Here is a 111,631-nt window from a genome sequence, read left to right on the forward strand (position 1 = left end):
ACGACAGCCTGCGCGCCATCAATCCGCGCCTGGTCTATTGCTCGATCACCGGCTTCGGCCAGGACGGACCCTACGCGCCGCTGCCGGGCTACGACTTCGTGTTCCAGGGCATGGGCGGACTGATGAGCATCACCGGCGACCCCGCCGGCGAGCCGATGAAATCCGGTATCGCGATCACGGACCTGCTGACCGGCGTCTACGCCAGCACGGCCATATTGGCCGCAGTCGAACACCGCCGCGTCAGCGGCGTGGGGCAGTACATCGACATGTCGCTGCTGGACTGCGTGATCACGATCTCGTCCTACCAGGCCATCAACTACTTCCTGTCCGGGCGGGTGCCGCAGCGCATGGGCAATGCCCATTCCAACATGGTTCCGTACCAGGTATTCGCCTGCAAGGAAGGCTCGGTCATCGTCGCCGTCGGCAATGACGGCCAATACCGCGCCTTCTGCGGCGCCATCGGCCGCGCCGACCTGGCCGCCGACGAACGCTACGCCACGGCCGGCGGGCGCAATCGGAACCGCGACACGCTGATACCGCCGATCGCCGAGGCGATGCTGGCGCGCACCATGCAGGAATGGGTGCAGATACTGCAGGCGGTCAACGTGCCCTGCGGGCCCATCTACAACATCGAACAGGTATTCCAGGACCCGCACGTGCGCCATCGCGGCATGCAGTTGTCGCTGCCCCATGTCTCGGGCGTGGACACGCCGGCCGTGGCCAACCCCATCCGCATGCGCGACACCCCCATGCGCTACGACCGCGCCGCGCCGGCGCTGGGCCAGCACACCGACGCCGTGCTGCGCGAGCGGCTGGGCCTGGACGAAGCCCGCATCGCGCAGCTGAAAGGCCGCGGAATCATCTGACCCCAACCGCCGGGCAGGCGGCCATGACAACAACCCAGGAGACACCACCATGCGCATCATCACCGCCGCAGTCTGCAGCGCCCTGACCCTGGCGGCCCTAGCGGCCGCCCCCGCGTCGGCTCAGGACGCGCCCGTCCGCTTCATCGTGCCCTACCCGCCCGGCGGCGCCGCCGACCAGATCGCGCGCCTGGTGGCGCAGGAAATGAGCAAGGGCGGCGGCGCGACCATCATCGTCGAGAACAAGCCCGGCGCCGCCGGCATGATCGCCGCCGACTACGTCGCCCGCGCCAAGCCCGACGGCAAGACTTTCTTCGTCGGCTCCAATGCCCCGCTGGTGGTGAACCAGGCGCTCTACGCAAAGATGACCTACGACCCGTCCAAGGACTTCGTCCCGGTCTCGGGCATGGCCAAGTCGCCGCTCTTGCTTGTGGTGCGCCATGACCTGCCGGCGCGCGACGTCAAGGCCTTGATCGCCCTGGGCAAGCAATCTCCCGGCAAGCTGACCATGGGCTCGGCCGGCACCGGGAACATCACCTATCTTGCCGGCGAATACGCCGTCAGCAAGCTGGGCTTCCAGGTCACGCACGTACCCTACCAGGGCAGCGCCCCCGCCATCGTCGGCCTGATGGGCAGCAGCACCGACATGATGTTCGACGCCCTGCCCTCCAGCATGACGCAGGCGCAGTCCGGCAAGATCCGCCCCTTCGCCGTGCTCGACGACAAGCGCTTCGCCGGCCTGCCCGACGTACCCACCGCCGCCGAGCTCGGCTATCCCGGCATCGACGCCAGCGCCTGGTTCGGCCTGGTGGCGCCCGCCGGCACGCAGACCGCCGTCGTCGACCAGATGAACCGCGGCGTCAACCAGGCGCTCGCGCAGCCGGAACTGCAGCGCAAGCTCACCAGTATCGGCGCGGTGGCCATGCCGGGCGACGCCCAGGTGTTCGCCGCCTTCGTGCAGGCCGAGCGCGACCGCTGGCTGCCGGTCGCCCGCGACCTGGGCCTGAAGGCCCAGTGAAAAGAGCCCCCCATGATCACCTTGGACTCCATCGAGGCGCTGCGCGCCTTTTCCGGACAGCCTCCCGCGCTGACTCCCTGGCAGACGGTCGACCAGGACACCATCAACCGCTTCGGCCTGGCCACCGGCGACACGCAGTGGATCCACATGGACCCGCAGCGCGCGCAAGCCGAATCGCCCTACGGCGCGGCCATCGCCCACGGCTTGCTGACGCTCTCGCTGCTGCCCAGCCTCTATGCGTCGGCGATGCGCTTTCCGAACCGCAGGCTGGCGGTGAACTACGGCTTTGACCGCGTGCGCTTCACCCAGGCGGTCAAGGCCGGTGCGCGCATCCGCGGCGCGTTTGCGCTGACGTCCGTCGACGAGCTGCCGGATGGCCAGGCGCGCCTGGCGTGGGACGTTCGCATCGATATCGACGGCGAGGAAAGACCGGCGCTGGTTGCGCGCTGGCTCACGCAGATCGCCTATCACGCAGGCAAGGAGCAGGCATGACACTGAAGATCACCCGCCACGGCGCCACCGCCGTGCTGGCCATGGACCGCCCCGACCAGCGCAATGCGCTCAGCCTGGAGATGCGCGAGGCGTTCGCGCGCGCCCTCCCGGAACTGCGCGCGGATGACGGCATCAAGGCCGTCGTCCTGACGGGTTCGGGCGGGCATTTCTGCGCCGGCGGCGACATCAAGTCCATCGCGCAGGCGCATGCCCAGGGCCTGGACGCCTTCGAGGGGCGCGCGCGCATCCGCAAGATCCACCAGTGGTACGACGCGCTGGTGGATCTGGAGAAACCCGTCATCAGCGCGGTGGAAGGCGTGGCTTTCGGCGCCGGCCTGTCGCTGGCGCTGTGCGCGGACTACGCCATCGCGCGGCGCGGCGCCACCTTCTGCGCGGTGTTCGCCCGCATCGGCTACGTGCCCGATATGCTGGGCATGTATCTGCTGCCGCGCGCCGTCGGGCTGGCGCGCGCCAAGGAACTGGTGTTCACGGCCCGGGTCTGCGACGCCGAGGAAGCGCTGGAACTTGGGCTGGTGCAGGCGCTCTGCGACGGCGATCCGCTGGAACAGGCGCTGGCCATGGCCGAACGTTTTCACAACGCCCCGACGCAGGCGCTGGGCCTGGCCAAGACCATCATGAACCGGACCTTCGAGTCCAGCCGCGAAGACATCTACGCGCAGGAAGCCATGGCCCAGGCCATCTGCCGCGACAGCGCCTTCCACCGCGAAGCCGCCCGGCGCTTCGTGGAAAAGCTGCCCCCCGCCTACAAATGGGATTGAACGACATGCCTACGCAAACCCAAACCGCCGAACCGGGTCCGCAGGCCCGCTACGAGGCCTATCTGAACGAAGGCCGTTTCATGCTGCAGCGCGACCGCGCCAGCGGCGAATTCTTCTTCTATCCGCGCGTAGCCGCGCCGCGCAGCGGTTCGCGCGACGTGGAATGGGCCGCACCCAGCGGACTGGGGCGGATCTACGCCGCCACCGTCATCCACCCCCGGCCGCCCGAAACGCCCTACGGCGTGGTGCTGGTCGATCTGGACGAAGGGCCGCGGCTGATGTCACGGGTGGACGGCATCCCCGCGCAGGACGTGCGCATCGGCGCCCGGGTGCGCGCCCGCGTCGTCCAGGAGGCCGGATGCGGCGTGCTGGTGTTTGAATCTGTGGCGGAGCAAGCATGACCCAAGACCGTTTCCCGCGCGGCAAGGCCGCCATCGTCGCCGCAGCCACCTACGGTATCGGCCAGACCCCGGGGCTGAGCTCGATGGACCTCGCCGTCCAGGCCAGTCTTGCGGCCCTGGACCAGGCAGGGCTGCGCCCGGATCAGGTCGACGGCCTTTTCATCGGTCTGCCCGATGACTTCATGTCCGGCCTGGGCTTTGCCGAATACCTGGGCATCTCGCCTCGCCTGACGGAGAACAACCGCACCGGCGGGTCCTCCTTTCTGACGCACGCCATGTGGGCCGCGCTGGCCTTGGAAGCGGGGCAATGCGACGTGGCGCTGATCGCCTACGGCAGCAATCAGCGCAGCGGCGCGGGCAAACTGGTGAGCTCCATGCGCCCCGCCCCCAACGAAGCGCCCTACCGCCTGGCGCGTCCGGTGGGCGCCTATGCGCTGGCGGCTTCGCGCTACGCCCACCAGTACGGCCTGAAGCGCGAACAGCTAGGCGCGGTGGCCATCGCCGCCCGCCAATGGGCCATGCTCAATCCTGAAGCCTACATGCGCGAACCTCTGGACATGGCGCAGTACCTGTCGGCCCGCATGGTGGCCGAGCCCCTGAGCGTGCGCGACTGCTGCCTGGTCACCGACGGCGCCGCTGCCGTGGTGATGACCCGCGCCGACCGGGCCCGCGACCACTGCGCCCGGCCCGCCTATCTGTTGGGCGCGGCCGCCGCCACGGACCACCGCGAAATCACCAATATGCCGGACCTGACGGTGACGGCGGCCGCGCGCAGCGGCGCGCGCGCCTTTGCCCAGGCCGGCGTGCGGCCGCGGGACATCGACGTGCTGGAGCTGTACGACGCCTTCACCATCAACCCGATCCTGTTCCTGGAGGACCTGGGCTTCTGCGCCAAGGGCGAAGGCGCGGCGTTCGTGGAAAACGGCCGCATCGCGCCCGGCGGCGAGCTGCCCGTCAACACCAACGGCGGCGGCCTGTCCTGCGTGCATCCCGGCATGTACGGCCTGTTCACCATGGTTGAAGCCTACGTGCAGCTGGCCGGCCTGGGCGGCGCGCGCCAGGTGCCCGGCGCCAGCCTGGCGCTGGCTCACGGCAACGGCGGCGAGCTGTCCAGCCAGGCCACCCTGATCCTCGGCACGGCCGAAACCCTCTGAACCCGACAAGGAAAACCATGAACCGCACAGCTTTTCTGCTAGACCAGCGCAGCATCATCGTGACGGGCGCCGCCCAGGGCATAGGCCGCGCCATCAGCGAACTGGCCATGCAATTAGGCGCGCGCGTGACCGCCGTCGACATGAACGCCGACGCCCTTGCCGCGTTCGAGCGCGAGGCGCCCAAGGATCAGTTGCTGACCCTGGCCGGCGACGTGTCGGACCCGGCATTCGCGGCCGCGGCCGTCGAGCGCGCGGCGCAGCACTACGGCGCGGTGGACGGCCTGGTGAACAACGCGGGCATCACCCGCACCGCCATGATAGAAAAAATGACCCAGGAAGCCTGGCAAAAGGTGATCGACGTGCACCTGACCGGATCCTTCCAGTTCCTGCAGGCCGTCGGCCGCCACATGCTGGCTGGGGCGCGCGAGACTGGCAAGCCCGGCGGCTCCATCGTCAACATCACCTCGGACGCGGGTCGCCGCGGCACCATAGGCCAGATCAACTACGCCGCGGCAAAGTCCGGCGTGCTGGGCCTGACGATGAGCGCCGCGCGCGAATGGGGCAAATACGGGATACGCGTCAACACCATCGGCTTCGGCGTGGTGGAAACGCCCATGACGGAGACCATACGGGGGGACAAGTTCCGCGACACCTATCTGTCGCAGATCCCGCTGGGCCGCTTCGGCCAGCCTGGCGAGGTGGCGTGGCCGGTGTGCTTCCTGCTGTCGGATGCCGCCTCGTACATGACGGGGCAGCACCTCTATGCCAATGGCGGCATGACCATAGGCATGTAGGGAAAATCCAGGGCCGCGGCCAGATGCTTCTGGCGGCGGCCCGCGGCGGCCTCAGCCGTCGATGCCGCGCGAGGTCAGGTAGTCGTCGTAGCCGCCGCGGTAGTCGACGATCTCGCCCGTGGGCAGGATCTCGATCACGCGCGTGGCCAGGCCGGACACGAACTCGCGGTCGTGGGACACGAACACCAGCGTGCCTTCGTACTTTTCCAGCGCGAACTGCAGCGATTCGATCGATTCCATGTCCAGGTGGTTGGTGGGCTCGTCGAGCAGCATGACGTTGTGCCGGCCCAGCATCAGGCGGCCGAAGGTCATGCGGTTCTTTTCGCCGCCGGACAGCACCTTGGGCGCCTTGGGCAGGTCGTCCGCCGAGAACAGCAGGCGGCCCAGCACCGAACGGATCGACTGGTCGTCGTCGCCCGGTTGGCGATGGTCGCCCATCCAGTCCAGCAGGTTGATGTCGGTCTGCAGGAACTGGTCGGACACGTCCTGGGCCATGTAGCCCAAGTCGGCGTTTTCGGACCACTTCACTTCGCCCGAATCGGGCTGCAGGTCGGTGGCCAGCAGGCGCAGCAGGGTCGTCTTGCCGACGCCGTTGGCGCCGATGATGGCGATCTTTTCGCCGGCGTCGACCATGGCCGAGAACTTGCGGATGACGGGCGCGTCGTAGGCCTTGGACAGGTTTTCGACGGTGACCGCCAGGCGGTGCATGACCTTGTTCTGCTCGAAGCGGATGTACGGGTTCTGGCGCGACGAGGGCTTGACCACGACCTGGTCGGCCTTGATGCGGTCGATCTGCTTCAGGCGCGAGGTGGCCTGGCGCGACTTGGACTTGTTGGCGGCGAAGCGGCGCACGAAGTCCTGCAGTTCGGCCACGCGTTCCTTGGCCTTGGCGTTGTTGGCCACCAGGCGCTCGCGGGCCTGGGTCGAGGCCAGCATGTAGTCGTCGTAGTTGCCCGGATAAATGCGGATCTCGCCGTAATCCACGTCGGCCATGTGCGTGCACACCTGGTTCAGGAAGTGGCGGTCGTGGCTGATGATGATCATCGTGCTCTGGTAGCTGTTGAGCACGTTTTCCAGCCAACGGATGGTGTTGATGTCCAGGTTGTTGGTCGGTTCGTCCAGCAGCAGCACGTCCGGATTCGAGAACAGGGCCTGCGCCAGCAGCACGCGCAGCTTCCAGCCCGGCGCCACTTCGCGCATCGGCAGGTTGTGCTGGTCGACGGCGATTTCCAGGCCCAGCAGCAGTTCGCCGGCGCGGGCTTCGGCGGTGTAGCCGTCGTACTCGGCGAACTTGGCTTCCAGGTCGGCCGCGCGCATGTAGTCGTCCTCGGTCGCTTCCGGATTGGCGTAGATGGCGTCGCGCTCGGACATGGCGGCCCACATCTCGGTGTGGCCCATCATGACGACGTCCAGCACGCGCAGGTCTTCAAACGCGAACTGATCCTGGCGCAGCTTGCCCAGGCGCACGCCCGGCTCCAGCGACACGTTGCCCGCCGAGGGTTCCAGGTCGCCGCCGATGATCTTCATGAAGGTCGACTTGCCGGAACCATTGGCCCCGATCAGCCCGTAGCGGTTGCCTTCCCCGAACTTGACGCTGACGTTCTCGAAAAGGGGTTTGGGACCGAACTGGATGGTGAGATTGGCGGTGGAGATCACGGTATGTTTGAGTCTTTGGGCGTCCGGGGACGCATGCGGAGAAACCCGATAGTGTACCAAGCATCCGTGAATCGCATCCAGGCCGGGCAAGCTACCTGCTGAAGCATCTGGAAATGCTGCATGGCATTTGATGTCACAACGTAAACATTTGTATTAATTGGGGTACTATTGCGGGCAACTCAGCGCCTATGGCCGCCAGGCCGGTCAGGCGGTTGCAACCCACCTCCCCCGCTACGTGGCAGACGCCAACCACTCCTCCGAGAAAGTCGAGCTTTCCTATGGCCGGTCGCTGATCGTGGCGGCCATCGTCGCGATCGTGATGTTGTGGGCGACGCCCCGGCTCACCCCCAGTTCCGACCTGCTCACCTATGCGGCGGCGCGGCTCCAGGCCCGGCTGGTCGGCGGCCACTACGACATCGCGCACCGCAACGACACCACGGTCGTCCTGATCGACGACGACTCCCTGGACCAGCAGAAAGGCGCCTGGCCGGTGCCTTACAGGACGCATGCGCGCTGGCTGCGCAACATCGGCCTGATCCACAGGCCCAAGGCCATCTTCCTGGACATCACCTTCGGGCGCGAGCGCGACGATCCGACCCTGCCCGAGCTGGCCGCCGCCCTGTGCGAGCTGCGCGACGCCAACATCCCGGTGTTCCTGGCCGCGCTGCCCGATGCGCAGGGCAACCTGAGCCTGCGTTCGGGCCTGGAAGCGCCCGCGGGCGAGAAGCCATGCTTCACGATGGTCGACGTGCGCTACACCCCCAGCAAGGTGGACCGGCTGGTATGGAGCTATCCCCTCTGGTCGGGCGAGCACGCGCGCAGCGCGGCGCTTGCCATCGCCCAGGACGCGGCGGGGGTGGCCATCACGCGCACGCACGAAGCCATGGCCTTGACCTGGGGCGTCGACAACCTGGACCAGCGCCGCTTCAGCATGGAATGCCGGCAGGCCCGCGGCGGGTACATGGAAATGCTGCCGTCCTACGTCCGCAGCCTGCTGGGCGACCCGGACGCCGCCCAGCCCATCTGCCCGTACACGCGCGCGCTGACCCTGTCCGAACTGCGCGCGCCAGAAGCCGACGGCGCCCGCCTGGCCGACATGCTCACGGGGCGCTACGTCATGATCGGCGCCGCGCTCAGCGGCTTCAACGACACCGTGCTGTCGCCCGTGCATGACGCCATCCCCGGCGTGTTCATGCACGCCATGGCCCTGGACAATCTGCTGACCTACCAGGACGACTACAAGCGCGCCCTCGAATGGGAAATCTGGCCGCCCAATGTTCTGTGGCTATTGGGCATTCCGGTCGTCATGCTGGCCCATTTCCTGCATTGGCTGGCGCAATGGCTGCGCGGTAATACGCGCTTGGGCGGCCGGCTGCTGGCCCCGCCCGCCGAATGGCGGCTTTTTGCCGATGCGCCCGACCTGCCGCTGCCGCCTGCCGCGCAAGCCGGCGACGGCTGGAAGGCCAAGGCCGGGCGCCTGTCAGCCCTGCTGCGCGACCGCGCCGCGCGCCTGTGGCTGGCGCGCTGGTTGACGTCCAAGCTCTGCGTCGCGGCGTTGCTGCTGCTGCGCAAAGCGGCCGCCATCGTCCTGTCCTCGCTCATCGTGCTGTACATCGTGCTGCTTGCGCAGCGCTGGCTGAACGTGGGCACCCTGCCCATCGTCGACCTGGCAATCATGGCCCTGGCCGCCCACTGGCTCGGCTGGACCAATCGCGCCACCGCCTTTCTTTTTGGCAAACCGGACCGCGCTTCCGCGCCGGCGTCCACGACACCCTCGCGGGAGCCATCCGCTACCCGCCCACAACAGGAGTAGAAACGCATGCCCAAGCCCTCCTCCCTGATTACCGCGCTGGCCGCGGCCGCTCTTGCGCTGGCTGGCGCGAGCGCCTCGGCGGCGGACGCCATCGTCGGCCTGAACATCAAGCCCGTGCCGCTGTATGCCAAGTCGGACGGCGGCGCGCCCGCGGCCAAGTCCGATGGCCAGGGCATGCCCTGGCCCGTGCTCGAAGAGGCCAATGAGTTCTACCACGTCAAGGTCGACGGCAAGGACTATTGGGTGGACAGCATGCACGTGCGCATCGCGCGAGGCTCCGCCGCGCAATGCGGGCCTGTGATCAAGGGCGTGCCGCCGCCCACCGGCTCGACCGCAGGCGCGGGCGAGAACGTCTGCCGTTGAGCCGCCCATGCGATCCGCCCACATCCTGCGCATGGCCGCCGTATCCGGCGCGCTGCTGCTGAGCGCCTGCTCCACCCTTCCCGGAGGCAAGGGTTTTTCGGTCACGGCCGGCCAATTGCCTCCGCCTCCCGCCGACCGGCAATGGCCCGACGCCAACCTGGACGCGCGCAACCAGCGCGCCCAGGGCATGGGCCTGGTCGCCATGCCGGAGATGGAAACCTATCTGAACGGCCTGCTTGCCCGGATCAAGAACGCCGCGGGCGTGCCGGGCTGGCCTGGCGCGGTTCACGTGACCTCTTCATCGGCGCTGGAAGCCTACAGCACCGGCGCGGGCAACATCTACCTGTCCATGGGCTGGCTGGCCTCGGCGGAATCCGAGGACGAGATCGTCGCCATCCTGTCCCATGAGTTCGGCCACGTCTACCTCGACTACCACCAGATGGAATCGGTCAATGCCGCGGGCGACCAGGTCGCATCGTTGGCGGCCGTGGGCGTGGCGCTGGCCCGCAAGGCCGGCAGCGCCACCGGCTGGAGCCCCGTGGACAGCGTGATCGCCTCGTATACGCTGGGCAAGAACATGCTGGTGCCGGCCTGGGGCCGGCAGCAGGAAGAAAACGCCGACCGTTTCGGCGCCACTATCAGCCTGGAACTGGGCTACTCGTATACGCAAGGCTTCAAGGCGTTCCTGGAGCGCCAGGCCACCTGGGAAGCCGAGAACGCCCAGGTACAGGCCGAAGCGCGCCAGCGCATGCTCGAGCAGATCAAACAGGCGGCGGCCGACAACACCCGCAAGCGGGAGGCCGCCAAGGGCAACAGCATCGCCCCCCTGACCGAAATGCAGGCCTCGTTGAATTCCGGCGTGGCCGGCGCCAGCGAAGGTTTGCGCACCGGCCTGGAAGACATCTGGAACAAGCTGACCGTCAGCCATCCCGACACCGGCGCGCGCCTGGCCGCGCTGACCGAACAGGTCATGCCCCTGATGGCGGGCAAGCCGCGACCTGCGGCGGCGACCGCGCCCTGGAACAAGGCCCGCGCGCAACGCCGCACGGCCGCGCTGCTGAAGAACTACAAGACCGCAGCCGAGGCGCAGCAGGCGCTGCAAGCTCAGGACTATCCGCGCGCCCGCAAGCTCGCGGCCCAGGCCGCTTCGGGGCCCAGCGCCGCGCACGCCCTGCCCTTGCTGACCTTGAGCATGGCGCAGGCGGAGTCCGGCGCGCGCGGGTCCGCCTTGCTGGACCGCAACCTCGCGTCCGAGCCCGACCGCGCGTGGCAGGTGTACGTGCTGCGCGCCAATAATCTGCTGGGCGCGGGCCAGTCCGGGCCGGCCTCCAAGATCATGGGCCAGGGCTTCGAGTACTTCCGTGGTTCGGCGCTGGCATGGCCTGAAGCCATCCGCTTCTATGGTCAGACCCAGGGCTGGGATCAGGCGCGCAAGCTGGCGCAGGAATGCGCGTCGCGCTTCGCGAGCTATGCCGGGGAGTGCAGCAAGGCGGCACAGTCGCCCGCCGAGCAGGCCGAGGCCAAGCGACGCAGCGAGCAGAAGGCGCAATCGCTGGTCGACAGGCTGTTCAAGTAGCAATGAGAAGGGGCGCTCGGCGCCCCTTTCCTTTTTTAGTGCGTGTGTTCGTCCAGCACCAGGTGCGCCATGCCTTTCTCGGTGGCCAGGCCCACCTTCTGCCCGATCGGCAGCGTCGCCTTGGTGGCGACATGGCCGTACGGCAGCCCCGTCACCACCGGCACCTTGACCGTCTTGCGCAGCCACGCCACGACTTCGTGCAGGTCGTAGCCGTTGTCGTGCGGCGCCAGCTTGTAGTCCGAGAAGCGGCCCAGCACGATGGCCTTCTGCTTGCCCAGGATGCCGGCCTGTGCCAGCTGGATCAGCATGCGTTCGATGCGGTAGGGATGCTCGGCCACGTCTTCCAGGAACAGGATGCCGCCCCGCACCTTGGGCATGTAGGGCGTGCCCAGCAAGGACGTCAGCATGGCCAGGTTGCCGCCCCACAGGATGCCGCGGCAGTCCACCGCATCGGCGTCCTGGGTTTCGAAGCTGAGGATTTCCAGTTCGCCGCGCATGATCTCGCCGAACAGCGCTTCGGTCAGGTCATCGACCTTCTTGCCGCCGAAGTCATAGACGGCCGAGGCGCCGGTATAGCTGACCGCGCCGGTCTGTGCCAGCAGGCCCAGGTTGAAGGCGGTGAAGTCGCTCATGCCCACGAATCGCTTGCCGCTGTCGGCCATGGCCTTCCAGTCGATGGCAGGCAGCAGCCGGCCCATGCCGTAACCGCCGCGCGTCACCATGACGATGGGCAGCTTCTGCTTGGCGGCGCGCGTAAGGCTGGCCAGGCGCTGCGCGTCGGTGCCGGCAAAGCGCTGGTGCTGCGCGTACGCAGTGCGGTCCACGGCGGTCTTGAAGCCCTGTTGCTGCAGCCGTTCGCGCGCCAGTTCGACGGCGGCCGGATCGCGCACGGCAGACGACGGCGAGATCAGGTAGATGCCGCGGGCGTCGGGCAGCACGTGGGCGTGGCTGTGGTCATGCCCGCAGTCTTCATCACATTCGTGGCCTGCGTGGCCATGATCGTGGTTGTGGTCATGGTCGTGGGCGGCGGCGGCTTTCGCGCCGCGCGCCTTGGCGCCTTGGGATTTGCTCATGCTGCGGATTCCTTGCTGCGGCGTTCGCGGAAGAACCGGCGCAGCAGCTCGCCGCAAGGTTCCGCCAGCACGCCGCCGGTGACTGAGGTGTGATGATTGAGTTTGGGGACCGAGCCCACGTCCAGCACGCTGCCGCAGGCGCCGGTCTTGGGATCGTAGGCGCCGAACACGACGCGCGCGAGCCGCGCATGCAGCATGGCGCCGATGCACATGACGCAGGGCTCCAGCGTGACGTATACGGTGATGCCCGGCAGCCGATAGTTTTCCAGCGCGCGCGCGGCGCCGCGCAAGGCGACGATCTCGGCGTGGGCGGTGGGGTCGTGGTCGATGATGGTGCGGTTGTAGCCGCGCCCCAGGATGTCGCCCTGGGCCGACACCACCAGCGCGCCTACCGGCACCTCGCCGATGTCGTAGGCTGCTTGCGCCTGTTCCAGCGCCAGTTCCATGAAGCTGGCATCCTGCGCGGTCCAGGCCGGGACCGCCGCCATCGGGACTGCTTCAACCACGGTACACCCGGGACTTCAGCGCGATGCGGCCGGCCAGGCTGGTCACGGCCTCTTCCAGCCATTGGTAGAGCTCGGCGTGCTCGTCGTAGCGGGCCTGGTTCAGGTTCGATACCCGGCCCTCTTCGATGAAGCCCCAGGCCCGGCTGCGCTTGTCGCGATGCTTGGGGTCCCAGACACCGAAGGCGAAGCCGCCGGCGCGGCGGATCAGCGAAAAGCACGGGATGTCGGTGTAGCCGTCGCCGACGAACACCATCTGGTCGAACGGCACGCGCAAGCGGTCCTCGGGCACCTTGCGGTTGACCTCGAAAGGCTTGTTGCGGAAGTCGCGGCCGATGATGCCCTTCTGGATATGGAACAGGTAGCGGGTCTTGTCGGTAAAGCTGACGATGCGTCGCGGAAACGCGATGCCGCCGTCCGCGCCGTAGATGAATTCGGACGCCCAGATCTCGGTGAACTCGTGCGCGATGGGCGTAGACCTGACCACGTCGCCGATGCCGCTGGAAATCAGGTAGAACTCCAGCTGCACCTGCGGCTGTTCGGCCCGCACGGCGGCGCGCAGCCGCTGGAACAGCGTGGGCACGCCGTCGTGCAATTCCAGCCGGGCGCCCCAGTCCTTCAGGCGCTGCTGCGTGATGAGGCCGTGCTTGCCCGATTGCGACAGCTGGATCATCTGGTACAGATAGGCGGGCACGGGGTCCCAATCCTGCTGCGAGAGCAAGGGATCGACCTCATCCTTCCAGAAGGATGCCGTGTCCACGCCCATGCTTTCCAGGAAGCCGGACGTGCTGTCCGAGGCCAGCGTGTCGTCGAAGTCGAATATCAGGGCGATGACGTCGGACATGTATATGCGTGAAAAAGGGGCGACAGCCGCCATTTTGCCTGAATGTGGCGGCGGCTGCGCCCCTGGAGGCCCAAGGCGGGCGGCCCTGCCGCCCCGGCCCCGACTGTCGCTTACTGGCGCACCGGCGCGGTCATGGGCGCCGCCGCCGGCGCGGGCGCCATGCCCGGCGCGCCGGCCGCGGGCGGCACGGTATCGGCCGGCACCTGGATCACGGTTTCACGCAGCACGCCCCCGCCCTGCACGCTGCCGCGCACATTGGTCGGCGAGGTCATCTGCGTGACGCAGTCCTGGCGCGAGGCGGCCGGCAGGCGGTTGCAGCGGTCCAGCATGTTCTGCTGCAGTTGGTCGTTATTGCCGTCCTTGAGGTTGTTGCGGCCGCTTTCCTGGCGCGCCGCGCCGGCTTCGCGCATGCAGGCGGCCTGGTCCTGGCCGGTGGCGCCGCTCTTGCATGCCGCCACGTCCTGCTGGTACTGGGACTGAGCTGAGCCGCGGCCGGTCGCATCAGCCGCGTGGACCGCTCCCGCGGCCAACATCAGGCCAGCGGCACAAAGCGTCGCCGCGAGGCGTTTGGTATGCATGGGTCGTGTAGTCATGGTCAGCTCCTTGAAGTTGATTGAACCGTTACCCACTATCCCACGATGACGCTTCGGCTACATGTCCAGCGACGTGAAATCGTAAGACTACGTTTCAATTGACGCGACGCAACAAACCCTGCCTTTCCCCTTAACTTGCATCGCGCTCGGCGTCGGTCTTGCTCAGGCGATTACGGTAGGTTGCCGCACGCATGAGCAGCATGGCGGTCACGGGCGAAGACACGATCAGCAGCAGCGTGATGATGACTTCATGAAACACAGGCCGCGAGGACAGTGCCGAAAACACCAGGATGGACGCCGCGAGCACGCAGCCGCAACCCATGGTGTTGCCCAAGGTGGGCGCATGGATGCGGGCATAAAAGGTACGGAAGCGCAGCAGGCCGGCCGAACCGGTCAGCGCAAGCAGGCCGCCGAGCACCAGCAGGATGCTCGCGGGTATGGCGGCCCACAGCGGGATCTGGGCGTCGATCATGGCTCGATCACCTCGCCGCGCAGCAGGAAGCGCGCCATGGCGGTGGAACCGACAAAGCCGAACAAGGCGATCAGCAGCGCAATGTCGAAATACACGGAAGTGCCGGAGCGGATGCCGAACACCAGCATGGTCAGCATGCCGTTGATGTAGAGCGTGTCCAGGGCCAGCACGCGGTCCTGCGCGGTGGGACCGCGCAGCAGCCGGATGGCGGCGAAGACCATGCCCAGCGCGAAGCAGAGCAAGGCGAAGGACGCCGCCCAATAAAGTATGTTGTTCATTCGAAAATCTCCATCAGCGGGCGCTCGTAGCGTTCCTGCACCAGCTTGATCCAGTCGCCTTCGTTCTGCAGGTCCAGCACGTGCAGCTTCAGGCTGTGGTCGTCGGTCAGGTCCACCCAGACGGTGCCCGGCGTGTATGTGACGATGCAAGCCAGCATCGCCAGGCCGTGCGGGTCGCGCATGGTCAGCGGGATCATGATGAACCCGGGCGAAAAGTCATTGCGGCGCGGATTCAGGATCAGCCGCGCCACGGCGATATTGGATTTGATGATGTCCGCGGTCACGTGCAGGAACAGCGGCACCGCCTTCCACAGGCGGCGCGGCTTGGCCCTCAGCGGCCGCAGGCGCGACGCCGCCCAGGTGAACCAGAGCGCCAGCGCGATGCCCAGCGCGATCTGGCCCGCGGACGCGCTCTGGTTGAGCACCAGCCACAGGACGAACAGGTAGACGGGCAGGAACAGGAAGTAGAGGCGGCGCATCAGCTTCCTCCCTTGAGGCCGCGCACGGTCTGCGCGGACATGACGGCGTCGATATAGGACTTGGGCTGGTCCAGCGACCGTGCCGCGTCGTCCAGATAGGCCGACACGGGGCCGGCGCCGGCCGCCAGGCCCACGCACAGCAGCAACAGCACGGCCACCGGCCCGGCTTCGATCAAGCGCAGGCGCGGCGTGCTGCGGTCATCGCTGGCCCAGAACACGCGGATGCCGGTGCGGCCCAGGCCGATAAGGCCCGCCAGCCCCGACAGCAACACCGCGGCCACCAGTATCCAGGCGTCCATGGGCACGGCCGATTCGTTGGCGGCCGACACCGCCGCCGACAGCAGCGACAGCTTGGCGACGAAGCCCGACAGCGGCGGCAGGCCGGTTACCAGCAAGGCGCAGGAAATGAAGGCCAGGCCCAGGAAGGCCATGGCGGCGGGAATGGCCACGCCCACCACGTCGTCGGAACGGTTGACCGAGGCCGGGTCGTCCAGGTCGAATGCGTCCAGGGTGACCGCCAGCACGTTGGCGCCGAAGCTGCGGGTGCGCTCGATCAACTCAGCCAGCAGGAAGAACGCGCCCGTGGTCAGCACGGAGCTGAGCAGGTAGAACAGCGCCGGTCCCGTCAGCGTCACGCCGGGCATGCCCAGTGCGGTCAACAGCGTGCCGGCCGACACGATCACGCAGTAACCCACCATCTTTTCCAGCTGCTGGGTCGCCAGGAGGCCCAGGCCGCCGAACAGCAGCGTGGCCAACCCCGCCGCGAACATCCAATCCAGGCTGAAGGCCGCCGGCGCGCCGGTGGGCAGCAGCAAGGAACCGATGCGCAGCAGCGCGTAGATGCCGACCTTGGTCATGATGGAAAACATGGCCGCGACCGGGGCGCCAGCCGAGCCGTAGCCCTTGACCAGCCAGAAGTTCAGCGGCCAGGCGCCCGCCTTGACCAGGAAGGCCACGCCCAGGATGGCCGCGCCCGCCTCGAACAGCATGCGGTCCGCGCCCGCCAGGTTGCCGGCGCGCACCGCCAGGTCCGCCATGTTCAGCGTGCCGGTGACGCCGTAGATCAGCGCGATGCTAATCAGCAGCAGGAACGAGGCCACCAGGTTGACCGCAATGTACTGCAGGCCGGCGCTCACGCGCGCCACGCCCGAGCCGTGCAGCAACAGGCCATAGGACGCCGCCAGCAGCACCTCGAAGAACACGAAGAGATTGAACAGGTCGCCCGTGAGGAAGGCGCCGTTCAGGCCCATCAGCAGGAACTGGAACAGCGAATGGAAATGCACTCCGGCGCGGTCCCAGCGCGCCAGCGCATAGACCAGCGTCGCCAGCCCCAGCACCGCGGTCAGGGCCAGCATCACCGCAGCCAGGCGGTCGACCACCAGCACGATGCCGAAGGGCGCGGGCCAGTCGCCCACCAGATAGACCCCCACCCCGTCCGGCCAGACGCCAGGCACGCCGCCGCCCGCCACCACCAGCAGCGCGATGGCGGCGGCCAGTTGGCCCAGCGTCGAAACCAGCGCAATGGCGCCACGGGTGTAGCGGCGGGTGTCCGCCAGCAGGAGCATCGCCGCGCCAGCCGCCAGCGGCGTGACGATGGGCAATACGGGCAGGTGTTGCAGCCAAAAATTCAAGATTGGGACTCCCGTCCATCAACGTGGTCGGTACCCGTGAGGCCACGCGAGGCCAGCAGCACAACCAGGAACAGCGCGGTGGTGGCAAAGCCGATCACGATGGCCGTGAGCACCAGCGCCTGCGGCAGCGGATCCGCATACCAGGAAGGATCATGGGCCATTGCCGGATCGACCACGGGCGGACGGCCCGAGGTCAGCCGGCCCATGCCGAAGATGAACAGGTTCACCGCGTAGGAAACCAGCGACAGGCCCATGATGAACTGGAAGGTCCGCGGCCGCAGCAGCAGCCAGACGCCCGAGCCCGCCAAGACACCGATAGCGATGGCGTATATCAATTCCATCAGGCTTCCCCTGTTTGTGCGGCCGCCGCCTGGATTTCGACGGCAGCCTTGCGTTGCGCGCGCAGCGATTGGTGGGCCAGCGCCACCAGCACCAGCACGGTGGATCCCACGACCAGCATGTAGACGCCCAGGTCGAACAGCAGCACGCTGGACAGATGCACGTGGCCGATCAGCGGCAGCGCGACATCCCAGGCCAGCGCCGCCAGGAAAGGCTTGTAGGCGAGCCACGCGCTCACCGCCGCGGTGCCGGCGAACAACAGGCCGATGCCGATCCAGTTCTGCGGGTTGAGGCGGCTGCGCGACTCCACCCAGTACACGCCACCGACCATGTATTGCAGGATGACGGCGGTGGCGAAGATCAATCCGCCCACGAAACCGCCGCCCGGCTCGTTGTGGCCGCGCAGCAGGAAGTACACGGAAATCAGCGCGGCGGTGGGCAGCAAGAGGCGCACCAGCACGGTCGGCACCATCATCGAACCCGTGGGCACCAGAGACTTGATGTCCGGCGCGGCCGGCACGCCGCCGTCCTGGTCGATCTGCTGGCGCGGCAGGTCCGCGCTTTCGGCGGCCGGACGGAAGCGGCGCAGCAGCGCGTAGACGGTCAGCGCCACGATGCCCAGCACCGTGATTTCGCCGAAGGTATCGAAACCGCGGAAGTCCACGAGGATCACGTTCACCACATTGGTGCCGCCGCCATCGGGCAGCGCACGGTCGACGAAATACGAAGAGATGGTGTCGCCTTGCGGCCGCACCAGCACCGCATAGGCCAGTGCGGCCATGCCGGTGCCCGCGGCGCCTGCCAGCAACAGGTCGCGCAGACGCCGCCCGCGAGCCCGCAGCGTGGCCTTCAGGCTCTCGTCTTCATCCTGCGCAATGCGCCGCGGCAGCCAGCGCAGGCCCAGCAGCAACAGCACCAGGGTCACGACCTCGACCGACAGCTGGGTCAGCGCCAGGTCGGGCGCCGAGAACCAGACGAAGGTCAGGCAGGTGATCAGGCCGGCGCCGCCCGCCAGCGCCAGCGACGCCAGGCGATGGTACTTGGCCTGGAAGGCGGCGGCCAGCGCGCAGCCCGCGCCCACCAGCCACAGCAGCGCGAAGGCCGGATCGATCGGCGTCATGCGGCCCGAGCCATCCAGCCAGCCGCCCGCGCGCAGCGGCAGCCAGGCCACGAACAGCGTACCCAGCACGATCAGCAGCATCTGCACCTGCAGGCGCGAGGACGCCAGCCAGCGCAGCAGCCAGGCCGCGGCCACGCTGGAGCCGTCCAGCAGCGCCTCGAAGCTGCGGCGGCCGTCCAGGCGGTAGATGAACGGCACCCGGCCCGGATTGGCGCGCTGATGGGCGCGCAGGGCGAGATAAAGCAGAATGCCGGCCGTGGTCGCAACCAGGCTCATGACCAAAGGCAGGTTCAAACCGTGCCAGACGGCCAGGCTGTACTCCGGCATGTCCTGACCCAGGATGCTCTGGGCCGCGGTCGCCAGGAACGGGCCGACCGTCAGGCCCGGCACCACGCCCACCAGCAGGCAGATCGCCACCAGCAGCGCGCTGGGGAACAGCATCCAGCGCGGCGGCTCGTGCGGGGCGCGCGGCAGGTCGGTGGCCGGGGGGCCGAAGAACACCTGCAGGATGAAGCGCAGCGAATAGGCCACGCTGAACGCGCCCGCAATGGTGGCCACCAGGGGCAGGCCGATCTCGGTGATGCGGTCGCCGCTGACGAAGGTGGTCTCGGCGAAGAACATTTCCTTGGACAGGAAGCCGTTGAGCAGCGGCACCCCCGCCATCGACGCAGCCGCCACCATGGCCAGCGTGGCGGTGATCGGCATGGCCTTGTACAGGCCGGACAAACGGCTCAGGTCGCGCGTGCCGGTCTCGTGGTCCACGATGCCCGCCGCCATGAACAGCGAGGCCTTGAAAGTGGCGTGGTTGATCATGTGGAAGATGGCGGCCACCAGCGCCAGCGTGCTGTTCAGGCCCAGCAGCAGCGTGATCAGCCCCAGGTGGCTGATGGTGGAGTACGCCAGCACCCCTTTCATGTCCTGCTGGAAGATGGCGGCGTACGCGCCCAGCACCAGCGTGATCAGCCCCGCCCCGCCGATGATCCAGAACCATTCGTCGGTGCCCGACAGCACCGGCCAGAAGCGCGCCAGCAGGAACACCCCGGCCTTCACCATGGTGGCCGAATGCAGGTAGGCGGATACCGGCGTGGGCGCCGCCATGGCGTTGGGCAGCCAGAAATGGAACGGGAACTGCGCGCTCTTGGTCAGCGCGCCCAGCGCCACCAGGATCAGGACGGCCGGATACCAGGGGTCGGCCCGCACCAGATCGCCCGCGGCCAGCACGCGGTCCAGGTCATAGCTGCCGACGATATGGCCCAGGATGAGGACGCCGGCCAAGAGGCACAGCCCGCCGCCGCCTGTGACCGTCAGCGCCATGCGCGCGCCGCGGCGGGCGTCCAGGCGGTGATGCCAGTAGGCGATCAGCATGAAGGACGCCAGGCTGGTCATTTCCCAGAACATGACCAGCTGGATCAGGTTGCCCGACAGCACCACGCCCAGCATGGCGGCCATGAAGGCCTGGAAGAAGGAGAAAAAGCGCGGCACCGGATCTTCCGGCGACATGTAGTAGCGCGCATACAGCACCACCAGCGCCCCCATGCCGGAGACGATCAGCGCGAACAGCCAGGCGTAGCCGTCCATGCGCAGGGTGAACTGCAGGCCCAGGGCGGGCGCCCAGGGCATGTCGAAGCGGACCACGCCGCCGTTGGCGACCTCGGGATAGAGGCTGATGACCAGCACCACACAGACCAGTGCGATGAGGCCCGCCAGCCAGGCCTCGGCATTGCGGGCGTTGGATGGCAGAAGCGCGGCGCACAGGCTGCCGGCAAACGGCAGAGCGAGGATCAGGATCAGCGACATGGCGTTCCGAGAGTGTCCGGGCCCCCTCCCGCCAGCGCAAGGCAGCGAAAGACGAACAGACCGGGGATTGAAAAACGGACGGAACCCTGGCCCGGTGCGTCGCTGCACTACACGTTGCCCCGCGGGGGGCATCAACCAACGCCATTGAACGGCGCAGACAGAAACAAACGCAATAGCTTTCTTGCAAGACCGGCCAAGAATCTCATACGAAAAATATCAGATTCTTGTAAGTTATGCAGAGATTTATGTGTTTACGATGCGGATGACAGCAAGATAGATGCGCAATCCTTGCGCAATTGAAATATTCCGGAAGCTGTTCATGTCTTTGTCAGCATTGGATTTTTTCGCCTATTGCCGTCTTCTCCGGGCAACGGCGCCGTAAAAAAATAACCCTGGACAAGCCAGGGTCTATCCGGGTTGACCGACGGATATTTACTGTGTGGAATGGCGCCCACGAAGCATCCACCGCGCCAGCATCCGGGCGCGGCAGGCTTCACCGACGCCGGCCCAAGAAGCCGGCCGGGTCGGAAATTCAAATAATCTGGAGAAGACTCTTGACCATGCTGTCCCAAGCCAAGGCCGTCCTGGCCGCCGCCATCGCCGGCCTCTGCCTCACCACCGCCGCGCAGGCAGCCGACCCCTACCCCAACAAACCCATCCGCCTGATCGTCCCGTTCGCCGCGGGCGGCACCACCGACATCGTCGCGCGCATCGTCGCCGAAGGCCTGACCCGCGAGCTCGGCCAGGCCGTGGTGGTCGAGAACCGAGGCGGCGGCGGCGGCTCGATCGGCGCCGATGCCGTGGCGCGGTCCACGCCCGACGGCTACACCCTGGGCGTGGCCACCGTCAGCACCATGGCCACCAACCCGGCCACCAACCCCAAGAACCCGTACAACCCGTTGAAGGACTTCGTCCCCATCACCAATATGGTGAACGTTCCCAACGTGCTGACGGTGAACCCTGCCGTGCCGGCCAAGACCCTGGCCGAGTTCATTGCCCTGCTGAAGGCCAACCCCGGCAAGTACGCCTACGCGTCCTCGGGCGCGGGCGGCATCGGCCACCTGGACGGCGAGCTCTTCAAGTCGCTGACCAAGACCGACATGGTGCACGTGCCGTACCGCGGTTCGGGTCCGGCCCTCAATGACGTGATCGCCGGCCAGGTCAACGCCCAGTTCGACAACCTGCCCTCGTCCATGCCCCACATCCAGGCCGGCAAGCTGCGCGCCCTGGCCGTGGCCGCGCCCAAGCGCCTGCCCGCGCTGCCGGACGTGCCGACCTTCTCCGAAGGCGGCCTGCCGGAAATGGACAACATGGCCTGGTACGGCCTGGTAGCGCCCGCCGGCACCCCGCAGGCGGTGGTCGACCGCATCCATGACGCCACCGTCAAGGCGCTCAAGGATCCGAAGATCGTGCAGCGCCTGGCCGACGGCGGCTCGCTGGTGGACGGCAACACGCCCGCCGAATACGCCGCCCAGATCAAGCGCGAGCTGGAACTGCGCCAACGCATCGCCAAGGAACGCAACATCCAGTCGACCAACTGATCGTCAGCGGACAGCGCGCCGGCCCGGTCCGGCGCCGCCCCAAGGCCGGCCTGTTTCCCAGGCCGGTTTTTTTTCGCGCCCGCCTTGCGCCCCCAACGTTCCAAGGGCTGCGCTTGACTGCAATCGCCCCGGTGGTAGCATGTGCGACCGTGCGATCCCATCTTTCTCCCCCTCCCTGCGCCGCCTGCGCGCTTTGCGCCCTGCGCTCGACCCTGTTGAGCTCGCAGGAAGTCGCCGCGCGCTCCGCCTACGCGCGCTCCAAGCCCGGCTAATCGCCCGCTTTTCCCCTTTCTGATTCCTGCACCGGCCCGCCGCCGGCTGCCTGCGCACATTCGCGCATCCGGCAGCCTTGCTGCCGGCCGGCGGACGCCCTGCCGCGTGGCCGGGATCCGCGTCTCGTCCCTCGATCCGCAACGCCAACGCAGGCTTGCGGCCAGGCCACGCACCGACCTATTCAAGCGCCATGCAACTCACCAAGAACTTCGTCAAAGCCAAGAACCCCTGCGCGGGCGGCTACAAATGGTTCATCCGCGACCACAACGGCCAGGGAGACTACCAGGCCGTGCTTGACGCCTTGGTCGCTGACGGCCGCGTCAGCGACGCCTGCTGGCTGCTGGACCAGTTCGGCCCCACCGACGCGGTGCTGCGGCTGGATTCGGTCGACGCCAATGCCATCGTGTTCGCCGGCACGCTGGAAGTGCGCATGGGCATCAATGTGGACAGCGTGGTGCGCGCCGGGCGCAGCATCGTCACGGGCGGCGGCATCCGCGCCGGCGAAACCATCCAGGCGGGCGAGAACATCACCGCCAACGCCAACATCGCCAGCGGCGGCAACCTGCGCGCAGGCGGTGACATCAGCGCCGATTGGGGCATCGAAACCGCCACGCGCCTGGACTGCGGCGGCAATGTGCGCGCCAAGTGGGACATCTGCGCCGGCCAGGACCTGGCCGTGACCGGCCACCTGCATGCCGGGCAGGACATCCAGACGCAAGGCGCCATCAAATGCGGCCAGGGCATCAAGGCCGGCGGCGACGTGCGCGCCGAAAAGGAAATCGACGCCGCCTGCGGCATCCAGGCCGGGGGCTCCATCCAGTGCGGCGAGCACCTCGCTTCCGGCTGGGGCCTGATCGCCGGCGAGGACATCCGCGCCGAAGGCGCGATCCGGGCAGGCGAAGGCGTGCAGGCCGAAGGCGTGATCGAGGCCGGCGCGGGCCACGGCATCTACGCCGGCCTGAGCGTCCGCCTGGACGCCTGGGCCGCCTGCGCGCGGGTGGTGGCGCAGAGCCGGCCCGAGCAATTGGTCAGCGGGCACTGGGACGGCCAGGACAGCGCCGCCTACGCATAACCGCAGCCCCGGCGCAGCCGGGGCGAAAAGCCGCCTACTCCGGCTTGATGTTCGCTTCCTGCATGCGGCGGCCCCAGGTGCCCAGTTGCGCCTCCACGAAAGCCTGCTGTTGCGCCTGCGTGTTCGGCGCGGCCGTCATGCCCAGGGCGGCGAACTTCTGCTGCACCTCGGGACGCGCCAGCGCGTCGTTCACCGCCTTGTTCAAGCGCTCCAGTATAGGCTGGGGGATGCCGGCGGGACCGGCCAGGCCTACCCATACCACCAGGTCGAAATCCTTATATTCCGTTTCGGCAAAGGTTGGCACATCCGGCAGGTCCGGCAAGCGGCGCTCGGTGCTGATGGCAAGCGCCCGCAGCTTGCCGCCGCGCAGCAGCGGCGTGGCGACCGACAGGTCCGCCATCACGTAATCGACCTGCCCGCCTGCCAGGTCCGTCAACGCCGGGGGCTGGCTCTTGTACGGCACGCCTTCCGCGCGCACGCCGGCAATGCGGTTGAACGCCGCCGCGCCGACCTGCCCGCCCGGCGAGCCGTAGCCGTAGTTCAAGGAACCCGAGGCCGCCTTCTTCACGAACGTGGCCAAGTCCTTGTACGGACCGTCCGCGCGCACCAGCAGCAGCATGGGCATGGTGGTCAGGCGCGACACGTGGCTGAAGTCCTTCTGCGCATCGTAGGGAAGCTTCTTGAACAGCCCCGGATTGATGGAGTTCAGCGAACTGCTGGAGATCGTCAGCGTGTAGCCGTCGCCCGGCGAACGCACCGCATACTCGGTGCCTATCAGGCCTTGGGCGCCGGGCTTGTTCTCGACGATCACGTTGGCGTTCAGGTCCTTACGCAGTTCTTCCGCGATGATGCGGGCGCTGGTGTCGGTCGCGCTTCCTGGCGAAAAAGCCGCGACGATCTTGATGGGCTTGTCGCCCGGATAGGTCTCGGCCTGCGCCGCGCCTTGCGCGGACAGGTTCAGTAGCGCGCATGCCAACAGCGCGAATCGAATCGTTTTCATGGTCTAGTCTCCTGGTTTTATGGGTACTGCCTGGTTCGCCTTACCGCTCTGACGGCGGTGTTGCGGCGTTCATTTCGCCCAAGCGCGGCGGGCCCCGGCGTATGGCCGCCGGCGTGCCGGACAGTTTTATCGGTATGCCCGGGCCGTGGTAGTCGTCGCGCCGGACCACCATCTGGCGATGCTCGGTATGGGCGGCTGCGGCCACCGATGCCATGTCCAGGATCGGCGCGGCCGGTACGTTCTGCGCCAGCAACTGCTTGCCGAACGCCTCGCCATCGACCTGCGCGAACGCCTGGGCCAGCGCCGCATCCACGGCTTCGCGGTTGACCACTCTTTGCCCGTTGGACTTGTAGCGTTCGTCCTGCGCCATGTCGGCAATGCCCAACTGCGTACACAGCTTGGTGAAGAGGCGATCGTTGGCGACCGCGATGAACAAGGGGCAGGTCCGGGTCTGGTAGACGTTGTAGGGCACGATGTTGGGATGCCCGTTGCCGCTGGGGCGCGGCGTATTGCCCGACGCCAGGTAATTGGCCAGGAACGGATGCGCCACCGACACCGCGGAATCGTAGAGGCACACGTCCGCCATCTGGCCGCGCCCCGTGCGGTGCCGGGCCTGCAGGGCCAGCAGCACGGCGATCGCGGCGTTCATGCCGGTGGTGAGGTCCACCACCGGCACGCCCAGCCTCAAGGGTTCGCCACCCGCCTCGCCGTTGATGCTGAGCAGGCCGGCCATGGATTGCACCGCGGCGTCGTAGCCGGGCAATTCGCCCAGCGGGCCATCGTCGCCGAAGCCCGTGATGCGGCAATGGACCAGTCGCGGAAAGCGCTCGGTGATGGCGGACGGTTCGGCCACGCCCCAAGCACGCAGCGTGCTGGCCTTGAAGTTCTCGATCAGCACGTCGGCCGTTTCCAGCAATTGCCAGAACGTCTCGCGGCCGGCTTCGCTGTTCAGGTCCAGCACCATGCTGCGCTTGTTGCGGTTCACGGCGCGGAAATAGGCCGAACTGCCGTCCACGAACGGGGGACCGAAACCGCGGCATTCATCGCCTTCCGGCGATTCGATCTTGATTACGTCGGCTCCATGGTCGCCCAGCATCTGGCCGCAGAATGGCCCTGCCAGGACGCGCGACGCGTCGATGACGCGCAGGCCGGCGAGCGCGCCGCCGGTATCGCTGCTATGCATAGTCTGTCTCCTTCGATTTCAGGCTCAGGCCGAAGTGCGGGCGATCAGCCAGCTGAATTCCCTGCCCTGCGCGCCCGCCTGCGTTTTCATGCGCAGCGCAAGCCGGTGATTGTGCGCATCCAGCGCGCCTTCCAGCAGGCCGTTCCAGGCTTGCGCCACGCAGGGGTGCGCATCGGCCACAGCGTCCATCAGGTTCCAGCCGTGTTGCGTCACACGCACGCCTTCCGCCGTTTCGCTCAACTCGCACGTGTCGCCCTGTGCTTGCGCCAGCGCCACCATGAAGCGCCCGAACTGCAGCGCGGAACTATCCTGCCCCACGCCCAGCGCCCGCGCCGTCTCGTGATAGAACTGCATGCCTATCATTCTTCCAGTCAGGTGCAGCAGCGCGGCCGCGTCCTCCGGCCCCCACAGGTTCACCGCTACGGGCAAGGCGCTGCGCACGTACTCCATGGCGTAGTTGCGGCTGGCCTTGGCCAGGCGCGTCGCGGGCCAATCCACGGTGGGCAGCGTCGGTGCGGCAGCGGCGTCGAAATCGGGCGCGTCCTCATTGCGGCTGAAGCGCAGGCGTTCATGCGGCTGCAGGTCGCGGTCGTACTCGTAGTAGTAGCCCTCCAGCCCAGACTGGCCGTCGACAGCCTGCTTGGTGCATACGAAACCCAGCCGCGGATTGTTGAGCGACACGCCGTTCTGCGCATGCCAGCCCGCCAGCATGGCGCGCGACACCTCCGACGGTATCGCGCACAGCGCGGTGCCCGACCAGATCCAGCGCGGCGCGGAATAGCGTATCCAGGCCTTGCGGTCGGACTCGTACATGTACTGCACCGCCACGCCGCCGATATGGTTGGAGAGGTAGTGGTACTGCGCCGCCGCCACCGCGGGCGGCAGATGCGCGATGCCCAGCTTCTTCAGGCCCGGCAGGAAGCGCTCGTTGCGCTGGCGGCAGAAGATCTCGTAGACCAGTTCGGCCGCGCGCGCCGTGCCGCGGCGCGTCACGGCCGACAGGACGATGCCGGTGAAGAATGCGTGATACCACTCGGAAACCGCGCGCCAGCCGCGTTCCTCGGATTGCATGTCATGCATGGCCATTCACTCCAGTGGGGACCGCCACGGAACCGGGCAGCAGGGATTGCATGGACGCGACAGCGAAATCCGCGATGTCGCGCGCGATGGCTTCGCGATCCGCTTCGGATTCGCCGGCCCTGGGGCGATACCACATGGTGGTCCAGTTCAAGGCGCCCAATAGCGGCTTGACCTGCAAGGCCGGCGGACCGCGCCGGAAGTCTCCGGTCGCCATGCCCGCCTCGACCACGCTGCGGAACAGCGACTCGTAGCGGTCGCGCTGCCGCACCAGTTCTTCCAGCTCGGCACGCTGGTTCGCCGTGGTGCGTCCGGCCAGGTGCAGTTCGACGCCCTGCACGGTGACGCGCTGGTACGGCAGGTGCGCCATCATCAGATGCGTGTGGGCGTGGGCCATGTTCCAGAGCCGCTGAGGCGGCGACGCGGCCTCGTCCTCCGCCAGCGGCGTCACCGTGTCCAGGTTCAACTGCATGGCGCGCCGGTGCACGGCGAAGAACAGGTCGGTCTTGCTGCGGTAGTAGTAATAGACGCTGCCTTTCGTGACGCCGATCAGGTCGGCGACCGAATCGATCGTGGTCGCCGCGAATCCCATTTCGGTGAAGGCATGCGCGGCCGCGTCCAGCAGCTCCACTTGCCGCAGGGGCATCTCGTCATAAGGAATGGCAGTCTTGGCTTTCATGCGAACTCCCCGCGCTGCGCCGCAGCGCCTGCGCTTTTCTTGATGGCGCGGGCCAGGACCACGCGCTGGATTTCGGAGGTGCCTTCGTAGATTTCGGTGATGCGCTGGTCCCGGTAGCAGCGTTCCACCGCGCTGGGCTTCACATAGCCGCGTCCGGCGAGAATCTGCATCGCGTCGTCCACCACGCTGTGCGAGGTTTCGCTGGCCAGCAGCTTGGCCATCGCGCCCAGCGTGCCGATGTCCTGCCCGGCGTCGTAGGCGCGCGCGGCTTCGTAGGTCATCATCCGCGAGGACGACAGCGCGGTGGCGGCGTCGGCCAGCTTGAAGCCCACGCCCTGGTGGTCGATGATGCTGCGCCCGAAGGTCTGGCGCTGCACCGCGAAGTCTCGCGCCTCGGCATAGCTGCACAAGGCGATACCGTTGGCCTGGGCCGCCACCACCACGCGGCCGATGCTCAAGGTCGCCAAGGCGAGCTTCAGCCCTTCTCCCAGCGTCCCGACCACGCTTTCAGCGCCGACCCAGGTGTCCAGTTTCAGGTTCGTGGTGGTGGTGCCGCGTATGCCCATCTTGTCTTCGTAGTGGTCTACCACCACGCCGCTTGCGTCGCGGTCGACCACGAATGCGCTTATGTTGTTGCGCGCCCCCGGCTCGCCCGTGCGGGCGAACACGATGAAATGGCGCGAATGCCCGCCGTTGCCCAGCCAGCATTTTTCGCCCCGGATGCGCCATCCGTCGCCCTCGGGCACGGCCGTGGTCAACAGGGCCGCCGCATCCGAACCGGCGCCGCGCTCGCTCAGGGCGAAGTTGACCGCGTGGCCGTCGCGCGCCAGGCCGCCCAGCAGCACCATCTTCTGTTCGGCGGTACCTCCCAGGATGACCGGAAACGCGCCCAGCGACAGCGCCGCCAGGATGGCGGCCGTGGAGGCGCAGCCCTGGGCCACGGTTTCCACCACCGCCACCAGCGAGGTCAGCGATGCGCCCGCGCCACCGTACTCGGCCGGAATGAAGAGTCCCGAGATCCCGCTTTCCCGCAACGGCGCCAGGTGCTCCACGGGATAGCGTTGTTCCCGGTCTATGGCGGCGGCCGCCGGCGCGAACGCCCGCGCGGTCAGGTCGGCGGCCTTGTCGCGCCAGGCGCTTGCCTGCGGGTCGAGCGGGGGATTCCAGATCACGGACATCGTTGTCTCCAGCAACATACTAACGAGTATTTAATTGGCTGGATGAGAACATACTACTTGGTATTTTTCTTCGATACCTGGGGAAAACCCGCGACCCAATGAGTTGCCCCGCGGGCGCACTCAAATCCGCTCGCGGGGTCATGCCTCAACTGGCAGCGGTCAGGTCTGCACCGCTTTCGCCGCTGGCGCCGGACTGCGCAACACCAGCATCAGGCCCAGCAGGATCGTCGCCATCCCGCCCAGACTCAACGCCGACAACCGGTTGCCCAGGATGAGGTAATCCAGGGCTGCCGTGCCGGCCGGCACCAGATAGAACAGGCTGGTGACATTGACCAGGTTGCCAGCCTGGATCATGCGGTAGAACAGCAGGGTCGCGCCCACCGAGATCACCAGGCCCATCCAGATCAGCGGCAGGATGAAACCGATCACCCACTCCACGCGGATCGGTTGGAATGGCACGAACAGCAGGCACAACGCCAGACTGACGAAGTACTGCAACGGCATGACGTCCATGGGCGCCTGGCGCACGCGTTTCTGCAGCATCGCGCCGCTGGTCATGCAAAGCAGCGCGGCCAGCGCGTAGGCCATGCCGGCCGCGGAAAAACGCGCCATGCCTATGCTCTGGTAGACCACCATCACCAGCCCGCACAAGGCAAGGCCGAGGCCCGCCACGCGCGGCAATGAGTAACGCCTTTCCATCACCGCCAACGTCAGAATGGGCTGCGCGCCCAGCAGCGTGGCCAGCACGCCCGGCGTGATGCCGTGGTCCAGCGCCAGCAGATAGCAGATGGAGTAGCCGCCGATGAGCAGCAGGCCAGTGGCCGCGACCGTCAGACGCGTGCCAGGCTCTGGCAGCCAGCGCCGCCGCCACGCGCACAACAGCATCAGTGCGGCCAGCGCCAGGATGAAGCGCAACAGCAGGAAGCCGAAGGCGGAGGCGTGGGACAGCCCCCACTTGGCGAAAATCGCGCCGCCGCTCCACAGCAGCACGAACAAGGAAGTGGAGCCATAGGAGGTCCACGCAGATCTATCGAAAGACATGAGGTTTCTACCTGTCGGGGTATGAACAGGCTCCAGCCCCGCCCGCGCAAGCGGGCATAAGCATGCGCTAGACGGATGCAATATGCATCAGGACGTCTGACGAAGCTTTTTGAAAAAAGGCTGGAGTCGCGTTGCGGACGGCGTCAGCCGACGACGACCGCGCTAGGCGGGTAAGCACCCGAGACCACGCCGCAAGGCGGCGCGACCGGCGGCGATACCACCGTGGACACGACAGGAGAAAAACCGGGGGAAACTGCGGAGCGCCGGGACAGCACACGCGCACGCGTATCCGCTGCGCGGGCAGCGGATGCGGAATCGGCGAGGAGCGTGTGGTCAGGCATGGGGCGTAGCCTACCGGCTGCGCGCGGCGCGGTCAAGCGATGCGCCGCTGCTCCACGCCCATGTCGCGCCACGCTTCGCCATGGCAGGTGAACATGAGGATCTGATGCCGCGTGGCCGCGTCGAACAGCGCGCGCTTCATGAAGTCGCGCCGCGCGTCGTCCGTGTGGACCAGCGCGTCGTCGAGCAGCAGCAGCGTCGGCCGCCCTGCTTCGCGCAGCAGATCGGCATAGGCGAAGCGGGCCAGGATGCCCAGTTGTTCGCGCGTGCCGAAGCTGAGCGCGGACAGCTGGTCCTCGCCGCCCGCGCGGCGCAGCGCGGCAGGCAGCAAGGCATCGTCCAGTCGCAGGTCGGCTTCCGGAAACAGCAGCGCCAGGTAGTGGTTCAGCCGGCGCGCCAGCGGCGCTTGCAGGCGTTGCGTCGCCGCCGCGCGCTTGTCTGCCAGCAGCTTTTGCAGGAGTTCCAGCGCAGCGGCGCGGCGGGCGAAGTCGTCGCGCCGCCGTTCCAGGCGTTCGCAGGCGGCCTCTGCTTCAGACAGGCGTTCGCCCAGCCCTTGAGCGCCCGCCTGGTCCAGCTTGCCTTGCAACTGCAGGATTTCGCCGTGGCGCTTGTGCTGCGCCTCGCGCTCGATCGCGGCGGACTTCTCGTAGCGCTGCACATCCTGTTCGACCAGCTCGGGACGGTGGCCAGCCAATGCCGCCTGCGCCTCGCGCACGCGGCGCTCCAGTTCGTCGTGGCTGCTGCGGACCTCGGCGAGCCTGCCTGCGCGGGCCTGCCGCTGCGTCGCGCGCTCGGGCGATTGGAGCTCGGCGCTGCGCGCCGCCGCCTGGTTTTCCAGCAATTGGGCGCGCGCGCCGTCGGTGTCCATGGTGCGCTGTGCGGCGGCCAGCGCGGTCTCGGCCTGCGCCGAAACCGCCTCGGCCTCGCGCAGGGCCTGGAGCGCCCCGGGCAGATCGCCGCCGCCGTCCGCCTGCGGCGCAGCTGGCAGCTTGTCCAAACGTTCCTGCAATTGCACGCGACGCGCCAACGCGTCGTCGCGCTGGCCACGCAGAACGTCCACGCCCTTGGGCGCATGGATGCCCAGCGTCTTGCGCATGCCGTCCAGCTCGCGCAGCAAGGCGCCATGGCGGGCGTAGCGTTGCTCGGCCTGCGCCAGGCTCTCGACGTCCAGGCGTTGCAGCAAGGCCGCGCTGGCCGCCCGAGCCGCATCGATTTCGCGCTTGAGCGCGGGCAAGTCCTTGCCGCCCGGCTCGATGCGCAAGCGCCCCACGCCCGGCAGCTCCAGTTCGGCGGCCGCCGTCAGCAGGACCTCGTCCGCGCCGCTCAGCATCCGGCCGTCCAGCAGCGCCCGGCCGCCCGCTTCCAGCTGATAGGACAGGCGCGTGGCGCTGGCCTGCTGCTGCAATTGCAGGTTGGCCAGTTCGCGTTCGCTCTTGCGCAGGGCTTCGATGTCGGCGTCGGCGATTTCGATCCGCATCGTCTCGGCCTTGAGCGCGGAGCCCTGCTCGATCAATGCGGTGACTTCCTTCAATGCGCCGTCCAGGCGTTCGATCTCCACGCCCAGCTGGAGCAGTTGATGCTCCAGGTCGCGCCGGTCGGCCACGGCCTGCACCGAAGTAACGCGCTGGCGCGCCGCGTCCACCGCGGCCGCATGCGCCTGGCGCTGCTGTTGGGCGCGCGCCAGCGGTTCGCGCGCGGCCTCGACCCGGGCGCGCGCGGCGCGGGCCTCGCTGGCCAGCGACTGGAGTTCGGCCTCGTCCTGCTGGTCGCGCCGGACCTGGTCCTGCAACAGCGCCAGCGTTTGCGCGGCTTGCGCCTGTTCGCGGCGCAGCCCTTCGAAGGCTTCGCGCTCCTTGGCCAGGGCCGCCAGGCGCGCACGCGCCTCGGCCGCCTTGGCTTCGAAGTCCTTCCAGGGCTCGCCGGCCTGGGCGCGCTCGTGGTCGCGGCGCAATTCGGCCAGGCGGTCCACGTCGGCGTTCAGCTGCGCCATGGCCTGCGCGCACTCGTCGCGTTCGGCCGCGGCGCGCGTCAGCGCATCTTCGGCTTCCTTGTAGACGCCCTTGGGGCGGCCATTGCGCGCGTCCAGCAGCGCGCCGCGTTCGGCGGCCACGCGCTCGTACAGGCGGTCGCCATCGCCCGAAGCCAGCTCGCCGGACAGCTGCGTCAAGGCCTCACGCAGATGCGCGCCCGCATGGCCGGCCGCTTCCTGCAGATTCTGGCCGTCGCCCTGCTGAATCCACAACAGGCCCGGTATGCCCGCCAGGTCCGGCTTGCTCTGGCCGCGTCCCGGCAGTTCAAAGCCCAGCAATGCGGCCAGCGCGTTCTCGGCCTCTTCGCCGTCCAGCCGTTGCGCGCCGCCATCGATCAACAGTTCGCAGCGCGCGCGCGACAGGAATTGCTTCTTCAGCACATAGCTGTGTCCGGCATGCGTGAATTCCAGTTCCACGCTGGGTCGCGCGCCGGACTCGCCGTGCGGCGCCAGGTCAGCGACCTTGCTGGTGCTGTAGCGTTCAAGAAAGGCGGAACGGATGGCCGCGGCCACGGTGCTCTTGCCGGCTTCGTTCGGGCCCACGAACAGGTTCAGGCCGTCCTGCAGCCCTTCCAGCGCCATGGGCTGGCGGAACTTGCGGAATTCTTCCAGGGCGATGCGCGAGAGCTTCATTTGGCGGCTCCCGGCGCGGCGCTTTCGCGCTGGAACCGCAGCAGCAGCCGCAATGCCTCGCCCGCAACCGCAGATTGTTCCGGGTCGGCTTGCAATGCCTGCAATTGCGCCGCAACTTCGCCCACGTAGCCGCTGGCGCGCAGTTCGGCCAGGTCGGCTTCGTCCGGTTCCAGCATGAGGCCGGACAGGTCCGGCAGCAGCGCACGCACCTGCGCCGCGGCCTGGTCCACGGCGCGTTGCAGCGCTTCCCAGGTTTCCATGTTGACGTGCCCTTGCAGGTCCAGCCGCAGCACATCCTCGGCGCGCAGCTCGGCCATGCGCGCGGCCAGCGCCTGCGCGTCCGAGGGCAGGCTCAGCGTTTCCGACCAGGCCGACCAGCGGTACTTGCCCGTAGCCAGCCGCTCGACGGCGGGCGTGGCGCCCGGCGCCTCGATGCGCACATGCAGCGCGTACCCCGGTTCGTTGCCGCGGAAGCGGTCCTGCTCCGGCGTGCCGGCGTACCAGGTGCGCTCGTCGATGGACAGACAGCCGTGCCAGTCGCCCAGCGCCAGATAGTCCAGCCGCGCGCGAACCGCGCGGTCCGGCGCGATGGGATTGGTGGCATCGATGGTGTCCGGCAGGCGGCCCGCCACGCTGCCGTGCGCCAGGCCCACGCGGATGCGGCCGGCTTCGGTTTCCAGCGCGTCGAAGGCCTGGGTCACGTCGTCGTAGGTATGGCGTTGCGTCAGGGGCGCGGCCAGCACGGCGAGATTGATCGCCGCCAGATCGACCACGCCGGTGCGCAGCGGAACATGCACGTTGGAAGGGATGCAGCCCAACTGCATCGCCCGGCTCCAGACGCTGTCGGCCAGCGCGGCGTCGTGGTTGCCGGCGATCATGACCCAGGGGCCGGTGTAAGCGGCCATGGCCGCGAACAGGCGGCGTATCGTGCGGTCCGACACGCCCTGCGTGTCGAACACATCGCCCGCCACCAGCACGGCGTCCACGCCGCGCTCTGCGGCCAGCGCAGCGATGCGGGCGACGACGTCGAAGCGGGCCTCGGCCAGCATGGCGGCATCGTCGGTTTCAAACTGGCCGTATTGTCGGCCGATCTGCCAGTCGGCGGTGTGCAGGAAATGGATCATGCGGGCCATTGTAGATGGCCCATGCGCAGTCCCGGCGGCGATATCCGGAAGAATCGCCGCCGGCTTGCCGCAAGCGGAATCAGGCGCTCTTGCCGTCCAGCACCAGCGACTGGCTGGACGCCGCCTTGCGGTCATAGCGCGACAGGCCCAGGCCGTCGGTGCGGATGGCGGGACGCTGGCCCATGACCAGATCGGCCACCAGCTTGCCCGAGCCGCAGGCCATGGTCCAGCCCAGCGTGCCGTGGCCGGTGTTCAGGTACAGGTTGCCGTAGCGGGTCGCACCGACCACCGGCGTGCCGTCCGGCGTCATGGGACGCAGGCCGGTCCAGAACTCGGCCTGGGCCACGTGGCCGCTGCCCGGGAACAGGTCGTTGACGACCAGTTCCAGCGTCTTGCGGCGGGCCTCCTTCAGGCGCAGGTCGAAGCCCGCGATCTCGGCCATGCCGCCCACGCGGATGCGCTGGTCGAAACGCGTGACGGCGATCTTGTAGGTTTCGTCCAGGATGGTAGAAACCGGCGCGGCCGATTCGTCCGCCATGGGGATGGTCAGCGAGTAGCCCTTGAGCGGATACACCGGCAGGTCCAGGCCCAGCGGCTTGAGGAAGTCGCGCGTGTAGCTGCCGAAGGCGGCGACATAGCGATCGGCGGTCAGGACTTCATTGCCCACGCGCACGCCGGTGATCTGGCCGCCGGCCGTGTTCAGGCCCGACACCGTCTGGCCGTAACGGAATTCCACGCCCAGGCCCTTGGCCATTTCGGCCAGGCGCGTCGTGAACAGTTGGCAGTCGCCGGTTTCGTCGTTGGGCAGGCGCAGGCCGCCGCTCAGCTTGTGCAGCGAGCGCGCCAGGGCGGGCTCGGCCGTCACCAGGCGGTTGCGGTCCAGCAGTTCGTAGGGTACGCCCACTTCTTCCAGCACCGCGATGTCGCGGCGCGCGGCTTCCAGCTGGGCCTCGGTGCGGAACAGCTGCAAGGTGCCGCGGGTGCGTTCTTCGTAGTGGATGCCGGTGGACTGGCGCAGTTCGCGCAGGCAATCGCGGCTGTACTCGGACAGGCGCAGCATGCGCTCCTTGTTCACCGAGTATCGTTCGGCAGAACAGTTGGCCAGCATGGACGCCATCCATTTCAGCTGGAACAGGCTGCCGTCCAGGCGTATGGCCAGCGGAGCGTGTTTCTGGAACAGCCACTTGATGGCCTTCAGCGGAATGCCGGGCGCGGCCCACGGCGTGGAATAGCCCGGCGAAACCTGTCCGGCGTTGGCGTAGCTGGTCTCTTGCGCCGCCGAAGGCTGGCGGTCCAGCACCGTGACTTTGGCGCCTTGACGGGCCAGATAGTAGGCGGTGGTGGTGCCGATGACGCCGCTGCCGAGGACGATGACGTGCATGATTCTTTCCGGTGATTGGTTTTGTTCAGGAATTTCGGTAGTCTATGGGCCTCTCAGCAGTGAAAAGCACTGAAGATTTTGCTTTGCCAGTGCTTTTTCCCGGCCGCCTCCTGTTTTTCGATCGCCAAAAGTGAAATGCGCGAGCTAGACCGTATCGACCTGAAAATCCTGGATATCCTGCAGCGGGAAGGCCGCATTTCCGTGACCGAACTGGCCGACCGGATCAGCCTGTCCGCCACCCCCTGCTCCGACCGCGTCAAGCGCATGGAGCGCGAAGGCGTCATCACGGGTTACCATGCGCGCGTCAATCCGGCGGCGCTGGGCAAGAACCTGCTCGTCTTCCTGGAGATCAAGCTGTCGGCCAAATCCGGCGACGTGTTCGACAAGGTCAAGAAAGAGCTGCTGTACGTGCCCGAAGTCATGGAATGCCATCTGGTGTCCGGCGACTTCGACTACCTGGTCAAGGCCCGCCTGACCGAAATGAACGAATACCGCCGTCTCCTCGGCGAAATCCTCAAGCGCCTGCCCGCGTCCGCTGAATCGCGCAGCTACGTGGTCATGGAGGAAATCAAGGAGACCCTGTACCTGCCCGTGGACCGCTAGGCGCGCGCCGCTTCCGCTGATCGCACGCCGATTGTTACCGGTCGGGCCCGCGCCGGCTGCTATGCTGGCGGCCCTTCGGCGCGTGCCTTTGCCGCGTAATCCGACCCTGATTTATTTGCCTATGTCTATGACTCGCCTCTATAAATACTTCTTCCGCGGCCTGATCACCGTCCTGCCGCTGGCCCTGACGATCTACCTGCTCTATATCTTCCTGGCGTGGACCGAAGCCGTGGCGCTGACCTTCCTGCGCCCCTTCATCGGCGGGTTCTATGTGCCGGGCATGGGCCTGGCGCTGGGCATCCTCGGCATCCTGGCCATCGGCTACCTGGTGTCCAAGGAACGCGTGCAGCGCGTGCTGGTGCTGCTGGAAATGCCGTTCACCAACCTGCCGGTGGTCAAGAGCATCTATTCGTCGCTCAAGAGCTTCGCGGACTATTTTTCGCCCAGTTCCAAGAACACCGCCCAGCAGGTCGTGATCCTGCGCGTGCCGGGCCAGCAGCTGGAACTGGTCGGTCTGGTCACCCGCCGCAACATGGAAGGCTTGCCCGAAGGGTTCACCCAGGGCGAGCGCGTGGCCGTATACCTGCCGATGGGCTACATGATCGGCGGCTATACCGTGTTCGTGCCGCAGGAATGGGTCCAGCCCATCCAGATGTCGGTCGAGGAAGCCATGCGTTCGTCCCTGATCGCCTGGATGGCTCGCGCCGAAACCAGCAACAACCGTCCCGCCGCGCAGGAGCCCCCCGCCCCTGCCCAGGACGGCGCCAACGGCGGCGGCCAAGCCTGAGCGCCCCGCCCCCACCTCTACCAGACTCTCGCTATGCCCATCATCGAATTCACGCTGGCCGAAGGCAGCCCCTATATTGAAGTGAACCAGCTGCTCAAGGCCACCGGCGTGTGCGACAGCGGCGGCGCGGGCAAGATGCTGGTGGCCGAAGGCCACGTCAGCGTGGGCGGCGTGGTCGAAAGCCGCAAGACGGCCAAGATCCGCGCCGGCCAGATCGTGACCTGCGGCGACGTGCGCATCGTCGTGCGCGGCCCCGACGCCGGCGACGCAGACGCCTGAAGCCCTCCACACCACGCATCACCGCGAGCCGCCATGAAACTCAAGATGTCCCAGAACTCCATTTTTGCGGTGCTGCTGCGCTCGCCCTGGTGGATGAGCGCCGGCGTGGCCATGCTGCTGTCGGCCGCCGGCTTTGCCGCGCTGCCGCTGGAGTACGCCGCGATGGGCGTGTTCGCCGCGGTGCCGTTCGCGGTCATCGCCATCATGGCGGCCTACAAGCAATTGCGCGCGCCCTCGGGCGCGCGGGTGCAGGCCGTGGCCGAAGCCGCCGCCGGCATGTCCTGGGCGGAATTTTCCAAAACCGTCGAAGCGGGCTTTCGCCGCGACGGCTGTGAAGTGCAGCGCCTGCAATTGCCCGGCGCCGATTTCGCGCTGAGCAAGGACGGCCATGTCGCCATGGTCAGCGCCAAGCGCTGGAAGGCCGCCCGCGTCGGCGTCGAACCCTTGCGCGAACTGCAGGCGGCGCGCGAGAAGCGCGGCGCGCGCGAAGCCATCTACATTGCGCTGGGCGAGGTCTCGGACAACGCCCTGCAATACGCCAAGTCGCAAGGCGTGTCGCTGATGACCGCGCCTGAACTGGCCAAGCTGCTGCGGGACCTCAAGCCCTGAGGCGGACACGGCCATGAGCTATCGACTGCTCGCCGACCTGGTGCTCATCGTGCACGGCCTCTTCGTTGCCTTCGTCGTATTCGGCGGCCTGCTGGCGTTATGGAAGCGCTGGATCGCCTACCTGCACCTGCCCGCGCTGGCCTGGGGCGCGCTGGTGATAGGCATGGGCTGGATCTGCCCGTTGACGCCGCTGGAGATTTCGCTGCGCCAGCAGGCCGGCCAGCAAGGCTATGGCGGCGGCTTCATCGAACACTACATACTGGCGCTGATCTACCCCGAAGGCATCACCCGCGGCACGCAGATCGTACTGGCGGCCTTGCTGATCGTGGGCAACATCGTCGTCTACACGCTGTGGGCGCGGCGCGGCCGGCGCCTGCCGGCCTAGCCTTTCGTTCACAGGGCCCGGGCGATCACCAGGCGCTGGATGTCGCTGGTGCCTTCATAGATCTGGCAGACCCGCACATCGCGATAGATGCGTTCCACCGGAAAATCCTTCAGATAGCCGTAGCCGCCCAGTGTCTGGATGGCGGCGGAGCAGACCTTCTCGGCCATCTCGGAGGCGAACAGCTTGGCCATGGACGCTTCCGTCAGCGCCGGCCTGCCGGCCTCGCGCAAGGCTGCCGCATGCAGCACCATCTGGCGCGCCGCATGGATCTGCGTGGCCATGTCGGCCAGCCGGAACGCGACCGCCTGATGCTCCATGATGGGTTTGCCGAAGGCCTGCCGGTCGCGCGCATAGTCGCGCGCGCACTCGTAGGCCGCGCGCGCCATGCCCACCGACTGGGACGCGATGCCGATGCGCCCGCCCTCCAGGTTGGACAGGGCGATCTTGTAGCCTTCGCCCTCCGCGCCCAGCCGGTAAGCCGCCGGAATGCGCATGTCCTCGAACGCGATCTGGCAAGTGTCGGACGCATGCTGGCCGAGCTTGTCTTCCACCCGCAGCACCTTGTAGCCTGGGGTGTCGGTGGGCACGATGAAGGCCGAGATGCCGCGCTTGCCGGCATCCGGGTCGGTCACGGCGAATACGATCACGACCTGGCCGCTGCGCCCCGACGTGATGAACTGCTTGGCGCCATTCAGGATGTAGTCGTCGCCATCGCGGCGCGCCCGGGTGTGCAGGCTGCTGGCGTCCGACCCCGCCTGCGGCTCGCTCAGCGCGAAGGCGCCGATATGCTCGCCTGTTGCCAGCGGACGCAGGAACTGTTCTTTCTGCGCGTCGGTACCGAACTTCAGGATGGGCATGCAGGCCACCGAATTGTGCACGCTCATGATGGTGGAGCAGGCGCCATTGCCGGCCGCGATTTCCTCCAGCGCGACCGCATACGAGATATAGCCGCTGTCATTGCCGTCCCAGGCTTCGGGCACCAGCATGCCGAAAAAGCCCAGCTGCGCCATTTCGGCGATGGCGTCGGCGGGATAGTGATGGTCGCGGTCCCAGCGTTCCGAGTTGGGCGCCAGGCGCTCCTGCGCGAAGCGGCGCGCCATTTCCTGGACGCTGAGCTGTTCGTCGGTCAAAAGCATGCTTGTCTCTCCTGGATGCGGTGGCGGCCGATGCGCGGCCTGCTCTGTTCTGCGGTTCGGCGCCCGACTTGGGGCGGCCGTCAGATCGCCAGAATACACCGCGCCGGCAGGCGCTGGACGCCGCCGCGCGGCCTATTCCCGCGGCGCGTCCTGCTCGCTGCGCTGACGCGCCGGGCCGCTCGCCCGGCTCAGGTTGTAGGCGGTATTGACCAGCCCGATATGCGAGAACCCCTGCGGGAAATTGCCCACCAGGCGGCGCCGGCCTACGTCGTATTCCTCGGCCAGCAGGCCCAGGTCGTTGCGCAGCGCCAGCAGCCGCTCGAACAGGCGTTCGGCGTCATCGATGCGCCCCTGCATGACGTAGGCGTCGGCCAGCCAGAAGCTGCAGGCCAGGAACACGCCTTCGTCGCCCGGCAGGCCGTCGCTGGCATGCTGATTGGAGTAGCGCAGCAGCAAGCCATCGCGCAGCAGTTCGCGCTCGATGGCGCGCACCGTCCCCGCCACCCGCGGATCGTCCGCGGGCAGGAAACCCACCTGGGGGATGAGCAGCAGGCTGGCATCCAGCTCATCAGATCCATAGCTCTGCACGAAGCTGCCGCGCGCCTGGTTGTAGCCGTGCTTGCAGATGTCCGCCCGGATGCGGTCGGCAAGCCGCTGCCATTCATCGCGCGGCCCGCGCAGGCCGAAGCGATCACAGGATTGCACCGCGCGGTCGAAGGCCACCCAGCACATCAGGCGCGAATGGGTGAAGGCGCGGCGCTCGCCGCGAACTTCCCAGATGCCGTGGTCCAGGTCCTGCCAACGGCGCTTCAATGGCTCCAGCAGCACGTTCTGCAGGCGCCAGGCCTCGGCCAGCGGCGCCAGATCCGCGGCGCGCGCCGCATACAGGGTTTCGATGAGTTCGCCATAGACGTCCAGCTGGCTCTGGCCGGCGGCGCCGTTGCCCCGGCGCACCGGCAGGCTGCCCTCATAGCCCGGCAGCCAGGGGATTTCCAGTTCGGGCAGCCAGCGTTCGCCCGCGATGCCGTACATGATCTGCAACTGGTCGGGATGCCCGGCCACCGCGCGCAACAGCCATTGGCGCCAGGCCTCGGCCTCCTCGCGGTAGCCGGCATTGAGCAAGGCGTAGAGGGTCAGCGCCGAATCGCGCAGCCAGCAATGCCGGTAATCCCAGTTGCGGCTGCCGCCCAGGGCCTCCGGCAGCGAGGTGGTAGGCGCGGCAATGATGCCGCCGGTGGGCTGGAAGGTCAGCAGCTTCAAGGTAATCAGCGAGCGCACCACGGCCTCGCGCCCTTCTTCGCTGCCCTCCCAGCGGCAGCGCTTGGCCCATTCCTGCCACCAGGAAATGGTGCGATCCATGCTTTCCACGCGATCCGGCACGAAGTGCGGCGTGCGGTGCGAACGGTGGTAGGACAGCGTAAACGGCACCACCCGCCCCGGATGCACGGTGAAGCGCGCCGTGGTGGTGAGTTCGTGCCCCGCCAGGTCCACCGGCGTGTGCAGTTCGACCGCGTCGGGGCCCGCGATGGCGCTCAGGCCATAGTCGCGCCGGCGCACCCAGGGAACGGCCTGCCCATAGTTGAAGCGCAGCGCCATCTCCATGTCCATCTGCACGTGTCCGGATTCGCCGCGCACGATGCGCACCACGTCGGCGCGCTCGTCGTCGTCGCTCAAGGGCATGAAGTCGTACAGCAGCGCCGTGCCCGAGCCGGTTTCGTAGCGCGTTTCCAGCACCGCGGTATCCGGCACATAACGGCGCGACACCGTGCAGCGCTGCGCGTGCGGCGCAATGCGCCAGCGCCCGTGCCGTTCATCGCCCAGCAACGCCGCGAAGCAGGCGGGGGAATCGAAGTGCGGCAGGCACAGCCAGTCGATGGAGCCGTCGCGCGCCACCAGCGCAGCCGACAGCATGTTGCCGATCAAGCCATAGTCTTCCAGGGGCTTGGACATGGCCTAGCCCGCGCCCCGGAATTCGGGATACAGCGTCATGCCGCCGTCGACGAACAAGGTCGTGCCGGTGACGTAATCCGAGGCGTCGCTGGCGAGCCAGACGGCGGCCCGCGCCACGTCTTCGGGTTCGCCGATGCGGCCGTAGGGAATCAGCTGCAACAGCCTGGCCAGGCTTTCCGGCGTATCCCAGGCCGGCTGGTTGATAGCCGTGCGTATGGCGCCCGGCGCAATCGAATTGACGCGTATCCGGGCCGGCGCCAGCTCCTGCGCCAGGGATTTCATCAGCATCGATACGCCGCCCTTGGACGCCGCGTAATTCACCTGGAAGGCCCAGGGTATGACCTCGTGCACGGAACTGATGAAGAGGATGTTGCCCGCCGCCAATCCCTGCCGCGCCGGGTCGACCGGCTGTGACTGGAACTGCTGCGCAGCGGCGCGCGCGCACAGGAACTGCCCCGTCAGGTTCACGTCGATGACGCGCTGCCAGTCGGCCAGCGTCATGTCCGCAATCGGCGCGGGATGCTCTATGCCCGCGTTGTTGACCAGGATGTCCAGGCGCCCGTAATGCTGCAGCGCCTGCGCAAACAGGTGCTCCACCTCGGGCTCCTTGCTGATGTCGGCGGCCGCGGTGACGGCCGAACCGCCCTGCCGCTGGATCGCTTCGGCGACGGCGGCGGCCCGCCCCTGAGAATCACCGCCCGCGCGATGATTCACCACCACCTGCGCGCCAGCGGCCGCCAGCCCGATCGCGATGGCCCGGCCTATGCCGGAAGATGCGCCTGTCACCACGGCCACCCGGCCGCGCAGTTCGCTCGCGTGATGCATGCCTGCCTCCCTGGCGGCCGCTACGCATCGAGCCCGGCCGCCGCGTGTAGAACGTCCAGCGTAGTCCCGCGAGCGGGTTACATGCAACCCGCGGCACAGCGTGCATAATGGCGGACATGCGCGGCCCGCGCTCCTCACGGAGCGTCGGGCCGCAGGTTCATATGCCCACCCGTATGCCCATGCTTCCTGGAGACGCCGTGCTGGATCCAATACTTGCAGAACTGTCGACCACCCTGCCCGAGGCCAAGTCGGTCGAACAGCTGACGCGCCCGCTGCTGGACATGCTGGGCGCGGTGACCGGACTGGAATCCACCTATCTCACGTCCATCGACCTGAAGGCCGATCTCCAGAGCATCCGCTACGCGCGCAACGCCGGCACACTGCAAATCCCCGAAGGCCTGTCCGTGCCCTGGGACGACACCCTGTGCAAACGCGCGCTGGACGAAGGCCGCATGTGCACCAGCGATGTCTCCAGCTGCTGGCCGGATTCCGACGCGGCCCGGCAACTGGGCATACAAACCTATCTGAGCGCGCCGGTGCGCACCGATGACGGCGTGCTGTTCGGCACCCTGTGCGCCGCCAGCGCCACGCGACACCAGATCGAACCGCAGGCCGAATCGGTGCTGAAACTGTTCTCCAGCGTGATCGCCCGCTTCCTGGAACGCGAAATGCTGATGGAGCAGCTGCACGCGGCCAACGTCCAGCTCATGTCATATGCGCTCACCGACACCCTGACCGGCCTGCCCAACCGCCGCGCGCTTTACGAGGCGCTCGACCGCTTGCAGGCGCGCGCCATCCGCGAAGGCGGCAGCGTGCTGGTCGGCGTGATCGACCTGGACGGTTTCAAGGGCATCAACGACGTCTACGGCCACCAGCAAGGCGACGTGTTCCTGCAGGAGGTATCGCGCCGGATCTCCGCGGCCCTGCGCGGCTCTGACATGCTGGGCCGCATAGGCGGCGACGAATTCGTGCTGATCGGCCCCGGCCCTGCCTTGGTAGCGGGGGACGGCCCCCATGGCGTGCACGCGCCGCGCGGCGATGCCGAAGAAGCCGCCCGCTCCCTGGAAGAGCGCGCCACCGCCGCCACCGTGGGCCGCTACCAGCTCGGCGAGGCGACCGTCCCGTATGAAGGCGCCAGCGTCGGCGTGGTGGCGCTGGATCCGCGCGGCCTGGACGCTGAAGCGGCGGTACGCCTGGCCGATGCCCGCATGTATGAAGTCAAGCGCGCGCGCAAGGCGGCGCGCGTCATACACTGACGGGCAAAAAAAGGACCCGGCGCGATGCCGGGTCCAGGCCGTGCGCAGCGTTCGGCCGGCTTACCTCACCTTGCCCTGCTTCCACGCATCCAGCAGCTTCTCATAGGCGATCGTCTCGCCCTTGGGCTTTTCGTTGGCCAGCTTCTTCCACGGCGCGTGCTGGTCCGACAGCCACTTGCTGGGGTCGCTCTTGGGGTTGAGCTTGGGCGCGCACTGCGCCATGCCGGCGCGCTCCAGACGCGCCATGACCTGATCCATTTCATTGGCCAGGTTGTCCATGGCCGCCTGCGGGGTCTTTTCGCCTGTGACCGCGGTGGCGACGTTCTTCCACCACAGCTGCGCCAGCTTCGGGTAGTCAGGCACGTTGTTGCCGGTGGGCGTCCACGCCACGCGCGCCGGGCTACGGTAGAACTCGATCAGGCCGCCGTAGTTCGCCGCGTTCTTGGTGAAGAACTCGCTGTTGATGTCGCTGTCGCGGATGAAGGTCAGGCCGGTGATGGACTTCTTCAGCGACACCGACTTGGACGTGACGAACTGCGCATACAGCCAGGCCGCGGCCATCTTGTCCGGGTTGGTGGACTTGAAGAAGGTCCACGAGCCCACGTCCTGGTAGCCGTTCTGCATGCCGTCCTTCCAGTACGGGCCGTAGGGCGACGGCGCCATGCGCCACTTCGGCGTGCCGTCCTCGTTGACGACCGGCAGGCCCTTCTTGGTCATGTCGGCGGTGAAGGCCGTGTACCAGAAGATCTGCTGGGCGATCTGGCCCTGGGCAGGCACCGGACCGGATTCCGAGAAGGTCATGCCCATGGCCTGCTGCGGCGCGTACTTCTTCATCCAGTCCACGTACTTGGTCAGGGCATAGACCGCAGCCGGACTGTTGGTGGCGCCGCCGCGCGCGACCGACGCGCCGACCGGGGTGCACTTGTCGTCCGCCACGCGGATGCCCCACTCGTCCACCGGCATGCCGTTGGGCAGGCCCTTGTCCGCGGCGCCGGCCATGGAGAGCCAAGCGTCGGTGAAGCGCCAGCCCAGCGACGGGTCCTTCTTGCCGTAGTCCATGTGGCCATAGACCTTCTTGCCGTCCAGTTCCTTGACGTCGTTGGAGAAGAAGTCGGCGATGTCCTCATAGGCGGACCAATTGGTGGGCACGCCCAGCTCGTAGCCATACTTGGCCTTGAACTTGTCCTTCAGGTCCTGGCGCGCGAACCAGTCGGCCCGGAACCAGTAGACGTTGGCGAACTGCTGGTCGGGCAGCTGATAGAGCTTGCCGTCGGGCGCGGTGGTGAACTTGGTGCCGATGAAGTCCTTCAGGTCCAGGTTGGGGTTGGTCCATTCCTTGCCCGCGCCCGCCATGTAGTCGGACAGCGGCAGGATGGCGCCGTAGCGGTAGTGCGTGCCGATCAGGTCGGAATCGGAGATCCAGCCGTCGTAGATGGACTTGCCCGACTGCATCGAGGTCTGCAGCTTCTCGACCACGTCGCCTTCCTGGATCAGGTCGTGGTTGACCTTGATGCCGGTGATCTCGGAAAAAGCCTTGGCCAGCGTCTTGGACTCGTATTCGTGCGTGGTGATGGTTTCGGACACCACGCTGATTTCATTCACTCCCTTAGCCTTGAGCTTGGCGGCGGCCTCGATGAACCACTTCATCTCGGCCATTTGCTGGTCCTTGGACAGCGATGAAGGCTGGAACTCCGAATCGACCCACTTCTTCGCTTCCGGTTCGCCAGCCCAGGCCGCCGACGTCCCGATCAGTGCGATGGCGGCTGCCATGGCGTGCATGCGCAATTTCATGACCTGTCTCCTCGATAAGTCTTCCCCATCGTTTGCTGCGGACCGCTGGCCGGGGAAGACGCTGGCCGATAGTCCTTACCAACCGCTTGAATACGCGAGGGGTCTGGCGCCCCTCTTCAACCTTTCCTCATGACGAAAGCCAGCAGCAGCATGGACGCGATGAAGCTGATCCACACCGATGGCGGCTCGTCCAGCGAAAACCATTCCGCTGCCTTCTGGCCGAACCCCAGGAACGCCAGGTTGAGCCAGGCCGCAGCCATCAGGCCGATGAAGAGGCGGTCGCCGCGCGTGGTGCGCAGGGGCAGGAAGCCCTTGCGCTCGGCCGTGGGCGATTTCAGTTCCCATACCGTCATGCCTACCAGCATCAGCACGATGCAGGAAAAGAACACGGCGACGGGAGTGGTCCATACCATCCAGCTGAACATGAGCGCGCCCTCCTTGCCTCTACACCCGGCCCATCGCGAAGCCCTTCGCGATGTAATGCCGCACGAACCAGATGACGATGCCGCCCGGCACGATGGTCAGCACCCCCGCCGCAGCAAGCACGCCCCAGTCCATGCCGGAGGCCGATACGGTACGGGTCATGGTGGCGACGATGGGCTTGGCGTTGACCGAGGTCAGCGTGCGCGCCAGCAGCAGCTCCACCCAGCTGAACATGAAGCAGAAGAACGCCGCCACGCCCACGCCCGATTTGATCAACGGCAGGAAGATCGTCAGGAAAAAGCGCGGGAAGGAATAACCGTCGACGTAGGCGGTCTCGTCGATCTCGCGCGGCACGCCGGACATGAAGCCCTCCAGGATCCAGACCGCCAGCGGCACGTTGAACACCAGGTGCGCAAGCGCCACGGCCAGGTGCGTGTCCATCAGGCCGAAGGAGCTATAGAGCTGGAAGAACGGCAGCAGGAACACCGCGGGCGGCGTCATGCGATTGGTCAGCAGCCAGAAGAACACATGCTTGTCGCCAATGAAGCGGTAGCGCGAAAAGGCGTAGGCGGCCGGCAGCGCCACGGCCAGCGAGATCACCGTGTTGATGACCACGTAGATCAGCGAGTTGATGTAGCCCGAGTACCAGGCCGGGTCGGTGAAGATGGTGCGGTAGTGCTCGAAGGTGAAGTCGCGCGGCCACAGCGTCAGGGTGCTGACGATTTCGGTATTGGTCTTGAACGACATGTTCAGCATCCAATACAGCGGCAGGATGGCGAAGACCAGGTACAGGGTCAGGAAGACGCCGCGCCAGCGGGAATTTTTCTCACGCATTTGAGCGCTCCTCGTCAAAGCCGCCGGTGGTGCCGGCGCGTTGCATCCAGTTGTAGAGGATGAAGCACAAGAGCAGGATGATGAGGAAATAGATGATGGAGAACGCGGCCGCCGGCCCCAGGTCGAACTGGCCCACCGCCTTCTGCGTCAGGTACTGCGACAGGAAGGTCGTGGCGTTGCCCGGCCCGCCGCCCGTCAGCACGAACGGCTCGGTGTAGATCATGAAGCTGTCCATGAAGCGCAGCAGCACCGCGATCATGAGCACGCCCCGCATCTTGGGCAGCTGGATGTAGCGGAACACCGCCAGGCGCGACGCGCCGTCGATGCGGGCGGCCTGGTAGTAGGCGTCGGGTATCGCGCGCAAGCCCGCGTAGCACAGCAGCGCCACCAGCGGCGTCCAGTGCCACACGTCCATGACCAGCACCGTGACCCAGGCGTCGACGTCGTTGCCGGTGTAGTTGTAGTCCACGCCCAGCCAGGACAGCGTGGCGCCCAGCAGGCCGATGTCGGTGCGCCCGAACACCTGCCAGATGGTGCCCACCACGTTCCAGGGAATCAGCAGCGACAGCGCGATGATGACCAGCACCGCGGAAGCGCGCCAGCCGCTGGCCGGCATGGACAGTGCCAGCAGGATGCCCAGCGGGATCTCGATGGCCAGCACGGCCAGCGAAAAGCCGATCTGGCGGAACAGCGCGCCATGCAGTTCTTCATCCTGCAGCACGGCGGCGTACCACTCGGTGCCGACGAAGACGCGGCGCTCGGGCGAGATGATGTCCTGCACCGAATAGTTGACGATGGTCATCAGCGGCAGGATGGCCGAGAACGCCACGCACAGCACCACGGGCAGGACCAGGAACCAGGCCCGGTGATCTATGGGTTTCATCGGATCAGCTCCTCGTCGCGGTAAAAGCAGGTGTGCGGATTCAGCGCCGACAACCAGACCGTGCCGCCAGCCGCGGCCGGGACGATGTTGCTGGCCAGCCGGGCGCGCACCGGCGTGCCTTCGAAGTCCGCCACCAGCAGCGTGTAGGTGCCCACGTCCTGCACCCGCTCCACGCGCATGGCCAGGGCGCCGGGCGCGCCCGGCTCGGTAATGCGCAAGTACTCCGGACGCACGCCCAGCTTCACGGGGCCCGCGCCGTCCAGCTTTGCCGCCATCTCCGCCGGCACCCCGGCGACGCGGCTCTTGCCCACCTCCAGGCCGCCGTCGCGCCATTGCGCCGGCAGGAAGTTCATGCCCGGCGAGCCGATGAAATGGCCCACGAAGGTATGTGCCGGCCGCTGGAACAGGTCATCCGCGGTCCCGACCTGCACCGCCCTGCCGCGCGCCATCACCATGACCTCGTCGGCAAAGGTCAGCGCCTCGGTCTGGTCGTGCGTCACGTAGATCAGCGTCAGCTTGAACTCGTGGTGGATTTCCTTGAGCTTGCGGCGCAGCTCCCATTTGAGCTGCGGATCAATCACGGTCAGCGGCTCGTCGAACAGGATGGCCGACACGTCGCTGCGCACCAGTCCGCGCCCCAGCGAGATCTTCTGCTTGGCGTCGGCGGTCAGGCCGCTGGCGCGCCGGTCCAGCACATGCGACATCTCCAGCATCTCGGCGATGCGCCCGACCCGCTCGCCGATGAGCTTGGGCGCCATGCCGCGGTTGCGCAGCGGAAACGCCAGGTTCTCGGCCACGGTCATGGTGTCGTACACCACCGGGAACTGGAACACCTGGGCGATGTTGCGCGCCTGCGGCGTCTTGTCCGTGACGTCCTGGCCATCGAACAGGATGCGCCCGTGCGACGGCCGCAGCAGGCCCGACACGCAATTGAGCAGCGTGGTCTTGCCGCAGCCGGACGGACCCAGCAAGGCGTAGGCCCCGCCGTCCTTGAAGGTGAACGAAAGCGGCAGCAGTGCGTAGTCCTCGTCGGTCTTGGGGTCCGCCACGTAGGAATGGGACAGGTCCAGCTCGATCTGCGCCATCAGGCCGTCTCCCCAGCGCCCGCCGGCTGCCGCGGCGCCGCCAGCAGCGCGCCGCCCGCGCCGAAGGCATAGGTCTGCGCCGGGTCGAAATAGAACTGTACGCGGTGGTCCAGCGTGTAGCGGTGGACCCCGGGCAGTTGCGCCACCACGTCGCCCGCCGCCGTCTGCGCATGCACGAAGGTGTCGGATCCGGAGATCTCGGCCAGCTTCACCACCCCGGGCAGCGCGATGTGGCCGGGTCGCGGCTCGACATCGAGAGCGCCGGCGCGCAGGCCGGCGGTGATCTCCGCATCGGCGCCTTGCGGCAGCGCCCGCTCCACCGCCAGGTCTCCCTGCAGCACGAAGCCCGACCCCGTACGGCGCGCGGAGAACAGATTCATGGGCGGGTCGCTGAAGGCGCGGGCCACGCGGATGGAATTGGGGCGATGGAAGACCTCGGCCGTGGGGCCGTATTGCAGCAATTCGCCCGCATCCAGCACCGCGGTGTGGCCACCCAGCAACAGGGCCTCGCCCGGCTCGGTCGTGGCATAGACCACCGTGGAGCGCCCTTCGGCGAACAATTCGGAAAGTTCGTCGCGCAGTTCCTCGCGCAGCTTGTAGTCCAGGTTGACCAGGGGCTCGTCCAGCAGGATCAGCGGCGCGTCCTTGGCCAGCGCCCGGGCCAGCGCCACTCGCTGCTGCTGCCCGCCGGACAGCTCCGAGGGGTAGCGCTCCAGCAGGTGGTCGATGTGCAGCCGCGCCGCCATGGCGCGGACTTTTTCGCTGATGTCCGCCGCCCCGCGCAGCTTGAGCGGCGAAGCGATGTTGTCGTAGACCGACATGGACGGGTAATTGATGAACTGCTGGTAGACCATGGCGACGTTGCGCTGGCGCACCGGCACGCCGGTCACGTCGGCGCCGTCGACCAGTACGCGGCCCTCGGTGGGCCGGTCCAGCCCGGCCATGATGCGCATCAGCGAGGTCTTGCCCGCCAGGGTGGCCCCCAGCAATACCGTCATGGCGCCCTCGACGGGGGCCAGGCTCATGGGATACAGGTGCGTCTGCGAGCCGGCCCGCAAACCTACCCTGTCCAAGTTCAGCTGCATCTGGTCTCCTCTACCTACTTATACGTCCCTGTTTTTACGGCGGACTTCGGTATTCGGTACAGCGGTCTCGGCCTGCATTCAAGCGAACAACAGGATGAGCATACTCTTTCAGATAGCTTTCGTTTATTGTGCGTTTTACTCAAGAAGCGAACAAAAAACAATCTTGCGGCGCGTCATTATTTTTCGCTTTTGTTGTTTTACTATACGAACATGACACTGAATCCCAGACAGAGCGCCCTGATCGAAATGGTGCGGGCCCAAGGCTCGGCCTCGATCGAGGAACTCGCCAAACGCTTTGACGTCACGCTGCAGACCGTGCGGCGCGACGTCAATATTCTTTCCGAAGCGGGCCTGCTGTCGCGCTTCCATGGCGGCGTGCGCATCGAAGCGTCCACCATCGAGAACATCGCCTACCGCAAGCGCCAGGGCCTGCACGCCGCCGGCAAGCAGCGCATCGCCGAGGCCGTGGCCCGCGCCGTGCCCGACGGCTGTTCGCTGATCCTGAACATCGGCACCACCACCGAAGCCATTGCGCGCGCCCTGCTGCGCCATCGCGGCCTGCGCGTCATCACCAACAACCTGCACGTGGCCGACATTCTCTCGGACAACCCGGACTGCGAAGTCATCGTGGCCGGCGGCGTGGTGCGTTCGCGCGACCGCGGCATCGTCGGCGAAGCCACCATGGACTTCATCCGCCAGTTCAAGGTCGACATCGGCCTGATCGGCATCTCCGGCATCGAGGCCGACGGCACGCTGCGCGATTACGACTTCCGCGAAGTGCGCGTGGCGCGGACCATCATCGAACAGTCGCGCGAAGTCTGGCTCGCCGCCGACAGCAGCAAATTCAAGCGCCAGGCCATGGTGGAACTGGCGCACATCTCGCAAATCGACCGCTTCTTCACCGACGCGCATCCGCAAGAGCCGCTGGCGCAAGTCCTGCTGGACGCCGGCGTGCGCTGCGACGTGGCGGCCGCCCCGAATACCTTGAAGCAAACACCTTGAATCCCATGAACCAACCCCTAGCCCCCGTCGCCCCGCCCGACCGCAACCGCCTCCTGAACACGCTGGACAACACGCACTCCTGGGACGTGATCGTCATCGGCGGCGGCGCCACCGGCCTGGGCACGGCGGTCGATGCCGCTTCGCGCGGCTATCGCACCCTGCTGATCGAAGGCGCGGACTTCGCCAAGGGCACGTCCAGCAAGGCCACCAAGCTGGTGCACGGCGGCGTGCGCTATCTGGCGCAGGGCAACGTCAGCCTGGTGCGCGAAGCGCTGCATGAACGCGGCCTGCTCAACCGCAACGCGCCGCACCTGGTGTGGCCGCTGGGCTTCGTGGTGCCAGCCTACAACCTGTTCGACCAGCCCTTCTACGGCATCGGCCTGAAGATGTACGACATGCTGGCCGGCAAGCTGAACCTGTCGCCCAGCCGCTGGCTGTCGCGCCGCGACACGCTGGCCAATGCGCCGACGCTGGCCGAGAACGTGCAGGGCAAGAATCTCAAGGGCGGCGTGCTGTACTACGACGGCCAGTTCGACGACGCCCGCCTGGCCGTAAGCCTGATGCGCACGCTGTTCGACCTGGGCGGCACCGCGGTGAACTACATGCGCGCCACCGGCCTGACCATGACGGGCGGCAAGGTCGACGGCGTAACGGTGCAGGACGCGATCGGCGGCGCCAGCTTCACGTTGCGCGCGCGCTGCGTGGTCAATGCCACCGGCGTGTGGGTGGACGCGGTACGGCGCATGGAAGACAAGAACGCGCAGACCATGGTGGCACCCAGCCAGGGTGTGCACCTGACCTTGCCGCAGGATTTCCTGCCGGGCAAGCGCGCCATCCTGATCCCCAAGACCGACGACGGCCGCGTGCTGTTCGTGGTGCCATGGAACGGCCACACCATCGTCGGCACCACCGATACGCCGCGCGACGATCTGCCGCTGGATCCGCAGGCGGGCGCGCAGGATGTGGATTTCATCCTCAGCACCGCGGCGCGCTATCTCAGCCGCAAGCCCACGCGCGACGACGTCACCAGCGTCTGGGCCGGGCTGCGTCCGCTGGTCAAGGCCACGGGCGAAGCCTCCACCAAGTCCTTGTCGCGCGAGCACACCATCCTGGTGTCCAAGGCCGGGCTGGTGACCGTCACCGGCGGCAAGTGGACCACCTACCGCCGCATGGCGCAGGACGTGGTCGACACGGCCATCCAGCACCAGCTGCTGACGCAGGCCACCTGCCGCACGGAATCGCTGCCGCTGCATGGCGCGGCGGGCCTGGCGCCGTCGCAGGAGCATGCCGGCACGCCGGACAGCTACTACGGCAGCGACCTGCCGGCCCTGAAGGCGCTGCCCGGCGCGGACCGCATGCTGGTCAGGAGCAGCGGCTTGTCGGAGGCGCACGTGCGTTTCGCCGCACGGTACGAACTCGCGCGCAGCGCCGAGGACGTGCTGGCGCGGCGCAACCGCGCCTTGTTCCTGGACAGCGAGGCCGCGATGCTGGCGGCGCCCGAAGTGGCTCGCATCCTGGCCGAAGAGCTGGGGCATGATGCCGCGTGGCAGCAGCGCACGCTGCAGGAATTGGCGGTGGTGGCAGCGAATTACCGCTTGAAGTGACCGCCCATCCGGAGTGCCCGACCCGTCGGCGATGCTGACGGGATCTGCGCTACGGAACCCTTAGGGGGCTCTTCGCGATCATCGCTTCGAACGTGCGCAACAGGGCCGGGTCGCATTTGGCGCCGGCTTCCTGGTTCAGGATGCGCATGATCTCCGCATGCGTGCGCGCAGGATGGTAGGGACGCGCATCGCCCAGGGCGTCGTAGGAATCTGCCAGCGAAATGATGCGCGAATGCAGCGGAATGTCCTCGCCCGCCAGTCCTGCGGGATAGCCCGAACCGTCGAAGTGTTCGTGATGATGGCGCACCGCCCGCGCGATCAGCTCGCGTTGCGGAATGTCGCTGTGCATGATGATGTCGGCGCCCACTGCGGCGTGCGCCTTCATGATTTCCCAATCGTCCTTGTCCAGCCGCTTCGGCGAATACAGCACACGATCCGGCGTGCCGATCTTGCCGATGTCATGCAGGCGGGCAGCGACCGCGACCGCCTCCTGTTCGGATTCCGGCAGGCCGCAGGCCCGGGCCAGCGCCACGCTCAGCGCAACAACTCTTTCGGAATGGCGGCCGGTGGCCGGGTCGCGCGCCCGCATGGCGGCAAACAAGGCCGCCACGCAGGAGCCAGCGGGATATTCGGGTACGTCTGGAGGCATCGGTCATCGCGCGCAATGGGCTCTTGCCGCTTTGCGCTGTAGCAAAAGGTCGCGATTCTGACACATTGCGCAGCAATCCTTGCCGATCAGATGCCGCGCGCCAGGGCAAAGCAGAGCCGGACCCGCCCCCGCATCCCGCGGAAACCGGGTCCGGCCCGCCAGCGCTCAATCCTTCAACCTGTCCAGCAGCGCCTGCGCCACGCCGACGGAAGATGCAGGATTCTGGCCCGTGACCAGCAAGCCATCGCCGACCACGTGCGGCTGCCAGTCCGGGCCGCTGGTGTACTGCCCGCCCAACTGCTTCAGCTCGTCCTCGACCAGGAAAGGCACCACGTCGCTCAACTGCACGGCCGCCTCTTCGGCATTGGAAAAGCCAGTGACCTGCCTGCCCTGCACCAGCGGCTTGCCGTCGGCCGTCTTGGCGTGGCGCAGCACGCCGGGCGCATGGCATACGGCCGCAACGGGCTTGCCCGCCGCCAGCATGGTCTCGATCAGCGAGACCGAATTGGGATCTTCCGCCAGATCCCACAAGGGGCCGTGGCCGCCCGGGTAGAACACGGCGTCGTAGTCGGCCGCCTGCACCTGCGCCAGCCGCAAGGTGGCGGCCAGTTGCCGCTGCGCGTCCTTGTCCTGGCGAAAGCGCCGCGTGTCGTCGGTCTGGGCGTCGGGGTCGTCGCTCTTGGGGTCCAGCGGCGGCTGGCCGCCTGCGGGCGAAGCCAGCGTGACCTTGGCGCCCGCGTCGACGAAGGCGTAGTACGGCGCAGCGAATTCTTCCAGCCAGAATCCGGTCTTGCGGCCGGTGTTGCCCAGCGTGTCGTGGGAAGTCAGCACGATCAGGATGTTCATGTGGCGCTCCTTTCGTCCGGGCCGACGCGCACAATGCGCTTGCCGGCGTTTTCACCCCTGAGCAGCCCGATCAGGCCGCGCGGCGCGTTCTCCAGCCCATCGACCACGTCCTCGCGATACTTGATGCGGCCTTGCTTGATCAAGCCTTCCATCGCCTCGCGGAATTCGCCGTAGCGGTGCGCGTATTCGTTGAAGATAATGAAGCCCTGCATCTTGAGGCGCTTGGTGAGGATGGTGCGCATCAGCAGGCCCAGGCGGTCCGGCCCTTGCGGCTGGCTGGTGGCGTTGTAGGCCGAAATCAGGCCGCAGACCGGTATCCGCGCGCGCGGATTCAAGAGCGGCAGCACCGCGTCGAAGACCGCGCCGCCGACGTTCTCGAAATACACGTCGATGCCCTGCGGCACGGCGCGCGCCAGGCGGCCCGGCAGGTCGGGCGCCTTGTGGTCCAGGCAGTCGTCAAAGCCCAGTTCCTGGACTGCGTAGCTGCACTTGTCCGCGCCGCCCGCGATGCCGACCACCTTGCAGCCATGGATCTTGGCGATCTGGCCGACCACCGCCCCCACCGCGCCGCTGGCCGCGGCCACCACCACGGTCTCGCCCGCCTTGGGCTGGCCGATGTCCAGCAAGCCCATGTAGCCGGTGAAGCCGGGCATGCCCAGCACGCCCAGCGAATAGGACGGGTGTTCGGGATTGGGACCCAGCCGCAGCAGGCCGGCGCCATCGGACAGGGCGTAGTCCTGCCAGCCGGATTGCGCCAGCACCCACTCCCCTGGGCGGTAGTCGGGATGGTTGGAGGCTTCGACCCGCGTCACCGTGCCGCCTACCATGACGCCGCCGACCTGCACCGGTTCGGCATAGGACGGCGCGTCGCTCATGCGGCCGCGCATATAGGGATCGAGCGACAGGTACACGGTGCGCAACAGCACCTGGCCGGGGCCGGGCTGCGGCACCTCGCCGGTTTCCAGGCGGAAATCGCGGTCTGCCGGCTCGCCTTGCGGGCGCGCGGCAAGCACGATGCGGCGGTTGATGGAAGACGATTGGGGCATGACGGTCCAGCCTCCTGCAAGAAAGCCGCCCGGGCCTGGCGCACACAACCCGGATGGCGGGATGGGGTACCGGCCCATTACACCATCTAAGCCCGCGCATCCGGTGTGTAACCCTGAAGCGCGCCCCTCTTTTAATTAATTAATAATTTAATTAACATACGCGGCATGCGTTCCGCTCCCTCTACCCCCTCCCGCCGGCCGGGCCGCCCGCCGCGACCCGACAATGCCGCCGCCCGCGCCAACCTGCTGGACACCGCCACCGGCCTGTTCGCGGCCCAGGGCGTGGCGGCCACCACGCTCACGCACATTGCGCAACGCGCCGGCGTCACCACGGCGATGGTGCATTACTACTTCAAGAGCCGCGACCAGTTGATCGACGCGGTCGTGCAGGAGCGGATCGTGCCGGTCATCGGCTACGTCTGGTCGCCGTTGCCACAACCTCAGATTCCCGCAGCGGACCCCGCCGCTGCCGCGCGCGCCTTCATCGCCGAGGTCGTGGGCCGGCTGGTGCAAAGCGCGGTCGAACGGCCCTGGCTGCCGGCCCTGTGGCTGCACGAGGTCGTGAATGAAGGCGGCCAGCTGCGCGAACGCGTGCTGCGCCATCTGCCCGTCGAGCGCCTGCAGGCCTTCATCGGCCTCATCGCCGAATGCCAGCGCGCGGGCGCCATCACCCCGGACGTGGAACCGCGGCTGGTCTTTCTGTCCGTCCTGGGCCTGACCCTGCTCCCGCTGGCCACCTCCGGCCTGTGGCGGCGCGTCCTGCTGGACGCTGCGCAACCGCAGGCCATAGACACCCGCGCGATCGCGGCCCACGCCATCGCCATGCTCACCGGCGGCCTGTTCTCGCCGTCCGCCCCGACTCCCGCCACTCCAGGACGCTGACCATGCGCATCCCTCCCGCCTTGCGCCGCCCCCTGCCCGCCTCTGCGCTGGCCTTGCTTGCCCTGGGCGGTTGCGGCAAGGACAACGGCGCCTTTTTCCAGGGCTACGCCGAAGGCGAATATGTCTACGTGGCGTCGTCCGAGGCCGGCCGGCTGGCCGAGCTGCCGGTGCGGCGCGGCCAGCAGGTGCAAGCCGACGCGCCGCTCTTCGCGCTGGAAGCCACGCGCGAAACCGCGGCGCGCGACCAGGCCAGCGCGCAATTGGCCGCCGCCGTGGCCCAGGAAGAAGACATCGCCACCGGCAAGCGTCCGCCCGAAGTGGACGTCAGCCGCGCCCAGCTGGCGCAGGCCGAGGCGGCCAGCCGCCGCTCGGCGGCGCAACTGCGGCGCGATACCGACCAGTTCCGCATCGGCGGCATCGCGCGCGCGCAGCTGGACGACAGCCGCGAACAGGCGCAATCGGACGCGGCGCGCGTGCGCGAGTTGCAGGCCCAGCTGGAAGTGGCCCGCCTGCCCGGCCGCGACGACCAGCGCCGCGCCCAGGCCGCCCAAGTCGATGCGGCCCGCGCCGCGCTGGCCCAGGCGGAATGGACGCTGGCGCAAAAGCGCCTGGCGGCGCCGGCCGCGGGGCTGGTATTCGACACGCTCTACCGCGTGGGCGAATGGGTGCCTGCCGGCAGTCCGGTCGTCAGCCTGCTGCCGCCGGGCAACATCAAGGTGCGCTTCTTCGTTCCGGAAACGGCGTTGGGCGCGCTGAAGGTGGGGCAACAGGCGACGGTGCGCTGCGATGGCTGCGGCGATCCCATCCCCGTGCGCATCGACTACATATCGACCCAGGCCGAGTACACGCCGCCCGTGATCTACAGCCGCGAAAGCCGCAGCAAGCTGGTCTACATGGTGCAGGCGCGGCCAGCGCCCGAAGCCGCCACGCGGCTACATCCGGGCCAGCCGGTGGAAGCGGTGCTGCAATGAGCGCGCCCGCCGCCACGCAGGAAGCATCCGCCGGGCAATACGTCATCGACGTGCACGGCCTGAACAAGCGCTTCGGCAGCAAGCACGTCGTCAACGACGTGTCGCTCCAAGTGCGGGAAGGCGAGATCTTCGGCTTCCTGGGCCCCAACGGCAGCGGCAAGACGACCAGCATCCGGCTGATGTGCGGTTTGTTGACGCCGGATTCGGGCAGCGGGACCTGCCTGGGCTACGACATTCTGCGCGACAGCGCGCAGATCAAGCGGCACGTCGGCTACATGACGCAGAAGTTCTCCTACTGGGACGACCTGACCATCCGCGAGAACCTGGATTTCGTGGCGCGCATGTACGGCATGCCCGAACGGCGCGCGGCGGTGGACCGCGCGCTGGAAGACCTGGGCCTGCAAAGCCGCGCCGGCCAGTTGACGGGTTCCTTGTCCGGCGGCTGGAAGCAGCGCCTGGCGCTGGCAGCCTGCCTGCTGCATCAGCCGAAGCTGCTGCTGCTGGACGAACCCACCGCGGGCGTGGACCCGACCGCGCGGCGCGACTTCTGGGAGCAGCTGCATGAACTGGCGGCGCGCGGCATCTCGGTGCTGGTCAGCACGCACTACATGGACGAGGCCGAACGCTGCCACAAGCTGGCCTACATCTCCTACGGCCGGTTGCTGACGCAAGGCACGGCCGAGGACGTCATCGCCGAGCAGGGCCTGACCACCTGGGCCATCCACGGCCACAACCTGGTGCCGCTGGCGCAGCGCCTGCGCGACGCGCCGGGCGTGGACCAGACCGTGGCCTTCGGTTCCGCGCTGCACATCAGCGGCCGCGACGCAGCACAACTGGAACGCACGCTCAGGGACGCCATCGCCGGCCAGGACCTGACCCTGGAACCCATAGCCACCAGCCTGGAGGATGTCTTCATCTACCTGATGAAACGCTCCACCGACAACTTCGCGAGCCCGCCATGATGCGCCATCTGCAAGGCTTTTCCTGGTCGCGCTGGTGGAGCATGGTGCTCAAGGAGTTCCTGCAGCTGCGCCGCGACCGTATCACCTTCGGCATGATCGTGGGCCTGCCCATCATGCAGCTGGCGCTGTTCGGCTACGCCATCAACACGGATCCCAAGCAGATGCCGACGGCGGTCATCGCCGCCGACCACAGCCCGTTCACGCGCAGCTTCGTCGCGGCGATGAAATCGTCCGACTACTTCCACATCATCGAAGAACTGGACAATGAAGAAGCGGGCCGCGCGGCCTTGGCGCAAGGGCGCGTCCTGTTCGTCCTGACCATTCCGCCGGACTTCAGCCGCAAGCTGCTGCGCGGCGAGCGCCCCGCGCTGCTGATCGAGGCCGACGCCACCGACCCCATGGCGACCGGACTGGCCATCGGCGCGGCCACGCAGTTGTCGCAGGCCGTGGCGACCAAGGACCTGACCGGACCGCTGGCCAGCCTGGCCGGCGGCCAGCCGCCCTTCGACGTGCTCGTGCACCAGCTCTACAACGAAGAGCAGATCTCGCAATACAACACCGTGCCGGGCCTGATGGGCGTGATCCTGACCATGACGCTGGTGATGATGACCGGCCTGGCCATGACGCGCGAGCGCGAACGCGGCACGATGGAAAACCTGCTGGCGATGCCGGTGCTGCCCATCGAAGTGATGACGGGCAAGATCGTGCCGTACATCGCGATAGGCCTGATCCAGTCCAGCATCATCCTGCTGGCCGCGCACTTCGTCTTCCACGTGCCGTTCCAGGGGTCGCTGTTGGCCGTGTACCTGTCTGCGCTGGTGTTCGTGGCCGCCAACCTGACCGTGGGCATCACCCTGTCGTCGCTGGCGCAGAACCAGTTGCAGGCCATGCAGCTGACCATGTTCTATTTCCTGCCCAACATGCTGCTGTCCGGCTTCATGTTCCCGTTCCAGGGCATGCCGATGTGGGCGCAATACCTTGGCAACCTGCTGCCGCTGACCCACTTCAACCGCCTGATCCGCGGCATCCTGCTCAAAGGCAACGGCTGGTGGGACTTGTGGCCCAGCATCTGGCCGCTGCTGGTGTTTACCGTGGTCGTCATGACCGCCGCCGTGAAGTTCTACCGCCGCACCCTGGATTGAACCGCCATGTCCCGCTCCACGCCCTTGCCCTTCCCGTCCGCCGCCGCGCCTTTGCGCCTGGCTGCGCCGGTCCTGTGCGCGCTGCTCGCGGGCTGCGCCGTGGGGCCGGACTTCGAGCGCCCGGCGCCGCCGCGGGTCGACGCCTACACCGCGCCTCGCGGTGCCTCAGCCGCCAGCGGCGCGCAACGCCTGCAGGACGGCGTCGACATCCCCGCGCAATGGTGGCAGCTGTTCCGCTCCGAAGCGCTCGACCAGCTGGTCCGGCAGGCCTTGCAGGCCAGCCCCACGCTGGAGCAGGCGCGCGCCCGCTTGCGCCAGGCCAATGAAGACCTGAACGCCGAAACCGGCGGCCGCATGCTGCCGCAGGTCGACGGCAACCTGTCGGTGACGCGGCAGAAGGTGGACCCAGCAGCCTTCGGCGTGCCGGTGGCCGAGCAGCCCCCGCCCTTCACGCTCTACAACGCGTCCATCGACGTGTCCTACACGCTGGACGTGTTCGGCGGCAATCTCCGCGCGCTGGAAGGCCTGGGCGCGCAGGTGAACTACCAGGCGCATGAGCTGCAGGCTGCGCGCATGTCGCTGGCCGCCAACGTGGTCACTGCCGCCATCCGCCAGGCCGACCTGAACGAACGCCTGGCCGACACGCGGGCATTGCTTGCGGCGCAGGAGCGGCAGCAGGACATCATGCGCCAGCGCCAGCAGGCGGGCGGCGTGTCCGAGGCTGATCTGCGCAACCAGGAGCTGCTGGTCGCGCAGACCCGGGCCACGCTGCCGCCGCTGGAATACCAGCTGGCGCAGGCCACGCACCAGCTGGCCGCCTACCTGGGGCTGGCGCCGGCCGAGCTGCGGTCCGCGCCCTTGCGGCTGGCCGACCTGACGCTGCCCGCCGACGTGCCCACCGGCGTGCCCTCGGCCCTGACCCGCCAGCGGCCCGACATCCTGGCCGCCGAAGCGCTCTGGCATCAGGCCTCGGCCAATGTCGGCGTGGCCGTCGCCAACCAGTATCCGCAATTCACCCTGACAGCCAGCTTCGGCTCGCAACGCACCCGCGCGGGCGACCTGTCCGATGGCCTGAACGTCTGGAGCCTGGGCCTGGGCCTGGTCCAGCCGCTGTTCCATGGTGGCGAGCTGCGCGCGCGCACGCGCTCGGCCGAGGCCGCCTACGACGCGGCCGCGGCCGGTTACCGTCAAACAGTGTTAGAGGGCTTCCGGCAGGTCGCCGACGCCTTGCGCGCGGTGCAGACCGACGGCGACGCCTACCTGGCCAGCGACGAGGCCTGGCGCCGAGCCGACCAGGCCGAGCGCATCGCGCAAGGGCGCTACCAGGCCGGCGGCATCAGCCACCTGAGCCTGCTGGACAGCCAGCGCCAACTGCTTCAGACACGCATTGCGCGCACCGCCGCGGACGCGGCGCGCCACGCCGACACCGCCGCCCTGCTGCAGGCGTTGGGCGGCGGTTGGTGGAATGAAACGTCCGCCGACGCACCATAACGGTGCCGCGACGCGCCTTGCGTAACCTTGCCCGAGAATTCGGGTAATAAAGTGGCGTTGTGCGGGGTTTAGGAAATCGCTGTATCCGATGCATCATGCATGCGCTCATGCTGCACAGATCACAACGATTCATGAATGACCTACTAGACCTGATCGTCTTCTCTCCCGATCCCGGAGTGCGCGCGCACCGCGGCGCGGCGCTGGCGGAAATGGGCTTCTCGCCCCGGTTGTGCGAAGACTCCAATAACTTGTTCCGCCTGTTTCAGGCCCGCCGCACCCCATTGCTGGTGATGGAAGCCGAGCTGTCCGATCTCTGCATGGCCGTGGCTGGCCTGCGCGCCCTGGACACCACTGCGGGCATCGTCGCCATCTCCACCTTCGACTCGCCCGAAAATCGCATACTCGGCCTGCACTGCGGCGCAGACGTCTGCCTGCCCTCTGACGCGGGCGCAACGGAAATCGCGGCCGCGTTGCAGGCGCTGGTGCGGCGCATCCCCGCGCCTGGCCGGCGCGCCGTCGACGCCGAGCCGCGTCCGGCGCAGCCGGCGCCAGGCGACGCGGCAGGCAAATGGCAATTCCATGATGCGGCCTGGACGCTGGTCAGCCCGCAAGGCAAGCGCCTGGCCCTGACGCTGGCCGAGCGCGAGTTTCTGCTCAAGCTGACGGCTTCCGCCGACAAGCGCCTGCCGCGCGCCGACGCAGCCATCACCGATTCGCATGGCGGCCACGAATCGATGCGCCGCACCGACGTGCTGGTCAGTCGCCTGCGCCGCAAGGCCCAGGACCTGAACCTGGAATTGCCGATCCGCACCGTCTGGGGCTGGGGTTACGCCTTTACCGGAGAAATCTGAGGAGGCTGGCCCGGATCAGCGTACGCGCCGCCGCGGCGCCGCGCGGCGGGCGTATCATGCGGCGTACGAGGCCGACTCCCGGCCTGCGCCCCGCCACATCCCGATCTACGCGCCCCGACATGGAAGTCTACGAACGCCTGCAAGCCTTGCTTGCCCAGAACCAGGCCCGCTACCGCCTGATTGAACACGCCGCGGCCGGCCGCTCCGTCGAAGTCGCCGCGATCCGCGGCACCGAGGTCAGCCAGGGCGCCAAGGCGCTGGTCTGCCGCGTCAAGATATCCTCCAACCAGCGCCGCAACGTGCTGGCGGTGTTCCCGGCCGACAAGCAGGCCGACCTGGACGCCATCGCCCGCGCGGCCGGCGGCAAGAAGGCCTCGCTGGCGTCGCAGGACCTGGCGCGAGAACTCACCGGCTGCGAGATCGGGGCCATTCCGCCCTTCACTTTCAATCCGGACCTGCACCTGCTGGTGGACCCAAGCCTGCGCGAGCGCCACGGTGAAATCGTATTCAACGCCGGCCGCCTGGACGCCTCCATCCTCCTGAATACGGAAGACTACTTCCGGCTGGCCGCGCCCGACGAGGCGCCGCTGATCAAGGCCTGATCCCCAGGCCGCGCCACGAGGCCGCCGTGTTCCGTTCCTCGCTGAAACATGCCGCGCGCAACGCCAACATGCGTTGGCTGATGAGCCTGGCGCACATGGAGCCTTCGCCCGTCAGCCGCTGGGTGGCGCTGCGCGCCGCGCTGGCCATCGGCCTGCCTTCGGCGGTCGGACTCGCGCTGGACCAAAGCGCGGCGGCGGCCCTGGTTGCGCTAGGCGCGCTGCCCGCCATTACCGGCGACAACGGCGGCCCATACCGCAACCGCGCCCTGTCCATCGGCGCCACCGTGTTCGGCGGCGCGCTGGGATATTTCCTCGGCACCCTGATTGCAGGGCACGGACTGTGGACGTCCGCCGCCATGACGCTGCTGGTGCTGGCGGCCAGCCTGGTCGGCACCTTCAACAACATCGCCGCCGTCTCCACGCTGCAATTCGCCGCCTATGTCATCGTCGGCGCCAGCCTGACGTCCACCCTGCCGCCCTGGCTGCCTTCGGTGCTGGTGGGAGCCGGCGGCCTGTTCGGCCTGGCGCTGACCCTGACGGGCTGGGTGGTCCATCCGACGGCGCCCGAGCGCGCCGCCGTCGCCATGGCCTACCGCAAGCTGGCGGCCATGTTCGCCGCCATCGGCACCTCGCACACCATGAGCGCGCGGCGCGACATGGAAGCGGCCATGACGACCGCCTACGACACCGTGCTGGCCGCGCGCCGCAGCGCGGCCGGCCCCTCCCCGCGACTGGCCCGGCTGGCGGCCCAGCTGCAAGCCTGTACGCCTCTCACCAACACCGCCCTGGAGCTGGCCCGCGCCGGACGCGTGCTGCCGCGCGACTGCGCGCGGGTCATGAACCGGCTCGCAGACCGCGTGGAAAACGACGCAACGCCGGACCCGCGCGAGGACATCGCGGCCTTGCGCCACGTGGACATGGCCCCCTTGGCCGACGCGCTGGACCAAGTGCAGCCCCTGCTGGACGGCGGCGCGCTGTCCGAAGCCGACGCCTTTGCCGGCCTGCCGCCGGCGCGGCCGCGCACGCCCTGGCGCGTGCTGGCGCGCACTTACCGGCCGGGGCCGACCACCTTGCGCTACCTGGTGCGGCTGGGCCTGTGCCTGATCGCCGCCGAGGCCGTGGCGCTGGCGGCCTCGCTGCCGCGTTCCTACTGGGTGCCGCTGATCGTGGTGGTGGTGTTCAAGCCCAACTTCGGCTCGGTGTTCGCGCGGGCGCTGCAAAGCTGCGCGGGCAGCGTGGTGGGCGTGGCGATCAGCGCGACCGTGCTGGCGCTGGACCGCAACGGCATCGTCAGCCTGCTCACGGTGGCGGGGCTGGCGTCCCTGCTGCCTTGGTCGGTGCGGCGCAACTACGGCTTGTTTTCCGCCATCCTGCTGCCCATCCTGATGCTGCTGATCGGCGCGCTGCAACCAGGCAGCTGGCCCATCGCGCTGGCGCGCCTGATCGATGTGGCCGTGGCCGCCGGCATCGTGCTGCTGGTGGGCTACCTGCCATGGATACGGATAGAACGCGGCAACCTGGACAACGCGGTCGCCGCCGCCATGGACACGCTGGCCGCCTACCTGAACACGGTGTTCCAGGCCGATCCCACCAGCCGCCACGACCTGCGCGCCAGCGCCTACGCACGCCTGTCCGATCTGCGCATCGCCTTGCAGCGCGGGCTGTCCGAGCCGCGCCTGGTCAGCCGCCGCGCACTGGCCTGGTGGCCGGTGGAGGTCGCGCTGGAACGCGTGGCCAACGCCATTTCCGACACGGCCTGGTCGCTGCACGCCGACCAGGCCGCGCCTAGCGCCACGGAGCTGGCGCAACTGGCGGCCAGCCTGCACCAGATGAGCGCCGCCGTTGCGCAAGGCGCGGCCATGCCGGCCGCCGCCATCGCCTCGACCGCCCCCGCGCTGCGCGACGTGGCCGCCCAGATCGAAGCCTTGCGCGCCGCGCTGGCCGGCCCGGATTTCGCGGCCGCGCCAGGCAAAGCCATCCCCGACAAACCCGCCAACCAGGTCTGAACCATGTGTCTTGCCGTACTGGCCCTGCATGCCCTGCCGGGCATCCCCGTCCTGATCGCCGCCAACCGCGACGAATTCCACCAACGCCCCACCTTGCCCGCCGCGCAATGGCCTGACGCCCCCGAGGTCTACGCCGGCCGCGACGGCCTGGCCGGCGGCAGCTGGATGGGCGCGACGACCGGCGGACGCCATGCGCTAGTGACCAACTTTCGCGAGCCGGGCAGGATGATCGAGAACGCGCCTTCGCGCGGCGCGCTGGTCGAAGACTATCTGCGCGGCACGGTCTCCCCGGCCGACTACCTGGCGCAAGTGCATGCCGCCGGCCAGGCCTACAACGGCTTCAACCTGATCGTGGGCGATGCGCGCGAAGCCTGGTATCTCAGCAATCGCGACGGCGGCCCGCGGCGCCTGGCTCCGGGCGTCTATGCCCTGTCCAACCATCTGCTGGACACGCCCTGGCCCAAGCTGGCGCGCACCAAGGCGGCTTTCGAGGCCGTGCTGCGCAGCGGGCCGCAGCCCGACCTGCCCGCGCTGATGGCCGCCCTGGCCGACCGCCAGCCCGCCGACGACGCCGACCTGCCCGCCACCGGCCTGCCGCTGGATCGCGAAAGGCTATTGAGCAGCCCGTTCATCGTCAGTCCGAACTATGGCACGCGCAGTTCCAGCGTACTGGCGCTGCGCGATGATGGCGCCGGACAGCTGGATGAAAGGCGCTTCGCCCCGGACGGCTCGGTCAGCGGCGAAAGCCGGCTGACATTTTCCTGGAGCGCGGCACGCGGTACGCTTACCTAGGCTGCGGAAACAATCGGTTGATATCGGAGACCCGCGGGTGCGAACTCCGCGCCGGCATGCGGGTCGAAATGTTCATGCGCGCACGACACCGCGCAGATCGTCCTATCCAGGAGAGTCTCATGAACAAGCGTTTAGAACGCTGCACCATGGCCGCCGCGATGGCGCTGGGCAGCATGGCCTTTGCCGGCGTCCTGTCCACCGCCCAGGCCGGCATGCCGGCAGTGCAGCAGCAGGGTTCGGTGCAATACGTCAGCGGCGGCATCGGCCTGGACGAATCCGAAGCCATGAAGGCTGCAGCCAAGGACTATCCGCTGGCGCTGACGTTCGCGGCGCAACGCGGCGGCCAGGCAGACTACGTCGCCAATGTCGCCGTCACCATCAGCGATGCGCAGGGCAAGTCCGTGCTGCAAACCACTGCCGAAGGCCCGTACATGCTGGTCAAGCTGCCGGCCGGCAACTACAGGATTTCAGCGACCTACAACGGCCAGGCCCAACAGCGCGAAGTCTCGGTGCAGAACTCTGGCACCGCGCGCGCCGTGTTCGAATGGAAGTAGCGGCTTTCATGGCCCGCGCCTGAAAGCGCGCGCCACGGCTTCGATTTCGTTGGTCCAGATCCCGCCCGCGTATTCCGCCGGCACGCGGCGTATGTCCTCGGGGGTGTCGATACCCGTGGAATGGCCCTCGCCGGCGTAAGGACCGAGCAGGAACACGCTGCTGCCCGCCGTCTCCATGCGGTCCAGGAAGCGGCCGGGCCAGCCCCACAACCAGGGCGCGACGTTCACCGGCACCGTCAGCGCCATGCCGCGGCAGACCTGCGGAACGTGGCCGGTCCAGCCCGCGGCCGCATAGCGCAACAGGCAGGACTTCAGGTCCGAGCGCGTCAGCGTGCGCACGCCCGGCGCCAACTGGCGCAACCGGCCTACCGGCTCCTCGCCCCCATACACCATGAAGTCTGCCCGCCTGGCCGGCGGCATGCCGTTGAGCACCGCCGCCAACGCCGCGCCCTCCTCCGCATCGCGGCTCTTGACGTTGATGAGAAAGCGCTGGCGCGGAAACGCCTCCAGCACTTCGGACAGCGTCGGCATCAGGCCCACGCCGCGCCCGCGGAACGGAAAGGTCTTGCCGCCATCGGCGGTATAGCCGTAGCCGATGTCCAGCGCCTTGAGTTCGGCCATCGTGTGTTCGCGCGTCGCGCCGCGGCCCTCGGTGCGGCAATCGACCGTCCAGTCGTGGAACACGGCGAACTGGCCATCGGTGGTGGGATGGACGTCGATCTCGACGATGTCCGCGCCGGCCTCGAAGCTCGCGCGCATGGACGCGATGGTGTTTTCCAGATAGCCGTGGGTGGGTTCGACGATGCGGGTCGCGGTGCAGGTGTCCCGCGCCAGGCCCGCCGCGTCGTAGCGTTGCGCGATGCCGCGATGCGCGAGCAGCGTCACCCGCGCACCGGGATCGGGCGCCGCCCAGTCAGCGTTGTTGATGTAGATGAAGCCTAGCAGCGCGATGGCCGCCAGTGCCGCGACACGCCGCTTGCGCATGGCGCCGTCCGTCAGACACCCGCGAACAGGATCGCGATGATGAAGCCCACGCTGATGGCCCACACCAGCGAACGCAGCGCGCCCCAGCCCGCCAGGTACATGGCCAGATAGCCCAGCCGCACGCCCAGCCAGCAGGCCATCAGCGTGGCCACGTGCGCGGGCGGCGCCTGGGTATACAGCGCGAACAGCACCGCCGCGTAGAAGAACGGCAGCGATTCAAAGGTATTGGTCTGCGCCGCATTGGCACGCGCGCGCCAACCATCCTGGCGTGCCAGCCAGGCGCGCGGATCATTGTTGTCGAACTTCTTTCCGCCCGCCTTGGCCACGATGGCCGACACGAAAGGCAGCACTGCCGCCGCCAACATCAACCACGCGATCATCTTCATAGTCTGGCTCCCAGGTATCCGGCAGGCGCCAGGATACCTGGGTTCGCGGCGCGGCGTCAGCACACGCGCTCAGCGGTCCGGCGCGCATGCCGTGCGGCCCGCAAAGAGCCGCGCGTTTACACTCAGCCCTTTCAACGCCCGTCCACGCCCGTGTCCGCGCTAAGCCCCTGGTCCGCACTGTTCATCGCCGCCGCCATGTTGTGGCCACCCGCCACCCGCCGCTGGGCGCTGGCGCCGCTCGCCGCCGCCTACGCCTGGGCCTGGAGCGATGGCACGATAGACGCCGTGGCGCTGGCCTGGCCTGCGTTGCTGATCCTGGCCGCCGTGCTGGTCCGGCCCGCATCGGGCGCGCTGGCGCGCACCGCCGGCCATGCGCTCTTCATCGCGCTGGCCGCGCTGCTGTTCCTGCACCTGCTGCCGGGCTTTCACAACCCGCAGGTCATCGCGCCAGCGCCACTGAGTCCGGACGCCGTGCCTTTCGGCATGTACCTGAACCTGGACAAGCCGCTGGTGGCGTTCTGGGTCGTGCTGGCGCTGACGCCGCCGATGGCGGGACTGACTCCGCGCGCCACGCTGTCGTCCGCGTTCCTGGCTTGCGCGGGCGCCGTCGCCATCTGCCTGGGCTGCGCGCTGGCGCTGGGCGTGGTCGGCTGGGCGCCCAAGTGGCCGCAATCGGGCTGGATCTGGCTGATCAACAACGCCTTGCTGGTGACCTTGGCCGAGGAGGCGCTGTTCCGCGGTTATCTGCAACAGCGGCTGACGGACTTGTGGCGCGGCCGCGCCTGGGGGGCGTGGGCGGCGTTGATCATCGCGGCCGTGCTGTTCGGCCTGGCGCATTACGCAGGCGGCTGGCAATGGATGCTGCTGGCCAGCCTGGCGGGCGCGGCCTACGGCCTGGCCTACAAATACGGCGGCCTGGCCGCTGCGGTGCTGGCGCACCTGGGCCTGAACGCGGCGCACTTCGGCTTGTTCACCTATCCGATGCGCACCGTGTTCTGAATGCCGGACCCGCCGGTCAGGCCAGGGCCGGATAGTCGGTGTAGCCGCCCGGGCCCGGCGCATAGAACGTGGCCGGGTTGGGCCGGTTCAGCGGCGCCTTGAGTTCGAAGCGGCGCGCCAGGTCCGGATTGGCGATGTACTGCACGCCAAAAGCCACGGCATCGGCGCGGCCCGCGGCAATGGCGGCCTCGGCGGACTCGCGGCCGAATCCTTCGTTGGCGATGTACGTGCCGCCGAATTCGGCCTTGAGCATCGGGCCCAGGCTGTCGGCGGCTTCGTATTCGCGCACGCACAGGAAGGCGATGCCGCGCTTGCCCAGTTCACGCGCCACATAGCCGAAGGTGGCGGCCGGGTTGGAATCGCCCATGGTGTGGATTTCCCCGCGCGGCGACAGATGCACGCCCACGCGGCCCGCGCCCCACACCGATATACAGGCATCCACAGCTTCCAGCAGCAGCCGCGCGCGGTTCTCCAGCGAGCCGCCATAGGCGTCAGTGCGATGGTTGGTGCTGTCCTGCAGGAACTGGTCCAGCAGATAGCCGTTGGCGGCATGCACTTCCACGCCGTCGAAACCGGCCTCCATGGCCATCTTCGCGCCGTGGTGGTAGGCCTCGACCACGCCCGGAATCTCGGCCGTTTCCAGCGCGCGTGGCGTGACGTAGGCGCGCTCCGGACGCACGTGGCTGACGTGGCCGCGGGCGGCAATGGCGCTGGGCGCCACCGGCAGTTCGCCATCCAGGAACATGGGGTCGGAGATCCGGCCCACGTGCCAGAGCTGCGCCACGATCAGGCCGCCGGCCCGGTGCACCGCGGACGTGACCTTGCGCCAGCCCTGTACCTGTTCGGGGGTCCACAGGCCCGGCGTATCGGCATAGCCCACGCCTTGCGGGGTGACGGCCGTGGCTTCGGTCAGGATCATGCCGGCGCCGGCGCGCTGGGTGTAGTACTCGACCATCAGGTCGTTGGGCACGCGGCCCGGACTGGCGTGCATGCGCGTCAAAGGCGCCATGACGATACGGTTGCGCAGCGTCAGATCGCCTGCGCGCAGGGGTTCGAAAAGTTGGCTCATGCGTAAATCCTTGGCCCCGGATCAGGGGCCGCTGGCGGCGTAGCGGGGCTACATATCCTGGTTCAATTGCCGCAGGAACGCGGCAATGGCGGCTTCGTTGCGACGGTAGAAAATCCACTGCCCCACCTTGGTCGCCGAGATCAGGCCCGCGCGCTGCAGAACGGCCAGGTGCGAGGACACGGTGGACTGGGACAGTCCGCAGCGTTCGTCGATGTGGCCCGCGCATACGCCATGCTCGAAAGTATGGCCCGGGCGTTCCTCGAAGTACGCGTGCGGCGTCTTCAGCCAGGCAAGGATGTCGCGCCGCACCGGATTGGCCAACGCCTTGAGGATGGCGTCGGCGTCAATGGCCGGTAACGAGGCGGCTGGGTCGGAGCTGGAAGTGGAGACCGTCATATTGAAGTATCGCAATTTATCGAATCTTATATCGGAAGTATTCGATATATAGTCATGCCCCTGCGGCGGACAGGGCTTTATGGCCCCGGCATCCGCGCCCGGCCATCCGCCACGGATGCCTCCATAGCCGCCCTTCCCCTTCCTTCCGCGCCGCTCAGGCCACGAGCCTATCCAGCACCGACCACCCCGCCCGCGCCTCGATGGCTTCGCCCGCGGCCAGGCACAGGTCTTCGCGGAACCGCCCCGCCACCAGATGGACACCCATCGGCACACCGTCCGCCAGGCCGACAGGGACCGACAGGCCAGGCAAGCCCAGTATCGCGGTCGAGACCAGCGGGCTCTGCGCGCGCAGTATGTCGCCCATGGCCGCGTCGCCTTGCTGGTCCTGGTCGATCGGGAATGGACGCTCGAACGACACCGGCATGAGCAGGACGGGATAGCGGTCGAAGAATGCGCCCCACTCCCGCAGTATCGTGGTGCGCAGCGCCAGCGCCTGGATAAAGCCGTCCTTGTCCAGCGGCGAGGTGTGCGCAAGCATGCTGCGGTAGGCGCGCTGTATCGCCGCGTCGCCTGCACGCTCGATTTCGCGGCCCATGGAGCCGGACGCTTCGTTCATCAGCACGCTGCGCCATAGCTCGGCCGCTTCCTCGAACCTGGGCGGCGTTGCTGTTTCGACGATGTAGCCCGCGTCTTCCAGGTACTTTGCGGCGCGCAGCAAGGCATCCAGCACAGCGGGATCGGATTTCAGGGCCGAGGTGCCGCAGAACAGCGCCACCCGCCGGCTATCTCCAGGCTGGCGCAGGTCCAGCGGCGCGGGCACCCACCACGGATCGCGGGAATCGCCCGCCGACATGGCCTCCAGCCCCAGTCTCAGGTCGGCAATGTTCCGCGCCAAGGGGCCCTGGGTCGCGGCCAGTTGGGAAGCCACCGGACGCTCCGATTTCTGGCTGGCGTTGTAGGCCGGCACCCGGCCTTGCGAGGGCCGCAGCCCCGCCACGCCGCAGGCATAGGCCGGATACCGGATCGATCCACCCTGGTCGCTGCCATGCGCCAGCGGCCCCATGCCCAGGGCGGCGGCGACGGACGCGCCGCCGCTGGAGCCGCCCGGCGTGCGCGCGGCGTCGAACGGGTTGACGGTGCGGCCATGCAGGTCGTTGTCCGAAAACCAGCGCCAGGAGAATGCCGGAACGTTGCTGCGGCCGATCACGACCGCGCCGGCCTTGAGCCAGTTGTCGACGGCGGGATTGTTCTCCCTGGCAATGAGGTCCCGGTACGCGACGACGCCATTGGTCGTGGCCGAGCCTGCCAGATCGGCGTTGGCCTTGATGGTGACCGGCACGCCGTGCAGGAGGCCCAGCGGCGCGCCCCCGCGCACCGCGGCGTCGGCGGCATCGGCCGCCTTCAGTGCCTGGTCGGCGCAGATCTCGGTAAGCGGATTGAAGACCGGATTTAGCTGTGCCGCCCGCTGCAGGCAGCTCTGCACGGCCTCCCGGCTGGAAACTTCCCGCTGGCGGATGGCCTGGGCCAGATCGACGGCGCTCCAGCGCCAGAGTTCGTTCGTCATGATGGCTCCCTGTGGGGTTGAACGCAGTCAGTCGGCCGACGCGCCGGAGCGCTTGACCATCTCGCCCCACCGCGGGATCTCGCTGGCGATGAGGCTGGCGAACTGTTCGGGCGTGGACGGCGTCGCATCGACGGACAGCGTTTCGTTGAGCTTGAGCACCGCGGGGTCCTGCAGCGCTTTGGCGATGGCGCGATTGAGCTTGTCGATGATGGGCTTGGGCGTGCCGGCGGGCGCGACGATGCCGCCCCAGGACACCACCTCAAATCCCTTCAAGCCGGATTCGTCGAGGGTGGGCACGTCCGAGAGGACAGGCACGCGCGTGAGGCTGGTCGCCCCCAGCACCTTTACCTGTCCGGAGCGGATGAAGGGCAGCACGCCCGCGACGTTGTCGATCATCACGTCGAGCTGCCCGCCCACGATGTCGCCCACCGCCTGCTGGCCGCTCTTGTACGGGACGTGCAGCATGGTCGTGCCCGTCTCGCTCTTGAGCATTTCCCCGGCCAGATGGGCGCTCGATCCCACCCCCAACGAGCCGACGCTGACCTTGCCCGGATGCTGGCTGGCATAGCTGACCAGGCCCTGCACATCGCTTGCCGGGAAGTCGTTGCGGGCGATCAACACCAGGGCATTGCTGATGGCCAGGCTGATGGGCGCAAGGCTGCGTTGCGGGTCGTAAGGCAGCTTCGAGTACATGCTCTTGTTGATTGCCAGCGTGACCAGGTTGCCGAAGCCTATCGTGTAGCCGTCCGGCGCCGCCGCGGCCAGCGCCTGCGTGCCGACAATACCGCCCGCCCCTCCCCGGTTGTCGACGATCACCGGTTGGCCGAGTTCGCGCCCCAGGGCGTCCGCGATCGGGCGTAGCACCACGTCGGGACCGGACCCCGCCACATACGGCACGATGAGTTTGACTGGCCGTTGGGGCCAATCAGCCTGCGCCGCGCCGGCGCCTGCCGCTCCCAGCAAGGCAAAACACAATGAAATGGCCTGACCTACACGACGGGGAAAGATCTGCATGGCTTGCTCCTGAAGTACGGGACTGCATGGTCTTGTCGTCGTGAAGCTTAGAGATCGCCCGCGCTGCGCATAAGGCTATTTCTTTGTTAAGGTGACAACTCCAGGTTGTCGCCATCGAGAGGCACATGAAAGACCACCATCTCCGGGCCTGGCTGAAGGTCGCCGAATTACGCAGCATCCGCGCCGCGGCGCGCAGCCTGCACTTGAGCCAGGCGGCGGTGACCAAGGCCATCAAGGAACTGGAAACGGAGCTCGAAGCGCCGCTGCTCACGCGCAGCCCCCAGGGCATCGAGGTCACCGAATGCGGCGAACACCTGACGGTGCGGGCGCAGCTTGCCCAGGCCCAGTTGTCCCTGGCGCGCCAGGACATCCGCCAACTGCTCAGCGGTGCGCAGGCGCGGGTGGCAGTGGGCGTGACGCCCATGGTGATGCTGAGCGTGCTGCCTGACGTGCTGAACGATTTCAGGCAAAGCATGCCCGCGGCCAAGCTCAAGGTTTCGGAAGGCCTGCTGGCCGCCGTCCTGCCGGCTTTGCGCAACGGCTCGCTGGATTTCGCGTTGGCGTCCGGCATGGCGGACAACCATGGCGGGCAGGAGTTCGATTTCGAGGAACTGCGGCCGCTGGAATTCATGGTCGCCTGCCGCCGCGGACATCCGCTGGCGGGCGCCACGCGGTGGCAAGACATCGCGGGCTGCGAATGGCTGCTCAACACCTCGGGCGGCAGCCACACCGACGCCTTTCTGCAAGGCCTGCGCGCAAACGGCCTGCAGCCGCCCGAACGCGTCATCGACTGCGATACGTTCGGCGTGATGTGGAACCTGATGGTCCGCAGCGACGCGTTGATCGTCTGCCCGGCGGGCATGCTAGAGATCCCGCCTTACGGCGCCGAAGCCAGCCAGATCCGCACCGAAGCGCCCATGCCGGTCGCCAGCATAGGCATCATGACGCTGCGGGGAACGCCGCTGTCGCTGGCGGCGTCCACCATGGCGGACCTGTTCCGCCGACGCATCCAGCGGCTAGCCCAGGCGGGTGCCGTGGCTACACGCCAGGCTGGCGGCGCGGCTTGAGGCTGTCGGCCCAGTCGCGCGCCAGGTCGCGGCGGGCGCGGCGGTTGACCAGGGCGGTGATGGCCATCGCGATGACGGCGCCCCCGGCCGCCAGCGCCATGTCCTTCTGTGCGTCCCAGATATCGCCCTGCGTGCCCAGATAGGCCGCGCCCAGGTCGCCGCCCACGGTGGCGGCGGCGCCCCACTCCAGCAGTTCGTAGAGCGCCGAGGTCGACAGCGTGACGTCCATGGGCAGGAAATACGCCCAGAAGCCGCGCACCTCGACCACGCGCAGAAAGATCTCGCGGATGGGATACGCCAGCAGCAGGCCGTAGGAAAAATGCACCACGCGGTCGAAATTGTTGCGCTCCCAGCCGACCATGCTGTTGAAACTGTGTCCCGTCAGCGCCCGCCACCAGTCGTCGTAAGGCACGAGCGAATAGGTGTAGTGCGCGCCGACGGCATGCAGGCACAGGTAAAGAAAGATCAGCGTGTACGAGGTGCGCGAAAACACGAACCAGCGCCGCGTAAAGAGCAGCGCCGCGCCGAAGGCCAGCACCAGCGCGTTCTCCAGCGCCCAGTCGGCGCGGTCATGCGGCGCAATCGCCAGCGCCGTCCATATCACGGCGAACAGCGCGCCCAGCGTGTACAGGTAGCGCCGGCGCGCGTCGGCCATGGTCAGTCTCCCTGGACCCGGCCGCGCAGGCGCTTGACTTCGCCATGCAGCACCTTGCGCTGCACACGGCGGCGCTGCGAGGCGCGGGTGGGCTTGGTCGGACGGCGCGGTTTGTCGGTGCGCGCCGCTGCGCGCACCATGGCGATCAGGCGTTCGATGGCTTCGGCGCGGTTCTTTTCCTGGCTGCGGAACGCCTGTGACTTGATGACGATGACCCCGTCCTTGGAGACGCGGTGGTCGCTCAGCGCGCACAGCGCTTCCTTGATTTCTTCGGGCAGGCTGGAGGCGCGCACGTCGAAACGCAGGTGCACGGCGCTGGACACCTTGTTGACGTTCTGGCCGCCCGCGCCCTGGGCGCGGATCATGGTGAACGCCAGGTCGCGTTCATCCAGGTAGATGGAATCTTGGACGTGAAACATAGCCCGCAAGTATAGATGCGCCGCGCAAAGTAAAATAATGCGCTTTTGCCTGATTTATCCGGGGTCCGGCCTTATCCGGCCGCCGGCACCACCATGACTTACTCCGCCAAAGAAATCTTCAAGACGCTGCAGGGCGAAGGCGCCCACGCAGGCCGCGCGGCGGTCTTCTGCCGCTTTGCCGGCTGCAACCTCTGGACCGGCCGCGAAAGCGACCGCGCCAGCGCCGCCTGCACCTTCTGCGACACCGACTTCATCGGCACCGACGGCGACGGCGGCGGCAAGTTCGCCACGCCCGAACTGCTGGCCGACGCCATCGCCGCGGCCTGGGGCCCGGGCGCCAATGACCGCTACGTGGTCTTCACTGGCGGCGAACCGCTGCTGCAGCTGGACGCGCCGCTCTTGACCGCGGTGCACGCGCGCGGCTTCACGGTGGCCATCGAAACCAACGGCACCATCAAGCCGCCCGCCGGCATCGACTGGATCTGCGTCAGCCCCAAGGGCACGGCGCCCGTGGTCCTGGAACGCGGCGACGAGCTCAAGCTGGTCTATCCGCAGGCCAATGCGCAGCCCGAAGCCTTCGCGCACCTGGACTTCGAGCACTTCTTCCTGCAACCCATGGATGGCCCCGCGCGCGCGGCCAATACCGAACAGGCCGTCCAGTACTGTATGCAGCATCCGCAATGGCGGCTCAGCCTGCAGACCCACAAATACATAGGCATTCCATGATTCACCCTAGCCCCCTGCGGAGCGCGCCATGATTTCCGTGACCCGCAGGCTGGAATTCGACGCCGGCCACCGCATTCCCGACCACCGCAGCCAGTGCCGCAACCTGCATGGCCACCGCTATGTGCTGGAAATCACCTTGACCGGCGACGTGGTGCAGGCGCCCGGCGAGTCCGACAACGGCATGCTGATGGATTTCTCCGAGATCAAGCACATCGCCAAGACCCACATCGTGGACGTCTGGGACCATGCTTTCCTGGTGTATGAGGGCGACGCCGCCGTGCGCGGCTTCCTGGACAGCCTGCCCGGCCACAAGACCGTGGTGCTGGACCGCATCCCCACGGCCGAAAACCTGGCCGCCATCGTCTTCCAGACCCTCGCGCCGCACTATCACGGCCACTATGGCGCCGAACTGCGCCTGACCCGCGTGCGCCTGTACGAAACGCCCAACTGCTGGGCGGACTGCAACGGCTGAACGCCGGGGCGCGGCCGCCACTGCCGCGCCCGTCCTTGCCGCGACACGCCCCCCTGGCTGCCGGTTTTCCATCAACGGAAAACCCGCCCCCTATTTTCCCGATTGAGAAAATCCATGGAGATAATCGCCATTTTCAATTATTAGTAAGCTAATAGATAGGATACAATCTATTCCATGAACACGCCCACCGACTCCCAGCTCATGGCCACCACCTCCGCCCTGATGGTCCTGTCGCGCGCCTATCGCGGCGCCGCCGACAAGGCCCTGGCCGATTACGGCCTCTCCCAGGCCACCGCCTGGCCCGTGATCCTGGCCGGCCGCCTGGGAGACGGCGTACGCCAGGGCGCGCTGGCCGAGGCGCTGGGCGTAGAAGGCCCCTCGCTGGTGCGCGTGCTGGATCACCTGGTCGCCGCCGGCCTGATGGAACGCCGCGAAGACCCGCACGACCGCCGCGCAAGGACCCTGCACCTGACCGACGCCGGGCAGGCGCTGCGCGCCAAGGTCGAGGACGTCCTGGTCGACCTGCGCCGCCACCTGTTCCGGGACGTAAGCGAAGCCGACCTGCAAGCCTGCCTGCGGGTCTTCGACAGCCTGAAAGTCACCCTGGGCCGCGGCGGCGCCGGCACCCAGCCACAGGACGAACAAGCGTGAAACTCCCCAACGTCCGCGAAGCCATCTTCTCGCTCAAGAGCTACCTGAGCGCCATCATGGCGCTCTACCTGGCCTACAGCATGGGATTGCCGCGTCCGTTCTGGGCCATGACCACGGCCTATGTCGTGGCCCAACCCTGGTCGGGCGCGGTGCGCTCCAAGGCGCTGTACCGCCTGGCCGGCACCTTCTTCGGTTCGGCGGCCACCGTCTACCTGGTGCCGCGGCTGTCGAATTCCCCGGTGGTCATGACCGCCGCCATGGTGCTGTGGGTGGGCGCCTGCCTGTACCTGTCGGTGCTGGACCGCACCCCGCGTTCGTACCTCTTCATGCTGGCGGGCTATACCGCCGCGATGATCGGCTTTCCCAGCGTGACGGCCCCCGCCCAGGTGTTCGACACCGCGCTCGCCCGCGTCGAGGAAATCAGCCTGGGCATCGTCTGCGCCACGCTGATCCACAGCATCGTGCTGCCGCGCGGCCTGGCCCCTGCCCTGACGCTGATGCTGGACAAGGCCGTGCGCGACGCCCGCAACTGGATGCACGACACGCTCAGCGGCCAGGCCACCGAGCAGAAGGACCGCGACCGCCGCGTACTGGCCAACGACATCACGCAGCTGCGCCTGATGTCCACCCACGTGCCGTTCGACACCAGCAACCTGCGCTGGACCTCGGGCGCGGTGCGCGCCATGCAGGACCAGATCGCAGCACTGACGCCCACCGTGTCCGCCGTGGAAGACCGCATGCGCGCCCTGCAGGCCGGCGGCCAGCCGCTGCCGGAGCCCGTCACGGCCCTGCTCGCCGACATCTCCGAATGGATCAACGCCGGCGCGCAGGCCACCCACGAGACCGCGGTGCAGCTGCGCGCCGCCGCCACCCGCCTCACGCCTGAAATCGACAGCCGCTCCAACTGGCGCGACGTGCTGCTGGCCAGCCTGATGACGCGGCTGCGCGAGCTGGTCGACACCTATGACGAATGCCTGGCGCTGCGCCGCGAGATCCGCGCGGGCCTGGCCGGCGCGCCGCTGCGCGCCCCGCGCTCCAAGCCCGCGCCCAACGCCGCGCTGCACCGCGACCGCGGCATGGCGCTGCTGTCGGCCCTGGCCGCGGGCGTGGCCATTTCGGTCTGCTGCGCCTTCTGGATCGGCACCGCCTGGAGCAACGGCGCCACCGCCGCGCTCATGGCCGCCATCTTCAGCTGCTTCTTCGCGTCGCAGGACAATCCAGTGCCCGGCATCATGCAGTTCCTGACCTACACGGTGTATTCGATCCCGCTGTCGGCGCTGTACCTGCTGGGCATCATGCCCGCCATCCATTCGTTCGAGATGCTGGCCCTGGCCATGCTGCCCACGGCCTTCGTGCTGGGCATCTTCATTGCCCGGCCCGCCACCGCCGGCAAGGCCATGGCGATGCTGTTCGGGTTCCTGGGCACGATGGCGCTGCAGGATACCAACACCGCCGACATCGTGTCCTTCATCGACACGCAGGTCGCGCAATGCATGGGCGTGGCCACCGCGGCCATCATCGCCGCCATCTTCCGCACCGTCAGCGCCGACTGGAGCGCGCGCCGCATCCAGGCCGCCAACTGGAAGGAACTGGAAACCCTGGCAAGCTCGCCGCGCGCGCCTTCGCGTCACACCTACGCCGCCCGCATGCTGGACCGCATCGGCCTCCTGCAGCCGCGCCTGGCGCTGGCCCAGCGTCCGGACGACCTGGTCGCCGCCGATGCGCTGAAGGATCTGCGCGTGGGCCGCGACATCACCGAACTGCAGCGCGCCCGGCGCCATCTGCCCATGGCCGAACCGGCCATCCAGCCGGTGCTGGACGGGCTGGCGAAGTTCTTCCACGCCCGCTCGGCCTGGCAGGTCGGCGAGAAAACGCCCGAATTCCTGGCGCAGATCGATCGCGCGTTGGCCAGCGTGACGGCCACGCCCCCGGGCGCCGCGGCCCGCGACCGGGCAGTCGTCGCGCTGGTGGGCCTGCGCCGCGCCTTCTTCCCCGACGCGCCCGACTACCAACCCGCCCATCCCACCCTGGAGGGCCAAGCATCATGATCGGCGAATTCAATCTTTATGGCGTCTATTTTCCCTGGCTGCTGGTGCTGGGCGTGGTGACCCTGGGCGTTGCCTGGGCGGTGCGCCGCGTGCTGGCCCGCGCCGGGCTGTACCGCCTGGTGTGGCACCCCGCGCTGTTCGACCTGGCGCTGTTCGTGGTGCTGCTGTACGGCGTATCCCTCATTTCCCCCTATTTACTCCAGAGATAAGCATGAAACTCCCCAATGCCCTGCGCCCCGCAGCCATCGGCAAGTTCGCGGTGACCGCCGTCGTCGTCGCCGCGGCCGCCTACGCCGGCTGGCAGCTCTGGGTGCACTATGAAGTCGAACCCTGGACCCGCGACGGCCGCGTCAAGGCCTACGTGGTGCAGGTCGCGCCGGATGTCTCCGGCCTGGTGACCAGCGTGCCGGTGCACGACAACCAGGACGTGAAGGCCGGCGACGTGCTGTTCGAGATCGACCGCGCGCGCTTCCAGCTGGCCTACGACCAGGCCCAGGCCTCGGTGCGTTCCGCGCAAGTGGCGCGCGACCAGGCGGTGCGAGACGCCAAGCGCAACCGCTCGCTGGGCCAACTGGTGGCCGCCGAGGCGCTGGAACAAAGCCAGACCAAGCTGCAGCAGACCGAAGCCGCGCTGGCCCAGGCCGAAGTGCAGCTCAACACCGCGCGCCTGAACCTGGAACGCAGCCGGGTGCTGGCGGTGAACGACGGCCGCATTACCAACCTGGACCTGCGCGCCGGCTCCTACGCCACCGCGGGCCGCGGCGTGATGGCGCTGGTGGATTCCGGCTCGTTCTACGTCGAAGGCTACTTCGAGGAAACCAAGCTGCCCGGCATCCATGAAGGTGATCCCGTCACCGTGACGCTGATGGGCGACTCGCACCATATCCGCGGCCACGTCGAAAGCATTGCCATGGGCATTGCCGACCGCGACCGCAGCACCGGCGCCAACCTGCTGCCCAACGTCAATCCCACGTTCAACTGGGTCCGCCTGGCGCAGCGCATCCCGGTGCGCGTGAAGATCGACGACGTGCCCGAAGGCGTGCGCCTGGTGGCCGGCCAGACCGCCACCGTATCGGTGGATTCCGGCCCTGCCCATTCGCAGACCGAGACGCACCAGCCGTCCTGATCACCACTTTTTCAACCCCTTACCCCTAATCGACGCACAGCCGTAACCGCCATGAACACCAGATACCTCCTGCCTCTTACGCTGGCCCTTGCGCTGGCCGGATGCGCCGCCGTGGGCCCGGACTACCAGGTGCCCCCCGGATCGGTGGCCGAGCGGCAGAGCGCGCAGGCGCCCTTCACGCAGGCGCGCGAGGCGGCGTTCCGGCAGGATGCGGTGCCTGGCCGCTGGTGGCGCCTGTACGACGACCCCGTGCTGGATGGCCTGGTGGAGAAAGCCCTGGCCGCCAACACCGACCTGCGCGTGGCCAGCGCCAACCTGGAACGGGCCCAGGCCGCCGTGCGTGAAGCACAGGCGCAGCAGCAGCCGTCCATCGGTGTCAATGCCTCGCCCACTTTCGGCCACGTGTCCGGCCTGCAGGAACTGCAGCCCGGCATCGATCCGCCCAACCGCTGGTCCTATTCCATGGGCGCCAGCGTGTCGTACCAGCTGGACCTGTTCGGCCAGATCCGCCGCGCCGTGGAAGCGGCCAGCGGCGACGAGCAGGCCGCGCAGGCCGCCTATGACGCCACCCGCGTCACCGTCGCCGCCGAGACCGCCCGGGCCTACGCCAATATGTGCGCGGCCGGCATGCAGCTGGCCTCCGCCCAGCATTCGGTGCAGGTGCAGAAGCAATCGCTGGACGCGGTGGACCGGCTGCAACGCGCCGGCCGCGGCACCACGCTGGACGTGACCCGCGCCCGCAGCCAGCTTGAACAGCTGCAGGCCAACCTGCCGCCATTCCAGGCCCAGCAGCGCACCGCGCTGTACCGCCTGGCGGCGCTGACCGGCCAGACGCCGGGCCAGATCCCGCCCGCGCTGCTGCAATGCGCCCAGGCCCCGCGCCTGACCGAGACCATCCCCGTGGGCGACGGCGCCGAACTGCTGCGCCGCCGTCCGGACATCCGCCAGGCCGAACGCACGCTGGCCGCGGCCACCGCGCGCATCGGCGTGGCTACCGCGGACCTGTATCCGAAGATCTCTCTGGGCTTGTCGGCGGCCTCGGGCGGTCCGGCCGCCATGTTCGGCGACCGCGGCACCTTCAGCTGGAGCGTCGGTCCGCTGATCTCCTGGACCATCCCCAACACTGGCGCCACGCAGGCCCGCATCGCCGAGGCTCAGGCCAGCACCAAGGCCGCGGCGGCGCGCTTCGACGCCACCGTGCTGAACGCCCTGCGGGAAACGGAAAGCGCGCTGGTGGTCTACGCGCGTCAGCTGGACCGCGACGCCGCCCTGCGCGCCGCGCGCGACCAGAGCGCCGAGGCCGCCTCGCAGGCCAGCCGCCTGTTCCAGTACGGCAAGACCGACTACCTGACCGTGCTGGACGCCGAGCGCACGCTGGCCAGCAATGAAAGCGCGCTGGCCGCCTCGCAGGCCGACCTCAGCAGCGACCAGATCGCGCTGTTCCTGGCGCTGGGCGGCGGCTGGGAAAAATGATCAATGCACCGGGGTGCCGTCGGGCGGCGTCTGGTTAAGACCCAGCGCGGCCTCCCAGCTGCGCAACGGCACGCAGGTCTTCAAGCGCACGATGGCGCGCTCGATCAGCGCCGGATGCAACGCGTGCCCCACCTGGGTGGCGATGTCGATGGTCGAGTCGCCGTGCAGCTCGGTCAGGCGCGCCTGGGCGGCCTGGATGAGCTCCACGTTCATGATCGGATCGGCGGCGCCGTGCAGCAGGTGCAACGTGGTGAACTGCGGCGCGATCTTGGGCATCTGGGCATAGCGGCCCGAGAACGCGATGACGCGACCGGCGATGCCGTCGTGCGCCTGCACCAGTTCCAGCGCCATGATCGCGCCCTGCGAAAAGCCCGCCAGCGCCGTGTCCGACTGCAGCAGGCCGAAACGGGCCTGCGCCTCGCGCACATAGGTCTCCAGGGGCGGCAAGGCCTGCGCCACGCGTTCCGGGCGGTTTTCCTCGGTCACGCCGCGTACCGAGAACCACTGCCGGCCATCGCCGCCGCCGTCGTAGGGCTCGAACCCCTGGGGCGCCAGCACCGCCGCGCTCGGGAACGCCGCGCGCACGGCTTTTGCCAGCGGCTCCATGTCGTCGGGGCTGCCGCCCACGCCGTGCAGCAGGATGAACAGCTGGCGCACGTCGACGCCGGCGTTGGGAAGAAATTCGATAGAAGTGGAAGACGCCATGAAACTGCTCCGTGCTGGCTGGGGCCGCCGAACGGCCCCGGAATAGCCGCATTGTAAAATGCGCGCCTTGAAGCAACCTTTGCCGCACCGCCACGGACCGGCTGGCTTGCGCGGCATTGCCTGGCGGGCAGGCCCGCGCGCCCGTGCCTGATGGTCCGCCGCCGCGGCAACCTCCTACCCCAGTAATGCAAACTCCGACGACAGAATCCGGCGCCACGCCTGCCGGCCAGAACCAGCTGCATCGCGTGCTCAAGGCGCGCCACCTCACGATGATAGCGTTGGGCGGAGCCATCGGCACCGGCCTGTTCGTGGCTTCCGGCGCCGCCATTGCCCAGGCCGGCCCGGGCGGCGCGCTGCTGGTCTACCTGGCCATCGGCCTGATGGTCTACTTCATCATGACCAGCCTGGGCGAACTGGCCACCTTCATGCCGGTATCGGGTTCCTTCTGCACCTATGCCTCGCGCTACGTGGACGGCGGCTTCGGTTTCGCGCTGGGCTGGAACTTCTGGATCAGCTGGGCCACGGTGGTGGCGGTGGACGTGGTGGCCGCGCAGCTGGTCATGGCCTACTGGTTCCCCGATACGCCCGGCTGGATATGGAGCGTGGCCTTCCTGGCCCTGACCTTCGGCCTGAACGCCTTTTCGGCGCGCAGCTTCGGCGAAGCCGAATACTGGTTCGCCATCATCAAGGTCGTGGCCGTGCTGTGCTTCATCGGCGTCGGGCTGGCGATGCTGGTGGGCATCATCCACAGCGGCACGCCCGTGGGACTGGCCAACTGGTCGGTCGGCGACGCGCCCTTCGTGGGCAATGTGGCCACCTGGGTCGGCGTGGCGATGGTGGTGGCCTATTCGTTCCAGGGCACCGAACTGGTGGCCGTGGCCGCCGGCGAATCCGAAAATCCCCGCCGCAACGTGCCACGCGCGATCAACCATGTGTTCTGGCGCATCCTGCTGTTCTACGTGCTGGCCATCCTGATCATCGGCCTGCTGCTGCCCTATACCGACCCGCAACTGCTGCGCAACGAAGTGGAAGACATCGCGGTCAGCCCCTTCACGCTGGTGTTCCAGCACGCCGGGCTGCTGTCGGCGGCCACCGTGATGAACGCCGTGATCCTGACCTCGGTGCTGTCGGCCGGCAATTCCGGCATGTACGCGGCGACGCGGATGCTGTTCAACATGGCGGTGGAAGGCCAGGCGCCCGCCCTGTTCCGGCGCGTGACGCGCAGCGGCGTGCCGCTGTATGCGCTGATGGCCACCGCGCTGCTGGCCTGCCTGTGCCTGTTCAGCCTGGTGTACAGCCCCAAGGCCGTCTACATCTGGCTGCTGAACTTCGCCGGCATGACCGAATTCATCGTCTGGCTGAGCATCGCCGTCAGCCATTACCGCTTCCGCCAGGGCTATGTGAAGCATGGCTACGACACCGCCGACCTGCCCTACAAGGCCGGCTTGTTCCCCTTCGGTCCGCTACTGGCCTTCGTCCTGTGCCTGGTGGTCACGCTGGGCCAGAACTACCAGGCCTTCCTGCAAGACCGCATCGACTGGATCGGCGTGATCTCCACCTACCTGGCGATCCCGCTGTTCCTGGCCTTGTGGATCGGCCACCGGCTGGTGCGCAAGTCGCACTGGATCCGGTACGAGGATATGCGGTTTTATGGGTTGGACCTGGATCGCGCGGCGGGTGTGGCGGCCTCGGCAGCTACTAGTGAGAACGCCCGCGCTTAGTTGCGATCCGCCTGCCTGAAGCAACTAAAATCGTATCCAACACGGCCCACCCCTCTGCATCGAAAGGTGTACGGGTGGGTTTTCTTTTAGTTCGCGGCATGCTCCGCCCCCTTTAAATACTGTACATATATACAGTTATAATGGCTCATCGGCCACTTCCACCGGGTTCCTATCTCCCGACAACCGATTTGCCATGCAGTCCCCAGAACGTATCCATCCCGCGTTGTGGCGCGCCACCCAGTTGGCTCAAGGCGCCGCCCGCACCCTGCCCACCGGGCATGCCGCGCTTTCGGCCGAGCTGCCAGACGGCGGCTGGCCGCTGGGTTCCCTGAACGAATTGCTGGTCCCGCACCCCGGCATCGGCGAAATCCGCCTGCTGCGTCCGGCGCTGGCCCAACTGGAAACGCGCCGCGCCATTGCGCTGGTGCAGCCGCCGCACGCGCCCCACATCGCCAGCTGGATGAGCTGGCGGCTGGATCCCCGTCAATTGCTCTGGGTGGCGCCGGAAAAACCCGTGGACGCGCTCTGGGCCGCCGAACAGATCCTGAAGAACGGCAGTTGCGGCGCCCTGATCTGCTGGCTGCCTCATGTGCGCCCCGAATCCCTGCGCCGCCTGCACCTGGCCGCCCAGGCCAGCGACCTGCTGTTCATCGCGGTGCGCCCCAGCAGCGCGGCGCAGAACGCCACGCCCGCGCCCTTGCGGCTGGCGCTGGCGCCGGCCGCGGGCGGCCTGTCCGTCCATATCCTGAAGCGCCGCGGGCCCGCCTGCGACACGCCGCTGTACGTGGGCCTGGACACCGGCGCCACCATTCCTGTTTCTCCCCGCCATGCGCCTCTGGATCGCCGCCTTCCTGCGCTGCCTGCCGCTGGACGCACTGCGCCCGCACTGGCCGCTTGAGGGGCAGGCGTTCGCGGTCCTGGAACAGGAACGCGTCGCCGCCCTGACGCCCGCCGCCCGCCGCGCCGGCGTCAAGCCGGGCATGCGCCGCGCGGGCGCGGCCGCCATCGCTCCCGAGGTCGAGCTGCTGCCCCGCGATGCCCAGGCCGAGTCCGAAGCCTTGCAGGGCGCGGCGCTGGCGCTGCTGCAATACACGCCCGAAATCGCCCTGGCCGACGGCGACACGCTGCTCCTGAACGTGAGCGCCAGCCTGATGCTCTTCCGCGGCCCCAAGGCGCTGCACCGGCGGGTCGCCGCCACCTTGCGCGCCCTGGACCTGCGCGTGTCGCTAGGCATGGCGCCGACCGCCGCCGGCGCCTGGCTGCTGGCGCGCAGCCCCGGCCGGCGCGCGCCCCGCCGTACCCTCACGCTGCCCACGCTGACCCGGCGGCTGGACGCCCTGCCGCTAGCCCTGCTGCCGCAGGCGCAGGCCCGCCGCGACTGGCTCGACGACATCGGCTGCCATACCCTGGCGGACCTGCGCGCCCTGCCGCGCGCGGGGCTTCAGCGGCGCAGCGCCCCCGAACTGCTGCAGGCCCTGGACGCCGCCTACGGCCTGGCGCCCGAGCTCCACCGCTGGGTCGAACCGCCACACCAGTTCTCGCGCCGCATCGAACTCACCGACTACGTCGAGCACACCGACGCGGTGCTGGCGGTGGCGCGCCGCCTGGCCGAACAGCTGGGCGGCTGGCTCAGCGCCCGGCAACTGGCGGTACGCCGCGTGGTGCTCAGCATGGAACACGAACGCGGCCGCCACGCCCGGCCGCCCACCGAACTGGAACTGGCCCTGGCCCAGCCGGTCTGGCAGGCGCCGCAGATCCTCCACCTGCTGCGGGAAAAGCTGGCGCGCTTCACGCTGGAAGCGCCCGTGATCGCCGTGGCGCTGCTGGCGCCCGACACGGTCGAGCAGCCCGCCGCCAGCACCACCCTGTTCCCCGAGCCCGGCGGCACGCCTGCCGACCATGCCCGGCTGCTGGACCTGCTGGTGGCGCGGCTGGGCCGCGACCAGGTGCGCCACGCCCACCCGGTACCCGACCACCGCCCCGAGGCCGCCAACGCCTGGGGCGACGCGCTGTCGCCGCCCCAACGCCCCGCGCCCCTGCCCGCCCTGCTGGACCGCCCCTTCTGGCTGCTGGACCCGCCGCTGCCCTTGAAGCTGTCCGGCCACCGGCCGCAATACGGCGGCCAGGCGCTGCGCCTGATGCGCGGCCCCGAACGCATCGAAAGCGGCTGGTGGGATCCGGCCTTGACCGTGCGCGACTACTTCGTCGCCGAGGACGCCGCCGCCGCGCGCTACTGGATCTACCGCGAGCGCGACGACGAGCACGCCCGCTGGTTCCTGCATGGGCTCTACGCCTGAAACGCCATGCGCATGGACGACGACGACACCCCCGGCATCCTGGCGCAGTTGCCCGGCTACGCCGAGCTGCAATGCCAGTCCAACTTCTCGTTCCTGCAGGGCGCTTCGCACCCCGAGGAACTGGTCGAACGCGCCGCCGAACTGGGCTACGCCGCGCTCGCCATCACCGATGAATGTTCGCTGGCGGGCGTGGTCCGCGCCCACGTGGAGGCCAAGGCCCGCAAGCTGCCACTCATCATCGGCGCCACCTTCCAGCTGCGCGCCGCGCCCGACGCCGCGCCACTAGGCCTGACCCTGCTGGCGCAGACGCGCGAGGGCTACGGCAACCTGTCCGAACTGATCACCCTGGCCCGCACCCGCGCGCCCAAGGGCGAATACCAGCTGGCGCCCGAAGACCTTACCCATCCTCCCAGCGGCCACGCCCACCTGCGCCACCTGCCCGAATGCCTGGCCATCCTGAGCCCCGCCTACGGCACCGACGCCGACCGCATGGCCGAGCAGGCGCGCTGGCTGGCACGCGTCTTCCCCCACCGCGCCTGGGTGGGGCTGACCTTGCTGCACCGCTCGCGCGACGACCTGCACCGCGCCGCGGTCGAGCACGCCGCGCAGGCCGCGGACCTGCCCATCGTGGCGCTGGGCCAGGTGCAGATGCATCTGCGTTCGCGCAAGCCGCTGCACGACACGCTGACCGGCATCCGCACTCGCCAACCGGTATCGCAATGCGGCTATGAACTGTCCGGCAACGCCGAACAGCACCTGCGTACGCGCATGCGCCTGGCCAACCTGTACCCGCCGCAAGCGCTGGCCCAGACGCTGGCCGTGGCCCGCCGCTGCGCCTTCTCATTGGACGAGCTGCGCTACGAATACCCGGACGAAATCATTCCGCGTGGCCACACGCCGGCCACCTATCTGCGCCAGGAAACCCTGGCCGGGGCCGCCCGCCGCTTTCCTTCAGGCACGCCGGACAGCGTCACCGCGCAGATCGAAAAAGAGCTGGCCCTGATCACGGACCTGCACTACGAAGCCTATTTCCTCACCGTCTACGACATCGTCCAGTACGCCCGCGGCGAGGGCATCCTGTGCCAGGGCCGCGGGTCCGCCGCCAACTCCGCGGTCTGCTACTGCCTGGGCATCACCGAAGTGGATCCGGTGCGCGGCAACAACCTGTTCGAACGCTTCATCAGCAAGGAGCGCAACGAGCCGCCCGACATCGACGTGGACTTCGAGCACCAGCGCCGCGAAGAAGTCATCCAGTACATCTACCGCAAGTACGGCCGCGAACGCGCCGCGCTCACCGCCGTGGTCATTTCCTACCGGCCGCGCAGCGTGCTGCGCGATACCGGTTGCGCGCTGGGCGTGGACGCAGGCGTCATCGACGCCGTGGCGCGCGCCCACCAATGGTGGGACGGCAAGAAGGAAATGCTGCGCACCCTGGGCGCCTGCGGACTGGACCCGGAATCGCAGGTGGCGCGCCAGTGGGCGGCGCTGGCGCAGACCCTGATGGGCTTTCCGCGCCACCTGTCGCAGCACCCCGGCGGCTTCGTGATTTCACGCGGCAAGCTGTCGCGTCTGGTGCCCATCGAAAACGCCGCCATGGCAGACCGCAGCGTCGTGCAATGGGACAAGGACGACCTGGATGCGCTGGGCCTGCTGAAAGTGGACGTGCTGGCGCTGGGCATGCTGTCGGCCCTGCGCCGCACGCTGGAGCTGGCTGGCCAGCGCCGCGGCCAACCCTTGCGGCTGCAGGACATCCCCGCCAGCGACACGCCCACCTACGACATGATCTGCGACGCCGACACCATAGGCGTGTTCCAGATCGAATCCCGCGCCCAGATGACCATGCTGCCGCGGCTGCGTCCGCGCGAATACTACGACTTGGTGGTGCAGGTGGCCATCGTGCGCCCAGGCCCGATCCAGGGCGGCATGGTCCATCCCTACCTGCGCCGCCGCCAGGGCAAGGAACCCGAAACCTATCCCAGCGAAAAAGTGCGCGGCGTGCTCAGCCGCACCATGGGCGTGCCCATCTTCCAGGAACAGGTCATGCAGATCGCCGTCGTGGCCGCCGGCTTCACGCCCGGCGAATCCGACCAGTTGCGCCGCTCCATGGCGGCCTGGAAGCGCAAGGGCGGCGTGGACAAGTATCGGACCAAACTGGTCGGCGGCCTGCTGGCCCATGGCTACAAACTGGATTTCGCCGAGGCCTTGTTCCGCCAGATCGAAGGCTTCGGCGAATACGGCTTCCCCGAAAGCCACGCCGCCAGCTTCGCCCTGCTGGCCTATGCCAGTTCTTGGCTCAAGCGGCACGAGCCCGAAGCCTTCCTGGCCGCCCTGCTCAACTCCCAGCCCATGGGCTTCTACGCCCCCGCGCAACTGGTGCAGGACGCCCGCCGCCACGGCGTCTGCGTGCTGCCAGCGGACGTCACGGTCAGCGGCTGGGATTCGGCCCTGGAGACCCTGCCCGACGGTCATCCTGGCGCCCGCCGGACCGCCCATCCGCACGCGCCCGCCGCCGACGGCACCCGCCCCGCCGTCAGGCTGGGACTGAGCCTGATCCAGGGCATGCGCGAAGACGCCGCCCGGCGCATCGAGGACGCGCGCGCCGCCGCGCCCTTTGCCGACACCGGCGACCTGGCCCGCCGCGCCGCGCTCACCCGCCATGACCTCAACGCGCTGGCCGCTGGCGACGCCCTGCGCACGCTGGCCGGCCATCGCCGCCAGGCCAGCTGGGAAGCCGCCGCCAGCGTGCAGAGCCGCGACCTGCTGCGCGACGCCGCCATCCAGGAAACCCAGGCGCCACAGCTGTCCGCCCCGTCCGAGGGCCAGGCCGTGGCGGCCGACTACCGCAGCGTGGGCCTGACGCTGCGCAGCCACCCGGTGGCCTTGCTGCGCCCCCAGCTCGCGGCGCGCAACTTCCAGCCCGCCTCGGTGCTGAACAGCTACCCCGACAAGCGCGTGGCGCGCGCCTGCGGCATCGTCACCGTGCGCCAGCGTCCCCAAACCTCCAAGGGCGTGATCTTCGTCACGCTGGAAGACGAGACCGGCCCCGTCAACGTGGTCGTGCGTCCGGAACTCATAGAACGCCAACGCCGCGAATTGCTGGGGGCCTCGCTGCTGGGCGTCTACGGATCCTGGCAAAGCGTGGACGGCGTGCGCCACCTGATCGCGCAGCGGCTGGTGGATCTGTCCGACCTGCTGGGCGGGTTGAACACCCAGAGCCGGAATTTCCACTGACCGCTGCGGCCGCGGTTCAATCGCCGAACAGCGTGGCCATGTCCAATGCCTGCGCCATGGCCTGGTAGCCGGCATCGTTGGGATGCAGGCTATCGCCCGAGTCATACGCGGGCAGCAGCCGCGCCGGATGCGCCGGATCGCGCAGCACCGCGTCAAAATCCACCACCGCGTCGAACACGCCGCTTTCGCGGATCCAGCGGTTCACCTCCCGCCGCACCGCGTCCTTGGCCGGGTTGTAGTGGCCCGACAGCGGCGTGCCGTGCAAAGAGCCTTCATACGGCGCAATGGTGCCGCCGACGATGCGCACGCCGCGCAGGCGGGCCGCCTCCGCCAATAGCCGGTAGCCCTCGGTCAATCTGGCCGCCGTCATGGGCGCGTCGTCCGGCGCGAAGCCGCTGTCCGGCCAGCCGATGTCATTGATGCCCAGCATCACCACCACCGTGCGCACGCCCGGCTGCGACAGCACGTCGGCGTCAAACCGGGCCATCGCGTTCACCCCCATCTTGTCGCCCCAGACCCGCGCGCCCGAAATGCCCGCGTTCGCCACGCCCACGCCCTGCGGCGCCAGGCGGCGCGCCAGGAAGTCCGGCCAGCGGCGGTTGGCGCCCGGCGTCGAGCCGTTGCCATCGGTCAGGGAATCCCCAAAGGCCACCACCACCGGCACGCGCTTCGGGCTTTCCACCCAGATCCCCGCCAGGAACGCCCGGCCTTGCAGCGCCTGCGCCTCAGGCAGCTCCGCCGCCGCCGTGGCATTGCCCTGGACCAGGGCGCCGGTCTGCTGCGCGCCCCAATGGAAGGTCGTCACCGGCGTTGCCTGCGGGAAGTAAAGGCTGACGGCCAGTTCGGCCAGCGCGGATACCGGCAGGTCCACCGGATCGCTGACCACCTGCGCCCCCGGCGCCACCGTCACGCTTGGCCGACCGCCAAAGGCCAGCCCGCGACTGGACGCCGGACGGATCCTGGACTGGCCCGAGGCCAGCGCCACGCTGGCCGCCCCAATCTCCAGGGGCTGAGTCCCATAGCGGTTGGACAACACCACCCGCAAGCGCGGTCCGCCCACGCTGAGCATCAGGGTCTGGCGCAGAGTCTGGCCGCGCAATTCGGCCGGCATTTCCGTGGGCAGCACGAAGGAATCCTCCCACAGCGGTTGCGGACTGGCGAACCAGGAGCTGACCCAGCTGGAACGCGCGACATCCGACTGAACAGGCGGCTGCGCGGCGGCGGCCACGGACGGCCCCAGGACCGCAAGGCCCGCGGACAGGGTAGCGGCCGAAACCAGGGAAAAAGCATTGAAGCGATTCATGACGACTCCAGAAAAAGAGAAAGTGACGTCACGATAGGTTCTTCCCAATTCCACCGGTAGAACCCTAAACTGCATACCTCTTCTTCCAAAAAGGAATGACCTTGGACACCCTGCGCGCAATGCGGGCCTTTGTCCGCGCCGTGGAGCTGGGCACCTTGTCCGCCGTCGCCCGCGAACAGGCCCTAAGCCAGCCCGCCCTGAGCAAGATCGTCGCCGCGCTGGAAAAGGACCTGAACGTGCGGCTGCTGGAACGCAGCACCACCCGCGTCGTGCCCACCGAACAAGGCAAGCGCTTCTACGAACGCGCCACGCGGGTGCTGGAGGAATACTCCGAAGCCGTCGCCGACGCCCGCGGCCAGACCGAAAAGCCCGCCGGCTTCCTGCGCATCAACGCGCCCGTGGCGCTGGGCCAGTTCCGCCTGAACGCGCTGGTGCGCGAATTCCTGGACGAATACCCCGACATCCAGGTCGAACTGATCCTGAACGACCGGTTCGTGGACCTGGTGGAAGAAGGCGTGGACGTGGCGCTGCGGCTGGGCGGCAATCTGCCGCCCAACGCCATCGCCCGCAAGACAGCCTTATCGCCGCGCTACCTGGTGGCCGCCCCCTCCTACCTGGCGCAGCGCGGCAAGCCCCGCGCGCCCCGCGATCTGGCCGCGCACGAATACGTGCGCTTTGCCTGGCTGGCTGCCGGCGACACCCTGGAACTGCACCAGGGCGCGACCCTAGCCACCGTCCAGACCCAGGGGCGCTTTCGCGTCAACAACGCCCTGGCCATCCGCGAGAGCCTGGCCATGGGCGCCGGCATCGGACTATGCCCCGCGTGGCTGGTGCAGGACCTGATCGCCAGCGGCGAACTGCTGCGCGTGCTGCCCAAATGGAGCGCCACGCCGCAAGAGGCCTTCCTCATCTATCCGTCGCGCCGCTACCAGTCGTTGCGGGCGCGGCTGCTGATCGACTTCCTGAATGACCGGCTGGCCCGCCTGCCCGGCATGCAAACACCTTAGCCGCAGACGGCGCGCACCAGATTCCGGTAGATATCGCGCGCGCCTTCCAGCTGCTCCAGCGCGATGGATTCGTCGATCGTGTGGGCGTCCTCTTCGTTGCCCGGCCCCAGCCCTATCGTCGGAATGCCGCGGCGTCCGGCCGATTCCGAGCCGTTGGTGCAGAACGCCCAACTGCCCACCACCGGGTCCCGGCCGCTGGCGCTGACCGCCGCGCGCGCAGCCTGTAACAAGCCGGCTTGCGCATCGCAGCGCCAACCTGGCAACCACCGCGGCGGCGTGGCATGCTGGCCGGTATAGGTCGCTACTTGATCCTCGCTGACCTGCAGGGTGAAGTCGGAGAGGCCGTGGGCCGCCAGATGCCCGCGGATCTGCGCCAGCACGTCCTCCAGGCGTTCGCCCGAGACGGTGCGCCGGTCAAAGCGTATCGTCGTCGAGATCGGAATCATGGAGATCGACGGATAGGGATGCGACACGATGTCCGTCGGCACCAGCAACGCCTGGCCCAGCACCTCGTCGTACGGCAGCGGCAGGCTCTCCAGCGCGGCCAGCGCCCGGGCCGCCGCGTGCAGGGGATTGATACCGATGTGCGGCGTCGCCGCGTGCGCCGGCTTGCCGTGGAAGGTCAGCAGCAGTTCCACCCGCCCCTTCTGGCCGGCCTTGATCTGCAATTTTGACGGCTCGCAGATGACCACGGCCTGCGGCGTGCAAATGTCCAGCACCGAGGCCAGCGCATGCCCTTCGATGACTTCCTCCAGCACGCTGGCCGACACCGCCACGCGGTGCTTCAAGCCATCCCGCGCCGCCTCCGCCACGCCGCAAATCGCCGCGGCAATGCCGCCCTTCATGTCGGTACTGCCGCGCCCATACAGCCGCCCATCCCGGATTTCGGCGCCGAACGGATCGAAGCGCCAGTCGCCCGCCACCGGCACCACGTCCATGTGCCCGTCGAACAACAAGGCCACGTCCGCATCCTCGGGGCCGATCAGCCCCAGCACCGAGCCATTGCCATCGGTCGTCACCGAACTGAACCCCGCCTCGCGCATCGTCGCGGCCATCAGCGCCGCCATCTCGCCTTCCTTGCCGGAAAGGCTGGGAATGCGCACCATCGCCTGGGTCAACGCAACTACGTCCAGAGTCATCATCATTCCTGTCTGAAAGTGGCGGGCGCGGCGCGCCCGCCGATGTAGAGAAGCCGCCTACCGGTTGACCAGGCTCTTCGGCACGCGGTACACCAGCACCGCCCCGATCAGCGTGAAGCTGGCCAGGAAGTACATGCCCCAATCCGTCGAGCCGGTCAGATCCTTGATCCAGCCGATCGCATAGGGGCTGACAAAGGCCGCCAAGCCGGCGAAGGAATTGATCCCGGCGATGCCCGCCGCGGCGCTCTTGCCTTCCAGGAACGCCGTCGGCAGGCTCCAGAACAAGGGCGAGCACACCATGCAGCCGGCGGCCGCCACCGACAGCATGGCCACGGCCAGCATCGGGTTATGGCTGAACAGCGTGCTCAGCGCCAAGCCCGTCCCGCCCACCAGAAACGGCACGATCATGTGCCAGCGGCGCTCGCGCACTGCATCCGAATGGCGGCACACCAGCACCATCGAGATCACCGCGCAGACGTTCGGCACCGCCGTCAGCAGGCCGATGTCCAGCAGCGACACCACGCCGGTCGAACGGATCACCGACGGAATCCAGAACGCCAGGCCCGACAGGCTGGATACCGTGCAATAGCAGATCAGCGCCATATGCACGACGCGCCGGTCCTTGAGCAAGGTCAGCATGGACACGTGTTCGGTCTTGGCGGTCTTCTCGCTCTGCAGGTTCTGGCCCAGCCGCGACTTCTCCGAAGGCGACAGCCAGCGCGCGTCGTCGATGCGGTCATCCAGGTACCAGAACACCGCCAGGCCCAGCAGCACCGAAGGGATGGCCTCGATGATGAACATCCACTGCCAGCCGGCCATGCCGTGCGTGTCATGGAAAGCCTCCATCACCCAGCCCGACAGCGGCCCGCCCAGGATGCCCGCGAACGGCACCGCCGTCATGAACACCGCCACGATCTGGCCGCGCCGGTTCGAGGGAAACCAATAGGTCAGGTACAGGATGATCCCGGGATAGAACCCGGCCTCGGCCGCCCCCAGCAGGAAGCGCAGGATGTAGAACTGCGTCGGCGTCTGCGTCAGGGCCATGGCGGCCGAGATGATGCCCCACAGGATCATGATGCGCGCCAGGGTCTTCTTCGCGCCGATGCGGTGCATCAGCACATTGCTCGGCACCTCGAACAGGAAATAGCCGATGAAGAAAATGCCCGCGCCCAGGCCGTACACCGTTTCGCTGAATTTCAGGTCATCCAGCATCTGCAGTTTGGCAAAGCCGACGTTCACCCGGTCCAGGAACGCCGCGATGTAGCACACCATCAAGAACGGCAGCAGCCGCCACGCCACCTTCCGATACAGCGCATCATCCCGCGCCGCCAGGGGATCCTTGTCTGCGGCAACCGGAGGCGCCGCAATGCTCTCGACTGACTGGTCCATATTTTCACCTTGGGGTCTGTATTTTTTAGGCCGAACGCTCCCCTGCAGGCGCTCGGGGCGCCCGCATGCTGTTTTTTATGGGAAGGGAACGTCCGGGCCGGTTATGCGGACGGTCTATCGACAGTCCGCGCTGGCCGCGCCGCAGGTCAGGCGGTTACCGCCACCTCCGGCGCAGGTTCCACCGCGCCTCTGCGTTCCGTGATCAGGCCGTAAGCCTCGGGACGCCGGTGGCGGTCGAAATTGAAAGTCGTGCTCTTGTAGGACAGGCACAGGTCCAGGTCGCAGCGCGCGATCGCCAGCTCATCGCCCTTGGTCGAGCAGGCGGCAACGATCTCGCCCGACGGCGCGATGATGCAGCTGCCGCCGATCATCTCGCAGCCCTCTTCCTTGCCGGCCTTGGCCACGCCCACCACCCAGGTGCCGTTCTGATAGGCGCCCGCCTGCATCACCAGATGGTTGTGGAACATGGACAGGTCGTCATGCTCGGGCGCCGGCGGGTTGTGCACCGGCGTGTTGTAGCCGAGCAGGATCATTTCCGCGCCTTGCAAGCCCATGACCCGATAGGTCTCGGACCAGCGGCGGTCGTTGCACAAGGCCATGCCCATCACGCCGCCAAAGCCGCGCCAGACATCGAACGATTCGCCGGGCTCGAAATAGTGCTTCTCCAGATGCTGGAAAGCGCGCCACGGCTCGTGTTCGGCATGTCCGGGCAAATGCACCTTGCGGTACTTGCCGATGATGTCGCCGTTCTGGTTCACCAGGATAGACGTGTTGAAGCGGCGCTTGACGCCCTGCTCCACCGCCAGCTCCGCATAACCCAGGTAAAAGCCTATGCCCAGCTTGCGCGCGGTCTCGAACAGTACCCGGGTCTGCGGACCCGGCATCTCGCTTTCATAGAACGCGTCGATCTCGGCCGGATCTTCCATGTACCAGCGCGGGAAGAAAGTCGTCAGCGCCAGCTCCGGAAAAACCACCAGTTGGCAACCCATGGCATGGGCCTGGCGCAGATGCGCGAGCAGGCGCTCGACGACGTCGCGACGCGAGTCGCTGCGCTGGATCGGCCCCAGCTGCGCGGCCGCGACATTGATGATGCGTGACATGTTCAGTCTCCTACGGTTTCATTGTTCTGCGAGTTCGAGCATCAGTTCCAGCAACACGCCGGCGCCCGCCTCGATATCCTGGTCCTGCGTGAATTCAGCGACGTTGTGCGACAGCCCGCCCACGCTGGGCACGAACACCATGCCCGTGGGGCACATGCGCGCCAGCATCTGGGCATCGTGTCCGGCGCCGCTGGGCAGCCGCCGCACCCGGTGCCCGCGGCTGCGCGCGATGTCCTCGACCCGGCCGACGATGGCCTCGTCGAACGCCACCGGCGCGAAATCGGCCAGCACCCGATGGCTCAGTTCCACCCCCTCAGCCGCCGCAGCCTGCGCCGCGTACGCCATGCAGCGCGCAATCGCCACCTGCAAGGCCGCGCCGTCGGTGTTGCGCAGGTCCAGCGTGAAGGTCGCGCGGTTGGGAATGACATTGATCAGGTTGGGAAACAGATTCACCTGCCCCACGGTCGCCAACTGGCCCGTCCCCAACTCGACGGTCAGATCCCGGGCAAAGCACGCGATGCGCGCCGCCACGATGCCGGCGTCATGGCGCAACTCCATCGGCGTGGTGCCGGCATGGTTGGACACGCCGCGCACGGTGAACTCGATCCAGTGGATGCCCTGCACGCCCGTCACCGCGCCGATGGTGTAGCCCTCGTGCTCCAGCACCGGTCCCTGTTCCACGTGCAGTTCGACAAAGGCGTGCACCTGGTTATTGCCTACCGGGGCCGTCCCGGCATAGCCGATGCGGGCCAGGTTCTCGCCCACCGTGGTGCCGTCTATGCCGACCGTGGCCAGCGCGTCCTCCAGCGCCAGGTCACCCTGGAACACCAGGCTGCCCATCATGTCGGGCGCAAAGCGCGCGCCTTCCTCGTTGGTGAAGAACGCCACCGCTATCGGTCTTTCAGTGACCACGCCTGCGTCGTTCAAGGCCGCGACCACTTCCAGCCCGGCCAGCACCCCCAGGTTGCCGTCATAGCGGCCGCCGGTGCGCACCGTGTCGATGTGCGACCCCGTCATCACGGGCGGACCGGCCTTGCGCCCGGCCCGCAGGCCCACCACATTGCCGATGCCGTCCACCGTCACGGCCAGGCCCAGTTCGCGCATCCACCGCACCACCAGATCGCGTCCCTGCCGGTCAGCGTCCGTCAGCGCCAGGCGGCAAACGCCGCCGCCCTCGATGGCGCCGACCTGCGCCAGGTCCGCAATGCGGCGCAACAGCCGGGCGCCGTCGACCCGCACGGCCTGCCGGCCTGCCTCAAGCGCGGCGCCAGTCATGCCACGGCCTCGGCTTCGACCTCGGCAGCGCTCTTGCCGACGATGCGTTGATACAGTTCCGGGTCGGTCGCCCCTTCGCTGCCGAACACCAGCACACGGCTGCCAGCGTCCAGGCCCAGCGCATCGCGTACCGCCGGATCGGCCAGCGCCGCCAGGCAGCCGGTCAGTCCCGCCACGGCCGACTCGCCGGCGACGATGGGCGCATCGCCATACGTGCCGCTTGCCAGCAAACGCACCGTTTCCAGCGCCGCCTCGTCGTCAACCGTCAGGAAAGCCTGCGCGCCGGGATGCAGCACCTCCCACGCCAGCAGCGATACTTCACCGCAGGCCAGCCCGGCCATCACGGTATCCAGATCGCCGTGCACCGCCACCGGCTTGCCGGCGCGGGCGCTCTCGTACAGGCAGGCCGCCTTGTCCGGCTCCACCACGATGAAACGCGGACGGCGCTCGCCCAGCTGCTCCCAGAAATGCGCGCACACCGCGGCCGCCAGCCCGCCCACACCGCCTTGCAGGAACACGTGCGTCGGCAACTCGCCATCGCCCGCCTCGCGCAGCTGGCGCAGTGCCTCGTCGGCCATCACGGCGTATCCCTGCATCACGTCCTTGGGCACCTCCATATAGCCGGGATAAGAAGTATCCGAGACCACATAGCGCCCAAGCCACGCCGCGTCTTGCGCCGCCTGGCGCACCGAGTCGTCGTAGTTCCCCGGCGTGCGCACGACCTGCGCGCCGTATTGCTCGATCGCCCGCTTGCGCCCTTCGCTGACCGTCGCGTGGATGTAGATCACGCACTGGCAACCGAAGCGTTGCGCGCCCCAGGCCACCGACCGGCCGTGGTTACCGTCCGTCGCGCAGGTCACCGTCATGGCCTGCGTCAGCTCCCGATAGCGGCCGGACAGCAAATCCTCGACCGACAGATCGTCACGCCCCAGCTTGGCCGCCAATTCGCGCAGCAGTTGGCGGCTGACGGCATAGGCGCCGCCCAAGGCCTTGAAGCTGCCCAGCCCAAAGCGGCCGCCCTCGTCCTTGTACCGGATGCCCGCCACGCCTACGGCGCGCGCCAGGCCCGACAGGTCGCGCAGCGGCGTGGGCTGATAGCCCGGCCAGCGGCGGATCTGCGCGTCGGCCTGCGCGTAGGCCTTACCGCCCAGCACGTCCAGCTGCCGTTGGCCGTAAGGCGCGGCGGGTTCGAAGGCCGGATTGGGCGCGTACTGCAGCCGGACGTTCGGAATGGGATGGTTCAAGTCAGTCTCCTCTTGGAAATCAGCGATGCAAGTCGCCGTAGTGTTCGTGCAGGCGTTCTATGTTCTGCAGACGTTCGCGCGCGGCCGCCCCGAGTTTCCGGGCCAGGGCCGAGCACAAATGATTGATGACGCTGGTGGCCGCGACATAGGAATCGAACACGGCCGCGCCGCTGTTCACGCATCGCAACACCAGGTCCGAGCGCGCAGGCAATTCGGTGGCGGTGGGATCGGTCAGCACCACGACCTTCGCGCCCACCCGGTTCGCATGTTCGACGATGGGCTTGAGCAGCGTGACGCGACGCCGGAAATCCATCACCAGCAACACGTCGTCAGGCCCCAGATCAGCCAGATCTTCCGCCAGGTTCAAACCCGCGCCCGGCACCAGCGCAACACCGTCGCGCAACTGCGTCAGCAAGGCCCAGGCGTACTGCGCCAGCACCCGTCCATTGCGAAAGCCCGCAATGCAGATACGGCGAGCGCCGGCAAACAGTTCGATGGCCCGCTCCACGTCGCGGCTGTCCAGGCGCTCGAAGGTCTGCGCCAGGTTCTGCAAATCGGTGGCCAGATGCTCCGCCAGCGCATCCCCCGTCGCGTCCGGCGGACGCACGCCCGCCATCTCGTACAGCGGCGACCCACGGTCGGCCTCATCGCGCGCCTGCGCCCGCACTTCGTTGAAGTTCTCGTACCCCAGACGCCGGAAAAACCGCCCCGCCGTCGCCTTGGACACGCCCGCCTTCTGCGCCAGCTCGGCGCCCGAATAGGCCGCGATATTGCCCAGGCACTCCAGGGTCACGCTAGCCAACCGCTGCTCGCTGTCCGTGAAGCTGTCCTGCAGCGCGAGGATGCGCTCCTGCAACACCGAAGTCATGATGATCCCGCCTATGAAACTATGGTTTCAGAAATATATTCTCATGAAACTTTAGTGTCAATGCAAAATTTGGATCATCGAAGCCGCGCTCACGAATGCCGCTAGCGGCCCTGCCCGGCCCAGGTCACAGCGCGCCCGCGCTGGTCTATCATGGCTTTTTTCAGACGTGTTGTTGTAAGGAGCGTTACATGATCCGAAAGCTGATCCCTTTCCTGCTGGTCGCCAGCCTGACCGCGTGCGCCAACACCGGCGCCCCGCGCTCATCCAGCTCGCCGGCGGCCTCCAGCTCCTCCGGCACCTCGTCTTCCGCTGATGCGGGGACCAGCTATGGCGGGTCTTCATACGGCGGGTCGTCCATGGGCGGCGGCAAGACCTGCGACGCCGCAGCCCTGCAATCCCAGATCGGCCAGAAAGCGACTGCTTCCGTCATGGAAGACCTGCGTACCCGCAGCGGAAGCGCCACCGCACGCATGCTGCGCCCGGGCCAACTGGTCACGATGGAGTACAACGCCACGCGCTTGAATTTGATCGTGGATGACAAGGACGTCATGACTGCGATTCGCTGCGGTTGATCGCAAGTCTGGCTGGCGCGAAAGACTAGCGGTGGAGTCCGCAACCCCCGGCAGACCCCGCTCCTATCCGCTTGCGCGCAGACTGAAACGAGTCGTGGCCATCATCCTGATACGGCTGGACGAATTGACGGATGGGGTGTGCAGCACGCGCATGTCCATCAAAAACACATCGCCAGCCCGTCCCGACATCTCGATGATCTTGGTGTCGGATGCGCTGAGCACAGCTTCGAGATCACCCGGCGTTTTCAACGATCCACGAAGCGTCCCAGCCGCTACACCCGCCACGCGATGAGAACGGGCCAGCGCCAAAGTCGCGCCCCCGTGCTCAATAACGTCGTCGATCAGATAGAACACCTGGATGCCGGGGACCTCGGCGCCGGATTTCGCAGCCAGGTCAACGTGCCAGTTCAGGCTGCGCAGAGACCATGGCCCCTGATGAGGCAAAGACAGCAAGGGCTGCGTGCCTTGGCCGGATTGCGGGGCTCTGCCGGTCAGGCCAGCGATTGCGTTGCGAATTTCCGCCGTATTCAACGTTTCATCCAGATCCGCAATCTTCACCATCGAGGATAGCTTTGCGATCTGCTGAAACGGCGCCAAATTGTTCAGCGAACTGCCCAGACTTTTTCCGCCGGCCCAGACCTTGAGCCGCGATAGCTCTCGCAGAATGCGCTCCCGAAGCGGCGTAAGACAGCGCTTGGAATGTGCGCCGCTCAATCGCAAGTACCCTTCGCTATGGAAGAAGTCGAGCTCTGATTGATTGAGAGTTCTGCCTGTCATGTTCGAGACTTTCGTGGAACGGCTTCTGTCCAGACGGTCGTAAACGTCATTTCCAAACTCGATTTCGGGAGCCATCGTGGCGACTGACACTGAGCAACGTAAAATGTCAGGTCTCCAGCCTCTACTTGCTTTCCTTATGAACCTTGAACGACTACGCCGCGAATTTCCCGACTTCGACATAGCCACCCTGCCGCCCCTGCCCGAAGGGTATTTCGATACGTCGAGCTACATCGATGCCGCTCCCTCATTCGAGAACGAGGAGCGCAGCCTGAAAGTGTATGTCGACTACGCCAACTACGCCGACCGCGAATCCGGCAGAAGCCAGCGCTTCTGCGTTTCGCGCTACGACGAGGAAGCTGGCGACTACGAGGACGTCGCCCTGTCGACCAACGATTGGGCCGAAGTCTTGCGCTTTCTGAGCGCCTGAACACTTGCGACGGGGGGGTGATCGGATTCCACTCCGATTATCGGATGATCGCCCCCGCGACCTCTTGCGTTCCCGTGGTCTTTCTTGATCAGCTCTTAGGTAGCGAACTGTAGGCTGACACCTTTTCTCGAAGCCCTAACGCTTCAGTTTTGTGAGGCAGGGTTCTTGAGTCGCCGGCGCCCGGCCTGCGGGATTCCGATGCTCGCCCCGGTGGGGCTGCGCTTCGGATCCCTCCGCCCGGACACCGGCTCACGGCATCTGCCCATGAACGGTATCCAAAGCCAATGCATCAGGCGACTGCCAGCCGAGGACCCCGGAGTCATCCGAAGCGCAGCCCCGCCGGGGCGAGCATCGGAATGACGCAGGGCAGCCTCGGCGGCTAAAGAACCCTGGCTGTAGGAGGCTTCTGGCCGAGAGCCGCCGGATCCGCCGCTGTGCGCCTCTTCTTCATCGGCATATCCATGATCTTTAGTCCTCATGATATGCCTCGCACACTAAATCACGGATAGGCCCGGGCGCTTACCATCAACCGCCATAGCATTGCGCGTAAGTAAAGTCGACCAGGCGCTTGTCTGAGGCATCCTGTGGCGTGGACGGCTCTACTTGGAAATGCCCGAACATATCGTCGTTGCAGATCCTCACGTTCTTGCGCTGCGTACCTTCCTGCAATACGCAGGAGCCGCCAAAACTGTGATTACTCCCGGCGACGCCAACCGGTAGGTCAATCAGCCGGCTACAACCGATGATTCGGCCGTTTTGCTTCTGATACGACAACGATTGGTTGAACGATTCAACACGGGAGTTGGGATCACGAATCGACACTACATTAACGCACTCGCCACTAACGGTTTGGTTGCCCGGCAGCTTGCAGTCCGAGTACACCTCGCCATTGGCAATATGTTCCTCATTACGAGCCAGCATGGCGATGCGGGTTATGTATGTTTGCTGCAGGCAGGCGCTGTCTTGACAAATATCACGAGCGTATTTAATCCAGTTGCGCTGTTCTTTCGCCAACTCTTTCTTGCCATAGGCATCGGTTGCGGCTAGTGCTGTTTCATAGGCCCCATGCAATTTTCCATCCAGCGCGGATGTCTCGGCATCGCTACAGATCAACCTTTCCGTAGCGCTCACGGCCTTGTTGCAATCAAAACTTGCAGCTTGGGAGCCAGTCCATAGAGTTGCAAGGCCCAACGTAAAGAGAAGCTTTATCGCAGATGCATACAGCATCTTCAGTGCGTAAGCGGGTGGGCGTGTTGAATGCGGCTGGGTCATGATCCTTTCTTCTCAAGTTGTATGTCGATGATGTCTTGCGTACAGCACAACACATCTCCCTCGTGACACGCCAAATCAGCTTAACCGAGCTAATGCACATCTCTGGTCTTGCAATCTTGTCGCTGAAAAAAAGGTGTCAGACTACAATTTTGCAGCATCTGGCTAGCGTATTTGTAGTCTGACACCTTTATTCAAGGTAGGGTTCTTGAGCCGCCGGCGCCCGGACTGCGGGATTCCGATGCTCGCCCCGGTGGGGCTGCGCTTCGGATCCCTCCGCCCGGACACCGGCTCACGGCATCTGCCCATGAACGGCATCCAAAGCCAATGCATTAGGCGACTGCCAGCCGAGGACCCCGGAGTCATCCGAAGCGCAGCCCCGCCGGGGCGAGCATCGGAATGACGCAGGGCAGCCTCGGCGTCTAAAGAACCCTGGCTGTAGGAGTCCATTGAAGATGCAAGTTTGCTCAATGGACTTGAAAGGTAACAAATGTGTATAGGCTTGCCCCGCGCTCATCTCGCGTTGCGGCACTGTGCTGCTCGGGGACCCTGATGACTGTCGGCTTCTGGCCGAGAGCCGCCGGATCCGAATGACCTTTCTCGACCCATTGCTGTCAGTCAAATATCTCCATGCCAGCATAGGGATACTCACGGCACTGCTTCAGCTCTTTTATCGCCTAGGGTGAGACACAGCCATAACTGTCCAAGCTCAAGGTAAGCGTCCTTTCTCCATTTTCCGGGCGCAAGGTAAAATCCGCCCCCCCATGCGCTATTCCGACTTCGACCAACGCCTCGCCGCTCTTGGCGCCTTGCCCGTCCATCGCGGCCGGCTCCTGCGCGTCTGGCTGCAAGGGCAAGCGCTCGACACCGGCACGCGACGTCGGAGCGCCGAACACTTCCTGCCTCTTGCGCTACGCGACGCCGTCCCCGCCTTGACGGCGGAACTGGACGCCCTTGCCCGCGTCCGCTCCGAACACGCCGGCAACGACGGCTCGCGCTTGCTGGTCGAACTCGCCGACGGGCAAATGGTGGAAAGCGTACTGCTGCCGCGCGACGGGCTCTGCGTCTCCACCCAGGTCGGCTGCGCGGTCGGCTGCCGCTTCTGTATGACCGGCAAGAGCGGCCTGATCCGCCAGGTCACGAGCATGGAAATCCTCGCCCAGGTCGTGCTGGCACGGCGTCAGCGCGCGGTGAAGAAAGTCGTCTTCATGGGCATGGGTGAACCGGCGCATAACCTCGAGAACGTGCTCGAAGCCATCGACCTGCTCGGCACCGAAGGCAATATCGGCCACAAGAATCTGGTGTTCTCCACCGTGGGCGACTTGCGCGTATTCGAGGCCCTGCCGCAGCAACGCGTCAAGCCCGCGCTGGCGTTGTCGCTGCACACAACCAAGGCCGATCTGCGTGTGCACCTTCTGCCACGCGCACCGAAAATTGCGCCTGAGGAACTGATAGAACTGGGCGAGAAATACGCTCGCGACACCGATTATCCGATCCAGTATCAGTGGACGCTGCTCAAGGGCATCAACGACGGCGACGACGAGCTCGATGCGGTCGTGCGTCTGCTGAAGGGCAAGTATGGGGTGCTCAACGTCATTCCCTTCAATAGTCTCGAAGGGGATGATTACCAGCGCCCCGATACCGAACGCATCCGCGAGATCGTCCGTAATCTGCAAAGCCGTGGCGTGCTGACGAAGGTCAGGAATAGCGCCGGGCAGGATGTGGATGGGGGCTGTGGGCAGTTGCGCGCTCGGGCCGTTGGCGCGGCGCAGGTGGTCGAATTGCGCAGAAAGCGCAGTGCAAAGGCAGAAATAGCCTAGCTCAGGACTATCCGCCGCTGGCGTGGGCAACCTTTTCGAGAAAGTTGATCTCGGCCCGCCGCGGACTTCTACGTTGTCGCGTTTGCCGCGAAAGCGGCAATGTGCAGCCAGGCCCCCCATAGCGACAAAAAAATAGAGAACGTGGTCCTTGCGACGCTCCATTTGCGTGCGTTCGGGCGCGAGCCCCGGGTGGCGAAGCCGCCGGCTTGGAACGAGCCCCCGCACCCGTCCGATGGCCGGGTTGCCGAATTGATTAGCTGTCTATGTATAATGCGATCAATTCTCATTTGATTCGTTTGCTTCCACATTCCGTCCTCATGCCAGCCCAGGATCTACCTATAACCGATGATTTGGCGGGACTGTATGTCGAGCACGGCAAGTGGCTTCAGGGATGGCTGCGCAAGCGCGTCGGCGACACTTTCGCGGCAGCCGACCTGGCGCAAGACACTTTTCTAAGCCTGCTGGACCGCAAGACCGCGGCTATCGAGATCCGGGAGCCGCGTCCGTTTCTGGCGACGGTTGCCCGGCGGCTCCTCGCACACCGCCACCGCCGGCAGTTGCTTGAAACCGCTTATCTCGAGGCTCTCGCCTGCCTGCCGGAAGAAGTCGCTCCCTCGCCGGAAGCACAGTTGATGGCCGTCGAGAGCCTGCAGCAGATCGACCGCGTGCTCGATGGCCTGCCTCCCAAGGTTCGAGAAGCCTTTCTGTTGGCGCACCTGGTCGAACTGAGCTACGCCGAAATCGCCGAACGGTTGGGGACTTCGACCAGTTCAGTCAAGCAGTATCTGACCAGGGCCAACCGCGAATGCATGTTCGCGCTGGCGACCTGAATTCATGGCCTCTCATAGAGACACGCTAACCCTGCCTGGCGGCCGCGTCATCAGCCGGGCTACTGCGAACGCTGCGGCGGACTGGCTCACGCTGCTGATGTCCGGGGAGGCTGGCGATGAACAGCAACGCCAATGGCGCCAATGGCGCCAGGCACATGTCGATCATGAGGCCGCTTGGCAACATGTCGAATCTGTCACGGGCCGGATGAAATCACTGGAGCGTGCTCCGGCTTACGCGGCCCTGTCGTCGTACGCCACCACCGATCAGCCCTCCTCCGCCGCCCGCCGGCGGGTCACCCGAATGCTCCTGTGGGGGGGAATGGCCACCAGCGCCGGGTTGCTCGCTTCGCGCACTGACACCTGGCAGGCCCGCACGGCCGACTACCGCAGCAACACGGGTGAGCAACGCGAAGTCATGCTGGACGACGGCACCCGGCTGACGCTGAACACGGATAGCGCGGCAAATGTGCGCTTTGATGCGGACCAGCGCCGAATCTTGCTGATGGCGGGCGAGATCATGGTTGCGACTCGACACGGGCCGGGGATGTCCGATCCGCGGCCACTTTCGGTAGTGACCGCCGAGGGCAGCATCCGTTCGCTGGGTACACGATTCACTGTACGGCAGCGCGCTGGACAAACCAGTGTGGCGGTTCTGGAAAGCGCCGTGGAAGTCTCTCCCCGCGCCGGCTCCGGCGCGAGTGTGCTGCACGCCGGCCAGCAGACCCAGTTCAGCCGCGATGCTGTTGGGGCGCCGCGCGCGATCAATGAGCAGGCGGATGCATGGGCGCGGGGTCAGTTGGTGGCGGACGAGCAGCGGCTGGGCGACTTCGCTGCCGAACTGGATCGCTATCGGCGGGGCGTACTGCGCGTCGATCCGCAAATCGCGAATCTGCGGCTTTCGGGTGTCTTTCCATTGGCGGACACGGACAGGATCCTGGCTACGCTGCCCAGCGTGCTGCCAGTACGCGTGCAATGGCGCACCCGTTACTGGGCGACGATCGTACCGGCCGATTGAGGCCCGGGAAAAAATTTTTCGAATCGACTGCCCGATTGGCATGTTCGCGGCACCTACCTAGGAAGGACCGGGATTTTCGGAGGTCCAATCCAGAGGAAGAACATGCCGAACCTGCACCGCGCCCACGATTCGGAGCGCCCTTACCCATCGTCTACTGCGCTTGCCGCCCTGACGCTGACCGCCGCCCTCGCGGCCGGCGTTCCGGCCGCCGTGCTGGCGCAAGGCGCCGCGCCTCCCGCAGCAGGGACCGCCGCGGTCGAATTCAGGATTGCCGCCGGGCCGCTGGCGCCCGCTTTGCGTCAGTTGGCCAGCACGGCCAACATCATGTTGACCTTTACCGCCGAGCAAACCCAGGGCAAGCGCACGGCCGGCGTGAGCGGCCGCCATCCCGCCGCGGGCGCGCTGAGCCTTCTGCTTGCCGGCAGCGGCCTGCGGGCCGTGCAACTGGACAATGGCGCCTACGTGCTGCAAGTCGACGAGACGCTCTCGTCCGCTGCGTCCGACGCCGCCACGCTGCCCATGGTTACAGTAACCGGAACATCGGTAGCGGACGGCACTACCGAGGGCACGGACTCGTACACCACCAGCAGCATGGCCACGGCCACCCGGCTCAACCTGTCCATGCGCGAGACACCGCAGTCGGTCACCGTCATTACCAACGAACGCATCAAGGATCAGAACCTGCAAACGATCAACGATGTGGTGCAGGCGGCCCCCGGCCTGACGTACCGGCGCTTCGGCCCGGAGCGCGCTTCCTTTTATGCGCGCGGCATGTATGTGGACAACATCATGTTCGACGGTCTGCCCGTGAGCCTGGACAGCTCCAACCTGTCGCAGGACCTGCTGTCCACCGACATGGCTATTTATGACCGCGTGGAGATCGTGCGTGGCGCCACCGGGCTGGTGCAGGGTGCAGGGAATCCGTCGGCTGCGATCAATCTGGTGCGCAAGCGGCCGACCGATGTGCCGCAGGTATCCGCCGACGTGAGCGCCGGCAGTTGGGACCACTATAGAGCCCAGCTGGACGCCTCTGGTCCGCTATCGGAGGACGGCAGTCTACGCGGCCGCGCCGTGATCGCCACTCAGGACTACGGAAGCTACAAGCGTGGCGAAAACAGCAGCGGCCAGACGTTTTACGGGATCCTGGAAAAGGACTTGACTGCGTCCACCACGCTCACGCTCAGCGCGTTGCACCAAGAGAACAGGTTGCATGGCAATGGCTTTACCGGCTTGCCCGTGGCCCGCGACGGTAGCGATCTGGATCTGCCTCGATCCACCTCATATGCCAATGACTGGGAACATTGGAACAAGAACACCACTTCGGCGTTCGTGGGACTCGACCACCGATTCGAAAATGGCTGGCGTACGCATCTCTCGGCCTACTACGCGCAGGCCGAGGTCGACATGCTGGGCCATTACCTCAATTACAACTTCACCACCGCAAAATACCGCCAACTAGGCGCGCGCAACGCCCATACGGAAAAGCAGAGCAGCGTGGACCTGTATGCCAACGGTCCCTTTCAATTGCTTGGCCGCACGCATGAACTGGTACTGGGCGCCAGCTACCGCAACATCGATTTCGACGGCAACAGCCGTCAAGGCGTGGTTCTCTACGACAACCTCGATCTCTACGACTTCGATCCGAGTGCCGTCGCCAATCCCAACATCCCGCTGCGCGACTGGATGGACGCCGACATCACCCAGCAAAGCTTATACGCCACGACCCGCCTGAACCTGGCCGATCGGCTGAAACTGATACTGGGCGGACGGTTGGACTGGTTCGACTACAACGACACCGTCAACACGTATCCCAGCTTTACCGCCAATACGCCATCCGTCAGCGCGCATAACCGATACCGCATCAATAACCAACTGACAAAGTACGCCGGCATCGTCTACGACTTGAACGACCAGCACTCCGTCTACGCCAGCTACACGGACATCTTCAAGCCTCAGAATTACATGGACGCCAGCAACAATCTGCTGGATCCGGTGATCGGGCAAAACTATGAAATCGGTATCAAAGGCGAATACTTCAATGGCGCGCTGAATGCCTCGGCAGCATTGTTCCGCATGGACCAGAAAAACCGCGCCTTTCGCAGCACCGATCAGACCCAATGCGCCGGTTACCCGACGGTCGCCTGCTATTCGGCCGCCGGCGAAGTACGCAGCCAGGGCGTGGAATTCGAATTGCAGGGCGCCATCACCCCCAACTGGCAAGTGAGCCTGGGCTACACGGTGGCCATCGCGCGTTATCGCAAGGATGCGAACCCCGACAATGTGGGCGAGCTGTTCGACACAGACACGCCGCGACACCTGTTCAAGCTGTCGACGATGTACCGGCTGTCTGGCGCTTTGCAAGGCTGGCGCATCGGCGGCTCGGTCTACCGCCAGGGCTCCATCTACAACCAGGGCACCACGAGCGGCGTTCCCTTCCGTATCAGCCAGGACGCCTACACCCTGGCCGACCTGGTAGTGGGCTGGCAGGCGACGCCGAAGCTGGATGTACAGCTCAACATCAATAACGTCTTTGACAAGAAGTACTACAACGCGCTGTCCGGCAATGTGGGCTTTCCGAGCAATGTCTATGGCGAGCCGCGCAGTGTGACGCTGTCGGCACGCTACCAATTCTGATGCGCGGCGGCATGCGTGGCGCGATGGTGTTGCTGCATCGCTGGTGCGGCCTGTTCATCGCGGGTTTCCTGTTCGTCGCCGGCTTGACCGGCGCGCTGATCGCATGGAATCACGAACTCGACGAGTGGGCTAACCCCAAACTGTACGTGGCCGCCTCCGGTGCGACAGCTAACGCACTAGCTCCCTTGGAGTTGGCGCGCCGGGTCGAGGCGGCTGACCCGCGCCTGCGAGTCAGCTTTGTCCCGCTGACGCTGGAGCCTGGCCACACTGCGATGCTGGGTGTCGCCGCGCGCATCGATCCCGCTACCGCAGCGCCCTACGTCCTCGGCTTCAATCAACTGGCCGTGGATCCTGCCACCGGCCAGGTCCAGGGGCAGCGGCAGTGGGGCCAGATATCGCTGTCGCGCGAGAACTTGCTGCCCTTTCTCTACAAGCTGCACTACACCCTGCACATCCCCAAAGGCTGGGGAATCGAATTCGGGGTGTGGCTGATGGGCGTGGTGTCGGCGGTCTGGATCATCGACAGTTTCCTGGCTCTCTGTATCTCATTTCCCAATGTGCGCAGTTGGCGCAAGTCGCTGAGCTTCCGGCTGCGCCAGGGCGGCGTCAAACTCAATTTCGACGTGCATCGCTCGGGTGGCGTATGGGTATGGGGTCTGCTGCTGATGCTGGCCGTGACCTCGGTGTCGCTGAACCTGGGAACGCAAGTGATGCAGCCGCTCGTGTCGGTTTTCTCGCCGATCACGCCCTCGCCATTTCAGTCACGCCAGGGCAGTCGCGAGCGGGAGCTGACCGACCCGCTGTTGCGTCGAGAGCAGGCTATCGCCGTAGCCGAGGCCGAAGGCAGCCGTCGAGGCTGGACTGCCCCCGCCGGGTCTCTTTTCTATGCGCAGCGCTTCGGCATTTATGGCGTGACGTTCTACGCGCCGGAAGACGACCGGGATGAGAACGGCATGGGGAACAACGTGCTTTATCTGGACGGCGACACCGGTACGATCGTCGGCGAAAGAGTGCCGGGCCAAGGCACCTGGGGCGATGTGTTCATGCAGGCGCAATTGCCGCTGCACTCCGGCCGGCTGCTGGGCATGCCGGGGCGCGTGTTGATTTCGTTCATGGGGATTTTTGTTGCAACGCTGAGCGTGACTGGATTGGTGATCTGGGTGCGCAAACGTCGGGCACGGCGGGCAATGGGCGAAAAATGGGCACGTTGGCCTGCGTGACGAAACTCACAGCGAAATTGCAGTGCGGGCATCCGATTTCCCGGCGAGCGCAATTTCATGCGTTTGAACATCGCTTGCGTTCTCATCAGCGCTCCAGCACCGCACGCATACCCAGAGTAGGCTCAAAATGAGCGGTGTCGCTAAGCAAGAAGTCGACTACCTTCAGAACCTCAAGCGCACGAGTTTGCGTCGCTCCCACTTCGGTGGCGGCGTCGCGAATTCGGCGAATATTTGCAAGAACATTTGCGCGGTCTCCAAACACACACCATCGCAGAATGTGATTGCTGGCAATTTTCCAGTCGCCACGAGGACGATCCGCGGTCCGCATAAGAAGGGAAAAGACTGGCGATGGAATCTGATCGATTCTTCTCAACAGCGCGGTAAAGCTGCCCCAAAACGCCTCACCCAGTGTCACAGCCTCTGCAGCTAGCCCGCCGGCGCCCACGGTCAGCCGCCCCCACCAAAGGAGTCGGTGCATTCGGAGAGTGGCGTCCTTAGTAGATCGCCGCCCCCCCTCAAGGACTGTGTCGGAGAACTCTTTCAGCGCCACAAAGCTGAAGGCTAGGGCAATTCCGACGAAGCCGACGGACTGCAAGGCAGTCTGTCGTTTCAACTCCAGCGTTAGCATAGCTATCGCAAACTGATCAGCGACAAGTTCTTCGGTCAGATACTCTTCTTCTCGCGTTACCCACTCTGGACGGTCTTGACTACAAGATCGCGCTCGGCTCAGGTGGCCGAGCTCGTGGTAATAGAGAAATCGCGTAGCAAGAGTAACAGCGCCTCCCCAATACTCGGCGGGAGCATCTGCATAACCAGTATCGCCCAACATTCCAGAGAGATGTGTAAGCCGACGCACCGAGTCGGTCAACTTAGTCTCGTCGTACACCATCTTGGCATCCGGGTCCGGTGACGTAAGGAACACCATTGGCAGAGCAATTATCTCGAATAGCAATCGAAGATACACGGGCGTACAAACCGGCATGACGATAGCCTTAGCCTGCTCGCAGATCTCAGCGGCTCCCAGATTGCATCCATGCTCAAGAAGGCCTGCGCCCGCCTCTCTTAGATCTTTTGGCCATTCCTTCTCGGTGCATGCCCTGTGAAGCGCGCTGAGCCAATCGACCCGTTGTTCTATCGATTGCGCTGCCCATGGCGGCAGGGCTTCTCGTTGAACAAGTCCGTTCAAAAGCAGGGGGGGGATTTGATAAGCCTCTTTGTATTCGCGTAAAAGTTCTTCACTTAAGCCCATGATGACTCCGTACGTCAAGTCAACATTTCGCAGAACTCTTTTGCGTCAACGGCTTCTACGTAAACAGGCTCACCTTTGGGCTTCGTGCGCTCACCTGTGGGCGTTCTGGACCCTTCGGCAAACTCCACCCTTTCAGCTTTTGCCCTACGGCGGAAGACACCGGGGCCGCTCACCTTCATCAACGACATATGAATCGGTCCGCTCCGACCGAGATACTGAAGGACCTCTGTTCCGCTGATTTGAACTTTGTTGTCGGTCGAAAGCCGACCTGCGACGAACGCGTCCAAAATATCACTCGTCTTCGCAGTAACGCGTAATTCTCCTCCCGAACCCACACCTATAAGGACCAAAAACCGCTTCGCGGATCGAACTTCGTTAACAATTGTCCACCCCCTCCGCAAAATGGCACGCGCAGCAAGCTCATCCGCCACATCCTGAAGATGGGCCAGTGAGTGAGTTTCACAGTTCTCAGCCCGAACAAAAACTGAGTGGTCGCTGCTGAATTTGATCGTAAGTCCAAGCCCGCCAGGTATACCGTCATAGGTGGCACCAGCATTGCCCGATACGATGTGGGCGCTACCCAGACTCAAACCAGCGAGTCTCGAGGTGGTGAACTCACGCAGCCGTTCGCCAACGCCGGGTATAAGATCCCAGATGCTACCAAGCCGCTTCCATTGTTGTTCTTGAACCTCCCCATAGTCTCCAAGCTCCACTCGCGTTCCGGGCTCCCAAACCGCGATTTTCCGCAAATCCGTCCCGAAGGCTTTTACGTAAGAAAGATATGGGGACATAGGACCTCCCAAGCGCTATAGCTCAGCTGATTCAAATGGCTGAAACGTGGCTTTTCTATCTGGCAAATTACTAGAGTGACGAGGACGACCAACGTCGACAAACACCGTGCAATCGGCGCCTCGAAAAAATATGGTTTTGGCTTGCACTTACCAATTTTCTATAAAGCAATATGACGACGAAATACCTCATTATGGGTATGCGCAACCCGATAAAATGACATAACCAATGGTTTAACGTGACATGGCGGTAAGGTTCATGCACGACACGGGTAGCCACGAACAACCTTCGAAAGTGACAGATATTGTGTCTACTATCGAATCATCGGTTAACAAAGCAATCAACAGTCGGCGCTCAGATGTTGACGGAAGCAGACACTCACGGACGATCCGGCTAAACCCATCAGCGATCTACGGATCCACGCGCTTAGGTTGCACTGAGCAAAGCGCGTGCTCGACGATCAGGTCCCCTAGTCCCCCCAACCCGTCAATCATCCCCTCCCCCCGCCGCATTCCTAGCCTCGGCCAACGCCACCGTCAAATGCATCACCTTCTTCTTCAACTGATCCCTCTCATCTGTAAGCCGAGTCAGCAACTCCCGTAACCGCGCCACCTCAGCCGGCAAATCCGCAATATTCTCAATAGGAATATCCGGCACAGCCTCCCGAGGCGGCGGGGCCTTGGCCTGGCGGACTTCGCGGGCTGCCTGCTGCAACTCCTTCCTGCCGCCAGCCACGGCCGCAGCCTGTCGCTCCGGCGGCAACGTCGCGACCGCCGCCGCAGCGTTGATGGAGATAGCCCCATCCTTGACCGCCCGCACCAATTCCGGCGCCGCGGCCTTCTGTATCTTCTCGATCTGCCCCAAGGTATTGCTGCTGATCCGCGCAGCCCGAGCCAGCGCCTGCCGGCTCAGCGCCTGCGACACGACTGCGGCAGGCAACGGCGGCGGTTCGCCGGAGTCTTCGTCCCAGGGCGGATCGTCGGGCGCGGGCGCAGCCGCGGTGCGCGCCTGCAGGATTTCCTTCTTGCGCAGCGCCAGCACCCCACGCTGGAAATCCGACACGCTGCGCCGGCCCAGGTGGTTTTCGATCATCCAGAGGTGCACGTCCTCGATGGACTTGAACGAGGTGTTCTGGCGGGTTTCGAAGGGGATGCCGTGCTTCATGCACAGGGCATGGCGGTTGTGGCCGTCGACCAGCAGGTCGCCCCATAGCACCAGGGCGTCGCGGCAGCCTTCGGCGAGCAGGCTGCGTTCCAGCGCTTCGCGCTCGTCGTCGGTCAAGGGGTCTATGTAGGCGCGCAGGCCCTCGTCTATCCTGATTTCCATGGTGTCCACATACGGTTACGCCCAGGCCCGGTACGCAATACAAGCAATACGCGGCCCCTGGCATCTTTCCTAAGCCAGCCCCTGCCCCCGCAGCACGTCCTGGATCGCCGCCAGGCGCGCCACCGGGTCGGTCATGGCGAGCAAGGCGGCCTTGTCGTCGGGCGGCAGCGGCAGCAGTTCGCACCAGCGGTCGGCGACCCAGCCGCTGTCATCCAGCCGGAACGGCGGGCCCAGGGGCATTCTTTCGGGGGACACGCCATCTTGCTGCCATTGGGCCACCAGGCGTCCCAGCGCGTCGGCGCTGGGCTGCATGGCGGCCGGCACGGACGCGGGCGGGTCGTCGGGGATGGGCTCGGCCTGGCCCATCCAAAGGCCGTATTTTGCCACCTCGCTGGAAAGCAGCCGGAAGCGGCTGGTGCCGACGCAGCGCAGTTCCAGCAGGGCCGGCATGGGCGCGTCCCAGTCTGCGATGCGCGCCATGGTGCCGACGGGGGCCAGGGTCTCCGTGCCTTCGGGGGTGCGGACCTCCTGGCCCGACAACAGGCCGACCACGCCGAATTCGCTGCCGTCCGCGATGCAGCGGCGGATCATGTCCAGGTAGCGCACCTCGAAGATGCGCAGGTGCAGCACGCCTGCGGGGAACAGCGCGTTGGATAGCGGAAACAGCGGGATCAGAGACATGGCGGCCTCCTATTTCACGATGAATGCCTCGTCGACGGGCACCTGCATGGCGGTGACCATGGCATTGGTCTGCGCGGCCATGCCTATTACGCCCAGCAGTTCGGCATGCTGGCCGTCGGTCATGCCCTTGGCGCGGGCGGCGGCGGTGTGGGAATGGATGCAGTAGGTGCAGCCGTTGGCGGTGGACACGGCGATGTAGATCATTTCGCGCATCAGGGGAGAGAGTTCGCCGTCCGCCATCATGACTTGCTTGAGCTGGCCCCAGACCCGCTCCAGCTGCGGCGGATCGTTGGCCAGGGCGCGCCAGAAGTTGTTGACGAAATCCGACTTGCGCGTGGCGCGGATGTCTTCGAACACGGCCCAGGCCTGCGGGTTTTTGCGGACGTCGTCGTCGGACAGCAGTTTTACGGTGCTCATGCGGCGCTTCCCTGAAAACTCGTTCAATTCGATGAAAAGACATGTCACGCGCTAGCCATATCGCGCGGCGCGCGCTTGCCCTATGATGTAGCGCGGTTCGCGGCGCTCAGACGCTGCGGCCGTCGTACGGGATGCGGGGCCAGGCGTTCAGATCCACGTTTTCCAGGCAGCGCACGTTTATCGCTGCTGTCTCTTCGCCCTTGGCGCCCACGCCGAAGCCGAATGGCGCGCAGCCGCAATTGGCGCAGAAGTGGTGTGAAATCACGTGCTTGTTGAACCGGTAGGTCGACATGGCGCTGGCGGGCGTGGCAAGGCGCACGCTGGCGCGGGGCACGAACCACAGCAGATAGCCTTTGCG

The 111,631-nt window shown here is 66.9% G+C and carries 107 protein-coding genes (2 of these 107 only partly in view); 51 read left to right on the top strand and 56 right to left on the bottom strand.

Annotated elements, in window-relative coordinates; all coding sequences use genetic code 11:
• The 7 genes in view from AC1RHV_RS04400 to AC1RHV_RS04430 are tightly spaced (at most 49 nt apart) and all read left to right on the top strand, a layout consistent with a single transcriptional unit that may run on beyond the window.
• Positions 1–866, top strand: the 3' portion of a protein-coding gene (locus tag AC1RHV_RS04400) for a CaiB/BaiF CoA transferase family protein (RefSeq protein WP_119449659.1). 376 nt of this gene lie to the left of the window's left edge; 866 of the gene's 1,242 nt are visible here — the last part of the coding sequence; its start codon lies off the left edge, out of view; its stop codon occupies positions 864–866.
• A 49-nt stretch (positions 867–915) separates the two neighbouring features.
• Positions 916–1,881: a Bug family tripartite tricarboxylate transporter substrate binding protein gene (locus tag AC1RHV_RS04405; protein WP_054453953.1), complete on the top strand. Its 966-nt coding sequence runs from the start codon at positions 916–918 to the stop codon at positions 1,879–1,881.
• 12 nt (positions 1,882–1,893) lie between these two features.
• Entirely contained in the window at positions 1,894–2,373 is a 480-nt protein-coding gene (locus tag AC1RHV_RS04410) for a MaoC family dehydratase (protein ID WP_492299818.1), read from the top strand.
• Positions 2,370–3,152: an enoyl-CoA hydratase/isomerase family protein gene (locus tag AC1RHV_RS04415; RefSeq protein ID WP_492299820.1), complete on the top strand. Its 783-nt coding sequence runs from the start codon at positions 2,370–2,372 to the stop codon at positions 3,150–3,152. Before AC1RHV_RS04410 ends, AC1RHV_RS04415 begins: the two co-directional genes overlap by 4 nt.
• A 5-nt stretch (positions 3,153–3,157) precedes the next feature.
• Complete coding sequence (locus AC1RHV_RS04420; protein WP_492299822.1) at positions 3,158–3,553, top strand: Zn-ribbon domain-containing OB-fold protein; 396 nt, start codon at positions 3,158–3,160, stop codon at positions 3,551–3,553.
• The gene (locus AC1RHV_RS04425; protein WP_054453947.1) at positions 3,550–4,707 is read left to right on the top strand and encodes a thiolase family protein; all 1,158 of its coding nucleotides are present in this window, start codon (positions 3,550–3,552) and stop codon (positions 4,705–4,707) included. Before AC1RHV_RS04420 ends, AC1RHV_RS04425 begins: the two co-directional genes overlap by 4 nt.
• Before the next feature lie 17 nt (positions 4,708–4,724).
• A complete protein-coding gene (locus AC1RHV_RS04430; RefSeq protein WP_492299825.1) occupies positions 4,725–5,501 on the top strand; it encodes an SDR family NAD(P)-dependent oxidoreductase in 777 nt (258 codons plus the stop codon).
• A 51-nt stretch (positions 5,502–5,552) separates the two neighbouring features.
• Here AC1RHV_RS04430 and AC1RHV_RS04435 read toward each other — a convergent pair whose 3' ends face one another.
• Positions 5,553–7,157, bottom strand: coding sequence for an ABC-F family ATPase (locus AC1RHV_RS04435; RefSeq protein ID WP_119449656.1), 1,605 nt, complete (start codon positions 7,155–7,157; stop codon positions 5,553–5,555).
• Positions 7,158–7,392: 235 nt separating this feature from the next.
• On the opposite strand from AC1RHV_RS04435, the gene AC1RHV_RS04440 reads away from it, so the two are divergent.
• Genes AC1RHV_RS04440 through AC1RHV_RS04450 form a run of 3 tightly spaced genes read left to right on the top strand, consistent with a single transcriptional unit; the run spans position 7,393 to position 10,909 of the window.
• A complete protein-coding gene (locus AC1RHV_RS04440) occupies positions 7,393–8,970 on the top strand; it encodes a CHASE2 domain-containing protein (RefSeq protein ID WP_492299827.1) in 1,578 nt (525 codons plus the stop codon).
• Between the two features lie 6 nt (positions 8,971–8,976).
• Positions 8,977–9,333, top strand: coding sequence for a hypothetical protein (locus AC1RHV_RS04445; protein WP_054453943.1), 357 nt, complete (start codon positions 8,977–8,979; stop codon positions 9,331–9,333).
• A gap of 7 nt (positions 9,334–9,340) precedes the next feature.
• Positions 9,341–10,909: a M48 family metalloprotease gene (locus AC1RHV_RS04450; protein WP_492299830.1), complete on the top strand. Its 1,569-nt coding sequence runs from the start codon at positions 9,341–9,343 to the stop codon at positions 10,907–10,909.
• Positions 10,910–10,944: 35 nt separating this feature from the next.
• On the opposite strand, the gene AC1RHV_RS04455 is transcribed toward AC1RHV_RS04450, so the two are convergent.
• From AC1RHV_RS04455 to AC1RHV_RS04500, 10 genes are all read right to left on the bottom strand, one after another.
• A complete protein-coding gene (locus tag AC1RHV_RS04455; RefSeq protein WP_054453939.1) occupies positions 10,945–11,982 on the bottom strand; it encodes an LD-carboxypeptidase in 1,038 nt (345 codons plus the stop codon).
• Positions 11,979–12,470 (bottom strand): tRNA adenosine(34) deaminase TadA, encoded by a 492-nt coding sequence (gene tadA, locus AC1RHV_RS04460; RefSeq protein ID WP_054453937.1) that lies wholly within the window; start codon positions 12,468–12,470, stop codon positions 11,979–11,981. The genes AC1RHV_RS04455 and tadA overlap by 4 nt, the downstream gene beginning before the upstream one ends.
• 10 nt (positions 12,471–12,480) lie before the next feature.
• A complete protein-coding gene (locus AC1RHV_RS04465; protein WP_059380070.1) occupies positions 12,481–13,329 on the bottom strand; it encodes an HAD family hydrolase in 849 nt (282 codons plus the stop codon).
• A 110-nt stretch (positions 13,330–13,439) separates the two neighbouring features.
• Complete coding sequence (locus AC1RHV_RS04470) at positions 13,440–13,922, bottom strand: hypothetical protein (protein ID WP_225590252.1); 483 nt, start codon at positions 13,920–13,922, stop codon at positions 13,440–13,442.
• Positions 13,923–14,052: 130 nt separating this feature from the next.
• Positions 14,053–14,394: a monovalent cation/H(+) antiporter subunit G gene (gene mnhG / locus AC1RHV_RS04475; protein ID WP_054453932.1), complete on the bottom strand. Its 342-nt coding sequence runs from the start codon at positions 14,392–14,394 to the stop codon at positions 14,053–14,055.
• On the bottom strand, positions 14,391–14,672 hold the full coding sequence (locus AC1RHV_RS04480) for a K+/H+ antiporter subunit F (protein WP_013394078.1): 282 nt from the start codon (positions 14,670–14,672) through the stop codon (positions 14,391–14,393). The genes mnhG and AC1RHV_RS04480 overlap by 4 nt, the downstream gene beginning before the upstream one ends.
• Entirely contained in the window at positions 14,669–15,151 is a 483-nt protein-coding gene (locus AC1RHV_RS04485) for a Na+/H+ antiporter subunit E (protein WP_054453929.1), read from the bottom strand. Before AC1RHV_RS04485 ends, AC1RHV_RS04480 begins: the two co-directional genes overlap by 4 nt.
• Positions 15,151–16,782: a monovalent cation/H+ antiporter subunit D gene (locus AC1RHV_RS04490; protein WP_175181027.1), complete on the bottom strand. Its 1,632-nt coding sequence runs from the start codon at positions 16,780–16,782 to the stop codon at positions 15,151–15,153. Before AC1RHV_RS04490 ends, AC1RHV_RS04485 begins: the two co-directional genes overlap by 1 nt.
• Complete coding sequence (locus tag AC1RHV_RS04495) at positions 16,779–17,123, bottom strand: Na+/H+ antiporter subunit C (protein WP_054453926.1); 345 nt, start codon at positions 17,121–17,123, stop codon at positions 16,779–16,781. Before AC1RHV_RS04495 ends, AC1RHV_RS04490 begins: the two co-directional genes overlap by 4 nt.
• Complete coding sequence (locus AC1RHV_RS04500) at positions 17,123–20,038, bottom strand: monovalent cation/H+ antiporter subunit A (protein WP_054453925.1); 2,916 nt, start codon at positions 20,036–20,038, stop codon at positions 17,123–17,125. The genes AC1RHV_RS04495 and AC1RHV_RS04500 overlap by 1 nt, the downstream gene beginning before the upstream one ends.
• A gap of 560 nt (positions 20,039–20,598) precedes the next feature.
• On the opposite strand from AC1RHV_RS04500, the gene AC1RHV_RS04505 reads away from it, so the two are divergent.
• Both AC1RHV_RS04505 and AC1RHV_RS04510 read left to right on the top strand, forming a co-directional pair.
• Positions 20,599–21,579, top strand: coding sequence for a Bug family tripartite tricarboxylate transporter substrate binding protein (locus AC1RHV_RS04505; RefSeq protein ID WP_175163865.1), 981 nt, complete (start codon positions 20,599–20,601; stop codon positions 21,577–21,579).
• A gap of 463 nt (positions 21,580–22,042) precedes the next feature.
• On the top strand, positions 22,043–22,924 hold the full coding sequence (locus tag AC1RHV_RS04510) for a hypothetical protein (RefSeq protein ID WP_119449651.1): 882 nt from the start codon (positions 22,043–22,045) through the stop codon (positions 22,922–22,924).
• Between the two features lie 34 nt (positions 22,925–22,958).
• Here AC1RHV_RS04510 and AC1RHV_RS04515 read toward each other — a convergent pair whose 3' ends face one another.
• The 9 genes from AC1RHV_RS04515 to AC1RHV_RS04555 all read right to left on the bottom strand — a co-directional run bounded on the left by AC1RHV_RS04515 (position 22,959) and on the right by AC1RHV_RS04555 (position 34,588).
• The gene (locus tag AC1RHV_RS04515; protein WP_054453920.1) at positions 22,959–23,924 is read right to left on the bottom strand and encodes a Bug family tripartite tricarboxylate transporter substrate binding protein; all 966 of its coding nucleotides are present in this window, start codon (positions 23,922–23,924) and stop codon (positions 22,959–22,961) included.
• A 40-nt stretch (positions 23,925–23,964) separates the two neighbouring features.
• Entirely contained in the window at positions 23,965–25,107 is a 1,143-nt protein-coding gene (locus tag AC1RHV_RS04520) for a CaiB/BaiF CoA transferase family protein (protein ID WP_125472313.1), read from the bottom strand.
• Positions 25,108–25,131: 24 nt separating this feature from the next.
• Positions 25,132–26,187, bottom strand: coding sequence for a hypothetical protein (locus tag AC1RHV_RS04525; RefSeq protein WP_492299835.1), 1,056 nt, complete (start codon positions 26,185–26,187; stop codon positions 25,132–25,134).
• Positions 26,180–26,863 (bottom strand): TetR/AcrR family transcriptional regulator, encoded by a 684-nt coding sequence (locus AC1RHV_RS04530; protein ID WP_119449648.1) that lies wholly within the window; start codon positions 26,861–26,863, stop codon positions 26,180–26,182. The genes AC1RHV_RS04525 and AC1RHV_RS04530 overlap by 8 nt, the downstream gene beginning before the upstream one ends.
• Positions 26,860–28,041: an acyl-CoA dehydrogenase family protein gene (locus AC1RHV_RS04535; protein WP_119449647.1), complete on the bottom strand. Its 1,182-nt coding sequence runs from the start codon at positions 28,039–28,041 to the stop codon at positions 26,860–26,862. Before AC1RHV_RS04535 ends, AC1RHV_RS04530 begins: the two co-directional genes overlap by 4 nt.
• A gap of 159 nt (positions 28,042–28,200) precedes the next feature.
• On the bottom strand, positions 28,201–29,082 hold the full coding sequence (locus AC1RHV_RS04540; RefSeq protein ID WP_492299837.1) for a DMT family transporter: 882 nt from the start codon (positions 29,080–29,082) through the stop codon (positions 28,201–28,203).
• Between the two features lie 373 nt (positions 29,083–29,455).
• Entirely contained in the window at positions 29,456–32,083 is a 2,628-nt protein-coding gene (locus tag AC1RHV_RS04545) for an AAA family ATPase (RefSeq protein WP_119449645.1), read from the bottom strand.
• Positions 32,080–33,207: a metallophosphoesterase family protein gene (locus tag AC1RHV_RS04550; protein ID WP_119449677.1), complete on the bottom strand. Its 1,128-nt coding sequence runs from the start codon at positions 33,205–33,207 to the stop codon at positions 32,080–32,082. Before AC1RHV_RS04550 ends, AC1RHV_RS04545 begins: the two co-directional genes overlap by 4 nt.
• Before the next feature lie 79 nt (positions 33,208–33,286).
• Complete coding sequence (locus AC1RHV_RS04555) at positions 33,287–34,588, bottom strand: D-amino acid dehydrogenase (protein WP_492299839.1); 1,302 nt, start codon at positions 34,586–34,588, stop codon at positions 33,287–33,289.
• Between the two features lie 135 nt (positions 34,589–34,723).
• On the opposite strand from AC1RHV_RS04555, the gene AC1RHV_RS04560 reads away from it, so the two are divergent.
• The 5 genes from AC1RHV_RS04560 (at position 34,724) to AC1RHV_RS04580 (ending at position 37,251) form a co-directional block, all read left to right on the top strand.
• Positions 34,724–35,191, top strand: coding sequence for an Lrp/AsnC ligand binding domain-containing protein (locus AC1RHV_RS04560; RefSeq protein WP_013394098.1), 468 nt, complete (start codon positions 34,724–34,726; stop codon positions 35,189–35,191).
• A 127-nt stretch (positions 35,192–35,318) separates the two neighbouring features.
• Complete coding sequence (locus AC1RHV_RS04565; protein ID WP_119449644.1) at positions 35,319–35,978, top strand: DUF502 domain-containing protein; 660 nt, start codon at positions 35,319–35,321, stop codon at positions 35,976–35,978.
• Positions 35,979–36,011: 33 nt separating this feature from the next.
• Positions 36,012–36,257 carry an RNA-binding S4 domain-containing protein gene (locus AC1RHV_RS04570; RefSeq protein WP_125473305.1) on the top strand — a complete coding sequence of 82 codons (246 nt, stop codon included), beginning with the start codon at positions 36,012–36,014 and terminating at the stop codon, positions 36,255–36,257.
• A 33-nt stretch (positions 36,258–36,290) separates the two neighbouring features.
• Positions 36,291–36,866 carry a restriction endonuclease gene (locus AC1RHV_RS04575; RefSeq protein ID WP_492299841.1) on the top strand — a complete coding sequence of 192 codons (576 nt, stop codon included), beginning with the start codon at positions 36,291–36,293 and terminating at the stop codon, positions 36,864–36,866.
• Between the two features lie 13 nt (positions 36,867–36,879).
• Complete coding sequence (locus tag AC1RHV_RS04580; protein WP_054453896.1) at positions 36,880–37,251, top strand: DUF2784 domain-containing protein; 372 nt, start codon at positions 36,880–36,882, stop codon at positions 37,249–37,251.
• Between the two features lie 8 nt (positions 37,252–37,259).
• Here AC1RHV_RS04580 and AC1RHV_RS04585 read toward each other — a convergent pair whose 3' ends face one another.
• From AC1RHV_RS04585 to AC1RHV_RS04595, 3 genes are all read right to left on the bottom strand, one after another.
• Positions 37,260–38,387: an acyl-CoA dehydrogenase family protein gene (locus AC1RHV_RS04585; RefSeq protein WP_492299843.1), complete on the bottom strand. Its 1,128-nt coding sequence runs from the start codon at positions 38,385–38,387 to the stop codon at positions 37,260–37,262.
• A 132-nt stretch (positions 38,388–38,519) separates the two neighbouring features.
• On the bottom strand, positions 38,520–40,337 hold the full coding sequence (locus AC1RHV_RS04590; protein WP_054453891.1) for a glycoside hydrolase family 15 protein: 1,818 nt from the start codon (positions 40,335–40,337) through the stop codon (positions 38,520–38,522).
• A gap of 3 nt (positions 40,338–40,340) precedes the next feature.
• The gene (locus AC1RHV_RS04595) at positions 40,341–41,162 is read right to left on the bottom strand and encodes a glucose 1-dehydrogenase (RefSeq protein ID WP_125473590.1); all 822 of its coding nucleotides are present in this window, start codon (positions 41,160–41,162) and stop codon (positions 40,341–40,343) included.
• A gap of 161 nt (positions 41,163–41,323) precedes the next feature.
• On the opposite strand from AC1RHV_RS04595, the gene AC1RHV_RS04600 reads away from it, so the two are divergent.
• Positions 41,324–42,418 (top strand): sensor domain-containing diguanylate cyclase, encoded by a 1,095-nt coding sequence (locus AC1RHV_RS04600; RefSeq protein ID WP_082400964.1) that lies wholly within the window; start codon positions 41,324–41,326, stop codon positions 42,416–42,418.
• Positions 42,419–42,478: 60 nt separating this feature from the next.
• On the opposite strand, the gene AC1RHV_RS04605 is transcribed toward AC1RHV_RS04600, so the two are convergent.
• The 6 genes from AC1RHV_RS04605 to AC1RHV_RS04630 form a co-directional block, all read right to left on the bottom strand.
• Positions 42,479–44,209, bottom strand: coding sequence for an ABC transporter substrate-binding protein (locus tag AC1RHV_RS04605; RefSeq protein WP_492299846.1), 1,731 nt, complete (start codon positions 44,207–44,209; stop codon positions 42,479–42,481).
• A 116-nt stretch (positions 44,210–44,325) separates the two neighbouring features.
• Positions 44,326–44,634: a DUF2160 domain-containing protein gene (locus AC1RHV_RS04610; protein ID WP_054453883.1), complete on the bottom strand. Its 309-nt coding sequence runs from the start codon at positions 44,632–44,634 to the stop codon at positions 44,326–44,328.
• Positions 44,635–44,653: 19 nt separating this feature from the next.
• Positions 44,654–45,466 carry a carbohydrate ABC transporter permease gene (locus AC1RHV_RS04615; RefSeq protein WP_054453881.1) on the bottom strand — a complete coding sequence of 271 codons (813 nt, stop codon included), beginning with the start codon at positions 45,464–45,466 and terminating at the stop codon, positions 44,654–44,656.
• Positions 45,459–46,349 carry a carbohydrate ABC transporter permease gene (locus AC1RHV_RS04620; protein ID WP_054453879.1) on the bottom strand — a complete coding sequence of 297 codons (891 nt, stop codon included), beginning with the start codon at positions 46,347–46,349 and terminating at the stop codon, positions 45,459–45,461. The genes AC1RHV_RS04615 and AC1RHV_RS04620 overlap by 8 nt, the downstream gene beginning before the upstream one ends.
• Entirely contained in the window at positions 46,346–47,434 is a 1,089-nt protein-coding gene (locus tag AC1RHV_RS04625) for an ABC transporter ATP-binding protein (RefSeq protein ID WP_054453877.1), read from the bottom strand. The genes AC1RHV_RS04620 and AC1RHV_RS04625 overlap by 4 nt, the downstream gene beginning before the upstream one ends.
• A complete protein-coding gene (locus AC1RHV_RS04630; RefSeq protein WP_175213469.1) occupies positions 47,434–48,519 on the bottom strand; it encodes an ABC transporter ATP-binding protein in 1,086 nt (361 codons plus the stop codon). The genes AC1RHV_RS04625 and AC1RHV_RS04630 overlap by 1 nt, the downstream gene beginning before the upstream one ends.
• A 210-nt stretch (positions 48,520–48,729) precedes the next feature.
• Between AC1RHV_RS04630 and AC1RHV_RS04635 the strand changes: the two genes are divergently transcribed.
• Positions 48,730–49,521: a DeoR/GlpR family DNA-binding transcription regulator gene (locus AC1RHV_RS04635; RefSeq protein ID WP_013394120.1), complete on the top strand. Its 792-nt coding sequence runs from the start codon at positions 48,730–48,732 to the stop codon at positions 49,519–49,521.
• Positions 49,522–49,526: 5 nt separating this feature from the next.
• Positions 49,527–51,125, top strand: coding sequence for a glycerol-3-phosphate dehydrogenase/oxidase (locus AC1RHV_RS04640; protein WP_054454808.1), 1,599 nt, complete (start codon positions 49,527–49,529; stop codon positions 51,123–51,125).
• Positions 51,126–51,174: 49 nt separating this feature from the next.
• Here the strand turns inward: AC1RHV_RS04640 and AC1RHV_RS04645 are convergent, their stop codons facing one another.
• The 3 genes from AC1RHV_RS04645 to curA form a co-directional block, all read right to left on the bottom strand.
• The gene (locus AC1RHV_RS04645; RefSeq protein WP_054453873.1) at positions 51,175–51,774 is read right to left on the bottom strand and encodes an HD-GYP domain-containing protein; all 600 of its coding nucleotides are present in this window, start codon (positions 51,772–51,774) and stop codon (positions 51,175–51,177) included.
• 165 nt (positions 51,775–51,939) lie between these two features.
• Positions 51,940–52,620 (bottom strand): type 1 glutamine amidotransferase domain-containing protein, encoded by a 681-nt coding sequence (locus tag AC1RHV_RS04650; RefSeq protein ID WP_460361306.1) that lies wholly within the window; start codon positions 52,618–52,620, stop codon positions 51,940–51,942.
• Entirely contained in the window at positions 52,617–53,666 is a 1,050-nt protein-coding gene (gene curA / locus AC1RHV_RS04655) for an NADPH-dependent curcumin/dihydrocurcumin reductase (protein WP_192491936.1), read from the bottom strand. The genes AC1RHV_RS04650 and curA overlap by 4 nt, the downstream gene beginning before the upstream one ends.
• Positions 53,667–53,831: 165 nt before the next feature.
• Here curA and AC1RHV_RS04660 point away from each other — a divergent pair, with 165 nt between their 5' ends.
• The 10 genes from AC1RHV_RS04660 to AC1RHV_RS04705 all read left to right on the top strand — a co-directional run bounded on the left by AC1RHV_RS04660 (position 53,832) and on the right by AC1RHV_RS04705 (position 63,919).
• Positions 53,832–54,548 carry a TetR/AcrR family transcriptional regulator gene (locus AC1RHV_RS04660; RefSeq protein ID WP_054453865.1) on the top strand — a complete coding sequence of 239 codons (717 nt, stop codon included), beginning with the start codon at positions 53,832–53,834 and terminating at the stop codon, positions 54,546–54,548.
• A 2-nt stretch (positions 54,549–54,550) separates the two neighbouring features.
• Positions 54,551–55,519 (top strand): HlyD family secretion protein, encoded by a 969-nt coding sequence (locus tag AC1RHV_RS04665; protein ID WP_175213471.1) that lies wholly within the window; start codon positions 54,551–54,553, stop codon positions 55,517–55,519.
• On the top strand, positions 55,516–56,481 hold the full coding sequence (locus AC1RHV_RS04670; RefSeq protein WP_306651452.1) for an ABC transporter ATP-binding protein: 966 nt from the start codon (positions 55,516–55,518) through the stop codon (positions 56,479–56,481). Before AC1RHV_RS04665 ends, AC1RHV_RS04670 begins: the two co-directional genes overlap by 4 nt.
• Positions 56,478–57,623 carry an ABC transporter permease gene (locus AC1RHV_RS04675; RefSeq protein WP_054453857.1) on the top strand — a complete coding sequence of 382 codons (1,146 nt, stop codon included), beginning with the start codon at positions 56,478–56,480 and terminating at the stop codon, positions 57,621–57,623. The genes AC1RHV_RS04670 and AC1RHV_RS04675 overlap by 4 nt, the downstream gene beginning before the upstream one ends.
• 6 nt (positions 57,624–57,629) lie before the next feature.
• A complete protein-coding gene (locus tag AC1RHV_RS04680; RefSeq protein WP_492299853.1) occupies positions 57,630–59,114 on the top strand; it encodes an efflux transporter outer membrane subunit in 1,485 nt (494 codons plus the stop codon).
• Positions 59,115–59,245: 131 nt separating this feature from the next.
• The gene (locus AC1RHV_RS04685; protein ID WP_054454806.1) at positions 59,246–59,965 is read left to right on the top strand and encodes a response regulator transcription factor; all 720 of its coding nucleotides are present in this window, start codon (positions 59,246–59,248) and stop codon (positions 59,963–59,965) included.
• Positions 59,966–60,084: 119 nt separating this feature from the next.
• Positions 60,085–60,567: a YbaK/prolyl-tRNA synthetase associated domain-containing protein gene (locus AC1RHV_RS04690; protein ID WP_054453853.1), complete on the top strand. Its 483-nt coding sequence runs from the start codon at positions 60,085–60,087 to the stop codon at positions 60,565–60,567.
• Positions 60,568–60,593: 26 nt separating this feature from the next.
• The gene (locus AC1RHV_RS04695; RefSeq protein ID WP_492299855.1) at positions 60,594–62,573 is read left to right on the top strand and encodes an FUSC family protein; all 1,980 of its coding nucleotides are present in this window, start codon (positions 60,594–60,596) and stop codon (positions 62,571–62,573) included.
• Between the two features lie 3 nt (positions 62,574–62,576).
• Positions 62,577–63,365, top strand: coding sequence for an NRDE family protein (locus tag AC1RHV_RS04700; RefSeq protein WP_119448986.1), 789 nt, complete (start codon positions 62,577–62,579; stop codon positions 63,363–63,365).
• 119 nt (positions 63,366–63,484) lie between these two features.
• Positions 63,485–63,919: a carboxypeptidase-like regulatory domain-containing protein gene (locus AC1RHV_RS04705; RefSeq protein WP_054453848.1), complete on the top strand. Its 435-nt coding sequence runs from the start codon at positions 63,485–63,487 to the stop codon at positions 63,917–63,919.
• A gap of 6 nt (positions 63,920–63,925) precedes the next feature.
• On the opposite strand, the gene AC1RHV_RS04710 is transcribed toward AC1RHV_RS04705, so the two are convergent.
• Both AC1RHV_RS04710 and AC1RHV_RS04715 read right to left on the bottom strand, forming a co-directional pair.
• Positions 63,926–64,903, bottom strand: a complete 978-nt coding sequence (locus AC1RHV_RS04710; protein ID WP_492299858.1) for a glycerophosphodiester phosphodiesterase family protein — start codon at positions 64,901–64,903, stop codon at positions 63,926–63,928.
• A gap of 11 nt (positions 64,904–64,914) precedes the next feature.
• Positions 64,915–65,289, bottom strand: coding sequence for an MAPEG family protein (locus tag AC1RHV_RS04715; RefSeq protein WP_175181044.1), 375 nt, complete (start codon positions 65,287–65,289; stop codon positions 64,915–64,917).
• 195 nt (positions 65,290–65,484) lie between these two features.
• Between AC1RHV_RS04715 and AC1RHV_RS04720 the strand changes: the two genes are divergently transcribed.
• On the top strand, positions 65,485–66,288 hold the full coding sequence (locus tag AC1RHV_RS04720) for a CPBP family intramembrane glutamic endopeptidase (RefSeq protein WP_492299860.1): 804 nt from the start codon (positions 65,485–65,487) through the stop codon (positions 66,286–66,288).
• Positions 66,289–66,304: 16 nt separating this feature from the next.
• Here AC1RHV_RS04720 and AC1RHV_RS04725 read toward each other — a convergent pair whose 3' ends face one another.
• The 4 genes from AC1RHV_RS04725 to AC1RHV_RS04740 all read right to left on the bottom strand — a co-directional run bounded on the left by AC1RHV_RS04725 (position 66,305) and on the right by AC1RHV_RS04740 (position 70,331).
• Positions 66,305–67,357, bottom strand: coding sequence for an alkene reductase (locus tag AC1RHV_RS04725; RefSeq protein ID WP_492299862.1), 1,053 nt, complete (start codon positions 67,355–67,357; stop codon positions 66,305–66,307).
• 48 nt (positions 67,358–67,405) lie between these two features.
• Positions 67,406–67,753, bottom strand: a complete 348-nt coding sequence (locus tag AC1RHV_RS04730) for an ArsR/SmtB family transcription factor (RefSeq protein WP_054453838.1) — start codon at positions 67,751–67,753, stop codon at positions 67,406–67,408.
• Positions 67,754–67,907: 154 nt separating this feature from the next.
• Complete coding sequence (locus AC1RHV_RS04735) at positions 67,908–69,317, bottom strand: amidase family protein (protein ID WP_192491940.1); 1,410 nt, start codon at positions 69,315–69,317, stop codon at positions 67,908–67,910.
• A gap of 27 nt (positions 69,318–69,344) precedes the next feature.
• A complete protein-coding gene (locus tag AC1RHV_RS04740; RefSeq protein WP_492299865.1) occupies positions 69,345–70,331 on the bottom strand; it encodes a Bug family tripartite tricarboxylate transporter substrate binding protein in 987 nt (328 codons plus the stop codon).
• A gap of 125 nt (positions 70,332–70,456) precedes the next feature.
• Between AC1RHV_RS04740 and AC1RHV_RS04745 the strand changes: the two genes are divergently transcribed.
• A complete protein-coding gene (locus AC1RHV_RS04745; protein ID WP_054453832.1) occupies positions 70,457–71,398 on the top strand; it encodes a LysR substrate-binding domain-containing protein in 942 nt (313 codons plus the stop codon).
• Here the strand turns inward: AC1RHV_RS04745 and AC1RHV_RS04750 are convergent.
• Positions 71,370–72,053 carry a DUF2238 domain-containing protein gene (locus tag AC1RHV_RS04750; protein WP_119448980.1) on the bottom strand — a complete coding sequence of 228 codons (684 nt, stop codon included), beginning with the start codon at positions 72,051–72,053 and terminating at the stop codon, positions 71,370–71,372. The genes AC1RHV_RS04745 and AC1RHV_RS04750 overlap by 29 nt on opposite strands.
• A gap of 2 nt (positions 72,054–72,055) precedes the next feature.
• On the bottom strand, positions 72,056–72,472 hold the full coding sequence (arfB, locus tag AC1RHV_RS04755; RefSeq protein ID WP_054453829.1) for an alternative ribosome rescue aminoacyl-tRNA hydrolase ArfB: 417 nt from the start codon (positions 72,470–72,472) through the stop codon (positions 72,056–72,058).
• Between the two features lie 93 nt (positions 72,473–72,565).
• On the opposite strand from arfB, the gene queE reads away from it, so the two are divergent.
• From queE to AC1RHV_RS04790, 7 genes are all read left to right on the top strand, one after another.
• A complete protein-coding gene (gene queE, locus AC1RHV_RS04760; protein ID WP_054453827.1) occupies positions 72,566–73,198 on the top strand; it encodes a 7-carboxy-7-deazaguanine synthase in 633 nt (210 codons plus the stop codon).
• A gap of 28 nt (positions 73,199–73,226) precedes the next feature.
• Complete coding sequence (queD, locus tag AC1RHV_RS04765) at positions 73,227–73,670, top strand: 6-carboxytetrahydropterin synthase QueD (protein ID WP_013394146.1); 444 nt, start codon at positions 73,227–73,229, stop codon at positions 73,668–73,670.
• A gap of 174 nt (positions 73,671–73,844) precedes the next feature.
• The gene (locus AC1RHV_RS04770) at positions 73,845–74,321 is read left to right on the top strand and encodes a MarR family winged helix-turn-helix transcriptional regulator (RefSeq protein WP_054453825.1); all 477 of its coding nucleotides are present in this window, start codon (positions 73,845–73,847) and stop codon (positions 74,319–74,321) included.
• On the top strand, positions 74,318–76,369 hold the full coding sequence (locus tag AC1RHV_RS04775) for an FUSC family protein (RefSeq protein WP_119448977.1): 2,052 nt from the start codon (positions 74,318–74,320) through the stop codon (positions 76,367–76,369). The genes AC1RHV_RS04770 and AC1RHV_RS04775 overlap by 4 nt, the downstream gene beginning before the upstream one ends.
• On the top strand, positions 76,366–76,578 hold the full coding sequence (locus AC1RHV_RS04780; protein ID WP_013394149.1) for a DUF1656 domain-containing protein: 213 nt from the start codon (positions 76,366–76,368) through the stop codon (positions 76,576–76,578). Before AC1RHV_RS04775 ends, AC1RHV_RS04780 begins: the two co-directional genes overlap by 4 nt.
• Positions 76,579–76,580: 2 nt before the next feature.
• Positions 76,581–77,495, top strand: a complete 915-nt coding sequence (locus AC1RHV_RS04785; protein ID WP_492299871.1) for an efflux RND transporter periplasmic adaptor subunit — start codon at positions 76,581–76,583, stop codon at positions 77,493–77,495.
• 51 nt (positions 77,496–77,546) lie between these two features.
• Positions 77,547–78,968 carry an efflux transporter outer membrane subunit gene (locus tag AC1RHV_RS04790; protein WP_492299873.1) on the top strand — a complete coding sequence of 474 codons (1,422 nt, stop codon included), beginning with the start codon at positions 77,547–77,549 and terminating at the stop codon, positions 78,966–78,968.
• Here AC1RHV_RS04790 and ypfH read toward each other — a convergent pair whose 3' ends face one another.
• The gene (gene ypfH / locus AC1RHV_RS04795) at positions 78,969–79,673 is read right to left on the bottom strand and encodes an esterase (protein WP_054453817.1); all 705 of its coding nucleotides are present in this window, start codon (positions 79,671–79,673) and stop codon (positions 78,969–78,971) included. It lies immediately after the preceding gene.
• 185 nt (positions 79,674–79,858) lie between these two features.
• Here ypfH and AC1RHV_RS04800 point away from each other — a divergent pair, with 185 nt between their 5' ends.
• The 4 genes from AC1RHV_RS04800 (at position 79,859) to AC1RHV_RS04815 (ending at position 86,922) form a co-directional block, all read left to right on the top strand.
• Positions 79,859–81,394 (top strand): amino acid permease, encoded by a 1,536-nt coding sequence (locus tag AC1RHV_RS04800; protein WP_119448973.1) that lies wholly within the window; start codon positions 79,859–79,861, stop codon positions 81,392–81,394.
• A gap of 193 nt (positions 81,395–81,587) precedes the next feature.
• Entirely contained in the window at positions 81,588–82,292 is a 705-nt protein-coding gene (gene imuA / locus AC1RHV_RS04805) for a translesion DNA synthesis-associated protein ImuA (RefSeq protein WP_054453813.1), read from the top strand.
• Positions 82,222–83,691: a Y-family DNA polymerase gene (locus tag AC1RHV_RS04810; RefSeq protein WP_175213480.1), complete on the top strand. Its 1,470-nt coding sequence runs from the start codon at positions 82,222–82,224 to the stop codon at positions 83,689–83,691. The genes imuA and AC1RHV_RS04810 overlap by 71 nt, the downstream gene beginning before the upstream one ends.
• 6 nt (positions 83,692–83,697) lie before the next feature.
• Entirely contained in the window at positions 83,698–86,922 is a 3,225-nt protein-coding gene (locus tag AC1RHV_RS04815) for an error-prone DNA polymerase (protein ID WP_492299877.1), read from the top strand.
• A 16-nt stretch (positions 86,923–86,938) separates the two neighbouring features.
• Here AC1RHV_RS04815 and AC1RHV_RS04820 read toward each other — a convergent pair whose 3' ends face one another.
• Positions 86,939–88,225, bottom strand: coding sequence for an SGNH/GDSL hydrolase family protein (locus AC1RHV_RS04820; protein ID WP_492299879.1), 1,287 nt, complete (start codon positions 88,223–88,225; stop codon positions 86,939–86,941).
• A gap of 101 nt (positions 88,226–88,326) precedes the next feature.
• Here AC1RHV_RS04820 and AC1RHV_RS04825 point away from each other — a divergent pair, with 101 nt between their 5' ends.
• Entirely contained in the window at positions 88,327–89,232 is a 906-nt protein-coding gene (locus tag AC1RHV_RS04825) for a LysR family transcriptional regulator (RefSeq protein WP_175213483.1), read from the top strand.
• On the opposite strand, the gene AC1RHV_RS04830 is transcribed toward AC1RHV_RS04825, so the two are convergent.
• From AC1RHV_RS04830 to AC1RHV_RS04855, 6 genes are all read right to left on the bottom strand, one after another.
• Positions 89,229–90,371 (bottom strand): YgeY family selenium metabolism-linked hydrolase, encoded by a 1,143-nt coding sequence (locus AC1RHV_RS04830; RefSeq protein WP_492299882.1) that lies wholly within the window; start codon positions 90,369–90,371, stop codon positions 89,229–89,231. The genes AC1RHV_RS04825 and AC1RHV_RS04830 overlap by 4 nt on opposite strands.
• A 57-nt stretch (positions 90,372–90,428) precedes the next feature.
• Positions 90,429–91,760 carry an MFS transporter gene (locus AC1RHV_RS04835; protein ID WP_175164120.1) on the bottom strand — a complete coding sequence of 444 codons (1,332 nt, stop codon included), beginning with the start codon at positions 91,758–91,760 and terminating at the stop codon, positions 90,429–90,431.
• A 146-nt stretch (positions 91,761–91,906) separates the two neighbouring features.
• A complete protein-coding gene (locus AC1RHV_RS04840) occupies positions 91,907–92,860 on the bottom strand; it encodes an N-carbamoyl-D-amino-acid hydrolase (RefSeq protein ID WP_054453804.1) in 954 nt (317 codons plus the stop codon).
• A gap of 18 nt (positions 92,861–92,878) precedes the next feature.
• Positions 92,879–94,135, bottom strand: coding sequence for a M20 family metallo-hydrolase (locus AC1RHV_RS04845; protein WP_492299885.1), 1,257 nt, complete (start codon positions 94,133–94,135; stop codon positions 92,879–92,881).
• Positions 94,132–95,379, bottom strand: coding sequence for a diaminopropionate ammonia-lyase (locus AC1RHV_RS04850; protein WP_492299887.1), 1,248 nt, complete (start codon positions 95,377–95,379; stop codon positions 94,132–94,134). Before AC1RHV_RS04850 ends, AC1RHV_RS04845 begins: the two co-directional genes overlap by 4 nt.
• A gap of 19 nt (positions 95,380–95,398) precedes the next feature.
• Complete coding sequence (locus AC1RHV_RS04855) at positions 95,399–96,247, bottom strand: MurR/RpiR family transcriptional regulator (RefSeq protein WP_082400960.1); 849 nt, start codon at positions 96,245–96,247, stop codon at positions 95,399–95,401.
• 188 nt (positions 96,248–96,435) lie between these two features.
• On the opposite strand from AC1RHV_RS04855, the gene AC1RHV_RS04860 reads away from it, so the two are divergent.
• A complete protein-coding gene (locus AC1RHV_RS04860) occupies positions 96,436–96,819 on the top strand; it encodes an I78 family peptidase inhibitor (RefSeq protein ID WP_054453798.1) in 384 nt (127 codons plus the stop codon).
• A 63-nt stretch (positions 96,820–96,882) separates the two neighbouring features.
• Here the strand turns inward: AC1RHV_RS04860 and AC1RHV_RS04865 are convergent, their stop codons facing one another.
• Positions 96,883–97,596 carry a phytanoyl-CoA dioxygenase family protein gene (locus AC1RHV_RS04865; RefSeq protein ID WP_492299890.1) on the bottom strand — a complete coding sequence of 238 codons (714 nt, stop codon included), beginning with the start codon at positions 97,594–97,596 and terminating at the stop codon, positions 96,883–96,885.
• 136 nt (positions 97,597–97,732) lie between these two features.
• Between AC1RHV_RS04865 and AC1RHV_RS04870 the strand changes: the two genes are divergently transcribed.
• Positions 97,733–98,023: a hypothetical protein gene (locus AC1RHV_RS04870; RefSeq protein ID WP_054453796.1), complete on the top strand. Its 291-nt coding sequence runs from the start codon at positions 97,733–97,735 to the stop codon at positions 98,021–98,023.
• Positions 98,024–98,548: 525 nt separating this feature from the next.
• Here AC1RHV_RS04870 and AC1RHV_RS04875 read toward each other — a convergent pair.
• Positions 98,549–99,295, bottom strand: a complete 747-nt coding sequence (locus tag AC1RHV_RS04875) for a lysozyme inhibitor LprI family protein (protein ID WP_225596780.1) — start codon at positions 99,293–99,295, stop codon at positions 98,549–98,551.
• A gap of 761 nt (positions 99,296–100,056) precedes the next feature.
• On the opposite strand from AC1RHV_RS04875, the gene AC1RHV_RS04880 reads away from it, so the two are divergent.
• The 5 genes from AC1RHV_RS04880 (at position 100,057) to AC1RHV_RS04900 (ending at position 106,811) form a co-directional block, all read left to right on the top strand.
• A complete protein-coding gene (locus tag AC1RHV_RS04880) occupies positions 100,057–101,112 on the top strand; it encodes an RNA methyltransferase (RefSeq protein ID WP_310535906.1) in 1,056 nt (351 codons plus the stop codon).
• 317 nt (positions 101,113–101,429) lie between these two features.
• Entirely contained in the window at positions 101,430–101,942 is a 513-nt protein-coding gene (locus AC1RHV_RS04885; RefSeq protein ID WP_054453792.1) for a sigma-70 family RNA polymerase sigma factor, read from the top strand.
• A 4-nt stretch (positions 101,943–101,946) separates the two neighbouring features.
• Positions 101,947–102,957, top strand: coding sequence for a FecR domain-containing protein (locus tag AC1RHV_RS04890; RefSeq protein ID WP_492299894.1), 1,011 nt, complete (start codon positions 101,947–101,949; stop codon positions 102,955–102,957).
• Positions 102,958–103,059: 102 nt separating this feature from the next.
• A complete protein-coding gene (locus tag AC1RHV_RS04895; protein ID WP_119451943.1) occupies positions 103,060–105,591 on the top strand; it encodes a TonB-dependent siderophore receptor in 2,532 nt (843 codons plus the stop codon).
• Between the two features lie 11 nt (positions 105,592–105,602).
• Positions 105,603–106,811 (top strand): PepSY-associated TM helix domain-containing protein, encoded by a 1,209-nt coding sequence (locus AC1RHV_RS04900; RefSeq protein WP_492299897.1) that lies wholly within the window; start codon positions 105,603–105,605, stop codon positions 106,809–106,811.
• 85 nt (positions 106,812–106,896) lie between these two features.
• Here the strand turns inward: AC1RHV_RS04900 and AC1RHV_RS04905 are convergent, their stop codons facing one another.
• The 6 genes from AC1RHV_RS04905 to AC1RHV_RS04930 all read right to left on the bottom strand — a co-directional run.
• Entirely contained in the window at positions 106,897–108,060 is a 1,164-nt protein-coding gene (locus tag AC1RHV_RS04905) for a phage exclusion protein Lit family protein (protein WP_492299899.1), read from the bottom strand.
• Positions 108,061–108,074: 14 nt separating this feature from the next.
• On the bottom strand, positions 108,075–108,851 hold the full coding sequence (locus tag AC1RHV_RS04910) for a hypothetical protein (protein WP_492299901.1): 777 nt from the start codon (positions 108,849–108,851) through the stop codon (positions 108,075–108,077).
• 484 nt (positions 108,852–109,335) lie between these two features.
• Positions 109,336–110,175, bottom strand: coding sequence for a hypothetical protein (locus tag AC1RHV_RS04915; protein ID WP_175181091.1), 840 nt, complete (start codon positions 110,173–110,175; stop codon positions 109,336–109,338).
• A gap of 69 nt (positions 110,176–110,244) precedes the next feature.
• A complete protein-coding gene (locus AC1RHV_RS04920) occupies positions 110,245–110,856 on the bottom strand; it encodes an LON peptidase substrate-binding domain-containing protein (RefSeq protein ID WP_492299904.1) in 612 nt (203 codons plus the stop codon).
• A 9-nt stretch (positions 110,857–110,865) separates the two neighbouring features.
• Positions 110,866–111,273, bottom strand: coding sequence for a carboxymuconolactone decarboxylase family protein (locus tag AC1RHV_RS04925; protein ID WP_119451941.1), 408 nt, complete (start codon positions 111,271–111,273; stop codon positions 110,866–110,868).
• Between the two features lie 106 nt (positions 111,274–111,379).
• Positions 111,380–111,631, bottom strand: the 3' portion of a protein-coding gene (locus AC1RHV_RS04930; RefSeq protein WP_119451940.1) for a GFA family protein. 93 nt of this gene lie beyond the right edge of the window; the window shows 252 of its 345 coding nt (coding positions 94–345); the start codon falls outside the window, past its right edge; the stop codon is at positions 111,380–111,382.

It is taken from the genome of Achromobacter sp. GW823-FHT04E03 (assembly GCF_058796095.1).

Coding starts and splice junctions, on each gene's coding strand:
- AC1RHV_RS04915 (WP_175181091.1), bottom strand. CDS start 110,175: ATGGAAATCAGGATAGACGAGGGCCTGCGCGCCTACATAGACCCCTTG.
- AC1RHV_RS04830 (WP_492299882.1), bottom strand. CDS start 90,371: ATGACTCTGGACGTAGTTGCGTTGACCCAGGCGATGGTGCGCATTCCC.
- curA (WP_192491936.1), bottom strand. CDS start 53,666: ATGCCCCAATCGTCTTCCATCAACCGCCGCATCGTGCTTGCCGCGCGC.
- AC1RHV_RS04570 (WP_125473305.1), top strand. CDS start 36,012: ATGCCCATCATCGAATTCACGCTGGCCGAAGGCAGCCCCTATATTGAA.
- AC1RHV_RS04480 (WP_013394078.1), bottom strand. CDS start 14,672: ATGAACAACATACTTTATTGGGCGGCGTCCTTCGCCTTGCTCTGCTTC.
- AC1RHV_RS04580 (WP_054453896.1), top strand. CDS start 36,880: ATGAGCTATCGACTGCTCGCCGACCTGGTGCTCATCGTGCACGGCCTC.
- AC1RHV_RS04530 (WP_119449648.1), bottom strand. CDS start 26,863: ATGAAAGCCAAGACTGCCATTCCTTATGACGAGATGCCCCTGCGGCAA.
- AC1RHV_RS04455 (WP_054453939.1), bottom strand. CDS start 11,982: ATGAGCAAATCCCAAGGCGCCAAGGCGCGCGGCGCGAAAGCCGCCGCC.
- AC1RHV_RS04550 (WP_119449677.1), bottom strand. CDS start 33,207: ATGATCCATTTCCTGCACACCGCCGACTGGCAGATCGGCCGACAATAC.
- AC1RHV_RS04710 (WP_492299858.1), bottom strand. CDS start 64,903: ATGCGCAAGCGGCGTGTCGCGGCACTGGCGGCCATCGCGCTGCTAGGC.
- AC1RHV_RS04555 (WP_492299839.1), bottom strand. CDS start 34,588: ATGCACGTCATCGTCCTCGGCAGCGGCGTCATCGGCACCACCACCGCC.
- AC1RHV_RS04595 (WP_125473590.1), bottom strand. CDS start 41,162: ATGCATCACGCGAGCGAACTGCGCGGCCGGGTGGCCGTGGTGACAGGC.
- AC1RHV_RS04650 (WP_460361306.1), bottom strand. CDS start 52,620: ATGAACATCCTGATCGTGCTGACTTCCCACGACACGCTGGGCAACACC.
- AC1RHV_RS04800 (WP_119448973.1), top strand. CDS start 79,859: ATGCAAACTCCGACGACAGAATCCGGCGCCACGCCTGCCGGCCAGAAC.
- AC1RHV_RS04910 (WP_492299901.1), bottom strand. CDS start 108,851: ATGTCCCCATATCTTTCTTACGTAAAAGCCTTCGGGACGGATTTGCGG.
- AC1RHV_RS04735 (WP_192491940.1), bottom strand. CDS start 69,317: ATGACGAACGAACTCTGGCGCTGGAGCGCCGTCGATCTGGCCCAGGCC.
- AC1RHV_RS04815 (WP_492299877.1), top strand. CDS start 83,698: ATGCGCATGGACGACGACGACACCCCCGGCATCCTGGCGCAGTTGCCC.
- AC1RHV_RS04700 (WP_119448986.1), top strand. CDS start 62,577: ATGTGTCTTGCCGTACTGGCCCTGCATGCCCTGCCGGGCATCCCCGTC.
- AC1RHV_RS04425 (WP_054453947.1), top strand. CDS start 3,550: ATGACCCAAGACCGTTTCCCGCGCGGCAAGGCCGCCATCGTCGCCGCA.
- AC1RHV_RS04515 (WP_054453920.1), bottom strand. CDS start 23,924: ATGAAAACGATTCGATTCGCGCTGTTGGCATGCGCGCTACTGAACCTG.
- AC1RHV_RS04680 (WP_492299853.1), top strand. CDS start 57,630: ATGTCCCGCTCCACGCCCTTGCCCTTCCCGTCCGCCGCCGCGCCTTTG.
- AC1RHV_RS04875 (WP_225596780.1), bottom strand. CDS start 99,295: ATGACCCAGCCGCATTCAACACGCCCACCCGCTTACGCACTGAAGATG.
- AC1RHV_RS04420 (WP_492299822.1), top strand. CDS start 3,158: ATGCCTACGCAAACCCAAACCGCCGAACCGGGTCCGCAGGCCCGCTAC.
- AC1RHV_RS04540 (WP_492299837.1), bottom strand. CDS start 29,082: ATGTCTTTCGATAGATCTGCGTGGACCTCCTATGGCTCCACTTCCTTG.
- AC1RHV_RS04690 (WP_054453853.1), top strand. CDS start 60,085: ATGGAAGTCTACGAACGCCTGCAAGCCTTGCTTGCCCAGAACCAGGCC.
- AC1RHV_RS04840 (WP_054453804.1), bottom strand. CDS start 92,860: ATGTCACGCATCATCAATGTCGCGGCCGCGCAGCTGGGGCCGATCCAG.
- AC1RHV_RS04565 (WP_119449644.1), top strand. CDS start 35,319: ATGACTCGCCTCTATAAATACTTCTTCCGCGGCCTGATCACCGTCCTG.
- AC1RHV_RS04415 (WP_492299820.1), top strand. CDS start 2,370: ATGACACTGAAGATCACCCGCCACGGCGCCACCGCCGTGCTGGCCATG.
- AC1RHV_RS04525 (WP_492299835.1), bottom strand. CDS start 26,187: ATGCATGACATGCAATCCGAGGAACGCGGCTGGCGCGCGGTTTCCGAG.
- AC1RHV_RS04620 (WP_054453879.1), bottom strand. CDS start 46,349: ATGAAACCCATAGATCACCGGGCCTGGTTCCTGGTCCTGCCCGTGGTG.
- AC1RHV_RS04715 (WP_175181044.1), bottom strand. CDS start 65,289: ATGAAGATGATCGCGTGGTTGATGTTGGCGGCGGCAGTGCTGCCTTTC.
- AC1RHV_RS04575 (WP_492299841.1), top strand. CDS start 36,291: ATGAAACTCAAGATGTCCCAGAACTCCATTTTTGCGGTGCTGCTGCGC.
- ypfH (WP_054453817.1), bottom strand. CDS start 79,673: ATGGCGTCTTCCACTTCTATCGAATTTCTTCCCAACGCCGGCGTCGAC.
- AC1RHV_RS04510 (WP_119449651.1), top strand. CDS start 22,043: ATGCAACTCACCAAGAACTTCGTCAAAGCCAAGAACCCCTGCGCGGGC.
- AC1RHV_RS04405 (WP_054453953.1), top strand. CDS start 916: ATGCGCATCATCACCGCCGCAGTCTGCAGCGCCCTGACCCTGGCGGCC.
- AC1RHV_RS04470 (WP_225590252.1), bottom strand. CDS start 13,922: ATGACTACACGACCCATGCATACCAAACGCCTCGCGGCGACGCTTTGT.
- AC1RHV_RS04895 (WP_119451943.1), top strand. CDS start 103,060: ATGCCGAACCTGCACCGCGCCCACGATTCGGAGCGCCCTTACCCATCG.
- AC1RHV_RS04660 (WP_054453865.1), top strand. CDS start 53,832: ATGCGTTCCGCTCCCTCTACCCCCTCCCGCCGGCCGGGCCGCCCGCCG.
- AC1RHV_RS04740 (WP_492299865.1), bottom strand. CDS start 70,331: ATGCAGATCTTTCCCCGTCGTGTAGGTCAGGCCATTTCATTGTGTTTT.
- AC1RHV_RS04610 (WP_054453883.1), bottom strand. CDS start 44,634: ATGTTCAGCTGGATGGTATGGACCACTCCCGTCGCCGTGTTCTTTTCC.
- AC1RHV_RS04635 (WP_013394120.1), top strand. CDS start 48,730: ATGACACTGAATCCCAGACAGAGCGCCCTGATCGAAATGGTGCGGGCC.
- arfB (WP_054453829.1), bottom strand. CDS start 72,472: ATGTTTCACGTCCAAGATTCCATCTACCTGGATGAACGCGACCTGGCG.
- AC1RHV_RS04670 (WP_306651452.1), top strand. CDS start 55,516: ATGAGCGCGCCCGCCGCCACGCAGGAAGCATCCGCCGGGCAATACGTC.
- AC1RHV_RS04885 (WP_054453792.1), top strand. CDS start 101,430: ATGCCAGCCCAGGATCTACCTATAACCGATGATTTGGCGGGACTGTAT.
- AC1RHV_RS04925 (WP_119451941.1), bottom strand. CDS start 111,273: ATGAGCACCGTAAAACTGCTGTCCGACGACGACGTCCGCAAAAACCCG.
- AC1RHV_RS04645 (WP_054453873.1), bottom strand. CDS start 51,774: ATGCCTCCAGACGTACCCGAATATCCCGCTGGCTCCTGCGTGGCGGCC.
- AC1RHV_RS04485 (WP_054453929.1), bottom strand. CDS start 15,151: ATGCGCCGCCTCTACTTCCTGTTCCTGCCCGTCTACCTGTTCGTCCTG.
- queE (WP_054453827.1), top strand. CDS start 72,566: ATGACTTACTCCGCCAAAGAAATCTTCAAGACGCTGCAGGGCGAAGGC.
- AC1RHV_RS04745 (WP_054453832.1), top strand. CDS start 70,457: ATGAAAGACCACCATCTCCGGGCCTGGCTGAAGGTCGCCGAATTACGC.
- AC1RHV_RS04730 (WP_054453838.1), bottom strand. CDS start 67,753: ATGACGGTCTCCACTTCCAGCTCCGACCCAGCCGCCTCGTTACCGGCC.
- AC1RHV_RS04675 (WP_054453857.1), top strand. CDS start 56,478: ATGATGCGCCATCTGCAAGGCTTTTCCTGGTCGCGCTGGTGGAGCATG.
- AC1RHV_RS04720 (WP_492299860.1), top strand. CDS start 65,485: ATGTTGTGGCCACCCGCCACCCGCCGCTGGGCGCTGGCGCCGCTCGCC.
- AC1RHV_RS04920 (WP_492299904.1), bottom strand. CDS start 110,856: ATGTCTCTGATCCCGCTGTTTCCGCTATCCAACGCGCTGTTCCCCGCA.
- tadA (WP_054453937.1), bottom strand. CDS start 12,470: ATGGCGGCGGTCCCGGCCTGGACCGCGCAGGATGCCAGCTTCATGGAA.
- AC1RHV_RS04560 (WP_013394098.1), top strand. CDS start 34,724: ATGCGCGAGCTAGACCGTATCGACCTGAAAATCCTGGATATCCTGCAG.
- AC1RHV_RS04600 (WP_082400964.1), top strand. CDS start 41,324: ATGCCCACCCGTATGCCCATGCTTCCTGGAGACGCCGTGCTGGATCCA.
- AC1RHV_RS04665 (WP_175213471.1), top strand. CDS start 54,551: ATGCGCATCCCTCCCGCCTTGCGCCGCCCCCTGCCCGCCTCTGCGCTG.
- AC1RHV_RS04810 (WP_175213480.1), top strand. CDS start 82,222: ATGCGCCTCTGGATCGCCGCCTTCCTGCGCTGCCTGCCGCTGGACGCA.
- AC1RHV_RS04705 (WP_054453848.1), top strand. CDS start 63,485: ATGAACAAGCGTTTAGAACGCTGCACCATGGCCGCCGCGATGGCGCTG.
- AC1RHV_RS04495 (WP_054453926.1), bottom strand. CDS start 17,123: ATGGAATTGATATACGCCATCGCTATCGGTGTCTTGGCGGGCTCGGGC.
- AC1RHV_RS04585 (WP_492299843.1), bottom strand. CDS start 38,387: ATGCTTTTGACCGACGAACAGCTCAGCGTCCAGGAAATGGCGCGCCGC.
- AC1RHV_RS04785 (WP_492299871.1), top strand. CDS start 76,581: ATGAAACTCCCCAATGCCCTGCGCCCCGCAGCCATCGGCAAGTTCGCG.
- AC1RHV_RS04520 (WP_125472313.1), bottom strand. CDS start 25,107: ATGCATAGCAGCGATACCGGCGGCGCGCTCGCCGGCCTGCGCGTCATC.
- AC1RHV_RS04630 (WP_175213469.1), bottom strand. CDS start 48,519: ATGCAGCTGAACTTGGACAGGGTAGGTTTGCGGGCCGGCTCGCAGACG.
- AC1RHV_RS04750 (WP_119448980.1), bottom strand. CDS start 72,053: ATGGCCGACGCGCGCCGGCGCTACCTGTACACGCTGGGCGCGCTGTTC.
- AC1RHV_RS04685 (WP_054454806.1), top strand. CDS start 59,246: ATGAATGACCTACTAGACCTGATCGTCTTCTCTCCCGATCCCGGAGTG.
- AC1RHV_RS04790 (WP_492299873.1), top strand. CDS start 77,547: ATGAACACCAGATACCTCCTGCCTCTTACGCTGGCCCTTGCGCTGGCC.
- AC1RHV_RS04410 (WP_492299818.1), top strand. CDS start 1,894: ATGATCACCTTGGACTCCATCGAGGCGCTGCGCGCCTTTTCCGGACAG.
- AC1RHV_RS04590 (WP_054453891.1), bottom strand. CDS start 40,337: ATGTCCAAGCCCCTGGAAGACTATGGCTTGATCGGCAACATGCTGTCG.
- AC1RHV_RS04870 (WP_054453796.1), top strand. CDS start 97,733: ATGAACCTTGAACGACTACGCCGCGAATTTCCCGACTTCGACATAGCC.
- AC1RHV_RS04465 (WP_059380070.1), bottom strand. CDS start 13,329: ATGTCCGACGTCATCGCCCTGATATTCGACTTCGACGACACGCTGGCC.
- mnhG (WP_054453932.1), bottom strand. CDS start 14,394: ATGATCGACGCCCAGATCCCGCTGTGGGCCGCCATACCCGCGAGCATC.
- AC1RHV_RS04625 (WP_054453877.1), bottom strand. CDS start 47,434: ATGGCGCAGATCGAGCTGGACCTGTCCCATTCCTACGTGGCGGACCCC.
- AC1RHV_RS04535 (WP_119449647.1), bottom strand. CDS start 28,041: ATGTCCGTGATCTGGAATCCCCCGCTCGACCCGCAGGCAAGCGCCTGG.
- AC1RHV_RS04445 (WP_054453943.1), top strand. CDS start 8,977: ATGCCCAAGCCCTCCTCCCTGATTACCGCGCTGGCCGCGGCCGCTCTT.
- AC1RHV_RS04450 (WP_492299830.1), top strand. CDS start 9,341: ATGCGATCCGCCCACATCCTGCGCATGGCCGCCGTATCCGGCGCGCTG.
- AC1RHV_RS04640 (WP_054454808.1), top strand. CDS start 49,527: ATGAACCAACCCCTAGCCCCCGTCGCCCCGCCCGACCGCAACCGCCTC.
- AC1RHV_RS04845 (WP_492299885.1), bottom strand. CDS start 94,135: ATGACTGGCGCCGCGCTTGAGGCAGGCCGGCAGGCCGTGCGGGTCGAC.
- AC1RHV_RS04890 (WP_492299894.1), top strand. CDS start 101,947: ATGGCCTCTCATAGAGACACGCTAACCCTGCCTGGCGGCCGCGTCATC.
- AC1RHV_RS04820 (WP_492299879.1), bottom strand. CDS start 88,225: ATGAATCGCTTCAATGCTTTTTCCCTGGTTTCGGCCGCTACCCTGTCC.
- AC1RHV_RS04505 (WP_175163865.1), top strand. CDS start 20,599: ATGCTGTCCCAAGCCAAGGCCGTCCTGGCCGCCGCCATCGCCGGCCTC.
- AC1RHV_RS04865 (WP_492299890.1), bottom strand. CDS start 97,596: ATGACAGGCAGAACTCTCAATCAATCAGAGCTCGACTTCTTCCATAGC.
- AC1RHV_RS04905 (WP_492299899.1), bottom strand. CDS start 108,060: ATGGGCTTAAGTGAAGAACTTTTACGCGAATACAAAGAGGCTTATCAA.
- queD (WP_013394146.1), top strand. CDS start 73,227: ATGATTTCCGTGACCCGCAGGCTGGAATTCGACGCCGGCCACCGCATT.
- AC1RHV_RS04770 (WP_054453825.1), top strand. CDS start 73,845: ATGAACACGCCCACCGACTCCCAGCTCATGGCCACCACCTCCGCCCTG.
- AC1RHV_RS04545 (WP_119449645.1), bottom strand. CDS start 32,083: ATGAAGCTCTCGCGCATCGCCCTGGAAGAATTCCGCAAGTTCCGCCAG.
- AC1RHV_RS04855 (WP_082400960.1), bottom strand. CDS start 96,247: ATGACTTCGGTGTTGCAGGAGCGCATCCTCGCGCTGCAGGACAGCTTC.
- imuA (WP_054453813.1), top strand. CDS start 81,588: ATGCAGTCCCCAGAACGTATCCATCCCGCGTTGTGGCGCGCCACCCAG.
- AC1RHV_RS04835 (WP_175164120.1), bottom strand. CDS start 91,760: ATGGACCAGTCAGTCGAGAGCATTGCGGCGCCTCCGGTTGCCGCAGAC.
- AC1RHV_RS04860 (WP_054453798.1), top strand. CDS start 96,436: ATGATCCGAAAGCTGATCCCTTTCCTGCTGGTCGCCAGCCTGACCGCG.
- AC1RHV_RS04500 (WP_054453925.1), bottom strand. CDS start 20,038: ATGTCGCTGATCCTGATCCTCGCTCTGCCGTTTGCCGGCAGCCTGTGC.
- AC1RHV_RS04615 (WP_054453881.1), bottom strand. CDS start 45,466: ATGCGTGAGAAAAATTCCCGCTGGCGCGGCGTCTTCCTGACCCTGTAC.
- AC1RHV_RS04780 (WP_013394149.1), top strand. CDS start 76,366: ATGATCGGCGAATTCAATCTTTATGGCGTCTATTTTCCCTGGCTGCTG.
- AC1RHV_RS04900 (WP_492299897.1), top strand. CDS start 105,603: ATGCGTGGCGCGATGGTGTTGCTGCATCGCTGGTGCGGCCTGTTCATC.
- AC1RHV_RS04605 (WP_492299846.1), bottom strand. CDS start 44,209: ATGAAATTGCGCATGCACGCCATGGCAGCCGCCATCGCACTGATCGGG.
- AC1RHV_RS04430 (WP_492299825.1), top strand. CDS start 4,725: ATGAACCGCACAGCTTTTCTGCTAGACCAGCGCAGCATCATCGTGACG.
- AC1RHV_RS04880 (WP_310535906.1), top strand. CDS start 100,057: ATGCGCTATTCCGACTTCGACCAACGCCTCGCCGCTCTTGGCGCCTTG.
- AC1RHV_RS04725 (WP_492299862.1), bottom strand. CDS start 67,357: ATGAGCCAACTTTTCGAACCCCTGCGCGCAGGCGATCTGACGCTGCGC.